Source organism: Streptomyces sp. NPDC052016 (assembly GCF_044548445.1).
Lineage (GTDB): Bacteria > Actinomycetota > Actinomycetes > Streptomycetales > Streptomycetaceae > Streptomyces.
This window is the reverse complement of sequence record NZ_JBIUBX010000011.1, coordinates 85191-200533: the sequence shown is the minus strand read 5'-3', so window position 1 is coordinate 200533 and position 115343 is coordinate 85191. Positions and strand designations below refer to the sequence as shown.

General features: G+C 72.7%; 89 protein-coding genes, 3 pseudogenes and 1 riboswitch (1 of these 93 only partly in view). Of the genes and pseudogenes, 29 read left to right on the top strand and 63 right to left on the bottom strand.

The features are described from left to right. The 3 genes from ACIHAR_RS16220 to ACIHAR_RS16210 all read right to left on the bottom strand — a co-directional run. A protein-coding gene (locus ACIHAR_RS16220; protein WP_400019869.1) for an aldehyde dehydrogenase family protein crosses the window boundary here: on the bottom strand, positions 1 to 3 show its beginning. It extends 1518 nt beyond the left edge of the window; the window shows 3 of its 1521 coding nt (coding positions 1-3); its start codon is at positions 1 to 3; its stop codon lies off the left edge, out of view. Positions 4 to 359: 356 nt separating this feature from the next. Next, a complete protein-coding gene (locus ACIHAR_RS16215) occupies positions 360 to 980 on the bottom strand; it encodes a GNAT family N-acetyltransferase (protein WP_400019867.1) in 621 nt (206 codons plus the stop codon). After that, on the bottom strand, positions 977 to 1531 hold the full coding sequence (locus tag ACIHAR_RS16210; RefSeq protein WP_365461800.1) for a DinB family protein: 555 nt from the start codon (positions 1529 to 1531) through the stop codon (positions 977 to 979). The genes ACIHAR_RS16215 and ACIHAR_RS16210 overlap by 4 nt, the downstream gene beginning before the upstream one ends. 186 nt (positions 1532 to 1717) lie before the next feature. Between ACIHAR_RS16210 and ACIHAR_RS16205 the strand changes: the two genes are divergently transcribed. Further along, on the top strand, positions 1718 to 2704 hold the full coding sequence (locus ACIHAR_RS16205; protein WP_400019864.1) for a helix-turn-helix transcriptional regulator: 987 nt from the start codon (positions 1718 to 1720) through the stop codon (positions 2702 to 2704). A gap of 143 nt (positions 2705 to 2847) precedes the next feature. Here the strand turns inward: ACIHAR_RS16205 and ACIHAR_RS16200 are convergent, their stop codons facing one another. The 5 genes from ACIHAR_RS16200 to ACIHAR_RS16180 all read right to left on the bottom strand — a co-directional run bounded on the left by ACIHAR_RS16200 (position 2848) and on the right by ACIHAR_RS16180 (position 7363). Then, positions 2848 to 3837: a malate dehydrogenase gene (locus tag ACIHAR_RS16200; RefSeq protein ID WP_365461804.1), complete on the bottom strand. Its 990-nt coding sequence runs from the start codon at positions 3835 to 3837 to the stop codon at positions 2848 to 2850. 384 nt (positions 3838 to 4221) lie between these two features. Continuing rightward, complete coding sequence (locus ACIHAR_RS16195) at positions 4222 to 5148, bottom strand: DUF2690 domain-containing protein (protein WP_400019862.1); 927 nt, start codon at positions 5146 to 5148, stop codon at positions 4222 to 4224. A 44-nt stretch (positions 5149 to 5192) separates the two neighbouring features. Next, complete coding sequence (locus tag ACIHAR_RS16190) at positions 5193 to 5771, bottom strand: helix-turn-helix domain-containing protein (RefSeq protein ID WP_400019860.1); 579 nt, start codon at positions 5769 to 5771, stop codon at positions 5193 to 5195. 256 nt (positions 5772 to 6027) lie between these two features. Next, entirely contained in the window at positions 6028 to 6519 is a 492-nt protein-coding gene (locus ACIHAR_RS16185; RefSeq protein WP_365461810.1) for a DUF3017 domain-containing protein, read from the bottom strand. After that, positions 6509 to 7363, bottom strand: coding sequence for a bifunctional methylenetetrahydrofolate dehydrogenase/methenyltetrahydrofolate cyclohydrolase (locus ACIHAR_RS16180; protein WP_365461812.1), 855 nt, complete (start codon positions 7361 to 7363; stop codon positions 6509 to 6511). Before ACIHAR_RS16180 ends, ACIHAR_RS16185 begins: the two co-directional genes overlap by 11 nt. A 287-nt stretch (positions 7364 to 7650) precedes the next feature. Between ACIHAR_RS16180 and ACIHAR_RS16175 the strand changes: the two genes are divergently transcribed. Beyond that, positions 7651 to 8310: a hypothetical protein gene (locus tag ACIHAR_RS16175; RefSeq protein ID WP_365461814.1), complete on the top strand. Its 660-nt coding sequence runs from the start codon at positions 7651 to 7653 to the stop codon at positions 8308 to 8310. A gap of 42 nt (positions 8311 to 8352) precedes the next feature. Here ACIHAR_RS16175 and ACIHAR_RS16170 read toward each other — a convergent pair whose 3' ends face one another. The 3 genes from ACIHAR_RS16170 to purN form a co-directional block, all read right to left on the bottom strand. Beyond that, positions 8353 to 8598: a hypothetical protein gene (locus ACIHAR_RS16170; RefSeq protein WP_400019856.1), complete on the bottom strand. Its 246-nt coding sequence runs from the start codon at positions 8596 to 8598 to the stop codon at positions 8353 to 8355. 130 nt (positions 8599 to 8728) lie between these two features. Then, positions 8729 to 10336, bottom strand: a complete 1608-nt coding sequence (gene purH / locus ACIHAR_RS16165) for a bifunctional phosphoribosylaminoimidazolecarboxamide formyltransferase/IMP cyclohydrolase (RefSeq protein WP_400019854.1) — start codon at positions 10334 to 10336, stop codon at positions 8729 to 8731. Continuing rightward, complete coding sequence (gene purN, locus ACIHAR_RS16160) at positions 10333 to 10971, bottom strand: phosphoribosylglycinamide formyltransferase (RefSeq protein ID WP_365461820.1); 639 nt, start codon at positions 10969 to 10971, stop codon at positions 10333 to 10335. The genes purH and purN overlap by 4 nt, the downstream gene beginning before the upstream one ends. 267 nt (positions 10972 to 11238) lie before the next feature. Between purN and ACIHAR_RS16155 the strand changes: the two genes are divergently transcribed. Beyond that, on the top strand, positions 11239 to 12033 hold the full coding sequence (locus ACIHAR_RS16155) for a hypothetical protein (RefSeq protein WP_365461822.1): 795 nt from the start codon (positions 11239 to 11241) through the stop codon (positions 12031 to 12033). A 176-nt stretch (positions 12034 to 12209) separates the two neighbouring features. On the opposite strand, the gene ACIHAR_RS16150 is transcribed toward ACIHAR_RS16155, so the two are convergent. Continuing rightward, a complete protein-coding gene (locus ACIHAR_RS16150) occupies positions 12210 to 13844 on the bottom strand; it encodes a DUF6350 family protein (RefSeq protein ID WP_400019851.1) in 1635 nt (544 codons plus the stop codon). A gap of 96 nt (positions 13845 to 13940) precedes the next feature. Here ACIHAR_RS16150 and ACIHAR_RS16145 point away from each other — a divergent pair, with 96 nt between their 5' ends. After that, complete coding sequence (locus ACIHAR_RS16145) at positions 13941 to 15341, top strand: sigma factor-like helix-turn-helix DNA-binding protein (protein ID WP_400019849.1); 1401 nt, start codon at positions 13941 to 13943, stop codon at positions 15339 to 15341. Positions 15342 to 15537: 196 nt separating this feature from the next. On the opposite strand, the gene sucD is transcribed toward ACIHAR_RS16145, so the two are convergent. From sucD to ACIHAR_RS16110, 7 genes are all read right to left on the bottom strand, one after another. Continuing rightward, positions 15538 to 16422: a succinate--CoA ligase subunit alpha gene (gene sucD, locus ACIHAR_RS16140; protein ID WP_365461828.1), complete on the bottom strand. Its 885-nt coding sequence runs from the start codon at positions 16420 to 16422 to the stop codon at positions 15538 to 15540. Between the two features lie 27 nt (positions 16423 to 16449). Continuing rightward, the gene (gene sucC, locus ACIHAR_RS16135; RefSeq protein ID WP_365461830.1) at positions 16450 to 17631 is read right to left on the bottom strand and encodes an ADP-forming succinate--CoA ligase subunit beta; all 1182 of its coding nucleotides are present in this window, start codon (positions 17629 to 17631) and stop codon (positions 16450 to 16452) included. Positions 17632 to 18181: 550 nt separating this feature from the next. Next, positions 18182 to 20038 (bottom strand): hypothetical protein, encoded by a 1857-nt coding sequence (locus tag ACIHAR_RS16130; protein WP_400019846.1) that lies wholly within the window; start codon positions 20036 to 20038, stop codon positions 18182 to 18184. Positions 20039 to 20178: 140 nt separating this feature from the next. Next, a complete protein-coding gene (locus tag ACIHAR_RS16125; protein ID WP_365461833.1) occupies positions 20179 to 21063 on the bottom strand; it encodes a hypothetical protein in 885 nt (294 codons plus the stop codon). 141 nt (positions 21064 to 21204) lie between these two features. Then, positions 21205 to 22392: a VWA domain-containing protein gene (locus ACIHAR_RS16120; RefSeq protein WP_365461920.1), complete on the bottom strand. Its 1188-nt coding sequence runs from the start codon at positions 22390 to 22392 to the stop codon at positions 21205 to 21207. 275 nt (positions 22393 to 22667) lie between these two features. Continuing rightward, positions 22668 to 25124, bottom strand: coding sequence for a DUF5682 family protein (locus ACIHAR_RS16115; protein ID WP_400019917.1), 2457 nt, complete (start codon positions 25122 to 25124; stop codon positions 22668 to 22670). A 475-nt stretch (positions 25125 to 25599) separates the two neighbouring features. Beyond that, positions 25600 to 26730, bottom strand: coding sequence for an AAA family ATPase (locus tag ACIHAR_RS16110; protein ID WP_400019844.1), 1131 nt, complete (start codon positions 26728 to 26730; stop codon positions 25600 to 25602). Between the two features lie 237 nt (positions 26731 to 26967). Here ACIHAR_RS16110 and ACIHAR_RS16105 point away from each other — a divergent pair, with 237 nt between their 5' ends. Together ACIHAR_RS16105 and ACIHAR_RS16100 are read left to right on the top strand one after the other, a co-directional pair. Beyond that, positions 26968 to 28323: an SWIM zinc finger family protein gene (locus ACIHAR_RS16105; RefSeq protein WP_400019842.1), complete on the top strand. Its 1356-nt coding sequence runs from the start codon at positions 26968 to 26970 to the stop codon at positions 28321 to 28323. 220 nt (positions 28324 to 28543) lie between these two features. Further along, entirely contained in the window at positions 28544 to 30205 is a 1662-nt protein-coding gene (locus tag ACIHAR_RS16100; RefSeq protein ID WP_400019840.1) for a DUF5691 domain-containing protein, read from the top strand. Between the two features lie 401 nt (positions 30206 to 30606). Here the strand turns inward: ACIHAR_RS16100 and ACIHAR_RS16095 are convergent, their stop codons facing one another. Beyond that, a complete protein-coding gene (locus ACIHAR_RS16095) occupies positions 30607 to 31023 on the bottom strand; it encodes a cobalamin B12-binding domain-containing protein (RefSeq protein WP_365461924.1) in 417 nt (138 codons plus the stop codon). A 373-nt stretch (positions 31024 to 31396) separates the two neighbouring features. Between ACIHAR_RS16095 and ACIHAR_RS16090 the strand changes: the two genes are divergently transcribed. Beyond that, complete coding sequence (locus tag ACIHAR_RS16090; RefSeq protein ID WP_365461840.1) at positions 31397 to 32287, top strand: alpha/beta fold hydrolase; 891 nt, start codon at positions 31397 to 31399, stop codon at positions 32285 to 32287. Between the two features lie 239 nt (positions 32288 to 32526). Beyond that, a complete protein-coding gene (locus ACIHAR_RS16085; RefSeq protein WP_400019838.1) occupies positions 32527 to 34032 on the top strand; it encodes a M23 family metallopeptidase in 1506 nt (501 codons plus the stop codon). A gap of 78 nt (positions 34033 to 34110) precedes the next feature. Here ACIHAR_RS16085 and pcrA read toward each other — a convergent pair whose 3' ends face one another. Further along, entirely contained in the window at positions 34111 to 36618 is a 2508-nt protein-coding gene (gene pcrA / locus ACIHAR_RS16080) for a DNA helicase PcrA (RefSeq protein ID WP_400019836.1), read from the bottom strand. Positions 36619 to 37229: 611 nt separating this feature from the next. Beyond that, positions 37230 to 37405: riboswitch (cyclic di-AMP (ydaO/yuaA leader) on the top strand. Between the two features lie 7 nt (positions 37406 to 37412). Here pcrA and ACIHAR_RS16075 point away from each other — a divergent pair. After that, positions 37413 to 38582: an NlpC/P60 family protein gene (locus ACIHAR_RS16075; protein WP_365461845.1), complete on the top strand. Its 1170-nt coding sequence runs from the start codon at positions 37413 to 37415 to the stop codon at positions 38580 to 38582. Positions 38583 to 38696: 114 nt separating this feature from the next. Next, complete coding sequence (locus ACIHAR_RS16070) at positions 38697 to 39671, top strand: tellurite resistance/C4-dicarboxylate transporter family protein (RefSeq protein WP_400019833.1); 975 nt, start codon at positions 38697 to 38699, stop codon at positions 39669 to 39671. Here the strand turns inward: ACIHAR_RS16070 and ACIHAR_RS16065 are convergent. Next, positions 39649 to 40002, bottom strand: a complete 354-nt coding sequence (locus tag ACIHAR_RS16065; RefSeq protein WP_365461849.1) for a hypothetical protein — start codon at positions 40000 to 40002, stop codon at positions 39649 to 39651. The genes ACIHAR_RS16070 and ACIHAR_RS16065 overlap by 23 nt on opposite strands. A 479-nt stretch (positions 40003 to 40481) precedes the next feature. On the opposite strand from ACIHAR_RS16065, the gene ACIHAR_RS16060 reads away from it, so the two are divergent. After that, positions 40482 to 41558, top strand: a complete 1077-nt coding sequence (locus ACIHAR_RS16060; RefSeq protein WP_400019831.1) for an NlpC/P60 family protein — start codon at positions 40482 to 40484, stop codon at positions 41556 to 41558. 119 nt (positions 41559 to 41677) lie between these two features. Beyond that, on the top strand, positions 41678 to 42310 hold the full coding sequence (locus ACIHAR_RS16055) for a hypothetical protein (RefSeq protein ID WP_365461852.1): 633 nt from the start codon (positions 41678 to 41680) through the stop codon (positions 42308 to 42310). Between the two features lie 182 nt (positions 42311 to 42492). Here ACIHAR_RS16055 and ACIHAR_RS16050 read toward each other — a convergent pair whose 3' ends face one another. Then, complete coding sequence (locus ACIHAR_RS16050) at positions 42493 to 43239, bottom strand: response regulator transcription factor (protein ID WP_365461855.1); 747 nt, start codon at positions 43237 to 43239, stop codon at positions 42493 to 42495. Continuing rightward, positions 43236 to 44528 (bottom strand): PspC domain-containing protein, encoded by a 1293-nt coding sequence (locus tag ACIHAR_RS16045; protein WP_400019828.1) that lies wholly within the window; start codon positions 44526 to 44528, stop codon positions 43236 to 43238. Before ACIHAR_RS16045 ends, ACIHAR_RS16050 begins: the two co-directional genes overlap by 4 nt. Before the next feature lie 179 nt (positions 44529 to 44707). Here ACIHAR_RS16045 and ACIHAR_RS16040 point away from each other — a divergent pair, with 179 nt between their 5' ends. Beyond that, on the top strand, positions 44708 to 46309 hold the full coding sequence (locus ACIHAR_RS16040) for a PspC domain-containing protein (RefSeq protein WP_400019825.1): 1602 nt from the start codon (positions 44708 to 44710) through the stop codon (positions 46307 to 46309). Next, entirely contained in the window at positions 46296 to 46538 is a 243-nt protein-coding gene (locus tag ACIHAR_RS16035) for a hypothetical protein (protein WP_400019823.1), read from the top strand. Before ACIHAR_RS16040 ends, ACIHAR_RS16035 begins: the two co-directional genes overlap by 14 nt. Positions 46539 to 47083: 545 nt before the next feature. On the opposite strand, the gene ACIHAR_RS16030 is transcribed toward ACIHAR_RS16035, so the two are convergent. Beyond that, positions 47084 to 47611, bottom strand: coding sequence for a DoxX family protein (locus ACIHAR_RS16030; protein ID WP_365461862.1), 528 nt, complete (start codon positions 47609 to 47611; stop codon positions 47084 to 47086). Positions 47612 to 47847: 236 nt separating this feature from the next. Further along, positions 47848 to 49125: a hypothetical protein gene (locus ACIHAR_RS16025; RefSeq protein ID WP_400019820.1), complete on the bottom strand. Its 1278-nt coding sequence runs from the start codon at positions 49123 to 49125 to the stop codon at positions 47848 to 47850. A 189-nt stretch (positions 49126 to 49314) separates the two neighbouring features. On the opposite strand from ACIHAR_RS16025, the gene ACIHAR_RS16020 reads away from it, so the two are divergent. Continuing rightward, a complete protein-coding gene (locus ACIHAR_RS16020) occupies positions 49315 to 50235 on the top strand; it encodes a DUF4429 domain-containing protein (RefSeq protein WP_400019818.1) in 921 nt (306 codons plus the stop codon). A gap of 34 nt (positions 50236 to 50269) precedes the next feature. Here ACIHAR_RS16020 and ACIHAR_RS16015 read toward each other — a convergent pair whose 3' ends face one another. Then, positions 50270 to 51064 (bottom strand): class II aldolase/adducin family protein, encoded by a 795-nt coding sequence (locus tag ACIHAR_RS16015; protein ID WP_365461870.1) that lies wholly within the window; start codon positions 51062 to 51064, stop codon positions 50270 to 50272. Between the two features lie 196 nt (positions 51065 to 51260). Here ACIHAR_RS16015 and ACIHAR_RS16010 point away from each other — a divergent pair, with 196 nt between their 5' ends. Beyond that, positions 51261 to 51737 carry a pyridoxamine 5'-phosphate oxidase family protein gene (locus tag ACIHAR_RS16010; RefSeq protein ID WP_365461872.1) on the top strand — a complete coding sequence of 159 codons (477 nt, stop codon included), beginning with the start codon at positions 51261 to 51263 and terminating at the stop codon, positions 51735 to 51737. Between the two features lie 13 nt (positions 51738 to 51750). On the opposite strand, the gene guaA is transcribed toward ACIHAR_RS16010, so the two are convergent. Further along, on the bottom strand, positions 51751 to 53331 hold the full coding sequence (guaA, locus tag ACIHAR_RS16005; protein WP_400019815.1) for a glutamine-hydrolyzing GMP synthase: 1581 nt from the start codon (positions 53329 to 53331) through the stop codon (positions 51751 to 51753). Between the two features lie 414 nt (positions 53332 to 53745). Between guaA and ACIHAR_RS16000 the strand changes: the two genes are divergently transcribed. Continuing rightward, positions 53746 to 54027, top strand: a complete 282-nt coding sequence (locus ACIHAR_RS16000; RefSeq protein WP_365461876.1) for a chorismate mutase — start codon at positions 53746 to 53748, stop codon at positions 54025 to 54027. A 927-nt stretch (positions 54028 to 54954) separates the two neighbouring features. Continuing rightward, the gene (locus ACIHAR_RS15995) at positions 54955 to 55962 is read left to right on the top strand and encodes an LAETG motif-containing sortase-dependent surface protein (protein ID WP_400019812.1); all 1008 of its coding nucleotides are present in this window, start codon (positions 54955 to 54957) and stop codon (positions 55960 to 55962) included. A 64-nt stretch (positions 55963 to 56026) separates the two neighbouring features. On the opposite strand, the gene ACIHAR_RS15990 is transcribed toward ACIHAR_RS15995, so the two are convergent. From ACIHAR_RS15990 to ACIHAR_RS15950, 9 genes and pseudogenes are all read right to left on the bottom strand, one after another. Then, positions 56027 to 57850: a GMC family oxidoreductase N-terminal domain-containing protein gene (locus ACIHAR_RS15990; protein WP_400019810.1), complete on the bottom strand. Its 1824-nt coding sequence runs from the start codon at positions 57848 to 57850 to the stop codon at positions 56027 to 56029. Between the two features lie 29 nt (positions 57851 to 57879). After that, complete coding sequence (locus ACIHAR_RS15985; protein ID WP_388756475.1) at positions 57880 to 59511, bottom strand: succinic semialdehyde dehydrogenase; 1632 nt, start codon at positions 59509 to 59511, stop codon at positions 57880 to 57882. Between the two features lie 136 nt (positions 59512 to 59647). Next, the gene (locus ACIHAR_RS15980) at positions 59648 to 60433 is read right to left on the bottom strand and encodes a hypothetical protein (RefSeq protein WP_400019808.1); all 786 of its coding nucleotides are present in this window, start codon (positions 60431 to 60433) and stop codon (positions 59648 to 59650) included. Between the two features lie 298 nt (positions 60434 to 60731). Beyond that, a pseudogene (locus ACIHAR_RS15975) lies at positions 60732 to 61586 on the bottom strand (serine/threonine-protein kinase); the annotation flags it as partial. Positions 61587 to 61649: 63 nt separating this feature from the next. Next, the gene (locus ACIHAR_RS15970; protein WP_400019806.1) at positions 61650 to 63368 is read right to left on the bottom strand and encodes a serine/threonine-protein kinase; all 1719 of its coding nucleotides are present in this window, start codon (positions 63366 to 63368) and stop codon (positions 61650 to 61652) included. A gap of 119 nt (positions 63369 to 63487) precedes the next feature. After that, positions 63488 to 65080, bottom strand: coding sequence for a serine/threonine-protein kinase (locus ACIHAR_RS15965; protein WP_400019804.1), 1593 nt, complete (start codon positions 65078 to 65080; stop codon positions 63488 to 63490). Positions 65081 to 65167: 87 nt separating this feature from the next. After that, positions 65168 to 67024 (bottom strand): serine/threonine-protein kinase, encoded by a 1857-nt coding sequence (locus ACIHAR_RS15960; protein ID WP_400019914.1) that lies wholly within the window; start codon positions 67022 to 67024, stop codon positions 65168 to 65170. Between the two features lie 171 nt (positions 67025 to 67195). Next, complete coding sequence (locus ACIHAR_RS15955; protein WP_400019802.1) at positions 67196 to 69880, bottom strand: protein kinase; 2685 nt, start codon at positions 69878 to 69880, stop codon at positions 67196 to 67198. Positions 69881 to 70101: 221 nt separating this feature from the next. Then, positions 70102 to 72210, bottom strand: a complete 2109-nt coding sequence (locus ACIHAR_RS15950; protein WP_400019800.1) for a serine/threonine-protein kinase — start codon at positions 72208 to 72210, stop codon at positions 70102 to 70104. Positions 72211 to 72762: 552 nt separating this feature from the next. On the opposite strand from ACIHAR_RS15950, the gene ACIHAR_RS15945 reads away from it, so the two are divergent. After that, positions 72763 to 73746, top strand: coding sequence for a serine hydrolase domain-containing protein (locus ACIHAR_RS15945; protein WP_365461926.1), 984 nt, complete (start codon positions 72763 to 72765; stop codon positions 73744 to 73746). 256 nt (positions 73747 to 74002) lie between these two features. Here ACIHAR_RS15945 and ACIHAR_RS15940 read toward each other — a convergent pair whose 3' ends face one another. Continuing rightward, positions 74003 to 75709 carry a glycerol-3-phosphate dehydrogenase/oxidase gene (locus tag ACIHAR_RS15940; protein WP_400019798.1) on the bottom strand — a complete coding sequence of 569 codons (1707 nt, stop codon included), beginning with the start codon at positions 75707 to 75709 and terminating at the stop codon, positions 74003 to 74005. A 296-nt stretch (positions 75710 to 76005) separates the two neighbouring features. Here ACIHAR_RS15940 and ACIHAR_RS15935 point away from each other — a divergent pair, with 296 nt between their 5' ends. Beyond that, positions 76006 to 77214, top strand: a complete 1209-nt coding sequence (locus tag ACIHAR_RS15935) for a nucleotide sugar dehydrogenase (protein ID WP_400019796.1) — start codon at positions 76006 to 76008, stop codon at positions 77212 to 77214. Between the two features lie 551 nt (positions 77215 to 77765). Here ACIHAR_RS15935 and ACIHAR_RS15930 read toward each other — a convergent pair. From ACIHAR_RS15930 to ACIHAR_RS15915, 4 genes are all read right to left on the bottom strand, one after another. Continuing rightward, entirely contained in the window at positions 77766 to 78890 is a 1125-nt protein-coding gene (locus ACIHAR_RS15930) for a GuaB3 family IMP dehydrogenase-related protein (protein ID WP_365461900.1), read from the bottom strand. A 116-nt stretch (positions 78891 to 79006) separates the two neighbouring features. Next, positions 79007 to 80515: an IMP dehydrogenase gene (guaB, locus tag ACIHAR_RS15925; protein WP_365461902.1), complete on the bottom strand. Its 1509-nt coding sequence runs from the start codon at positions 80513 to 80515 to the stop codon at positions 79007 to 79009. Between the two features lie 162 nt (positions 80516 to 80677). After that, on the bottom strand, positions 80678 to 81265 hold the full coding sequence (locus tag ACIHAR_RS15920) for a sigma-70 family RNA polymerase sigma factor (protein ID WP_365461904.1): 588 nt from the start codon (positions 81263 to 81265) through the stop codon (positions 80678 to 80680). A gap of 867 nt (positions 81266 to 82132) precedes the next feature. Beyond that, positions 82133 to 82744, bottom strand: coding sequence for a response regulator transcription factor (locus ACIHAR_RS15915; protein WP_003948568.1), 612 nt, complete (start codon positions 82742 to 82744; stop codon positions 82133 to 82135). A gap of 379 nt (positions 82745 to 83123) precedes the next feature. Between ACIHAR_RS15915 and ACIHAR_RS15910 the strand changes: the two genes are divergently transcribed. Beyond that, positions 83124 to 83450, top strand: coding sequence for a WhiB family transcriptional regulator (locus ACIHAR_RS15910; RefSeq protein ID WP_365461906.1), 327 nt, complete (start codon positions 83124 to 83126; stop codon positions 83448 to 83450). A gap of 179 nt (positions 83451 to 83629) precedes the next feature. On the opposite strand, the gene ACIHAR_RS15905 is transcribed toward ACIHAR_RS15910, so the two are convergent. Then, complete coding sequence (locus tag ACIHAR_RS15905) at positions 83630 to 84526, bottom strand: LysR family transcriptional regulator (RefSeq protein ID WP_400019792.1); 897 nt, start codon at positions 84524 to 84526, stop codon at positions 83630 to 83632. Positions 84527 to 84606: 80 nt separating this feature from the next. On the opposite strand from ACIHAR_RS15905, the gene ACIHAR_RS15900 reads away from it, so the two are divergent. The 3 genes from ACIHAR_RS15900 (at position 84607) to ACIHAR_RS15890 (ending at position 86918) form a co-directional block, all read left to right on the top strand. Beyond that, positions 84607 to 85275, top strand: a complete 669-nt coding sequence (locus ACIHAR_RS15900) for an MOSC domain-containing protein (protein ID WP_365469885.1) — start codon at positions 84607 to 84609, stop codon at positions 85273 to 85275. Positions 85276 to 85373: 98 nt separating this feature from the next. Next, the gene (locus ACIHAR_RS15895) at positions 85374 to 86147 is read left to right on the top strand and encodes an SDR family oxidoreductase (RefSeq protein ID WP_365469888.1); all 774 of its coding nucleotides are present in this window, start codon (positions 85374 to 85376) and stop codon (positions 86145 to 86147) included. Between the two features lie 81 nt (positions 86148 to 86228). Continuing rightward, the gene (locus ACIHAR_RS15890) at positions 86229 to 86918 is read left to right on the top strand and encodes an ester cyclase (RefSeq protein WP_388756510.1); all 690 of its coding nucleotides are present in this window, start codon (positions 86229 to 86231) and stop codon (positions 86916 to 86918) included. 135 nt (positions 86919 to 87053) lie between these two features. On the opposite strand, the gene groL is transcribed toward ACIHAR_RS15890, so the two are convergent. The 4 genes from groL to ACIHAR_RS15870 form a co-directional block, all read right to left on the bottom strand. After that, positions 87054 to 88679, bottom strand: coding sequence for a chaperonin GroEL (gene groL / locus ACIHAR_RS15885; protein ID WP_365469893.1), 1626 nt, complete (start codon positions 88677 to 88679; stop codon positions 87054 to 87056). 134 nt (positions 88680 to 88813) lie between these two features. Beyond that, positions 88814 to 89122 (bottom strand): co-chaperone GroES, encoded by a 309-nt coding sequence (groES, locus tag ACIHAR_RS15880; RefSeq protein ID WP_039652762.1) that lies wholly within the window; start codon positions 89120 to 89122, stop codon positions 88814 to 88816. A gap of 309 nt (positions 89123 to 89431) precedes the next feature. Continuing rightward, positions 89432 to 90292 carry a polysaccharide deacetylase family protein gene (locus ACIHAR_RS15875; RefSeq protein ID WP_400019788.1) on the bottom strand — a complete coding sequence of 287 codons (861 nt, stop codon included), beginning with the start codon at positions 90290 to 90292 and terminating at the stop codon, positions 89432 to 89434. Next, entirely contained in the window at positions 90289 to 91221 is a 933-nt protein-coding gene (locus ACIHAR_RS15870) for a polysaccharide deacetylase family protein (RefSeq protein ID WP_400019785.1), read from the bottom strand. The genes ACIHAR_RS15875 and ACIHAR_RS15870 overlap by 4 nt, the downstream gene beginning before the upstream one ends. A 90-nt stretch (positions 91222 to 91311) precedes the next feature. Here ACIHAR_RS15870 and ACIHAR_RS15865 point away from each other — a divergent pair, with 90 nt between their 5' ends. Continuing rightward, on the top strand, positions 91312 to 92490 hold the full coding sequence (locus tag ACIHAR_RS15865) for a methyltransferase domain-containing protein (protein ID WP_400019783.1): 1179 nt from the start codon (positions 91312 to 91314) through the stop codon (positions 92488 to 92490). Positions 92491 to 92606: 116 nt separating this feature from the next. Here ACIHAR_RS15865 and ACIHAR_RS15860 read toward each other — a convergent pair whose 3' ends face one another. From ACIHAR_RS15860 to ACIHAR_RS15850, 3 genes and pseudogenes are all read right to left on the bottom strand, one after another. Continuing rightward, entirely contained in the window at positions 92607 to 93914 is a 1308-nt protein-coding gene (locus ACIHAR_RS15860) for an RNA polymerase sigma factor (protein WP_400019781.1), read from the bottom strand. 40 nt (positions 93915 to 93954) lie between these two features. Next, entirely contained in the window at positions 93955 to 94311 is a 357-nt protein-coding gene (locus tag ACIHAR_RS15855; protein ID WP_365469908.1) for a YciI family protein, read from the bottom strand. Between the two features lie 399 nt (positions 94312 to 94710). Then, positions 94711 to 95379: pseudogene (locus ACIHAR_RS15850) on the bottom strand (MFS transporter); the annotation flags it as partial. On the opposite strand from ACIHAR_RS15850, the gene ACIHAR_RS15845 reads away from it, so the two are divergent. After that, complete coding sequence (locus tag ACIHAR_RS15845; protein WP_400019778.1) at positions 95369 to 95674, top strand: hypothetical protein; 306 nt, start codon at positions 95369 to 95371, stop codon at positions 95672 to 95674. The pseudogene ACIHAR_RS15850 and the gene ACIHAR_RS15845 overlap by 11 nt on opposite strands. Here ACIHAR_RS15845 and ACIHAR_RS15840 read toward each other — a convergent pair. The 3 genes from ACIHAR_RS15840 to ACIHAR_RS15830 all read right to left on the bottom strand — a co-directional run bounded on the left by ACIHAR_RS15840 (position 95661) and on the right by ACIHAR_RS15830 (position 99408). Beyond that, positions 95661 to 96722, bottom strand: a complete 1062-nt coding sequence (locus ACIHAR_RS15840) for an LCP family protein (RefSeq protein ID WP_400019776.1) — start codon at positions 96720 to 96722, stop codon at positions 95661 to 95663. The two genes, ACIHAR_RS15845 and ACIHAR_RS15840, sit on opposite strands and share 14 nt — an antisense overlap. Before the next feature lie 107 nt (positions 96723 to 96829). Further along, entirely contained in the window at positions 96830 to 98221 is a 1392-nt protein-coding gene (locus ACIHAR_RS15835) for an endo-1,4-beta-xylanase (protein ID WP_400019774.1), read from the bottom strand. 83 nt (positions 98222 to 98304) lie between these two features. Then, on the bottom strand, positions 98305 to 99408 hold the full coding sequence (locus tag ACIHAR_RS15830) for a LacI family DNA-binding transcriptional regulator (RefSeq protein ID WP_365469923.1): 1104 nt from the start codon (positions 99406 to 99408) through the stop codon (positions 98305 to 98307). Positions 99409 to 99548: 140 nt separating this feature from the next. On the opposite strand from ACIHAR_RS15830, the gene ACIHAR_RS15825 reads away from it, so the two are divergent. Further along, on the top strand, positions 99549 to 101900 hold the full coding sequence (locus ACIHAR_RS15825) for a glycoside hydrolase family 3 N-terminal domain-containing protein (protein ID WP_400019772.1): 2352 nt from the start codon (positions 99549 to 99551) through the stop codon (positions 101898 to 101900). 126 nt (positions 101901 to 102026) lie between these two features. Here ACIHAR_RS15825 and ACIHAR_RS15820 read toward each other — a convergent pair whose 3' ends face one another. The 6 genes from ACIHAR_RS15820 to tsaB all read right to left on the bottom strand — a co-directional run bounded on the left by ACIHAR_RS15820 (position 102027) and on the right by tsaB (position 110308). Beyond that, positions 102027 to 103883 carry a hypothetical protein gene (locus tag ACIHAR_RS15820; RefSeq protein WP_400019770.1) on the bottom strand — a complete coding sequence of 619 codons (1857 nt, stop codon included), beginning with the start codon at positions 103881 to 103883 and terminating at the stop codon, positions 102027 to 102029. A gap of 53 nt (positions 103884 to 103936) precedes the next feature. Further along, on the bottom strand, positions 103937 to 107593 hold the full coding sequence (locus ACIHAR_RS15815; RefSeq protein WP_400019768.1) for an AAA domain-containing protein: 3657 nt from the start codon (positions 107591 to 107593) through the stop codon (positions 103937 to 103939). A 128-nt stretch (positions 107594 to 107721) separates the two neighbouring features. After that, positions 107722 to 107979 carry a hypothetical protein gene (locus ACIHAR_RS15810; RefSeq protein WP_400019766.1) on the bottom strand — a complete coding sequence of 86 codons (258 nt, stop codon included), beginning with the start codon at positions 107977 to 107979 and terminating at the stop codon, positions 107722 to 107724. A gap of 10 nt (positions 107980 to 107989) precedes the next feature. Next, a complete protein-coding gene (gene tsaD, locus ACIHAR_RS15805; protein ID WP_365469932.1) occupies positions 107990 to 109087 on the bottom strand; it encodes a tRNA (adenosine(37)-N6)-threonylcarbamoyltransferase complex transferase subunit TsaD in 1098 nt (365 codons plus the stop codon). Beyond that, complete coding sequence (rimI, locus tag ACIHAR_RS15800) at positions 109080 to 109610, bottom strand: ribosomal protein S18-alanine N-acetyltransferase (protein WP_365469991.1); 531 nt, start codon at positions 109608 to 109610, stop codon at positions 109080 to 109082. The genes tsaD and rimI overlap by 8 nt, the downstream gene beginning before the upstream one ends. 44 nt (positions 109611 to 109654) lie before the next feature. Next, entirely contained in the window at positions 109655 to 110308 is a 654-nt protein-coding gene (gene tsaB, locus ACIHAR_RS15795; protein ID WP_365469935.1) for a tRNA (adenosine(37)-N6)-threonylcarbamoyltransferase complex dimerization subunit type 1 TsaB, read from the bottom strand. Positions 110309 to 110718: 410 nt separating this feature from the next. Between tsaB and ACIHAR_RS15790 the strand changes: the two genes are divergently transcribed. Then, the gene (locus ACIHAR_RS15790) at positions 110719 to 111267 is read left to right on the top strand and encodes a hypothetical protein (RefSeq protein ID WP_400019764.1); all 549 of its coding nucleotides are present in this window, start codon (positions 110719 to 110721) and stop codon (positions 111265 to 111267) included. An 11-nt stretch (positions 111268 to 111278) separates the two neighbouring features. Here the strand turns inward: ACIHAR_RS15790 and ACIHAR_RS15785 are convergent, their stop codons facing one another. Then, on the bottom strand, positions 111279 to 111473 hold the full coding sequence (locus ACIHAR_RS15785; RefSeq protein ID WP_400019762.1) for a hypothetical protein: 195 nt from the start codon (positions 111471 to 111473) through the stop codon (positions 111279 to 111281). 472 nt (positions 111474 to 111945) lie between these two features. On the opposite strand from ACIHAR_RS15785, the pseudogene ACIHAR_RS15780 reads away from it, so the two are divergent. Then, positions 111946 to 112035: pseudogene (locus tag ACIHAR_RS15780) on the top strand (4-hydroxy-tetrahydrodipicolinate synthase); the annotation flags it as partial. A gap of 18 nt (positions 112036 to 112053) precedes the next feature. On the opposite strand, the gene tsaE reads toward ACIHAR_RS15780, so the two are convergent. From tsaE to alr, 3 genes are all read right to left on the bottom strand, one after another. Next, positions 112054 to 112566, bottom strand: coding sequence for a tRNA (adenosine(37)-N6)-threonylcarbamoyltransferase complex ATPase subunit type 1 TsaE (gene tsaE, locus ACIHAR_RS15775; RefSeq protein ID WP_365469944.1), 513 nt, complete (start codon positions 112564 to 112566; stop codon positions 112054 to 112056). After that, on the bottom strand, positions 112532 to 113788 hold the full coding sequence (locus ACIHAR_RS15770) for an alpha/beta hydrolase (protein WP_365469947.1): 1257 nt from the start codon (positions 113786 to 113788) through the stop codon (positions 112532 to 112534). Before ACIHAR_RS15770 ends, tsaE begins: the two co-directional genes overlap by 35 nt. 122 nt (positions 113789 to 113910) lie before the next feature. Beyond that, positions 113911 to 115086 (bottom strand): alanine racemase, encoded by a 1176-nt coding sequence (gene alr / locus ACIHAR_RS15765; protein WP_365469950.1) that lies wholly within the window; start codon positions 115084 to 115086, stop codon positions 113911 to 113913. Positions 115087 to 115343 lie beyond the last annotated feature (257 nt).

Here is a 115343-nt window from a genome sequence, read left to right as displayed (position 1 = left end):
CATGATCGGTTTTGCCTTCCGTTCCAGTTCAGTGCCCCTGTGTCACATAGGTGTCACTCACCGGGACCGTGAGCGCCTGCCCTCTCGCCGTCGATTGCATGCGCGATTGATGGCTGAAAGTGCGCTGCGTCACGGGAACTGCGGACAAAAGGAACGATTCGCGAGCCGTGGGTGATCGCCGGGCCCCGGAGGGGCCGCCGGGCGGCCGGGGACGAGGCCGAAGCCGACGGCGAACGTCAGAAGCGGCCGGGGAGCATCGCAGGCGGCCGGGGAGCATCAGAAGCGGCCCCGCAAAGCACCGGAAGCGGCCGAAGTGCATCAGAAACGGCCCGAGAGCATCGGAAGCGGCCCGGGGAGCGTCAGAAGTCGACCCGCATCACCACCCGCCGCAGCGTCGGCCTGCTGACCTCCCTGAAACCCGCCTCGGCGAACACTTCGCGGCTGCCCACGTGCAGCTCCCCCCAGGTGATCTCCACGCCGGGCGTGGTGATCATCGGGTACGCCTCCAGCGCGCGGGCGCCGCGGTCACGGGCGTAGGGGACGGTCGCGCGGGCGAGGCCGTAGGTGATGCCCCGACGGCGGTACTCGCGGCGGGTGAGCAGGCAGGTCACCGCCCAGACCCCGTCGTCCGCCCGGTCCTCCTGACGGCCGGTCCACGGCACCCGGGTGCGCAGCAGCCGCGGGTAGGCGGTACGGGGCTCGACGGCGGCCCAGCCGACGGGGGTGCCGCCGAAATAGGCGACCAGGCCGGTCGTCGACTCGGCGTCCGGGGTGCCGCAGCGGCTCTCCTCACGCAGACGCCCGGCCCGCTCCTCGGGGGTGGAGGCACGCCAGTCGTGCTCCAGGACCTTGTAGCGCCGGCACTGGCAGCGCCCCGGGTAGTCGGTGGTGCCGAAGACGGCCCGCAGCTCCTCCCAGGAGGCCTCGTTGGCCGGGCGGACGTCCAGGGCGCCGGGCGGGATCGGGGTGGGGCTGCTCACCGGGGCGGATCCTCCCCCACGCGTCCGTCGATCGACTCCCGGAGGAGGTCGGCGTGGCCGACATGCCGGGCGTACTCCTCGATCAGTTCGACGAGCAGGAAGCGCAGACTCGGGGACTCGCCGCGGGCGTTCGTGTACGCGGTGAGGGTGCCGGGGCCGCCCTCGGCGAGCGCCTGCCGGACATGGGCGCGGGAGCGGGCCACGGCCGACTCCCAGAGGGCGTACAGCTCCTCGGGCGGGTCGGAGGCGGCCGAGCGCCACTCCCAGTCGGGCTCGGCGTCCCGGTCGGCGGAGTCCCAGGGCGCGCCCAGCGGCTTCCCCAGCAGCCGGCGGGTGAGGTACTCGTCCTCCACGAGGGCGAGGTGCTTGAGCAGACCGCCCAGGGTGACGGCCGAGGGTGCGAGCCGGGTGTTCAGGCCGGCCGCGTCCAGGCCCTCGCACTTCCACGCCAGGGTCCTGCGCTGCCGTTCCAGCGCGCCGATCAGCGTGTCGGCCTCGCTGCCGGCCACGGGCGGTTCCCGCAACGGCGCGGATGCGGTGCAGTCGCTCATGCGCGGCAGACTACGGTCCGTTCCGGACGATCCACTGCCGGAATGCCGGGACGAGTGACCGGGACTCGTGAGCCCCTGAGTGCCCCGCGCCAGGGACCTGAGAGCGGGGCCACGCCACCGGAGACCGCGAGACCGAAGACCACGACACCGGGGACCATGAGACCGAAGACCACGACACCGGGGACAATGAGATACGACGACAGCAGCCCCACCGCCCGCGCCCTCCTCACCCTCGAACTGCTCCAGAGCTGCCCCGGCATCACCGCCGGCCGCCTGGCCACCCGGCTCGGCGTCTCCGAGCGGGCCGCCCGCCGGTACGTCGGCATCCTGCGGGAGGCGGGCATCCCCGTGGAGTCGGCAAGAGGCCCCTACGGCGGCTACCGCGTCGGACGCGGCCTGCGCCCCGCCCCGCTGATGTTCACGGCCGCGGAGGCGCTCGGCCTGGTGATGGCGGTGCTGGACGGCCACCACGACGCCGCCGACCCGGCCGGGCCGGTGGGCGGCGCGCTGGGCAAGCTGCTGCGGGTGCTGCCGGAGCGGGTGGCCGCGCCCGCCGAGGCGGTCCGCCAGGTCCCCGCGCAGGGCGACACGACGACCCCCGCCCCCGCCGTCACCGCCGCCCTCGTCCAGGCGTGCGCCGCCCACCGCAGGCTGCGGCTCGGCTATCGCGCGGGCGAACGGGGCGTCCGGGGCGTACGGGACATGGAGGTCGACCCGTGGGCGGTCGTCGTCCACCACGGCCGCTGGTACCTGCTGTGCTGGTCGCACACCCGCGACGCCCGGCGCGTCCTGCGCGTCGACCGGGTCGCCGAAGTCACCACCCTCGACGGCACGTTCACCCCGCCGGACGGTCTGGACCCGCTGACCGCGCTGGAAGAGCACCTCGCGCAGGGCTGGACGTACGAGGTGGAGGTCGTCGTCGACGCCCCCGCCGAGGAGGTGGCCCGCCGCCTCCCCCGCAGCCTCGGCCGACCCGAGCCTCTCGACGCCCGCACGACGCGCCTGCTGGCCACGACGGACGAGCCCGACTGGTACGTGCGCCGACTGACGGCACTGGACGCGCCGTTCAGGATCGTCAGGCCGCGGGAGCTCCAGGAGGCGGCACGGGAGCTGGGGCGGAGGCTGCTGTCCGCGGCAGCGGACGGGTCACCTCCTGCGGAACCCCCGGGGTGACACCCGCCCGGCGCCGCGCACGGTGCAAGGTGAAGGAGCGCGGTTCGTCCTGGTCTTCAGCTCGCCGCGCTCCTCATGGCCCCGTGAACGCACTGGTCCCCGGGACGGCTTCCGCCGCCCGGGGACCGGAGACGTGGGGGAACTCAGATGAGGCCGAGCGAGCGGACCGCCTCGCGCTCCTCCTCGAGTTCCTTCACGGAGGCGTCGATCCGGGCGCGGGAGAACTCGTTGATCTCCAGGCCCTGGACGATCTCGTACTTGCCGTCCTTGGTGGTGACCGGGAAGGAGGAGATCAGGCCCTCGGGGACGCCGTAGGAGCCGTCGGACGGGATGCCCATGGAGACCCAGTCGCCCTCCGGGGTGCCGTTGACCCAGGAGTAGACGTGGTCGATGGCGGCGTTGGCGGCGGAGGCAGCGGAGGACGCGCCGCGGGCCTCGATGATCGCGGCACCGCGCTTGGCGACGGTCGGGATGAAGTCCTCGGCCAGCCACTTCTCGTCGTTGACGACCTCGGCGGCGTTCTTGCCCGCGACGGTGGCGTGGAAGATGTCCGGGTACTGGGTGGCGGAGTGGTTGCCCCAGATGGTCAGGCGCTTGATGTCGGCGACCGTCGAGCCCGTCTTCTTCGCGAGCTGGGTCAGCGCGCGGTTGTGGTCGAGGCGGGTCATCGCGGTGAAGCGCTCGGCCGGTACGTCGGGCGCGGCGGCCTGGGCGATGAGGGCGTTGGTGTTGGCGGGGTTGCCGACGACCAGGACCTTGATGTCGTCCGCCGCGTGGTCGTTGATGGCCTTGCCCTGCGGCTTGAAGATGCCGCCGTTGGCCTCCAGGAGGTCACCGCGCTCCATGCCCTTGGTGCGGGGGCGGGCACCCACGAGGAGACCGACGTTGGCACCGTCGAAGGCGACGTTCGGGTCGTCGGTGATGTCGATGCCCTGGAGCAGCGGGAACGCGCAGTCGTCCAGCTCCATGGCCGTGCCCTCGGCGGCCTTCAGCGCCGGGGTGATCTCCAGCAGGCGCAGCTTGACCGGCACGTCCGCGCCGAGCAGCTGGCCGGAGGCGATGCGGAAGAGCAGGGCGTAACCGATCTGGCCGGCCGCGCCGGTGACGGTGACGTTCACGGGAGTGCGGGTCATGGCGTTCTCCGTATGACAGCTGGCGGTGGGGCGTCCCTGCCCCGGACGTTTGATCGATCTCTTGATGCCAAGAGATCCATCCAGCGGTCAGGCTATCGCGCATCCGGGATCCCGGACGTCCCGGGTGGAGTGTGGTCCGTCCCACAGACCGATCACTCCGGGACCCGGCGCGCACGCCTCTCGCACGCGCGCGTACGAAGCGGCGGCCGCCGGTCCGGGAGAGGAGGAACGGGCGGCCGCCGGGTGGGGGTGCCGGGTGTTGCCGGACTCCCGTGGGGGTACGGTTCGCGTGCCCAGGCGCGGCGCCGGTATTCCTGCGGACGCCGGTTTTTTTGCTCCCGCGCGTTCGCTCACCCGATCGGCCCGGCCGGACGGCCGGTCCTTCTATCCCGTGCAGCCCTGCCGCCCGGACGCCAGCACCGCGCAGGCCCGCGCCCGCCCCGGCTCCTCGACCGCCACCATCGGCGTGTACGCGATCGTGTCGCCGACGGTCGTGATGTCGCCGGTCTGCCGCACCGGCCCGACCGTCACCCGCACCAGGTCCCCCAGCCCCGCCCGGGTGATCCGCCCCCAGGCCGCGCCGCACGTCCGGCTGTAGCGGACCTCGACGAGGGTCGTGCCGACGGTCACGCTGGTCGCCGTGGTCGCGAGGTTGCCGCTGCAACCCATCTCCTCCGCGTCCTTGCCGGTGCACCCGGCGCCGGAGCAGAGCACGCCGGGCGGCAGCGGGGGGCTGGGAGACGCTGACGGCGAGGGGGACGCCGCGGCGGCGGTGTCGCGCTTCGGTTCGCCGCCGTCGGTGACGAAGAAGGCGCCCACGACGGCGATCACCACCCCGACCACACCGGCGAGGAACAGCGCCGGCCGCTGCGCGTGGCGGCTCACCGGCGGCCCGGCGTCCTCCGGGTCCGTCCCGTCCGGGTTGCGCGGCGGCAGCGTCGGGGACACGCCGGCGGGGCCCGCGATGCCGGGCTTCGGCGCCGTCACCGTCCCCGCACGGGAGAGGCGCAGCGCCTCCGACGCCCGGTCCTGCCGCAGCTCGGCGCGGCTCCAGGCGCGCTCGGCCAGTTCCCACAGGGTGACCAGAGGGGCGGGGTCGGTGCCGGTGACCTCGGCGAGGGCGACGACCGCGCCCTTGGGTGCGAGGAGGCGGCCGTTGAGGTACCGCTCCCAGGACGCCCGGGCGTAGTGGGTGCGGTCGGCGAGCTGCGGGAGGGTCAGCCCGCCGCCCTCCACGATCCGGCGCAGCCGGCCGACGAACTCCCCGACCTGCGGGTCGAGTTCGTCCGGCAGGTCCTTCCAGCGAGGCATCGCTCCCCCTCCTGCGCCGTGACCCGTTCCGGTCACGTTAGCGCTCAGCCGGACGCCACGGCTCCCCCGACCGCGACGACCAGCAGGACGAGCAGCAGCAGGACGGCGGAGAGGAGGAGCCGCCGCCCGGCGGGCCGGGGCGGCGGCTCCTCCGGGCGGTCCCACCAGGGGAGGGTGGGGTCGTCCTCGTAGTCCCCGGCATTCCCGGTGGGCCGGGTCTCGCCGGCGCTCCGGGCGTTGACCGTGTGCCAGGTGTTGTCGGTGGTCCTGGCGTTGTCGGTGGTCCAGGTGGTGTTCCCGGTGGGCCCGGTGGCCGGCGCGGGCTGCGGTCCGGGCGGTGGCGTGGGCTTGGGCCAGGCCTCGACGGCCAGTTCCCAGCGCACGCCGTGGCGTTCGGCGTCCGCGCCGGCCAGCCCCGCGACCCGGCAGAGCGCGGCGACGGCCTGCCGGGGTGGCGGCTGCACGGCGTTGAGGTAGCGCTGCCAGGAGGACTTGCTGTACGCGGTGCGGGCACCGAGCGCGGCCAGGCTGAGTCCGGTGGCGTCCTTCAGCCGCCGGAGCTGCTCCACGAAGTGCCGCACCTCCGGCGGCAGGTCGTCCGGCAGCGGCTGCCAGGTACCCATCACGCGCTCCCCTTCGGTCCTCCCTTTCGCCCGACCAAGTGACGACGGCGGGCGGGCGGCCGGTTCCCGGGGCGGCGCGGACTGTGGCGGGGCGCGCACACGGTGGCGGAACGGTCACCGCTGTGCCACAGCGGACCGACAGGCGTTGAACGGGCCGCCGGGGGTGCGGGAGCGTGGAACGCGTCGGCGGCCCGTCCTGGCTCGGGGGAGAGGACGGGCCGCCGCGCACGCCGTGCGGCCGACTGCCGCGTGTGGGTCAGCTGTCGACCGTGAAGTGCAGGGTGTCCTTCAGGAACGGCACCTGCAGCCACGGCTCCGGCTGGGCCATCAGCGCCAGCAGGACGATCACGGCGCCCAGCACGCCGTAGGTCGCTATGTCGGTGAAGCGGGAGCGGACGGCGAGCATGCCGACGCCGGGCAGCAGCCAGCGCAGGACCGCGCCGCCGAGCAGGGCGACGCCGATCAGGATCGTGCCGATCCGGAACTCGTCGAACGCGGTCAGCAGCAGGCCCAGCGCGACCACGCCCAGGACGGCGAGCATCGGCCACTGCCGGGCGGGCGCCGGAGCGTCGCCGGGGGCGGCCCGGCCGCCGCCCTCCGGGCGCGCGGTGTCCCGGGTGAACAGCGGGAAGCGGCGCGTGGTACGTCGCGGCACACCGTCGGCGTCGGGCGCGCTGACGGGGTCGCGCACCTCGACGCCGTCGAGGTCCTCGGTCTCGTCGGAGGTGTCCCGGGGCTCAGCCGACACTGCGCTCCGCCGCCTCGACCACGTTGACGAGCAGTTGCGCGCGGGTCATGGGGCCGACGCCGCCCGGGTTGGGGGAGATCCAGCCGGCGACCTCGCGGACGTCCGGGTGGACGTCGCCCACGATCTTCCCCTCCGCGCTGCGGGAGACACCGACGTCGAGGACGGCCGCGCCCGGCTTGACGTCCTCGGCGCGGACCAGATGGGCGGAACCGGCGGCGGCGACGATGATGTCCGCGCGCCTCAGGTGCGCCGAGAGGTCCCGGGTGCCGGTGTGGCACTGGGTCACCGTGGCGTTCTCGCTGCGCCGGGTCAGCAGCAGCGGCATCGGGCGGCCGATGGTCACGCCACGGCCGACGACCACGACCTCGGCGCCCTTGATCTCGACGCCGTGGCGGCGCAGGAGCGTCAGCACCCCGTTGGGGGTGCAGGGCAGCGGGGCGGGCTCGTTGAGCACGAGCCGGCCCAGGTTCATCGGGTGGAGGCCGTCGGCGTCCTTGGCCGGATCCATCAGCTCCAGGACGCGGTTCTCGTCAATGCCCCTGGGCAGCGGCAGCTGGACGATGTAACCGGTGCAGGCGGGATCCTCGTTCAGCTCGCGTACGACCGCCTCGATCTCCTCCTGCGTGGCCGTGCCGGGCAGCTCGCGCTGGATGGAGGCGATGCCGACCTCGGCGCAGTCGCGGTGCTTGCCGGCGACGTACTTCTGGCTGCCGGGGTCGTCCCCGACGAGGATCGTGCCGAGGCCGGGCGTCACGCCCTTCTCCTTCAGCGCCGCCACGCGGGCGGTCAGATCCGACTTGATCTCGGCTGCGGTGGCCTTGCCATCGAGAATCTGGGCGGTCATGGCTCCATCCTCCCGGATGACCGCCTCCCGGTTCCAATCCGGGTCACACCGCCGCCGAGGGGTCACGCCCGGCCCCGGCCGGTGATCGTCCGGCGGTGACCGGCGAGGTTGCATCTGCACAACGTCCCGGGAAACACGGCTGAGCACCGCTGGACAACGAACCGGCCACTGCTCGACGATTGCCGCACAGTGCCGCGGGCAGTACCGGGGGGACGGACCGCATCTGTAAGAAACTTCCTCCGCACCGTGCCGCGCGTCCCCGCACTCGAGTGCAAGGAAGGACCGCCATGAGTTTCGGCGAGCCGAACAACCCTTACGGGCCGCCGCCCCAGCAGCCGTCGGCCCCGCAGCAGCCCCCGGCCGGTCCGGGCTACGGCCACCCGCAGCAGGGCCCGCCGCCGGGCGCGCCCCCGCAGGGCTACGGCTTCCCCCAGGCGCCGCCGTACCCGCAGCAGGGATACCCGCAGCAGGGGTACCCGCAGTACCCGGGCGGGGACGGGCAGTACCCGGGCGGCCCGCTGGAGATGCCGCGCCTCACCCGCGTCGCGCAGATCCTCGTGGGCGTGATCGCCCTGGCCCACGCGGTCATCGCGGGTTCGTACGTCTACTTCCTGTCCCGGTGGGACGAGACGATGGCCGAGGCGGGGATCACCGGTGACGCGGACGCGGAGAGACTGGCGGACGTGGGCAAGGGCGTCGCCGTCTTCCTGCTGTGCCTGGCCACCGTGTTCGCGATCCTCGGCCTCGTGCTGCTGCTCCAGTACGCCAAGGGCGGCAACGCGGTCCGGGTGTGCTCGATCGTCTACGCGTCGTTCGCGATCGTCACCGGCATCTTCATGATCGCGTACTGGGGTCTCGGTCTGCTCCTCATCGCCGTCTGCGTCGTGACGATCGTCTTCTGCGCCAAACGGGCCAGCGCGGACTGGTTCCGCCGCCCGCGCCACTGAACCGGCGCACGACGACGGCCGCCTCCCGGCCGGGAACACCGCTCAGTCGGGTTCGGACTCCCAGCGGAAGGCGGCGAGGCCGGTCCGTGGTTCGTCCGCGCCGGTATCTCCGGTGAGGCGGTCGGCTCCTCGGTCACGGTGCACGAGGTGCCCGACGGCGACCATGGCGCCGAGCACCAGCCCGGCCAGGCAGACGAGGCCGACGAGCAGCAGGGCGACGCCCAGCAGGCCGTACCCGGCCCAGGTCGCCAGGATGTCGACCGGGTCCACGCATGCGCACGCGAGCATGGAGTGACCCTGCCCGACGGCGGCGGCGCGGCGACGGCACGTGCCTGAACGGTGCCCTGGAAGTGGCCGTACCGCAATGCACGGCGGGGCCCCGCCGGTCGCCGACCGGTGGGGCCCCGCCGTGTGCGGCTCAGTGGAAGAAGTGGCGCGTCCCGGTGAAGTACATCGTGATGCCGGCCTTCTGCGCGGCCTCGACGACCAGTTCGTCGCGGACCGAGCCGCCCGGCTGCACGATGGCCTTGATCCCGGCGGCGGCGAGGACGTCGATGTTGTCCGGGAAGGGGAAGAAGGCGTCCGAGGCGGCGTACGAGCCGCGGGCCCGCTCCTCCCCGGCACGCTCCACCGCCAGCTTGCAGGAGTCGACCCGGTTGACCTGCCCCATGCCGACGCCGACGGAGGCGCCGTCCTTGGCCAGCAGGATCGCGTTGGACTTCACGGCCCGGCAGGCCTTCCAGGCGAAGGCCAGCTCGGCCAGTTCCGCCGGGCTCAGCGCCTCACCGGTGGCCAGGGTCCAGTTGGCCGGGTCGTCGCCGTCGGCCTGGAGACGGTCGGTGACCTGGAGCAGCGCACCGCCGTCGACGGCCTTGACCTCGACCGGGTTGGCCGGGGCGCCCGGGGCCTTCAGCACGCGGATGTTCTTCTTCTTGGCGAGGGCCTCCAGGGCGCCGTCCTCGTAGTCGGGCGCGACGATGACCTCGGTGAAGATCTCGGCGACCTGCTCCGCCATCTCCTTGCTGACCGGCCGGTTGACGGCGATCACGCCGCCGAACGCCGACAGCGGGTCGCAGGCGTGCGCCTTGCGGTGCGCCTCGGCGACGTCCGCGCCGATCGCGATGCCGCAGGGGTTGGCGTGCTTGATGATCGCGACGGCCGGCTCGTCGTGGTCGTACGCGGCACGGCGCGCGGCGTCCGTGTCCGTGTAGTTGTTGTACGACATCTCCTTGCCGTGCAGCTGCTCGGCCTCGGCGAGGCCGCCGCCCGCCGCGGCGGAGCCGCTGATGGATGCCGTGTCGACGTAGAGGGCCGCGGGCTGGTGCGGGTTTTCGCCGTAGCGGAGGGTGTTCTTGCGCTCCCAGGTGGCGCCGAGGAAGTCGGGGAACCGCGACTCGTCGACGGGCGCGTAGGTGGAGGCGAACCAGGAGGCGACGGCCACGTCGTAGGCGGCCGTGTGCCGGAAGGCCTCGGCGGCCAGGCGCTTGCGGGCGGCCAGGTCGAAACCGCCGGACTTGACCGCGGCGAGGACGTCGTCGTAGCGGGCCGGGCTGGTCACCACGGCCACGGAGGGGTGGTTCTTGGCGGCGGCGCGCACCATGGAGGGCCCGCCGATGTCGATCTGCTCGACGCACTCGTCGGGCGAGGCACCGGAGGCGACGGTCTCGCGGAACGGGTACAGGTTGACCACGACGAGGTCGAACGGCTCGACGCCGAGCTCCTCCAGCTGCCGCTGGTGCTCGGGGAGCCGCAGGTCGGCGAGGATGCCGGCGTGGACCTTGGGGTGCAGGGTCTTGACCCGGCCGTCGAGGCACTCGGGGAAGCCGGTGAGCTCCTCGACCTTGGTGACGGGGACGCCGGCGGCGGCGATACGGGCGGCGGTGGAGCCGGTGGAGACGAGGTCCACGCCGGCCTCGTGCAGCCCGCGCGCGAGCTCCTCGAGCCCGGTCTTGTCGTAGACGCTGACGAGCGCGCGACGGATGGCCCGCTGGGTGGTCTCGGCCGTGACAGTGCTGTCGGCGGTCACTGGATAACTACCTTTCGTCCCTCAATGCGATAGCCGTTGCGGGCGATCCGCCCCACGACCTCGACGAGCAGCCTTCGCTCGACTTCCTTGATGCGCTCGTGCAGAGCGCTCTCGTCGTCCTCGTCCCGGACCTCGACCACGCCCTGCGCGATGATCGGCCCGGTGTCGACGCCGTCGTCGACGAAGTGGACGGTGCAACCGGTGACCTTGGCGCCGTACGCGAGGGCGTCACGGACGCCGTGGGCGCCGGGAAAACTGGGGAGGAGCGCGGGGTGGGTGTTGACGAACCGCCCGCCGAACCGCGCCAGGAACTCCTTGCCCACGATCTTCATGAACCCGGCGGAGACGACGAGGTCGGGGCGGTGGGCGGCGACGGCCTCGGCGAGGGCGAGGTCCCACTCCTCACGCGTCCCGTGGTCCTTGACCTTGCACACGAAGGTCGGGATCCCGGCGCGCTCGGCCCGGGCGAGGCCCTCGATGCCCTCGCGGTCGGCTCCGACGGCCACGATCTCGGCGCCGTAGGCCTCGGCTCCGGTGGCGGCGATCTCGTCGAGCAGCGCCTGAAGGTTCGTACCGGATCCGGAGACCAGGACGACGAGGCGCTTGGCCGGCTCGGCCACGGGCTTGGCGGCCACGGCGGGGCCCTTTCTCGGGAGTGCGTTTGTGCGGTCGTACGAATGCTTCGCGCCCCCTGATACGGGGAAGTCTACGAAGCGGCCGACCGCCAGCAACGATACCGGCACACGGGGCGGCCCCCTCGGGACGGGGGCGTGGCCGGAAGGTAGCGTCTGAGGCGAGCGGGCTCGGGAACGCGGTCGTCACACGGAACGTTCTCGAAGTGTCCGCCCACACCAGACAGCCGTGAACACCGTTGTGATCACCTAGGGGAAGACGCTCACTTGATGCCGGACCGCAGTCTGCGACTCCTCACGCTCCCCCCGCAGTCACCGCAGGGAGGGGAGCGCGGCGCCGTGCTGCTGCGGGAGCGCCCAGCCTCCCCGCCCGACGCGCCCTCGGGCCGCGAGAACGGCGACGAGCGGGGCGGTGCCCCCCACTCCCAGGACGACAACCCCTTCGCCCCGCCGCCGGAGGGCGCCCCGGACCGCCCGTGGCAGCCCCGTCACCCGGCCCCGGGGTCCCGTGCGGGCGACGGCGAGTCCGGCGGCGGTCAGGGCGGCGAATCCCCCTGGGGCAGCCAGTGGAGCGACCGCCAGCCCGGCCGCTCCCCCGGCGGCTTCGGCGAGCGCCCCGGCGGCGGCCCTGAAGGCGGCCCCGGCGGCCCGGCCCCCACGGCCCGCTGGGACCCGACGGACCCCTCCCAGCGCCGCGCGCGGTATGCGCTGCTGTGCGGTATGTGGGCCTTCTTCTTCGCCCTCTTCGGCTGGCCGTACGTGGCCCTGCTGCTCGGCGCCCTGGCCCTCCACTGGGGCATCAGCGCCCTCCGTGCCAAGCCCCGCACCCCCGACCCGAACACCCCGCCCGTGGCCGGGAACGGGGGCCGCCCGCAGACGACGGCCGCCATCAGCGGCCTGGTCACGGCGTCCCTGGCCCTGTCCCTGGTCGCGGTGACCTTCACCGCGCAGTTGGTCTACCGGGACTACTACACCTGCACGAACGACGCGCTGACGAACGAGGCGAAGCAGGCCTGCAGCGATCTGCTGCCGAAGGAGCTGCGGGGAGTCCTGGGGGGTCAGTGACCGAGGGCCGCGTCGGCTGGTCCGGCGCGCCCGGGTCCGGGGGTGTCCGCGTCCCCGGCGGTTACAGGACGAACGAGCGCAGCGGGGCGAGGCGGGCGGCTTGGGACTGCCGACGCCGGCCGGGTCGGCGGGGTGGGCGCACGACAACGGGGCGGCCGGGGCGCGCCTCTCGATGATCACTGCGTCCCCCGCTTCGCCTGCTCCGTGACCTCCCCCTCCTTCTCCCCCTCACCATCACCGGCGGTCTCTTCGGTCCCTTCCTCCCCCGCCTCCCGCAACGCCGCCCACCGGACCTCGCGTGCCTCTTCGCCGTACCAGCTCGCGCCCGTGACGTCCGCGTCGTACGGCTCGCAGCCGAAGTCCCCCTCCTTCGACTCGGCCTCGTGGGCGAGGTCCCACTCCGCGGGTACGGGGTCCGCGACAGGACCGGGCGCGGGCGGCGATACCGGCACCGGAGCCGGAGCCGGAGCCGGGACACTCGCCGGCGCCGGCACGCCCTCCCCCGCGCGTCGTGCCGACCTCCGGCCCCACCACGCCCGCGTCCCCAGAACCACCGGCACGCCCACCCCCGCGACCCACAGGGCCACCGCAGCTCCCAGTTGCCACCCCACCGGCCCGAAGCGGGACAGCACCGCCACCCCCAGCGGTCCACCCGCCAGCGCCCCGAGCACCCCCATCAACCCCCCGGACCCGACCGCGGCCAGCAGCACCACGCCCACCGCCCACCACCGCGACCGGCCCGCGGCCGCCCGCGCCACGAACACCCCCACCGTCGCCGCCGCCACCACCGGGACCACCCCGACCGCCGCCCAGTACCACGGCCCCCCGCCCCCCGCTTCCGGCACCGCCGCGAGCAGCGGGAACGGCGGCAGCGTCGGCGCGGGGTCCGACAACAACGGCCGCACCGCGTGCCCGGCACCGAGGACGAACCCCGGACCCACCGCATACGCGGCTCCCCACACCGCCGCGTTGGGCACCAGCGCCAGACACAGCAGCAGCACCGCGAACCGGCCCGACCACCCATCCGTGAGCTGCACGAAGGCCCCACGCGCCGCCCCGACGTGCCACACCGAGGACACCGCCACCAGCAACGCCCCACCCCCGACGAGCACCGCCGCCCCGGCCACCGCCGCCCGCGCCCCCACCCCGGCCCACTCCCGTTCCTGCACCGCGAGGACCAGGCGCCGAGCCCACCGCGGCAGGACCAGCAGCACGCCGCCGGACGGTCCGCGCGGCCGCCCGTACGCCGTCCACACCCCCACGCCGGCGGCCCCCACCGCGACGGTCGGCAGACAGAGCACCGTCCACTCCCACGAGGGCCGCAGCGCGCCCCCCGCCGCATAGACCGCGGCGCCCACCCCGACGGCGAGGTACCCGAGCACGACGCCCACCCACGCCGTCCGCACGCCCACCAGCGGAGCGTCCACCGGAACGTCCTCCTCCACGCCCCCGTACACGGCGTCCCGGGCGGCCCGGTGCACCAGCCAGACCGGCAGGGCGAGCAGCAGCAAGGGGGTGACACCGACCGGTGCGGGCACCCCGGAGAGCGTGTCGACGCGCACCAGTTCCGCGCCGTGCGCCAGCAGCCACATCGCGGCGGCGACGTGCAGCGCACCACCCGGACCGCTGTCGGGATACGGCGAACTGATCCACAGCACGATCACGAGCACGGCGAACGAGGCGAGCCCCAGCCCGGCCGCCAGCACCCCGCTCAGGAGGCTGGCGCCCAGTCCGGGCGAGCGGTCGCGCATCCGGCCGAGCAGAAGGGACAACGACGGTCGGCGAGCGGTCATCTGGATCACGCTCGTCATGCTCCCAACGACACGCGCCTTTCCCCCGTAACAGGAGAAGTTCCGCTGTGTCGCTCAATATATGCTTATGTGCTTTTTCGTAGGGAGGGGCATCCGGTGACACACGACTCCGACACCCCGCTCCCGCCGCCCAGGGAACGCCGACGCCTGCGTGAGGCGGGCTCGCTGACCCAGGCTCAGCTCGCCGCCCGGCTGGGCGTCAGCCGGGACGTGGTGCGCGCGTGGGAGACCGGCCGCAGGGCTCCCCGGGGTGGGGCGCGGGAGGCGTACGCGCAACTCCTGGCCTCACTGGCGCGCCTGGTGGGGGAACCGGAGATGACGGTCCGTCCGGAGAAGCAGACCCGGGAAGACGCGCCCGACGGCGTCACCTCCGCCGCCCAACCGGCCGAAAGGGGCACAGCCGTACCGACGGAAGCCGCGACGGAAGCGGTGACAGCGACCGGACCACTCGACGGCACCACACCCCTGCCGGCGACAAGGCCGGGCTACCGCACCACACCCCCGCCGGCGACAAGGCCGGGCTACCGCACCACACCCCCGCCGGCGACAAGGCCGGTCGGCAGCACCGCACCGCTGCCCGTGGCCACGTCGGTCGACAGCGCCGCTTCCCTGCCGGCGGCCACGCGACCGGACGCGGCCACGCCGCCGGCCGCGGCCTTGGCACCGTCCGCACCTGAGCGTCCCTCGCCCCTGCGCCCCCACCTGACTCCCGCTCAGGCCTTCGACGCCCTCTACGCCTACTGCGTCCCCGCCCTCGTGCGCCAGGCCTACCTCCTCACCGGCCGCCGGGAGCTCGCGCGAGAGTCGGTCGAGCAGGCCTTCCAACTCGCCTGGCAGCGCTGGCCCGAGGTGGCCGTCGACCCCGACCCGGCGAGCTGGGTGCGGGCGGCGGCGTACGAGTACGCCCTCTCCCCCTGGCACCAGTTCCGCCCCCGATACCGCCACCCCGAACCGCCGCCCGCCGCCGCCTCCGACCGCGCGTTGCTGGACGCGCTGCTGGCCCTCCCACCGCCCTACCGCCGCACCCTCCTGCTGTACGACGGGGTCGGCCTCGACCTGCCGGAGACGGCGGCCGAGACGGAGGCCAGCACGCCCGCGGCCGCGCGCCGCCTGCTGCACGCCCGTGAGATGGTCGCCGCCCGCCTCCCTACCCTGGCCGACCCGGCCGAACTGCACCGCCGGCTGGCACAGATGGCCTCCGCGGAACGCCTCCGTGCCGCGAAGCCGCCCACCGTACGCATGAACAGCGAGCGCCGCGCCCGCTTCTGGACCCGTGCGGCCATCGCCTTCACGGCCGCCCTCATCGGCGTGACCTCCCTGAGCGTCTACACGGCCCCCACCAGGTACGAGCCCCCGGTGCCCCCGGGCGAGACGGTACGGGGGGTGCCTCCGAAGGCGGCTCCGGGCCCGTTGTCGGACGCGGAACTGTCACTGCGGGCGAAGCTGCGCTCGGAGACCGCCCACGGGCCGGAAAGGCTGCTGCCGCAGGCCCGGTGAGACGGGAGGGTCCGCTGCCGGAAGCCCGGTGGAACGGGCGGCACACCGACGACACCGGCGACACCACCGCCGGCTGCCCCGGTGCCCCGGCACCCCGGCGCCCCGGCTCGGCCGCGGTCGGCGCGGGCACGCGAAAACGCCGGTGGGCCCGCCCCCCGGTCGAGGGAACGGGCCCACCGGCGTTCAGCCAGGGAACTCAGCCGGCCAGGATCTCCCGCGCCAGCTTCGCCGTCTCGGTGGGCGTCTTGCCGACCTTGACGCCGGCGGCCTCGAGGGCCTCCTTCTTCGCCTGGGCCGTACCGGACGAACCGGAGACGATGGCACCCGCGTGGCCCATCGTCTTGCCCTCGGGCGCCGTGAAGCCCGCGACGTAGCCGACGACCGGCTTGGTCACGTTCTCCTTGATGAAGGCCGCGGCCCGCTCCTCCGCGTCGCCGCCGATCTCGCCGATCATGACGATCAGGTCGGTCTCGGGGTCGTCCTGGAAGGCCTTGAGGGCGTCGATGTGCGTGGTGCCGATGATCGGGTCACCACCGATGCCGACGGCCGTCGAGAAGCCGATGTCACGCAGCTCGTACATCATCTGGTACGTCAGCGTGCCGGACTTCGAGACCAGGCCGATGCGGCCCGGCTTGGTGATGTCGCCCGGGATGATGCCGACGTTGGACTGGCCCGGGGTGATGATGCCGGGGCAGTTCGGGCCGATGATGCGGGTCTTGTTGCCCTTCTTGCCGGCGTACGCCCAGAAGGCGGCCGTGTCGTGCACGGCGATGCCCTCGGTGATCACGACGGCCAGCGGGATCTCGGCGTCGATGGCCTCGACGACCGCGTCCTTGGTGAACTTCTCCGGCACGAAGATGACGGAGACGTTGGCGCCGGTGGCCTCGATGGCCTCCTTGACGGTGCCGAAGACCGGTACCTCGGTGCCGTCGAAGTCCACGGTGGTGCCCGCCTTGCGCGGGTTCACGCCGCCCACGACGTTGGTGCCGTCGCCGAGCATGAGCTTGGTGTGCTTCATGCCGGTGGCGCCGGTCATGCCCTGGACGATGACCTTGCTGTCCTTGTTGAGCCAGATAGCCATGGTTGTTGGTGTCCTCGTCCTAGGTGCTTACTTGGCGGCTGCGGCCAGCTCGGCGGCCTTGTCGGCCGCGCCGTCCATGGTGTCGACGCGCTGGACCAGGGGGTGGTTGGCGTCGGTGAGGATCTGCCGGCCCAGCTCGGCGTTGTTGCCGTCGAGGCGGACGACGAGCGGCTTGGTGACCTCCTCGCCGCGGTCCTCCAGCAGCTTCAGGGCCTGCACGATGCCGTTGGCGACCTCGTCGCAGGCGGTGATGCCGCCGAAGACGTTGACGAAGACGGAGCGGACGTCCGGGTCGCCGAGGATGATCTCGAGACCGTTCGCCATGACCTGCGCGGAGGCGCCGCCGCCGATGTCGAGGAAGTTGGCGGGCTTGACGTTGCCGTGCTTCTCACCGGCGTACGCGACGACGTCCAGGGTGCTCATCACGAGACCCGCGCCGTTGCCGATGATGCCGACCTCACCGTCGAGCTTGACGTAGTTGAGGTTCTTCTCCTTGGCGGCGGCCTCGAGCGGGTTGGCCGCGGCCTTGTCGTGGAGCTCCTCGTACTCGGGGTGACGGAACTCGGCGTTGTCGTCGAGCGACACCTTGCCGTCGAGGGCGAGGACGTCACCGGAGGCGACCTTCGCGAGCGGGTTGACCTCGACGAGGAGGGCGTCCGACTTGATGAAGGTGTCCCACAGCTTGACGAGGACGTTCACGACCTTGTCGGCGACCTCGGCCGGGAACTTGGCGGCCTCGACGATCTCGCGGGCCTTGGCCTCGTCCACGCCGTCGATCGGGTCGATCGGCGTCTTGGCGACGGCCTCCGGGCGGGTGGCCGCCACCTCCTCGATCTCCATGCCGCCCTCGACGGAGGCGATGGAGAGGAAGGTGCGGTTGGCACGGTCGAGGAGGAAGGAGACGTAGTACTCCTCGACGATCTCCGGAGCGGTCTCGGCGATCATCACCTTGTGGACCGTGTGGCCCTTGATGTCCATGCCGAGGATGTCCGTCGCGCGGGCGACGGCCTCGTCCGGGGTGGCGGCCAGCTTGACGCCACCGGCCTTGCCGCGACCACCGACCTTCACCTGCGCCTTGACGACGGACTTGCCGCCCAGACGCTCGGTGATCTCGCGCGCCGCCTCAGGCGTGTCGATGACTTCACCGGCCAGCACCGGTACATCGTGCTTGGCGAAGAGGTCCCTCGCCTGGTACTCGAACAGGTCCACGCGCTTCCGTCCCTATCAGTGATCTCGCGGTTCGTTGGATGCGTGGGCGTGCCGCGAAGGGCAACGTGACGACCGCATGTGTCACAGGGGAAGCGCACACGGTGTCCGAGCGCGCGGCATGTCCGTCTCGCAGGTTATCGCTGCTTCCGGGAGCCCTCTAAATCGCGAGTCACACCTGAGCGGTGATACCTGTCACATGATGCCGGGATCACTGGCACCCCGTGCCGCAGGTGAGGGGCCTCACCGGGCTGGGGTTGACCCGGTGAGACCCCGTGAGCAGCCCCGAAGGGGCTCGGGGCGGATCGTCCTCACCCCAATGAGGACGATCCGGCCCCTTCCGCCGGGCCTACGGCCGGACGTGTCCGACGGCTTTCGGCCGTCCGGGGCCTTCGGCCCGGCGGAGGCATGCTCCCGTGCACCCATTGGGCGCGCGGGGAGGGCGCGCGGTTCCGCACGACTCCGGTGCCGCCGTTCACGGCACCGGTGCGGATCCTGGCCCGAGTGTGGTGGGCATCCGGCGAAAACGGTCCGGACTCGGCACGGTCCGGCTTCAGACGCGGTGGTTCGCGGCCGTGGCGCCCGCGTTCTGCACGGAGGCGGGGGCGACCGCCTCGGCGATGCCGGTGACGCCGGTGACGGCGTGTCCGGCCAGCGGCTGGGCCGTCGATCCGACGGTGCCCGTCAGGTCGTGGGCGAAGGCCGTCGCCGAGCCGGTCAGGTCCTGCGTGACGGAGGTGACGGGGGCCGTCACACCGTGAGCGAAGCCGCCGACGGTGCCGGTGGTGTCGTGGGCGAACCCGTCGGCTGCGCCGTTGACGTCGTGGGCGAAGCCGCCGGCGAAGCCGGTCACGTCCTGGGTGAAGGGACCGACAGGGGCCGTCACCTGCTGGGCGAAGGGGGCGACGGGAGCCGTCACCTCCTGGGCGAGGGAGACGACAGGAGCCGTCACCTCGTGGGCGAAGGGGACGACAGGAGCCGTCACGTCACCCGCGAAGCCGTCGACCGTGCCGGTCACGCCGTACGCGAAGCCGCCGACCGTGCCGGTCACCCCGTGGGCGAAGCCGTCGACGCTGCCGGTCACGCCGTGCGCGAGGTGGTCGACCGTGTCGGTCAGGCCATGCGTGAGGCTGCCCGCGGTGCCGGTCACCCCCTGTGCGAAGAAGCCCGCGTCGCCGCCGACTCCGTACGCCAGCGCCCCGGCGTCCGCGACCGCCTGGCCGGCGACCGGCACGGCGCCCCGCACGGCGGTGTGCGCGACGGGCGGCAGGACGGCCTCGGTGGTGTCGTGGGCGACCTCGCCGACCAGCCCGGTGGCATACGGCGGAACGTCCGCCACGACACCGCCGACGACCGGCCGCAGGCCCTGCACGGCACCGTCCGCGATCGTCCGGACGTCGGCGACCGCCCCCTGGGCCAGCGCGGTCGCCGCGCCCACGGCGTGCCCGGCGGCGGGGGCGACACCCGCCACCGCCCGCCCCGCGACCGGGGTGACCCCGTGCACCGCGTCGGTGGCGATGGGCAGCACCCCCTGCACGGCGGAGCCGGCCACCGGCGGGACGACCGCGGCGGCCGTCTCCTCGACGACCGGCGTGACCGTCCCGGGGACGGCCCCGACGGTGCCGAGGACGTGGGCCGGAACGGCGGACACCGTGCCCTGCGCCGCACTCGCACCGACGCCGGCCGCGGTCGTGGCGGTCCCGCCCACAGCCGCCGCACGGCCCTCGGCTCCCGACACCGCGCCCCCCACGCCCGCGGCCGTACGGCCCGCGCCCACGGCCACGTGCTGCGCCTTCGTCCGTACGACGCCGTCGACGCCCTGCGCCTGCGTACGCGCCGCCGTCTGGGCGCCCGCGAGCTTCGTCTGGGCCGCGGCGAGCGCCTTCTCGAGCTCCGGGGCGAAGGCGCAGAGGGGGCCGAAGAGGTAGTCGACGGCGTTCCCGTCCGTCGGGTCGGCCGGGGTGGCGGCGCCGGAGGCGGCGGTGGCCACCGTGCCGGTGGTCCGGGCGGTGGCGGCCTCGGCCGCGGACGCCGCCTGGGAACGGGCCTTCACCTCGGCCTCGGCGGTGGCGGCCCGCGCCGCCCGGGCGCCCTGGATGGCCTCCGCACCGCGGATCCTGGACTCCGCCGCCTTGCCGGGGACCTTGGCGGTCCGGGCGACGCCGTCAACGGCGCCGGTGGCGGTGACGTCGGAGACTGGGTCGCCCGTGAGGCCGGAGACGGTGTCCGTGAGCGTGGTGGAGACGGTGTCCGTGACCGCGCCGAGCGTGTCGTCGGCCCCGGCGGTCGCGTCCGGCAGGGTGAGGGACGAGGCGGGCAGTTCGTCGGCGCCGGCCGCGGTCGAGCCGAGGGCCCAGGCACCGGTGACACCGGCGGCTATGACGATGGAACGACGGATGTTCTTGTTCATGCGTACGTCAGATCCTTAGAGGTTCCGAGACTTCGGAAGGTTTGGGGACGATCCCGGCGCCGGAGAGGGGAGGGGCTCCGGGCGGGCGGGCAGACCTGTGTCCGCCCCCGCGCGGCAGGTCTACGGGGGGAAGGTCTGCCCTAGCCGGGGAAGACGGGAATGTCCCGGTACCTGTCCTGCGTCTCGGCCGCGTCGGTACCCACGGCTCCGCCGGGCACCAGCCGCAGCGGCACGTGGTCGTACGGCGTGACGGCGTGCGCGTCACCATGGCGCGGCGAACCGCTGTCGGCCACCGGGGCGTTGCCCAGTGCGCCGTGGGGCCCCTCGGCGGGCGCCCGGTGCGCGGGCGCCTGACCCAGGTGCGCGGCCCGGTGGTCGTCGCCGTGTCCCACCGCAGCACCCGCCTCGGCCGTGCCCATGGCACCCCGCGGCCCGTACGGCGACGTGACCGCCGCGACGGCGGTTCCGTGCCGGTCCGGGGACGGCGTGACGGCGGAGCCCGGCTCGGGAGTCGACGCTCCCGGCGCCGGCAGCGTCCCGCCCTGCTGCTCCCCGGGAAGCGTCGGCAGGGAGGGCAGCGACGGCAGTTCCGGCGCGTCCGGCAGTTCCGGGAAGGAAGGCAGCGAGGGCAGCGACGGCCGCGTCGGCACACTCGACAGCGGCACGGACGGCGAGGCCACGGACGGCACGTCCACCTGCGCCTCGGCCAGTTCTTCGGTCACCGCCGCCACGAGCTCACCGGTCGACCGCACGACCTTGGCGCCCACGGGAATCGAGGGCGTCGGCGGAGCGGTCCCGGCCTCGGCGCCTGCGTTGGCGTCGGTCGCCGTCGGTGCCGGGAGCGACAGCTGCGGAGGGGAGGCCGTCGGTGCCGAGGCCCCGTCAGCCGCCTGCGCCTGCCCGCCGAAGAGGATCCCGAGCGCGAACAACCCGCCCACCAGGAGCACGCCGTGCAGCGCACGCCGCCCGGCCGCCGAGCGCAGGACGCGCAGAGCGGCACCGGAGAGAGCGGCGGGCCAGGCCAAGAGGGAGGATCCTCCCGTGTGACGAACGAGCTGAAGCGAGGCGTCGATCCTTGCACGGGACTCCGGAGGTTGCGCAAGCCCCCCTTACCGATGGGTAGTCATGTCCCGTTTGGCGCTGGTCTGTCCACAAGTCGTCGTGTGTCATCCGCGCTCGTGTGCCCCTGCCCCTACTCCCCCCTCGGGCACGGGCAGCGGACGTCTCTCGATCGCGGCGGCCATCACCTCCGGGAACAGGTCGGGCGTGCAGGCGAACGCCGGCGCGCCGAGCGCCGCGAGCGCGGCCGCGTGCTCACGGTCGTAGGCGGGCGCCCCTTCGTCCGACAGCGCGAGCAGCGCCACGAACTGCACCCCCGACGCCTTCATCGCCGCGACCCGCTTCAGCATCTCGTTCCGTATGCCTCCCTCGTACAAGTCGCTGATCAGCACCACCACGGTGTCCGCGGGTCGGGTGATCCGCGACTGGCAGTACGCCAGCGCCCGGTTGATGTCGGTGCCGCCGCCGAGTTGCGTGCCGAACAGGACGTCGACCGGGTCGTCGAGCTGGTCGGTGAGGTCGGCGACCGCCGTGTCGAAGACGACGAGCCGGGTGCTGATCGACCGCATGGAGGCCAGTACGGCTCCGAACACGGAGCCGTACACCACGGACGCCGCCATCGACCCCGACTGGTCGACGCAGAGGATCACCTCCTTCTTCACGGACCGCGACGCCCGGCCGTACCCCACCAGCCGCTCCGGCACGACCGTGCGGTGCTCGGGGAGGTAGTGCTTGAGGTTGGCGGCGATCGTGCGGTGCCAGTCGATGTCCCGATGGCGCGGGCGGGTGACGCGGGCGCTGCGGTCGAGGGCGCCGGTCAGGGTGGACCGGGTGCGGGTGGCCAGCCGCTTCTCCAGGTCTTCGACGACCCTGCGCACGACGGCCCGTGCCGTCTCCTTCGTCGTTTCCGGCATCGCCTTGTTGAGCGAGATCAGCGTGCCGACGAGGTGCACGTCCGCCTCGACCGCCTCCAGCATCTCCGGCTCCAGCAGCAGCGTGGCCAGCCCGAGCCGGTCGATGGCGTCCCGCTGCATGACCTGCACCACCGAGGAAGGGAAGTACGTGCGGATGTCCCCGAGCCAGCGCGCCACCGACGGCGCGGACGCCCCGAGCCCCGCCGAACGGTCCCGTCCCGTCCGCGGTCCCTCCCGCTTTCCGTAGAGCGCGGCGAGCGTCCCGTCCATGGCGGCGTCCCGCCCGGACAGCGCACACCCGGTGCCGTCCGCCTCGTCACCGCCGAGCACGAGCCGCCAGCGCCGCAGCCGCTCCTGGCCCACGTCCGCCGGCCCGGGCATTCCTGCCGTCCCTGCCACCCCGGCGGTTCCGTTGCTCGCGGTGATCTTGGTGCCCGCGGCGGTCTCGGTGCTCTCCGCGGGGCCGGTCCTACCCGCGGGCGCGGGCCTCCCGGCCGTCTCGGTCGCGCCGGTGGCGTCGGAGGCGTCGGAGGCGTCGGAGGCGTCGGAGGCGTCGGAGGCGTCGGAGGCCCTTATCGCCCTGCTGGAACCGGTGGGCTGGGTGGTCCCGGTAGGCCCGGTGCCACCGGGCCAGGTCGCGCCGGTCGACTCGATGGTCATCCGTCCACCTCCAGAAGGTCGTTGTCGTCCCGCACTTGCCCGGCCGTGTCCAGCCCCAGCAGCAACCGCACCACGGGCAGAACGGCGTCCGCGCGTCCCGCGTCGGGTTCGGCCGCGAAACCGGGTCTCACGAAGCCCGCCCCCACCGCGCTCCCCCGCTCCCCTGGCCCGCGCCGCACCAGCTCCCCGAGCGTTCTGCGCACCCCCGCCTCGTACGCCGAGAACGTCCGCCGCAGCAGCGGCAGTACGTCCGTGAACGCCTCCGCCGACAGCCCTGTCAGCCACCCGTCGACCAAGCCGAGCAGCCGCTCGTCGTGGACCAGGAGCAGCCCGCCACCGGAGCCGCTGCCGACGAAGCCCTCGATCCAGGCGGCCGCCTCCCCCGGCGGCGTACCCGGCGACAGGGCCAGCCCCATGAGCCGGGCGGCCTCGTCGCCCTTCAGCTCCCCCTCGTCCAGCAGCAGCCGCACGGCCCGCCCCCGGATGACACCGGCCACGGCGTCCCGCAAGGACAGCACCCGGAGGACACCCCGCCAACGTCCCCGCAGGTCGCCGTGGCGTCGGGCGGAGGTGTGCTGCGGGCCCTCTCCCGGACCGAGCGCCTCCGCCAGCAACGCCACCGCCCCGTGCACCGCCTCCACATGGCCCCGCATCTCGTCGGCCGCGTCGGCGTCCAGCGCGGCGCAGGCCGGGGGCAGGCCGACGAAGACCCGCTCGGCGAGGCCCGCGGCGACGTCGGCCAGCGCACCGGTGTCGGTGCCGCGCACGTCGCCGTAGCGGAGGGAGCGGACCAGGGCGGGCAGCGCCTGGGCGAGGTGGCCGACGTCCGTGTCGAGCGCCGCGCGGTCGGCGAGGACCCGCATCACCGTCGGCAACGCGTCCGGCACACCGGCCAGGAGGCAGCGCTCGGCGAGCGCGGTCACCTCGGCGAGGCCGCGCGCACCGACGGCGTCCGCCTCCGCCTTCGCGGTCGCGGCGGCGAGCACCGTCGTCCCCCACACACCGGCCTCGGCCACCCGCACGGACAACTCCGGCTCCCAGCGCAGCCGCCACGTCTCCCGGAACGTGCCGGTGCTGCCCCGCGAGGCCGTCGGCTCCCCCCACCCGACGTGCAGCAGCCGCAGCCGGTGCAGGAGTCTGCTGCGCTCGGCATCGGTCTCCTTGCGCAGGTCGAACTCCATCTCCCGCTCCCGCGCCTCCGGCTTGAGCCGCAGCCGGCGCTGCAGCCGGTCCAGGTCGCGCTGCAACGGCACCGCGGGCGCGGAGGGCGGCACCTCCCCCAGCACGTCCCCGACCACCAGCCGGTCGTGCACCAGCGCCAGCGGCACGTCCGAGCCCTCGCACAACACCGCCCGTGCGGCGTCCGTCGTCTCACTCAGACCGGGCAGCGGCCGGCCGCGCAGCGCGGCGAGCGTCTCGGCCAGCCGTACCGCCTCGATGACGTGCGCCGGGGACACGATCCGGTCCTCCTCGCGCAACAGACCCGCCACCTTGGTCAGCCACCGCTCGACCGGCCGGTCCGGGGCGGCGAACAGATGCCCGTACCAGCCCGGCGACTCGATCCCGGCGCCGTACCCCCCGGCCCTCGCCAGCCTGCGGTACGTCCACGGCACCCACGTCAGGTCGGCCTTGACCTTGGGCAGCCCCTTCAGCAGCGCCCGGTCGGCGGCCACGGTGGTCCTCCGCCGCAGCGCGGGTACATGCCACGCCCCGCACACCACGGCCACGCCCCCGTCGCCGAACTCCCGCTGCGCCGCCCGCACCTGGAGCCGCATGTACGCCTCACGCACGGAGTCCCGGTCGCTGCCCGCGTCGCCGTACGTCTCCCGCAGGACCTCCATGGCCTCCTCGAGCGCGGCGAAGGGCGCGAACGGGTCCCGCCGCCCCCCGCCCCGGTGTTCGACGACGTCCTCCCACCAGCGCTCGGGGTCGTCGTAGCCGGCGGCGTCGGCGAGGGCGGCGAGCGGGTCGACGCGCAGCCCGTCGACCGACGGCTCCCCCTTGCCCCCGTCTCCTTCCCTGCCCCCGTCTCCTCCGCTGCCCCCGTCTCCTCCCTGGTCCTGTTCTACTCGCTCGTCGGCCCCAACCCCCTTGTCCCCGGCCAGCGTGTGGGTGGCCGGCAGGTCGATGAAGCGGGCCGGAACCCCGTGTTCCAGGGCCCAGCGGATCGCGACCCACTCCGGCGAGAACTCGGCCATCGGCCAGAACGCCGAGCGTCCGGGCTCGTCCACGGCGTGCGCCAGGAGCGCGACCGGCGGCCGCATGTCCTCGTCGGCGGCCAGCGGGATCAGCGCGTCGGCCTCCGACGGCCCCTCGATCAACACGACCCGCGGCCGCGCCTCCTCCAACGCCCCCCGAACGGCCCGGGCCGACCCCGGCCCGTGGTGCCGCACCCCCAGCAACAGGACCCGCCCCGCTGCACTCCCGCGACCATCGGACGGCACCGCGCCCATCCCCCTTCCGCCCGGCTCCCCGGCGCCCACCCCGAGGGAACCCCCGCCCCACTCGCCGTCCGGGCCGCCGGCACCTCGACGACCGCTTCCGCCGAAGCCGACGGCCCCGGCGCTCCGGCTACCGCTCCCCTCGGCACCGACGACCTCCGCGTTCCGAGCGCCAGCTCCCCCGTCGCCCTCCGCGCCCTCCGCGCCCTCCGCGCCCTCCGCGCCCGCGAGCATCCGGCCGCCGTCCCCCTCACCGTCCGCACCTCGCGGGCCCACGCCGACGCTCCCCCCGGGCACCCGGCCGCCGGCCCGCACCCCGCCCGTCATCCCGTTCCCCTTCGCCCACGGGTCCCCGTCCCGACGCGCCCGCCGGTTCCCGACCCGCCCCGCCTGCGGGTCCACGTCGAGTCGCCGTCCCCCTGTGGCGCGCACCGCGCCGACCCGTGCGCCACCGGCCGGTACTCCCCCTGCCCACCCTCGATACCGCTCACGCGCTCACCTCCCGGCAGGCCCGGTAGAAGTCCGTCCAGCCGTCCCGCTCGCGGACCACCGCCTCGAGGTACTCCTGCCACACCACCCGATCGGCGGCCGGGTCGCGGACGACGGCGCCGAGGATGCCCGCGGCGACGTCGCCCGGTCGCAGCACGCCGTCCCCGAAGTGCGCCGCCAGGGCGAGCCCGTTGGTGACGACGGAGATCGCCTCCGCCGTCGACAGGGTGGCGCTCGGCGACTTCACCTTCGTCCGACCGTCGGACGTGATCCCGTCGCGCAGCTCACGGAAGACGGTCACCACGCGGCGGATCTCGTCGATGCCGTCGGGTCCGGCCGGAAGCTCCAGGGAGCGGCCGATCTGCTCGACGCGCCGCGCCACGATGTCGACCTCGGCCTCGACGCTCTCCGGCAGCGGCAGCACCACCGTGTTGAACCGGCGGCGCAGCGCGCTGGACAACTCGTTGACCCCGCGGTCACGGTCGTTGGCCGTCGCGATGAGGTTGAAGCCGCGGACGGCCTGCACCTCCTGCCCCAACTCCGGTATCGGCAGCGTCTTCTCCGACAGGATGGTGATGAGGGTGTCCTGCACGTCGGCCGGAACACGGGTCAGCTCCTCGACCCGTGCCGTCATCCCCTCCGCCATGGCCCGCATGACCGGGCTGGGCACGAGCGCGTCCCGGCTCGGCCCGTGCGCGAGCAGCTGTGCGTAGTTCCAGCCGTAGCGGATCGCCTCCTCCGGGGTCCCCGCCGTGCCCTGCACCAGCAGGGTGGAGTCGCCGCTGACGGCCGCGGCGAGGTGCTCGGAGACCCAGGTCTTGGCGGTGCCGGGCACGCCGAGCAGCAGCAGGGCCCGGTCGGTGGCGAGCGTGGTGACGGCGACCTCCACGATGCGGCGCGGGCCGACGTACTTCGGTGTGATCACGGTGCCGTCCGGCAGGGTGCCGCCGAGGAGGTACGTGGCGACCGCCCACGGCGACAGCTTCCAGCGGGCCGGGCGCGGGCGGTCGTCCTGAGCGGCCAGCGCGGCCAGCTCGTCGGCGAAGGCGTCCTCGGCGTGCGGCCGCAGCGCCTCCACGGGCTGCTTCACATTCGGTTCCACGGACGTCGGGTCGACGGGCACAGACATGGCTGAGGCCCCCTCCAGCTCGGCCGGTTCGGATCTGGTGTCCACGGTGCACCACGCCACTGACAATCCGTCCCGACCTGCGCAAACGCCCGAACCGGCGATCGCCGGGACGCCTGCGGAACCGCCTGCCGGCCTTCGGCCCCGACGCTTTCCGGCCTCATGCCCTGCCTCGTGCCCTGCGTGGTGCCCCGCCGCTCGCCGGGCCGATTGTCAGTGGGTGGATCTACCTTCGAGGGCATGACTCAGCAGGGGGTGCGCTGGACCGCGGACCAGGTGCTGGCACTGGCACCTGACGCCGCGTCACGCAAGGCGGGAAGCAGGCTCGGCGTGGCCGGTCCGTGGTCCGGGACGGGGAGTTCGGACGAGGGGGCGGTGTGGGGGCTGTGCAAGGGCAGCGGCAGCAGGCCGTATCAGACGGTCGTCGACGTCGCGGACGGCTCGGCACCGGCGTACACGTGCAGTTGTCCGAGCCGCAAGTTCCCGTGCAAGCACGCGCTCGGTCTGCTGTTGCTGTGGTCCGGTGGGGAGCGGGCGGTGCCGGTGGGGGAGACGCCGGACTGGGCCGAGGAGTGGATCGCGGGGCGGCGCGGGCGCACGCGGGAGAAACGGGGGGCGGGCGCGCCTGGTTCCGGGCCCGGCTCCGCCGATCCGGAGGCGGCCCGCCGGAGAGCGGAGCGCCGCGCCGAGCGGATCACGGCGGGAGCGACGGAGCTGGAGCAGCGGTTGACCGACCTCCTGCGCTCCGGCCTGGCCACGGCCGAGCAGGCGGGCTACGGGATGTGGGAGGAGACGGCGGCCCGCATGGTCGATGCCCAGGCCCCGGGACTGGCGGCGCGCGTCAGGGAGTTGGGGTCGATCCCGTCGTCCGGCCCCGGCTGGCCGGTGCGCCTGCTGGAGGAGTGCGCGCTGCTGCACCTCCTCGACCAGGGCTGGCTGCACCGCGACGGTCTGCCGGACGCCCTGGCGGCGACGGTCCGCACCCGCATCGGCCTGCCCGCCTCACCGGACGGGCCGCCTCTGCGCGACGACTGGCTGGTCCTCGCCCAGTACGACACCGCCGACGCGAAACTGACGACCCGCCGCATCTGGCTCCACGGCACGACCTCCCACCACACGGCCCTCCTCCTCTCCTACGGCGCCGCCGGCCGCGTGCCCGAACTGGCCCTGCCGGTCGGTCTGGCCGTGGACGCGGAGATGTCCGCCTATCCGGGCGCCGGGCAGCGCCGGGTGTCCCTGGGCGAGCAGTTCGCCCCGCCCGCCCCCACGGGCATCCGCCCACCAGGGGTGACGACAGCCGAGGCGGCCGCCCGCTACGGCGCCGCGCTGCGCGACGACCCGTGGCTGGACTCCGTCCCGGTCACCCTGGACGACGTCATACCCGCCCCCGACGGCGACTCCTGGCAGCTGGCGGACGCCGGAGGGGACACCGCCCTCCCGATCAGCCCGTCCGCGGCCTCACGCCCCGGCCTGTGGCGCCTGGTCGCCCTGTCGGGCGGCACCCCGGTCAAGGTCTTCGGCGAGTGCGGCCACCGCGGCTTCACACCACTGACGGCATGGCCGACGGGCCGAGGGAAGGCGGTACGCCTGTGCTGACCGGCGCACTTCACCCCCGTCGGCCCCTCCGGGGCACCCGGGCCCGCCCACTCGAAAGAGCTCACCCGCTCAAGAGGACTCACCGGTACAAGAGGGCTCACCCACTCCAGAGGGCTCCCTGGCAGGGCTCACCCACTCGACAGAGCTCACTCACCCCTGGCGACACACCCCACCCAGAACACCCGAGGGACGCCACCCCCACAGGACGGAAGGGAAACCCATGAACGGCACCTCGGCTGCCGCCGCCCCGCCGCCCGCCTACGAGGACCTGGTCACCGCCGCCCTCCTCGGCACCGACCGGCGTACGCCCGCGGGCGTGACCCCCGGCCGGGACGCACCCGCGGCCCTGCTCGACGCGGCGGCCGCCGAAACCGTACGGCGCCGGGCCGGCCTGCGTCCCGGGCGGGCCGCGCCCCGGCCGGAGCCGGCGCCCGAGGACCCGCGCCCGGAGCTGCCCGCCGCCGCGGCCCGCAGACTCGCCCTGCTGCTGGCCGACCGCCCCGGCACCGGCGGAGGCGGCCGCAGGGGCACCGCACCGGATCTCATGGAACTGCTGCCCCAGTGGCTGGCGACGGCGAACGCCCGCGGCTTCGCCGCCCCCGCCGAGACCCTCCCCGCGCTGCTCGACGCGGCCCGGGGCCGGACGGACCTGCGCCCGGCGGCCCTACAGTTCGCGGGTCCCCGCGCCTTGTGGCTGGCCCGGCTCAACCCGGACTGGCGCTTCGCCCTGCGCTCGACCCCGGGCTCGGGCGCGTCGCTGCCGGGCCCGGAGGAGACCGACCGGATCGACCTGCTCTGGCAGGAGGGCCTGTTCGCCGAGCGGGTGGCGCTCCTGGCGGTGATACGCGCCCGTGAGCCGGACGCCGCCCGTGAGTTGCTCGCCGCCACCTGGTCGACGGAGCGGGCCGAGGACCGGCTGATGTTCCTCGACTCGCTGCGCACCGGACTCGGGCCCCGGGACGAGCCGTTCCTGGAGGAGGCCCTGGCCGACCGCAGCCGCAACGTCCGGGCCACGGCCGCCGAATTGTTGTCGGCGCTGCCCGGCTCGGCGCTCGCCGCGCGGATGGCGGTGCGGGCCGGCGCGTGCGTGGCCGTCGACCACACGCGGACCACGCCGACGCTCGTCGTCGAGGCGCCGCACGAGTGCGACGCGGGCATGGAGCGCGACGGCGTCGTGCCCAAGGCGCCCTCCGGCCGCGGCGAGCGGTCCTGGTGGTTCGGCCAGCTGGTGGAGGCGGCCCCACTTGCCTCCTGGCCGGCACGGCTGGGCGGCCGTACGCCGGCGGAGATCGTCGCCCTGCCGGTGGCCGACGACTGGCAGAGCGAACTGCACGCGGCCTGGTGCCGGGCCGCCGTACGGCAGCGGGACGCCGACTGGTCGCGGGCGCTGCTGGGGGTGCCGTCCGCGCCCGAGGCGGGCGGACCGGGCGCGGTCTCCCTCGCCGAGCGGGCCAAGCTGCTCGGCACCCTGCCGACGGACGAGCGTGCCGAGTGGGTGGCCGGGTTCATCGCGGCGCACGGCCTGTCCGAGGCGTTCCAACTGCTCGGGGTCTGCGCCGTGCCGTGGGCCGCCCCGCTCGGCAGAGCAGTGGTGGACGCGCTCAACATCGCCCGTGACGCGGGGAGTTACCCGTGGAGCTTCAGCGGGGTGATGGGCCTGGCCGAACGCTGTCTCGACCCGGCCGAGGCAGGGCGCCTCGACGGCCTGCTGGCGGTACCGGACGAACCGGAGGACGCGTCGCCGGGGGCCGGCGGCTACTGGGCGGAGGCGTTCCAGCGGCTGGGCACGACCCTGCGCTTGCGGGCGGTGATGGCCGAGGAGTTCGGGCCTGCCCCGGTCAGCCCCGTCCACGTCGGGCCTGCCCCGATCAGCCCCGTCTAGATCGGGCCTGCGTGGGGAGGGCCCGCGTGGAGGCCTCTGTTCGCCGGACCTGCCGGCCGGCCACCGCCGATTCCCCGGTTGCGACCCTTCCGCCGCTACTAGCCCGTCGGGGCCCCAGCCCGTCGGGGATCTCAGCCCGCCCGGCTTTCGAGAAAGTAACCCGTTCGGGCTACAGGTGGCCTACGGGACGGCAGCCCCGGGAGACGGCCACCCGGACCAGCCCCGCACGACCCCAGCGCGGGCCCGGGACCAGGCCCCGCACGCCCCAGCTCTGGCCCAGAACGGCCCGCACGGTCCCGGCGCCGCCCCTGGACCAGTCCGAGCACGCCCCGGACCAGCCCAGCACCGCCCCGAGACCGCCTCAGGAGGAATGACCCCAGACCGCCCGCGCGACCCTCCGGCTACGCCTCCGCCGCCTGCCGTACGTTCGCCCGCACCCAGTCCACGATCGAAGCCGTCGTCGCCCCGGGCGTGAAGATCTCCGCGACGCCCTTCTCCTTCAGCGGCGCGATGTCCGCCTCCGGGATGATCCCGCCGCCGAAGACGAGGATGTCCGCCGCGTCCCGCTCCTTCAGGAGTTCGATGACGGCGGCGAAGAGCGTGTTGTGCGCCCCGGAGAGGATGGACAGGCCGATCGCGTCGGCGTCCTCCTGGATCGCGGTGTCGACGATCTGCTCGGGGGTCTGGTGGAGCCCGGTGTAGATGACCTCCATACCGGCGTCGCGCAGCGCCCGCGCGATCACCTTGGCCCCACGATCGTGGCCGTCGAGCCCCGGCTTGGCCACCACCACGCGGATCGGACCGGCTGCCACACCCATCACTGCCTCCATGAAGCGACTCCATCCATCCGTACCGATTCCCTGCGTACCGAGACGTACCACCAAACCGGCCGGGGGAAGTGAACGAACGTTATCGCCAGCATCGCGCAACCGGCAGTTTCGCGGTGTGGAGCGAGGGGGAAATCACATGATGGGACACGTTCACCACCGCGCGGTTCCTTCTCCTCTTTCGGGGAACTCGGGGGGAACTCGCGCAACACGGGAGCCGCAACGAGGTCGCCGCACCACCGCGCCGCAGGCCGCGCGCCGTGGCGGTGCTCCGCATCGGCGCAGTGAGCCGACCTCCTCGGCGCGACTTCCACGAGGGCACGGGGGACAGAGGCGTCCCCGGCGTGCCGACAGGAGGTCGGCCATGCAGGTCACGCGGATGGTGCAGCCCCTTCTTCCGTTCTGCCAGCGCCTCCTGCCGTGCAAGCTGGCGGGGATTTCCGTGGCCCTTCTGAAGGCGACCGCCCTCGACATCGCGATCCTCGCCGCCCATCTGCTCCTCTACCCCTCCGGCATGGCACAGGAGCGCCGCTCCCCGGCCGCGCCCGCACTGGCCGCCGGTGACCTCGGGGAGGATCCGACCCGGCTGCCGACCCGGGCCCAGCCCCCCGTCGTCCTGCTGCACGGATTCATCGACAACCGCTCCGTCTTCCTCCTGTTGCGCCGCAGTCTCGCCCAACACGGCAGGCACCGAGTGGAGTCGCTCAACTACTCACCGCTCACATGTGACATCCGCATCGCGGCCGAGCTGTTCGGCCGGCACATCGAGGAGATCTGCGAGCGCACCGGCAGCAGCCGGATCGACGTCGTGGGACACAGCCTCGGCGGGCTGATCGCCCGTTACTACGTGCAGCGACTCGGCGGCGACGCGCGGGTGCGGACGCTGGTCACGCTCGGCACCCCGCACGCGGGCACCCGAGTGGCCCCCTTGGCGAACGCGCACCCGATCGTGCGCCAGATGCGCCCCGGTTCCGAGGTCATCGCGGAGCTGTCCCAGCCCGCCCCCGGCTGCCGTACGCGCTTCGTCAGCTTCTGGAGCGACCTCGACCACCTGATGGACCCGATGGAATCGGCGCGTATCGACCACCCGGACCTGGTGACGGAGAACGTGCAGGTGAGCGGCATCGGTCACCTCGCCCTGCCCGTACACCCGGCCGTCGCGACCGGCATACGGCAGGCCCTGGACGCTGACGAAACGGGATCCGACACGGCCCCCGCGCCTGCCGCGCACACCGACGGCCTCACGGTGGCCTGACGACGATCAGGCCGCCGTAGCGGCCCCCGACGATCGTCCGGCAGCCGCTCGACAACCTTCCAGACTCGAACACTCTTCGAACATAGGGCCAAACTCGCGTCCGCCCTCCCCCGAAACAAGGCCGATTGCCCCTTTCCCGCGGGCACGAAACCTGCGGAAGATTGTCGTGCCCGCGTACCGCCGGGTACAGTCGCCGCACTGCTCTGGCAGCCCCTGTTGTCGAGGCGAGAGAGAAGTTGGTGAACGATCGTCACCCGTCGGGGACTTTGACCACCCCGGCCCCGGCTTCCGACGCCGACTCCGCGCACTACGCGTCCTACGGTTCCCAGGAAGCCCAGTACGGCGACTCCACCGGCTACGGCGCCTATGACACCGGCGCACACACCACCGGCCACTTCGCGGCCGACCCCCTCTTCGGCGACCTCCCGGCCGACGGCACCTCCACGGGTGCGTACGACGGCGGGCAGTGGTCCACGGGCAGCCACCAGACCCTGCACTACGACCCGTACGCGGCCCAGCACCACGCCACTTACGACACGGGCGCCTACGACGCGACCACCTGGACCACGGGCGACCAGCATGTGGCGGCCATCCCGCACCAGACCGCGCCGGTCGACACCAGCGGGCAGTGGGACGCGAGCGCCTGGCTCCAGCCCGACCAGTCCGGCGGGCCCGCCGACCAGACCCAGCAGTGGGAATGGGGCACGCAGGCCTTCGACACCGGCGCCTACGACGCCACGCAGTGGAACTCCGACGGAACCACCGCGGCCAACTGCGCGGCGGATTCAGGCGATTACGAGCAGTCGGCCGAGCAGCCCTTCGACCAGCAGGCCACCGCCACCTTCGAGCAGGCCGCCTACGACGAGGCCGGGTACGAGGAACACCCCACGGACGAAGGCGAGTCGGCCACCACGGGTGAGCTGCCCGCCGTCTCCGTGCTCCCCCTCCTCGACGACCAGGAGGAAGCCTCCCCGGCCCCGGTCTCCCGCGCGGCCGCCCGCAACGCCGGCCGCTCCCGCCGCCGTACGCCCCCGAAGCGCTCCGCGCTGCTGACGGTGGCCGTGCCCTCGGCCTGTGTGATGGGCGTCGCCGGCATCGCGGCGGCCTCGGTCGGCACGCTGAGCGGCGACGACAAGGACACGTCGACGACCGCCTCGGACGCGCAGGCGGTGAAACCGTCCGCCGCCAACAACAAGCTGGACGCGCAGCTCCAGACCCTCACCGCCGAGGCCGACGCCTTCGCCGACCGCGCCAGCCGGACGCAGGAACGTATCGACCTCAAGGCTCAGCAGGAGGCCGAGAAGAAGAAGGCGGCGGCGGAAGCGGCCCGTAAGGAACGGCTGCGCCCCAAGTACGCCCTCCCGGTCGCCCGGCACGGACTGAGCGCCTACTACGGCCAGTCCGGCGTCAACTGGATGTCCCAGCACACCGGTATCGACTTCCCGGTCTCCTACGGCACCTCGGTGCTCGCCGCGACCGACGGAACCGTCCGCACGCAGTGGAACAGCGCCTACGGCAACATGATGATCGTGACGGCGAAGGACGGCACGGAGACCTGGTACTGCCACCTCTCCAGCTACCGCGTCGCCTCCGGTACGACGGTGAAGGCGGGCGACCCGATCGCCTACTCCGGTAACTCCGGCAACTCGACCGGTCCGCACCTGCACTTCGAGGTCCGGCCGGGCGGGGGCTCGTCGATCGATCCGCTGTCGTGGCTGCGCAGCCACGGGCTCGACCCGACGTAGGTCCCGGCCCTCTCGCGAGCCCCCGCTGTTCGGCGGGGGCTCACTTCGTGGGCGCGGGGCATGCCCGCGCGTCGGCCGCTACAGCTTCTCCACCGGCGCGTACCGCAGCAGCAGCCGCTTCGGCTTGGTGTCGCCGAAGTCGATTTTCGCCTCCGCGTTGGCGCCCGTGCCCTTCACCGCGACGACCGTGCCGAGCCCGAACTGGTCGTGCGTGACACGGTCGCCGACGGACAGCGCGACCACCGGCTTCTCCGCGGTCCGCCGCGTGGCGAAACCGGACGCGCCGGCCGCCGAGGAACGCGAGCGGGACGACGACAGCGAGGCCGCGATCCCGGACGCCGGACCGGAGGACACCGGCGAGGTCGCCCCCGTCCGCTTCCAGTCGACATGCGTGGCCGGGATCTCCTCGAGGAACCGGGAGGGCGGGTTGTACGACGGCTGCCCCCACGCGCTGCGCATCGCGGACCGCGTCAGGTAGAGCCGCTCCCGCGCGCGCGTGATGCCGACGTAGGCCAGGCGGCGCTCCTCCTCCAGCTCCTTGGTCTGGCCGAGGGCGCGCATGTGCGGGAAGACGCCGTCCTCCATGCCGGTCAGGAACACGACGGGGAATTCGAGGCCCTTGGCGGTGTGCAGGGTCATCAGGGTGATGACGCCCGAGCCGTCCTCGTCCTCGTCGGGGATCTGGTCGGAGTCGGCGACCAGTGCCACCTGCTCCAGGAACTCGGCCAGCGTGCCCCCGGGGGCGGCAGCTCCTGGCGTCGCCGCGCCCTCGCCGCGCTCCTGCTCGAACTCCAGGGCCACGGCGGCGAGTTCCTGGAGGTTCTCGATGCGGGTCTCGTCCTGCGGGTCGGTGGAGGCCTGCAACTCGGCGAGGTACCCGGTGCGTTCGAGCACGGCCTCCAGGACCGTCGCCGGGCCGGCGCCCGACTCGACGATCGTGCGCAGCTCCTCCATCAGCGCGTTGAACCGCTTCACGGCGTTCGTGGAGCGCGCGGCCATGCCGTACGCCTCGTCTACGCGCTTCAGCGCCTGCGGGAAGCTGATCTTCTCCCGCTGGGACAGGGCGTCGATCATCGCCTCGGCGCGGTCGCCGATGCCGCGCTTGGGCACGTTGAGGATCCGGCGCAGCGGGACGGAGTCCTCCGGGTTGGCGAGGACGCGCAGGTAGGCCAGGACGTCCCGGACCTCCTTGCGCTCGTAGAAGCGGACGCCGCCGACGACCTTGTAGGGCAGACCGACGCGGATGAAGACCTCTTCGAAGACACGGGACTGGGCGTTGGTGCGGTAGAAGACGGCGACGTCGCCGGCCTTCGCCTCGCCCGCGTCCGTGAGACGGTCTATCTCGTCGGCGACGAACTGTGCCTCGTCGTGCTCGGTGTCCGCGACGTAGCCGGTGATGCGCGCGCCCGTGCCCGCGTTGGTCCACAGGTTCTTGGGGCGGCGGGACTCGTTGCGCTCGATGACCGCGTTGGCGGCGGAGAGGATCGTCTGGGTGGAGCGGTAGTTCTGCTCCAGCAGGATCGTCGTCGCGTCCGGGTAGTCCTCCTCGAACTGGAGGATGTTGCGGATGGTCGCGCCGCGGAAGGCGTAGATCGACTGGTCGGCGTCGCCCACCACGCACAGCTCTGCGGGCGGGACGTCGTCCTCGGCGGGCGGTACGTCGACGGGGTGCTCGGAGGTCCCGACGAGCTCGCGGACGAGGGCGTACTGGGCGTGGTTGGTGTCCTGGTACTCGTCGACCAGGACGTGCCGGAAGCGGCGGCGGTAGTGCTCGGCGACGTCGGGGAAGGCGCGGAGCAGGTTGACCGTCGTCATGATCAGGTCGTCGAAGTCGAGGGCGTTCGCCTCGCGCAGTCGCGACTGGTAGAGGGCGTAGGCCTGGGCGAGGGTCTTCTCGAAGCCGTCGGTGGCCTGGGCGGCGAAGTCCTCCTCGTCGATCAGCTCGTTCTTCAGGTTGCTGATCTTGGCGCTGAAGGACTTCGGCGGGAAGCGCTTGGGGTCGAGGTCCAGGTCGCGGCAGACCAGGGCCATCAGGCGCTTGGAGTCGGCGGCGTCGTAGATCGAGAACGACGACGTGAAGCCGAGCTTCTTGCTCTCGCGGCGCAGGATGCGCACGCACGCGCTGTGAAAGGTCATCACCCACATCGCGTTCGCGCGCGGGCCGACGAGCTGCTCGACGCGCTCCTTCATCTCGCCCGCGGCCTTGTTGGTGAAGGTGATCGCGAGGATCTGGCCCGGGTGGACATGGCGCTCGGCGAGCAGGTGGGCGATGCGGTGGGTGAGCACGCGCGTCTTGCCGGAGCCGGCACCGGCGACGATGAGCAGAGGGGTGCCGGAGTGGACGACGGCGGCGCGCTGGTTGTCGTTGAGCCCCTCCAGGAGCGCGGCCGCGTCGATCGCCGGGCGCGGGGCACCGTCGCGGTAGTAGCCGTCCCGGTCCGGGGGCACGTCGAACTTCCCGCCGAACAGATCGTCCGGGATCGACTCCGGAGCGTGATCGTCCTCGGGCGGAGGCGGGGGTTCCTCCTCGTGGCCGCGCGGGGCCTGGAGGTCCGCCAGGAAGCTGTCGTCAAAGAGGCTGCTCATCGCTCTCCGAGTCTAGGGTGCCCCACCGACAACCCGCCGCCGTCCCGGAAACATCGCGGAGGCGCGACCGCACAGCGCATCGGCCCCCAGCCCGGAGGCGGGTCGGACGCCTTGCCCGGGAGGTGGTGAAGGACACAGACGCCGACGTGCGGGAGGCGCCACTTTGTCCGGACAACAGAACATGACCGACCGCCGAGAGTCGATCGGCCGCCGACGCGGCCAGCGACCGAACACCGGTGATCTCTTGCCGAGTGCGGCACCTTCATGGGGGCGCATCCCACCCACAGGAAGACGGCACCCGGGCTTCCGTCGACATGTCCGCGACGCTCCCGCGCCCCTCACACCGCACCCCTGCCGCCCCCGGCGTCACCACCGCTCGCGCCCGTGAAGCACGGGAAGCCGGCGCCGGAAGCGGGCGGACGTCTCCACAGTGGAGGAAATGCGGATCAGTCGCCCCATATCCCCCCGGGGTGATCACCAGGAGCCAAGCCTTGACCGAAGGTCACGAAAATGTATCGGGCATATCACCCATCAACCTTCACAGGGACCACACGAGTTGGCTACCGTGCCGGACAGGCCGTACGACCCCCACCGGCGAACCTCGCCGGGCCGCGCGGCCTCCGCCGAGTCCGGCGCGCCCCCTCGCGGCAGCCGGAGCCGGGGACCCACCGAGACCTTGGGGTGAATCGGCCCGACATCCCTTCGGGGAAGCGGCCGTAGGGCAACCCTTCCGAAGCACCCGCCCGAACCCGACAGCTAACCCGGTAGGCGGACGATGGAAGGAGTCGCCTCCCTTGGCGTCGCAGCACCGCAAGCCGCGCCCCGCGGGTACGCGCGTAGCAGGCATACGCACACCCGCACTCGCCACCGCCGCTCTCACCTCGGTGGCCCTGCTCTCCCAGACGGCCGAAGCCGCCCCGTCCGCCGACGGCAAGCCGAGCCTGGAGGAGGTGGAGAAGAAGGTCGACGACCTCTACCGCCAGGCGGAGTCGGCCACCGAGAAGTACAACGCCGCCAAGGAGAAGACGACCAAGCAGCGCAAGCGCGTCGACACCCTCCTCGACGACGTCGCCCAGCGCACCCAGAAGCTCAACGAAGCACGGGAGCAGCTGGGTTCCTTCGCCGCCGCCCAGTACCGCACCGGCACCTCCGCGCCCGACACGGCGACCTTCCTGCTCGCGGACTCCCCGCAGGACTACTTCGACCGGACGCAGCTGATGGGCCGGCTGACCGAGCGGCAGAAGGGGGCGGTCGACGACTACTTCACCGAGCAGTCGGAGACCATGAAGAAGCGTCAGGAGGCCTCGCAGAGCCTCGCGACGCTCACCGACTCGCAGAACGACCTCAAGACCGCCAAGGCCACCGTCCAGAAGAAGCTCAGCACCGCGCGTGCGCTGCTGTCGCAGCTGACGGCGGAGGAGAAGGCGCGGCTCGCCGCGATCGAGCGGCAGAAGCAGCAGGAGGCCGCCCGCAAGGCCGCGGAACTCGCGGAGCAGCAGGCGGCCGAGGCCGCGGCCGCGCGGCAGGAGAGCGACAGCTCCTCGAACACGAGCGGCTCGACGTCGTCCTCGTCGTCGTCCTCCTCGTCCTCGGACGCCTCGTACGCCACCAAGGCCGAGAAGGCGCTCGCCTTCGCCCGCGCCCAGATCGGCAAGCCGTACGTCTGGGGCGCCACGGGCCCTGAGTCCTACGACTGCTCCGGCCTCACCCAGGCCGCCTGGAAGGCCGCCGGCGTCACCCTCCCGCGCACCACCTACGACCAGGTCGACGCGGGCACCACCGTCTCCCTCGCCAACGCCCTGCCGGGCGACCTGATCTTCTTCTACGACGACGTCACCCACGTCGGCATCTACATCGGCAACGGCATGATGATCCACGCGCCGAAGCCGGGGGCGTACGTGCGGGAGGAGTCGGTGTACTACGACGGCGAGTCGTCGATCCACAGCGTGGTCCGGCCGGCCTGACGGACCGGGCCCGCCCCCACCGGGAGCCTGACCCTTCCTGCGCCCGCGCGTAATTTCCCCGCCCCGCGCGCGTGCCCCCGCGCAAGCCGCCCCGTGCTCCATAGCATCAGCGGCATGCCCTGGTCCTCCCTTCTGCGCACCTGGTGGGTGCGGCATCCGTCGGCGGCCGGGGCCGCTGTGATGGCGACCGGCATCCTGTCGATCGCTCTGCACCTGGCGGGGTACGAGGAACTGTCCCGGATCGCGCTCGCGGCGACGGTCGCCGCGTGGGTGGCACTGGCGGCGGACTTCGTCGTACGGCTGCTGTGGATGCGTGAACGGTGGCGGGCCGAGGCCGGTACGCCGGCGGCGCTCACGGCCGTCGCGGCGACCGCCGTGCTCGGCGTGCGGATCTCCGTGCTCGGCCCGCAGCCGCTCGCCGCGGCGCTGCTGGCGCTGGCGGCGGTGCTGTGGCCCCTGCTGCTGACGGACGTCGTACGGCATTGGACGCGGCGTATGTCCGGGACGGTGTTCCTGTGTTGTGTGGCCACACAGGCACTCGCTGTGCTGGGCGCGACGCTCGCGCGGGCCGAGGGGGAGGCCTGGCTCGCGCGCGCCGCGCTCGTGCTCTTCTGGTTCGGCCTGGTGCTCTACTGCCTCGCACTGGTCCGTTTCGATGTGCGGCAGGTGGCCGAGGGCGCCGGTGACCACTGGGTGGCGGGCGGCGCGCTCGCCATCTCGGCGCTGGCGGCCGCGAGGCTCCTCGCGGCGGAGGGCGGCGGCCTCTACCTGTGGAACCAGGACAACTACGGCGTTCTGCACACGATGACCGTCGCGCTGCTGGCCCTCACCCTCGGCTGCTACGCCGTCCTGCTCTTCGCCGAGGTGCTGTGGCCGCGCCCGCGCTACGACGTGCGCCGCTGGGCGACGGTGTTCCCGATGGGCATGGCGGCGGCGGCCACCCTGTCCGTCGGGGCCGCCGTCGACGTCCCGTGGCTGGACGGCCCCGGGGAGGTGCTGCTGTGGATGGCGGTGGCGGCATGGCTGGCCGTCGCCGCGGGGGCGGTCCTGGCCGCCCGCGCGTCCGTCAGGTCCAGAGCACCGCGATGAAGATGTTGGCCACGGTCAACAGGCCGACCAGGCCGAACAGGGGCTTCTCCACCCTTTCGTCGTCCCGCTTCACGTAGACGAGGCCGAGGATCACGATCAGCAGGGCCAGCTTCACGCCGATCTTGATGTTGTCGACCGGCTGGTCGTCCGCCTGGTTGAGGCCGACCAGGATCACACCGGTGACCAGCATCGTCGCCGCGCCGTGCAGCATCGCGGGAACGAAGCGGGCCGTGCCCTGGCCCATCGCCTTCATCTGCGTGAAGAAGCCACCCAGGAGCGCGCCGATGCCGATGATGTGCAGGCCGACGAAGAAATGGATGAGTACGTCCATGGAGCCGGATGCTAATCAGCCGCTCCGCCGCCGCCCGACACCGCCCCTCCCCCGGCGGCGCCCCCTGCATATATGCGCGCCATAGCACCCCGCCGCCCGGATGTGACCCGAAGACGCCGTATCGGTCAACGCTCCGCACGAAGTCGACGCCTCCGGACCGGATCGTCGACCACGTCCGGTCAGAGGGCAGTCCGCACGCATCACTTCCGCACATCCCGTTACCGACCCGACACCGCGGGGCCTAGCGTCCTCCCCCAGGTGACCGGCTCCCACCGCCGCCCGGGCCAGGGGCGGCAGTCGGCCACCACCGCCGAGAAGGTCCGGCGGCGCCCCGCTCCCCCGTGCGGGCCGCCGCCGGACCCGTCAGCCGCACCCCGCGGCCGTACGACCGTCCGCTCCCCCGGCGGGCACGGGCCCCGCCCGGACCCCCTGATGGCCGTACCGACGAGGCGGTCGTACGAAAGGACGTGCAGTCCCACGTGGCAGCACATCGCAAGCCCGGCCGACGCTCGCTCGGCGGCCATACCGTCCGCACGGCGGCCACCATCGCCCTCGCCGGCGCGGCGGGCGCGACGGGCTTCGACGGAACCGGACACGCCGAGCCCAAGCCCACACCGGCGCAGGTGAAGGCCAAGGTCGACAAGCTGTACCAGGAGGCGGAGGCCGCCACCGAGAAGTACAACGGCGCGCAGGAGAAGGCGACGGCGGCCGAGCAGCGGCTGACGGCCCTGCGGGACGAGGCCGCCCGCAAGACGGCACGACTCAACACGGCGCGGGAGTCGCTGGGTTCCATGGCGGCGGCGGAGTACCGCAGCGGCGGACTCGACCCCGCGATGCAGTTGGCGCTCTCCGACGACCCCGATGAGTACCTCGACGGCGCCGCCTTCGCCGAACGCGCCGGTGACCGCCAGTCCGCCGCCGTCTCCCGCGTCCGCAAGCAGCTGCGGGAGATCGAGCAGCTGCGCGGCGCCGCACGCGTCGAACTCACCTCCCTCGAGACGCGGCAGGCGGAGCTCAAACGGCACAGGAAGACGATCACCGGCAAGCTGGACGCGGCCCGCCGCCTGTTGTCCCAGCTGACGGCGCAGGAGCGCGCCCGGCTCGAGGCGGACGCGGGCGGAACGGCGGACACCCGGGCCTCACGTGCCTCGGCCGGCGCCCGCGACGGTCTCCCCGCCCCCGGTTCCGCGACCACCACCGCTCCCCATTCCCGTGCGGCAGCGGCCGTTTCCTACGCCTACTCCAAGCTCGGCAGCCCTTATGTGTGGGGGGCGACCGGCCCGAACGCCTTCGACTGCTCGGGGCTCGTGCTGGCCGCGTACCGCTCCGCGGGCGTCTCCCTTCCCCGCACGACCTACGCCCAGATCGACGCCGGCCGCCGTGTCGCCCGCTCCGAACTCATCCCGGGCGATCTGGTCTTCTTCTACTCCGGCATCACCCATGTGGGCCTCTACATCGGAGACGGCAAGATGATCCACGCACCGAACCCGTCGGCCCCGGTGCGCGTGGCGCCCCTCGACGAGATGCCCTACGCGGGGGCGACCCGGGTGGTGTGAGCGCGCCACGACGGGGCATCGGAGCATGGCATGGGCACGTTGACGCGGTAGGTTCGGCGCGCGCGGCAACGCCCCGCGTCGTACGTCGTCGCTTCGCCCGCCCGCCCGAAAGAGCACCGATGTCCCGCGCCACGCCGCCCTCCCTTCCTTTCCCGCCGCACATCCACGCCTGGCCGGACCGGTCGACGCTGCTGGCCGACCGCGAGCTGGCGCTGACGGAGCTGCACCGGCACAGCCTCGGAGTGCACCGGGTGCTGCTGCTGTGGCTGCTGGCACTCGCGGCGATCATCGGATGGTCGTTGCTGGTCCTGCCGGTGCAGCAGTTCGAGGAGAGGGACCCGACGGGGTTCCTCCTCGGTCCGGTCTTCGCGCTCCTCGGCCTGGCGTCGCTCTCCCCTTCCGTCATCGCCGTCGTCCTCGCGGTCCGCCGGGACCACCAGATCCGTCAACTCCTCGACGCCTGGCTGGCACTGGACAGCGCCCCCGTGTCCGACGTCCGCCTGCGCTCCCCCGGCCTCAGCCTCTTCTGGCTGCTGTCCTCCCTCGCCGTCGCCGCGACCGGCCTGTGGACGTCCTTCGGCACCGCGGCCGGCGCACAAGCGGGCCGGTCGACGTATGCCGACGTCACCCTCGACATGGGCATCGGCACGATCCTGTGGCTGACAGGTCTGATCGGCGTGGTGAAGGCGGTACGGCACTACCGGTGGGCGTTGCGGACGTTGGGACCGGTGCCGACGGCGGGCCGCCGGTGAACCACCGTCCTACCGCCACCGTGTTCGACCCCGGTGGCCCAGGAACCGCATCCGGTGCCCCGTGTCGACGACCCGCGTACGGCGTGCCGCGTTCGACTACCCGCGTTACAGCGTCCCGCGTTCGACGACCCGTGTAGGCGTTCCCCGTTCGACGAGGCGCGTTCAGCGCCCCGCGGCCGGCGTCAGACCAGCCGTCGTGCCGTCGCCCACCGCGTCAACTCGTGCCGGTTGGACAACTGGAGCTTCCGCAGGACCGCCGAGACGTGGGACTCGACCGTCTTCACCGAGATGAAGAGCTGCTTGGCGATCTCCTTGTAGGCGTAGCCACGGGCGATGAGGCGCAGGACCTCGCGCTCGCGCTGGGTGAGGCGGTCGAGGTCCTCGTCGACCGGCGGGGCGTCGGTGGAGGCGAAGGCGTCGAGGACGAACCCGGCGAGGCGAGGTGAGAAAACGGCGTCGCCCTCCTGCACGCGAAAGATGGAGTCGACGAGGTCGGTGCCGGTGATCGTCTTGGTGACGTAGCCCCGGGCCCCTCCACGGATCACCCCGATCACGTCCTCCGCCGCGTCCGACACGGACAGGGCGAGGAAACGCACCGGCTGGTCGGCGTCCGCCATCAACGCGGCGCATCGGCGCAGCACTTCGACCCCGCCCCCGCCCGGCAGGTGCACGTCGAGCAGGACGACCTCGGGCCGCGTCGCGTTGATGACGGTGACCGCCTGGTCGACGTCCGCGGCCTCGCCGACGACCTCGACGCCGGTCTCCTCGGTCCGTCCGATCTCGGCCTGCACGCCCGTGCGGAACATGCGGTGGTCGTCGACGAGCACCACGCGCACGCGGCGCCCGCCCGTGCCGCCGCCGGAGGCCTTCGCCGGCTCGGCCGGATCGGCCGCACCCGCCGTTCCGTTCCCCTCGGTCGGGTCGCTCATGACGTGTTCTCCGCCCTCTCCATCTCCAGCTCGACCTCCGTGCCACCGTCCGGCACCGCCCGCAACCGGGCCGTGCCGCCGTTGCGCTCCATGCGGCCGATGATCGATTCTCTGACGCCCATGCGGTCGGCGGGTATCGAGTCGAGGTCGAACCCGGGGCCGCGGTCCCGGACCGACACGAAGACCGTCCTTCCCTCGACTTCGGCGTAGACCTGCACCGCGCCGCCCTCGCCACCGTACTTGGCGGCGTTCACCATCGCCTCGCGCGCGGCCTGCATCTGCGCGGCGGTCCGCTCGTCGAGGGGGCAGTCGCCGACGACCACGACCTCGATGGGGACGCCGTGCTTGTCCTCGACCTCCGCGGCATTGCGCCGGACCGCGTCGGCCAGGGTGGTCGGCTCGTCGGCCTCGTCCTTGCCGGTGCCCTCCGGCTTGTACAGCCAGGTGCGCAGGTCACGCTCCTGGGCGCGGGCGAGGCGGCGCACCTCGCCGGCATTCTCCGCGTTGCGCTGGATCAGGGTGAGCGTGTGCAGCACCGAGTCGTGGACGTGGGCCGCGACCTCCGCGCGCTCCTGGGCGCGGATGCGCATCAGACGCTCCTCGGAGAGGTCCTGTGTCATGCGGACGAGATACGGTCCGGCGAGCAGCGTGATCCCGACGAGGACGGCGAGCGCGGCCTGCAGGACGGAGCCCAGATGGGCGGCGGAGCCCTGTAGGACGAAGATGCCGGAGACGCCTGCGGTGACCAGCAGGACACCGGCGCCCGCGCGCAGCAGCGTGAGCGTACGGCGTCTGCGGCCCACCTCCACCCAGCGGGCCCGGCGGGCGTTGTCCGCCTGGCGCCACACGAGGGCGACCCCCGCGCCGACGAGCACGGCGGGCAGCAGATACGCCTTGGCGCCGCTGCCCAGGTTCACGTTGCCCACGAAGACCATGGCCACGACGACCATGAGGAGCAGGGCGACGATCTGGCCCCTGTCCGGTTTACGCGCGACGAGTCGGCGCCGGCCGTCGGGCGCGGTCTCGGTGGCGACGAAGGAGGGGGGCTTCTGGCCGCCGACGCCGCCGACACCGAGCGGCACGAAGAACCAGAAGGCCGCGTAGAGCAGGGCACCGAGGCCGTCGGCCAGGAAAAGGCCGACGAAGACGAGCCGCACCCACACCACGGGCAGCCCGAGGTGCCCGGCGAGCCCTCGCGCCACACCACCCAGCCAGCGTCCGTCGCTGCTGCGGTAGAGCTTGCGCGGGGGCCGCGGTTCGACGAGTGGCGATGCTGCGGCTTCCGGCATGCCATTGATGGTCACACGGGTGCCCTGCCCGGTCATCAGGGTTTGCCCCCGAGACGCCCCTGATCTTCGACGCCTCCGCAGGTCGAACGCCTCCCGGGCCTCGGCTCAGGGCCGATATCAGGGTCCGACCAGGGTCATTCCCACTGCCGCCGGGGCGGCTCGCCCGCCACCATGGACCCATGGCAGACCACCAGCACGCCGCGGACGCCGTGCCCGACGAGGGCGCCGCGCCCGACGCGGCCGCCCCGTCCACCGGTGCCCCCGGCGCCGCAGGTGAGGAACCGCGCGCGCACGAGCGGGCGGGCGCGCACGAGCGGGCGGGCGCACGCGGAGAACAGGGTGCTCCCGACCGACCGGGCAGGACCGGAGAGGCAGACGTGACCGAGGAGACAGCGACGGCCGACACCGGCACCAGCACCAGCACCAGCACCAGCACCAGCACCGACTCGGATTTCCCCGGGGCGCCGTCCGCGTCCCCGTCAGCCGAGGACTCCGGCGTCCCCGCCGGCCCCCCGCACAGGTTCCGCCGCGACCGTGAGCACAAGATGCTCGCCGGCGTGTGCGCGGGGCTGGGGCGGCAGTGCGACATGGACCCGGTGATCTTCCGGATCACGCTCGCCGTGCTCTCCGCGACCGGCGGCATCGGCCTCATCTTCTACGGCTTCGCCTGGCTCTTCGTCCCGTACTCCGACGACGAAGAGAACGAGGTGCGCAAGCTGCTGACCGGACGGGTCGACGGACAGGCCCTGACCGCCGTGTTGTTCGCGCTCGTCGGCTGCGGGGTGTTCCTGTCGATGCTCAACAACGGCGGTGTGCTGACCTTCGCCGTCGTCCTCTCCCTTCTCCTGGCCGGCGCCGGGTACTGGTCGAGGCACCGGGACTCCTCCGACGCCGACCCGCTCGCCGCCCAGGCCGTCGCCGACGCCCCGCCGGAGGCCCAGGCACCGCCGGTCCCGGCGGCCTACCCCTCCTGGTGGCGCGACCCCATCGTCAAGGACGGCACGCACTACGGCGGCACGGGCTACCTGTGGGGCCCCAGGGATGCCCGCACCCCGGACCTCTCCTCGATCGCCGACGTGCGTCTCACCGGCCACAAGGGCGCGGGCGAGGACATACCCACCCCGTACAGCTGGTCATCCGCGCCGCGCGGCCCTCGCTGGATCGGCGGCTGGCTGTTCCTGCTCGCGGCGCTCGCGGGCGGTCTCGCCACCCGTGTCGCCTGGGACGAGCACCCGCTGGGCACCAGCCTCCAGGCCGGCCTGGCCACGGCGCTCGTCGTGCTGGGCGTGGGCATCGCCGTCAGCTCGTTCCTGGGCCGTACGGGCGCGGGGTCGGTGTTCCTGGCGATCGTCACGGCGGGCCTGCTGGCCTGTGCCGCCACGCTGCCCAAGGACATCGGCACGCACTGGGTCGAGACGACCTGGCGTCCCATGACGGTGGCTGACCTCCGGGAGGGCTACGACCTCGGCACCGGCGACGGCACCCTGGACCTCTCCCGGCTCGAGCCTGCCAAGGGGCAGACGGTGAGCACCAACGCCGAGGTGGGGTTCGGCCGACTGCGGGTGATCGTGCCGCCGGACGTGACGGTGAAGGTGAGCATCGATGTGGGCCTGGGCGACATCCAGTTGCCGGGTGAGAACCAGGAGGACGTGGACGTGCAGCCGGGCAAGCACAAGGAGGTAACCCTGTCGCCGGTGTCGGGCGGCAAGGACGCCGGGACCATCGAACTCGACCTCCAGGTCGGGGCGGGACAGGCGGAGGTGGCCCGTGCTGCGTCATGAGTTCCGCCCGGGCAGGCTCGTGGCCGGCGCCGCCTTCGCCCTCGCCGGCATCGTCTACGCGGGCGACGCGGGCGGCCTCTGGGAGACACCGTGGTTCGCCGTGATACCGATGGTGGTGGGCGGTCTCTGCCTGGCAGGGGCGACGGGAGTGCTGACCCGGTCCCTACGCAGACGGCGAGCCACCCGCCGGGGGACTCCCGCGGAGGCAGGCGCGGACACGGCGAGCTGACGAGCCGTTTCCCCTGGGTCGGCGAGGGGGTCACAAGGCCCCGCACGCCCGCCACCGGCCCCCCGGCTCCGGTCACCGGCACCGCCTGGGCTGCAACCCGGCGCCTGGCTCATGGTTCCTGGCCGCCATCGGCTCCCGGCTATCGGCCCGGCTCCCCGCTCCCCGCTATCGGCTATCGGCTATCGGCTATCGGCTATCGGCTATCGGCTATCGGCTATCGGCTATCGGCTATCGGCTATCGGCTATCGGCTATCGGCTATCGGCCCAGGCTCCAACGCCCGGGCCTGGCTCCGACCGTCACCCCGGATCGGCCCTCGGGCCGCGCTCCCAGCTCCGCCCTCAGGCCGCTACCGCCACAAGGCCTCCCCTCAGCCGCCACGGATGACCCACCGGCCACGGATCACGCACTCGCGACGGATGCTGTAGCCACGGCGGATGCCGCAATCCCCGCGGAGGCCGCGGGGGCATGCCGCGGGCGGATGCCGCGGCCGCCGTCGACCGCGGAGGCCTCGGTGTGGGGACAGAGGCCCCGGAGGCCCCGGAGCCTAGACGCCTCCCGCCCGCTGTCGCTTCCTGCTGCGCCACTTGGCGTCGAGGGAGAGGACTGAGGCGCCGGCGAGGACGAGGGGGAGCCAGGCCATGAGGTAGGCGAGGTCGTTGCCGTAGTAGTAGGGGTCCGAGGCCCAGCTCACCGTCAGCCACAGGCTGAGGGAGATCAGGGCGCCGCCGAGTGCGGCGAGGCGGGCCAGCAGGCCGAGCAGCGTGCCGATGCCGACGGCGAGTTCGCCGAGGGCCATGGCGTAGCCGAAGCCCGTGGGGCTCTTCAGGGCCAGGTCGACCAGGGCCGGGATGGCCGAGGAGTCACGTACGGCGCGCATCGTGTCCCCGATGGAGCCGGCGCCGCTCGCCTGGAGGAAGGCGCCGTCGGTGAGTTTGTCGAGGCCGGCGTAGATGAAGGTGATGCCGAGGAAGACGCGGAGTGGGAGGAGGGCGTAGCGGTTGGCGGTGTCCCGCCAGTCGCTGCCGCCATTGAGGTAGGGGGTGCGCGTGTCCGTTCGCATGCTGTGAGTCATCGCCCGTGGTCGCCTCTCGCCCGACGTGGTGGACCCCTCAACTGACCATACGTACCAGATGGGAGGTGCGCTCAATGGTTGACCGGACTGGGTGGAAGATGTCCCTGCCCGAGCTGACCTTTTTCCGTCGGCTCCCGCTGCTCCATCCGCTCCATCCGCTCCGTCTGCTCCATCTCCTCCATCTGCTCCGTCTCTTCCGCCCGCTCCTTTCACCGCGGCTGTTCCGGCCGCTCCGGTTACTCCGTCACGTCGATCGCGTACCGGTTCGTCTCCACGCCCGCCGCCGTCACCACCTGGACCTCGACCCGGCCGGGTTCGACCTCCGCGGGGACCGGGACGGTGAGCACGGCGTCGGTGGGGTTGCTGAAGCCGCCCGTGACGGGGACGAGGGGGACGTGGACGTGGACCGTGCCGATTCGGACGGCCATGCGGGAGAGCCGGTCGGCGGACTGTGCGCCGGGCGGGACGAAGCCGGCGCCGCGGATCTCGATGTCGTCGCCGGTGCGGATCGGGGCGTCCAGGTCACCGGCCTCGCGGGAGCGGACGACGGAGAGGATGACGGGGCGGCCGCCCTCCGCGTACTTGCCGGCGAGGTAGGTCGCGGCCGAGACCAGTACCACCACGGCCAGCCCCCAGGGCAGGTCGGGCAGCTGGTCGGGGCGGCGGGCGAGGCGTACGGCGGCGAAGGCCAGGGCGACGGCGCTGATCAGGACGTACTGGATGTCGGCGAAGGTGCCGCGGCCGGCGTCGTCGGTCAGCAGGTCGGCGGCCCGTGGCCGGTGTGCGCGGACCTTCTGCAGCCGCTGGGCCAGGACGCGCAGACCGACGACCCGCCGCACCAGCACGGCGATCGCGCAGACCACGGCGAGGACGGTCACCATGCCGGCGCCGCGGGCGAGGTCGAGTCCGGAGATCAGCGCGTCGCGTTCGGCGGGGCCGGAGGCGGCGGCCAGCCTGCCCACCAGGACCAGGACGGCGTACGCGACGAGCAGCACCCAGGAGGCGGCGACCGCGCGGGACGTGGACAGGCGGTTGTCCTCGCCGATGACGGGGGCCAGCGCGCCGCCGCGGGCCCGGTGGAACCAGGAGGCGGCGGTGAGCGCACAGGCGACGACCAGGGCGGCGAGCAGTCCGGCGGTGCGGGCCGTGGTCCAGCCCGCGCCGATCGCGGTGAGGGACTGCACGAGCAGCAGGAGGACGACGGCCGCCCACACCGTGGCCGCCGTACGCACCCACAGACGGGTGAGCCAGGCCTCGCCCTCGGCACGGCCGCGTTCGGCGACAAGCTCCGCCGACTGGGTCAGTTCCTCCGACACCCACTGGCGGGAGGCCGAGGCCGAATGGGCGACGGCGGCCGGCAGGCCCTGCCCGGCGGCGAACTCGTCGCGCTTGAGCAGGAACGCGGCGACCGCGCGCCGGTGCCCCTCGCGTGCCCCGTGCGGACAGTCCCCGCAGGTGCACCCGCCCTCGTGCGCGGCCGTTTCCGGCCCCTGTCTCGCTTCCTGCACCGCCACGTCCGACGCCTGCCTTCCCCACGACCTTCACGACGGGTGACCCTCGAAGAACCAGGTCGCTGTCGTGCGAACAACTCCCCTGTGATGACAGCGAATTGTGCCCTACGGCACACCCCTCGACTCCGGCAGGTCTGGTCAGCGCGGGTGATGCGGGGGCCGCCGTGTTGACCTGGCTGCGAGAATTTCCGTATGGCCGAGATCATCCAGCGTGACGGGGCCTGGGCCTTCGACGGCACGACGGTGAGGATCACGCCGGGACTCCACCGGGGGGTGCCGCTGTTCCGCCAGTCGTACGGGGAGATCGCCGTGCCTCTGGAGGCCGTCGCCGGGGTGGTGTACGAGCCCGAACGCAAGCGTGGCCGACTGCGGTTGCGGCTGCGCGAGGGGGCGGATCCGCTGTTGCAGGCGACGGGCGGGCGCCTGCCGGACACGGCCGATCCCTACCGGCTCGTCGTGGCCGTGGACGCCTGGGGGACGGCGGAGTACGTGGCCGAGGAGATCCGGCACGCGCTGCTGCTCGACCAGGTCCCGAAGGAGCCGGCCAAGGCCTATCTGCTGCCTGGCCCCCCGGTCCCGGTGTCCGTCCGTTCCTCCGACGGCACGGTCTCCTTCGACGGCACCCGGGTGCGTATCGACTGGGCCGACTCGGCGGACCGGGTGAAGCGGGCGACGGGCTCGCGCGTCATCCATGTGGGCGACCTGGTGCAGGTCGAGTGGCTGCCCAACACCGGCCACGAGGACGGTTTCCTGCGTTTCGTGACCCGCGAGACGGTGTTCGCGAGGCTGCCGCCGGAGAAGGACCCGTACGCCCTGGACCTGTGGGGCAGCGCCCGGCGTGACCTGCTGACCGCGTTGGTGGCGACCGCCGTCACCGCCCGGCTGCCGCACCCGTCCACCCGCACGGGCGACGGGCGCGACCGGTGCCCGGACGGTCACCCGGACCGGCAGGCGGACCGCTCCGCGCACGCGGCGGCAGCCGTGCCCGCACAGTCCGACCACCACGACGTGCTGCTGCGCCGGCTGAGGGAGTTGGGTGAGCTGCACCGCGACGGGGTGCTCACGGACGAGGAGTTCGCGCGGACGAAGGCAGTCGTGCTGCGGGGGTTCTGAGCGTTGCGAGCCGCCCGCCGCCGGGCGACCGGCGTCAGGACAGCAGGTCGGGCTCGCTCCGGCTGATGTCCTGCCACAGCGGCTGGTAGTTGATCCACGCGACGAGGTCGCCGCCGAGCTGCTCGCGGGTGGACACGGCCGCACGGTGGTCGATGAGCACCGGGCGGCCCGCGGCGCGGGCGGTGAGCTGGACCTGGCAGGAGCGTTCCATGGACAGGAACCACCAGGCGGCCGCGTCGACGGAGTCCCCGACGGTCAGCAGTCCGTGGTTGCGGAGCACGAGCGCCTTGTGGGTGCCGAGCGCGGTGGCGACGCGCCGGCCCTCCTCGGCGTCGACGGCGACGCCGGTGTAGGCGTCGTAGAGGGCGTGGTCCTCGTAGAAGGCGCAGCTCTCCTGGGTGATCGGGTCCAGCAGTTCGCCGAGGGCGGCGAGGGCGCGGCCGTGCACGGAGTGGCAGTGGGCGACGGCGACGACGTCGGGCCGGGCCGCGTGCACCTGGGCGTGCACGGTGAAGGCGGCCTGGTTGACGTGGTAGCGGCCCTCGACGACCTGCCCGTCCCGGTTGGCCAGCACGAGGTCGCTCACCGTGACGTGCTTGAAGGGGATGCCGAACGGATTGACCCAGAAGCAGTCGCTGTACTCGGGATCGCGCGCGGTGATGTTCCCGGAGACGCCGTCCTCGAAGCCGAGCCGTCCGAAGATCCGCACCGCGCCCGCGAGTCGTTCCTTGCGGTGCCGGCGCTCGTCCTCGACCGAATCGTGCATCGGCGGCATGGCGAACTGCAGCCGGTCGGTGGGCAGCGGGGCGGGCGGCGTGGGCCCGTGCATCGGTCCTCCAGCGCTGGGTTGCTCTACGGGGCGGAAGTTACCGTCGGTCAGGCCAAAAGGGCAGAGCCGTTATGCAAAGATGACGATTTCCGTCACCGATGGAGCATGCCATGGCCCGCCTCCGTCCCGGTGTCCGAGACACGTCCGAGGGAAATTCCGGACAACAGCTGTCGGGTATCGGCGACACACTCGCCGTATGACAGTGAACTGGGCAGCTTTCGCGGATGCCGAACCCGACCTCGCGAAGACCGTCGAGGACCGTTTCGGCGCCTTCACCCACCACGCCCTCGCGACCCTGCGCAAGGACGGCTCCCCCCGCCTGAGCGGGCTGGAGGTGCGTTTCCTGGACGGCGAGCTGTGGCTCGGCATGATGCCGGGCTCGCTCAAGGCACTCGACCTGCTCCGCGACCCCCGCTTCTCCCTCCAGGCCAACCTCGGGGAGGGCACCGGCATGGGCGGCGGCGACGTCCGCATCAGCGGGCGGGCCGTCGAGGTCGGCGACGAGGAGGCGGTGAAGTCGGGATACGTGAAAGAGGTGGAACCGCCGCAGCCGTTCCACCTCTTCCGCACCGAACTGACGGAGGTCGTGCGGACCTACGTCGAGGACGACACGTATCTGGTCGTCCAGGTCTGGAAGCCCGGAGAGCCGGTGCGGACTCTCAAGCGGACCTGACGTCGGGGAGTGCCTACTCCCACTCGATGGTGCCCGGCGGCTTCGAGGTCACGTCGAGCACCACCCGGTTGACGTCCCGCACCTCGTTGGTGATCCGCGTCGAGATCTTGGCCAGCACGTCGTACGGCAGGCGCGACCAGTCGGCCGTCATCGCGTCCTCGGAGGAGACGGGGCGCAGCACGATCGGGTGACCGTAGGTGCGGCCGTCGCCCTGGACGCCGACGCTGCGGACGTCCGCGAGCAGGACCACCGGGCACTGCCAGATGTCGCGGTCGAGGCCGGCCGCCGTCAGCTCCTCGCGAGCGATGGCGTCGGCCTCGCGGAGCAGGTCGAGCCGCTCCTTGGTGACCTCGCCGACGATCCGGATGCCGAGGCCCGGGCCCGGGAACGGCTGGCGCTGGACGATCTCCTCCGGCAGGCCGAGCTCCTGGCCGACCATGCGGACCTCGTCCTTGAACAGCTTGCGGAGGGGCTCGATGAGCTGGAACTCGAGGTCCTCGGGAAGGCCGCCGACGTTGTGGTGCGACTTGATGTTCGCGGTGCCGGTGCCGCCGCCGGACTCCACGACGTCCGGGTAGAGCGTGCCCTGGACCAGAAACTCCACCGCCGGACCCTCGTCCGCGATGATCTCGGCCTGCGCCTGCTCGAAGACGCGGATGAACTCGCGGCCGATGATCTTCCGCTTCTCCTCGGGATCGGAGACCCCCGCGAGCGCCTTGAGGAACCGCTCCTCCGCGTCCACCACCTTCAGCTGTACGCCGGTCGCGGCCACGAAGTCCTTCTCGACCTGCTCGGTCTCGCCCTTGCGCATGAGGCCGTGGTCGACGTACACGCAGGTGAGCTGGGAGCCGATGGCCTTCTGGACGAGGGCGGCGGCCACGGCGGAGTCGACGCCGCCGGACAGGCCGCAGATGGCGCGCTTGTCGCCGACCTGCTCGCGGATGGCGGCGACCTGCTCCTCGATGACGTTGCCGGTGGTCCAGTTCGGCTTCAGGCCGGCGCCGCGGTAGAGGAAGTGCTCCAGCACCTGCTGGCCGTGCGTGGAGTGCATGACCTCGGGGTGGTACTGGACGCCGTACAGCTTCTTCTCGTCGTTCTCGAAGGCGGCGACCGGCACGACGTCCGTGGACGCCGTGACGGCGAAGCCCTCGGGGGCGGCGGAGCAGGCGTCGCCGTGCGACATCCACACGGCCTGCTCGGCCGGGGTGCCCTCGAAGAGGGTGGAGGAGGAGCGGGAGACGTGCAGCTCCGTGCGGCCGTACTCACGGGCGCCGGTGTTGTCGACGGTGCCGCCGAGCGTCTGCGCCATCAGCTGGAAGCCGTAGCACATGCCGAAGACGGGGACGCCGGATTCGAAGATCTCGCGGTCGAGGCGGGGAGCACCCTCCTCGTAGACGGACGAGGGGCCGCCGGAGAGGATGATCGCCGCCGGGTTCTTGGCGAGCATCTCCGCGACCGGCATGGTGCTCGGCACGATCTCGCTGTAGACCCGGGCCTCGCGGACTCGACGGGCGATGAGCTGGGCGTACTGCGCGCCGAAGTCGACGACCAGGACGGTGTCGGTGGCGGCGGCAGCGGGAGTCGCTGATGACACGGGGGCCTTCCGGCGGTTCGGGCGAGGGTCTCTGTGCTGGCCAATTCTACCGAGGCGGGCGTCGAACCGGTCCCGTCGCCGGAGGCCGCCTCCCCCGGCTCCCGCCGCCGGCCCGGAAACGGGCCTCTTTCCCGGACGCCGGACAGGCTGGATCACCCGGACCGACGCCCGGAACCCGTCTCAGCATCCGAACCCTTTTGGGCTCCGTCCCTCCCCCGTGCATACTGGCCGCATGCTCACGCAGACGACCTTCTTCTTTACCTATGGCACCCGGCCCGCCGGCTGCCATGGTCGTGCTGCTTGAGCGAACCGCCAAGCGACTTCCCAGGCGCCCCGGGCCGACAAGGCCCGGGGCGCCTGTCGTTTTCCGGGTCCTGCCGTTCCGGGGCGCCCCTCACCACCACAGGAGCCCTCATGACCGCCCTCGACGTGACCGGCGCCCGGACCTCCGAGGCCGCCGACGTGATCACCGGCGCACGTGAGCGCATCGACGCGCTCGACGACCGGATCATCGGTCTGATCCAGGAACGGATGGCCGTGTCCGCGGTCATCCAGGAGGCCCGGATCACCTCCGGCGGCCGGCGCGTGAACCTGTCCCGTGAGATGGAGGTCCTCGGTCACTACAGCGGGGCCCTCGGCAAGCCCGGCACGGCCCTCGCGATGACGCTGCTCGAGCTCTGCCGGGGTCGCATCTGAGTTCGCTCTCCGTCTCACCCGTACGGCGCGTGACCGGCCCCGGGACGGCTTCGTTGGTCCCGGTGTCCGTTCCAGCCAGGGGCGGGCCCGGAAGAACCACGCGTGGCTCGCTGGAGCGATGAGGCGCACGGATCGTGCCGTGTGTCGTGGGACCTCGCTCCAGGGAAGTGGCCGGACGGCAGGGGACAGCAGCCCGGTCACCCAAGAGAACGGCCGGCCCCGGGGACGCCCGGGGTCGGCCGGCGGGAATGGCAAAAATGCACAAGGGCTGGGTCAAACGGTTGCGGGCGCCGCGTTCATCCAGCACGATGCGTAGAAAGCCCCAAGTCCCGCCACGGACAACCGCATTGCACCCCACTGCAACCAATTGAACCGTGGTGGGCGCTCTGTCCCGACCGACCGCCAGAGGTCCAGACCAGCCGCGCGCTCCCTGCGCGCCCCGGCGGCGACCCGGGGCGGACAAGGGCGCTCGACAAGCCAGCGGCGCAACCCCCCGGCGCCGCTCCCAGGCACCGGCGCCGCCCTGACGCCGGTGCTGACGATAAAGAAGGGCCCCGCGGATCCGTCCCGCGGGGCCCTTCGTCATGCCGGGACGCCCGACGCCCCCACACCAGGGCGCCCGACGCCGCGCCCGGAGCCGGGACGCCGACGCCCGTTACGGACGCCCGACGCGCGTTACGGACGCCCGACGCGCGTTACGGACGCCCGACGCGCGTCACGGAGCAGCACGCCCCGCAGCAGCCCCCCACGGCAAGCCCCAGCCGTGACGCACGCCACATAAAGATCCTGTGAGTGGGGGACAACCGTTCACAGACTTCGCCGGTCACACCTACCGAATCAAGGGCCACTCCCGCTCCCCCAGGCGGAAGGCCTCCCCGTACCGCGCCACGGCCACCCGGTCACGCGCATCGATCCGCCGAGGTCTTCATGAAGCTTCGCCGCGCCATGGTCACCATGGCCGCGACCGCCGTCATCGCGCCGCTCGCCCTGATGTCCGCGCCCGCCGCCTTCGCGGAGGAGACCGGCTCGCCGACCGCGAGCGCCTCCGAGTCGCAGACCGGCGATGCCTCCCCGTCCGCGTCGGACACCACCGAGGCGTCCCCGTCCGAGTCCGACACCACGTCCCCCTCGGCGTCCGAGTCGCAGGACCAGGACACCCCGGACAGCTCGCCCTCCGGCTCCGCCTCGGGGTCCGCGTCCTCCTCGCCCAGCGACGAGCCGTCGGACTTCCCCGACGACTGCCCGGTCGACGAGGACGGTGTCGACGTTGACTCCCAGCTGGACATGTCCGTGTCCGGTCTCCCCGGCAAGATCGTGGCAGGCAGCGGCTGGCACAACTTCAAGCTGACCGCCGCCAACCGCGGCGACAAGTCCCTCGGCACGGTGCACTGGCTCGCAGTCGTCGACAACGAGTCGCTGAGCGACGACGAGCGGGACTGGCTGAGCACCTACGCCAAGGTCGAGTACTACAACCCCAAGACCAAGGCCTGGGAGTCGATCGCGGACGTGATCGGCAACGGCTTCTACTTCGGCGAGACGGAACTCGGGCCCAAGCAGACCGTCGACATCAAGCTGCGCGTCGACATCACCTCGAAGGCACCGGCCGGTGACGGCTTCACCCTGGGCCTCGGCGGCTACCTCGACAGCGAGAAGAACTGCGTGCACAACTCGTACGCGCTCTACGAATTCACCGTGCTGAAGCCCGGTAGCAAGAACGACGACCCGGGCGAGGCCAAGCCGGGCAACGGTGAGGCGCCGGAGAGCGGCAAGCAGCCGCAGGGCGGCGCCGACGAGATCCCGGCCACCGGCAGCCTCGCCGAGACCGGCTCCGACTCCGCGCTCCCGATGATCGGCCTGGTCGGCGGTATCACCGTCGTGGCCGGCGCGGGTGTGGTGTTCGCGGTGCGTCGCCGCAGCACCGGCGCGCACGCGTAACACGTCAGCACCGGCTGGACCAGCGAGGGGACCTGCGCTCGGAGGGGGGCGCAGGTCCCCTCGTTCATTGCTTGGGCGGTACCGTCGGCATTCCCAGGAACGGCAGCCGCAGTGCCCCGAACGCCTCCGCCGGGACCGCCGGCGTCTTCGGCTCCACCGGGTGCAGCCGCTCGTAGGCCGTCCCCTGCGCCGGGCGCGGATCCTCCTCGCCCTTGTTCGGCCAGTAGGACATGGCGCGCTCGGCCTGGGCGGTGATCGTCAGCGAGGGGTTGACCCCCAGGTTCGCCGAGACGGCGGCGCCGTCGACGACGGAGATGCCGGGGTGGCCGTAGAGGCGGTGGTACGGGTCGATGACACCGGTCTCGCGGGAGGAACCGATCGGGCAGCCGCCGAGGAAGTGGGCGGTGAGCGGGGTGCCCATCAGCTCGCCGACATTGGAGCCGGCGAAGCCGTTGATGTCGGCGGCGATCGCGGAGGCCGCCTCCGAGGCCGCCCTGATCTGCTTGGGGTTGGGACTTCCGTGACCCTGGCGTGCCGTCAGCAGGCCTTTGCCCACGCCCGACGGTTTCAGGTACGTCGTCAGCGAGTTGTCCAGCGACTGCATCACCAGGCCGATGATGGTCCGCTCCGACCAGCGGCGGTTGGAGAGGGAACGCAGGACGAGGAGTGGGTGGCGGGCCGCGTTGGCCAGCCAGCCGGCCACCCGGGACGAGCCCTCCGCGTACGGCACCTGGAGGATCGACAGGCTGCCCATCGAGTTGGAGCCCTTGCCGTAGCGGACCGGCTCGATGTGGGTGTTCGCGTCGGGGTGGATGGAGGACGTGATGGCGACTCCGCGCGTGAAGTCGACCTTCTCGTGACCCGTCACCTTGCGGTAGCGGCGGTCGTCGGTCTGGGCACCGACCAGCGCCTCGGAGTTGGTGCGGGTCAGTTCGCCCAGGCGGTCGGAGAGGTGCGGCAGCCGGCCGGTCGCCTTCATCCGGTGCAGCAGCGTCTGGGTGCCGTAGGTGCCGGCGGCGAGGACGACCCTGCGGGCCGTGAACGTCCGTCCCCCGCCCTTGCGGCGCCGGTCGGTGGGGAGGGTGGCCACCGCGTACCCGCCGCGCGAGTCGTCCGTGACCGACACGACCGTCGTCAGGGGGTGCACGACCGCCCCCGCCTTCTCGGCGAGGTGGAGGTAGTTCTCGTTCAGGGTGTTCTTCGCGCCGTGGCGGCAGCCGGTCATGCACTCGCCGCACTCGCTGCAGGCCCGGCGGGAGGGGCCCGCGCCGCCGAAGTAGGGGTCCGGCACCTCCTCGCCGGGCCGCGCCCTCGCCGAACCGTCGGCGTCCTGTCCGTCGCCGAAGAACACGCCGACCGGCGCCATGTGGAAGGTGTCCCCGACGCCCATCCGCTCGGCCGCCGCCTTCAGGTGCACGTCGGAAGGGGTCGTCGTCGGGTTGAGCCGTACGCCGAGCATGCGGCGCGCCTGGTCGTAGTACGGCCGCAACTCCTCCTGCCAGTCGGTGATGTCACGCCACTGCGGATCCTCGAAGAAGGCCTTCGGCGGTACGTAGAGGGTGTTGGCGTAGTTGAGGGAGCCGCCGCCCACGCCCGCGCCGGCCAGGACCATGACGTTGCCCAGCAGGTGGATGCGCTGGATGCCGTACAGCCCGAGTCTGGGGGCCCAGAGGTAGTTCTTCAGGTCCCAGGAGTTCTTGGGGAGCGTGGCGCGGGTGAAGCGGCGGCCGGCTTCCAGGACGCCCACCCGGTACCCCTTCTCCGTGAGGCGCAGGGCGGTCACGGAGCCGCCGAAGCCGGAGCCGACGACGATGACGTCGTAGTCGTACCCGGTGTCGTCGTCGTACCCGTCCTCGTCCCGGGTCTGGACAGAGTTCTCCTGTGACACGTGCTCTCCTCGTTGAGAACGGGTGTGGTCTAGCGGAAGCGGAACGCCTTCATCAGCCGGAGGCTGCGGCTCATGAACTGCGCGTACTTCTCGTCGTCCATGCCCAGTGAGGGCGCCATCGGCAGCAGCCGCTGCTGGGCCACCGTCTGGGCCTCGGTGTACTTGAGGATGCCCTCGGAGCCGTGGCGGCGGCCGAGGCCGGAGTCCTTCATGCCGCCCATGGGCGACTGGACGCTGCCGTAGGCCGGGGCGTAGCCCTCGTTGACGTTGACCGTGCCGGTGCGCAGGCGGGCGGCGACCTCGCGGCCGCGGCGGCCGTCCTTCGTCCAGACCGATGCGTTCAGGCCGTACGGCGTGGAGTTGGCGAGCTCGATCGCCTCGTCGTCGGTCGTGAAGCGGTAGATCGAGACGACCGGGCCGAAGGTCTCCTCGGTGCAGACGGACATCGGCTCCGTCACGCCGTCGAGGATCGTCGGCTCGTAGAAGTACGGGCCGATGTCGGGGCGGGCGACCCCGCCGGCCACCACCTTGGCGCCCTTCGCCACGGCCTCCTCCACATGCCGGCGCACCGTCTCCAGCTGGCGTTCGCCGACGAGGGAGCCCATGTCGGCGCCGTAGGCGAGGGAGGTGCCGAGGCGCATGGCCCTGGTGCGGGCGGCGAAGCGCTCCAGGAAGGCGTCCGCGACGGACTCGTGGACGTACAGGCGCTCGATGGAGATGCAGAGCTGGCCCGCGGAGGAGAAGCAGGCGCGCACGGCGCCGGCCGCGGCCTTCTCCACGTCCGCGTCCTGGAGGACCAGCATGGCGTTCTTGCCGCCGAGTTCGAGGGAGACGCCGACCAGGCGGGCGGCGGCGCCCTGGGCGACCTCGCGGCCGGTGCGGGTGGAGCCCGTGAAGGAGACGTAGTCGGCGTGCCGGACGACCTCCGGGCCGATCACCGGGCCGTCGCCGAGGACGACCTGGAAGACCTCGGCGGGCAGGCCGGCCTCGATGAGCAGGTCACGGGCCCACAGCGCGGTGAGGCAGGTCTCGGTGTCGGGCTTCATGACGACCGCGTTGCCCGCGACGAAGGCGGGGAGCGCGTCGCCGACCGACAGTTCCAGCGGGTAGTTCCAGGGGGCGATCTGGCCGACGACACCGCGCGGGTGACGCAGCTCGGTCACCTTCGTCAGGGTCGGCACGGCGCCCGCGTGCCGCTTCGGCCTCAGGTAGGCGGGGGCCTTGCGGCCGTAGTGGCGGGCGGCGACGGCGACCGCCTGCACCTCCTCGTGGGCGTGCAGGCGCGCCTTGCCCGTCTCCAGCTGGATCAGGTCGAGGACCTCTCCCTGGCGCTCCAGCACCAGGTCGTGGAAGCGGAGCAGGACCGCGGCGCGCTCGCGCACGGGCACCTGCGCCCACACCTGCTGCGCCGCGCGGGCCGCCGCGAAGGCCTTCTCCACGTCCTCGGGGGTGGACTCGGGCAGGTCGGCCAGCTTCTCGCCGGTGAACGGCGTGTGGTTGGCGGTGCGCCCGGAGCCCACGACACCCTTGGTGAGCTGGGCGACCAGCTGGGGGGTGACCACGTCGGCGGCGGTACGCACGCCGACGGGGGCGGGGGCGAGCGGGTTGGTGCCGGCGGTGGTCCTGGTACCGGTCTTCTCCGGGGCCTGCGAGTCCGTCATGAGGCGCAGAGTATGACGTGCGGAGGCCTTTTGGTACCCGTCGGTAATAGGCATTCACCGACCGCTCACACGGCGCCAGTGGTCACTGGCAACGAACGTGCTGATCAGGGCGTTGTGCCGCGCGAGTGGCGGTGGTCTACGGCGTTTCGATCCGCAGACGGTCGCGGGCCGCCTTGAAGACCGCCGTGCCCTGTTTCTCGCTGGGCGTGCCCTTGGGCATGTCCACGCGCAGTGCGTACATGCGGCCGTCGCCGGTGAGGACGAACAGTTCCATGACCCGGGTCGGGGATTCGTCCATGTCGTACGTGGTGTCGGAGAGGGCCGCGTCGTAGCCCTGGAAGGTGGTGCGGGTGGTCTCGTTGCGCGCGTCGTGGTTGTAGCTGTTCCAGGTCTCGAACGACCGCTGCGCCTGGGCCATCGGGACGCCGGGCGCCCTGTCCCAGCGGGTGAGGCGGACCTGGACCAGGCCCGTGTCGTAGACGACGAGCCGGGGCTGGTCCTCCGCGCTGCCTTCCCGGGCGGCCTCCTTGTACTCGGCGGGGAGGGTGAGGACGGCGTCCAGGTCCTTCTCGTGGTGGACGGTCCAGGAGGGGGAGGTCGGGCTCGGTGAGGGGGAGTGCGCCGACGGGGCCGAACCGTGGGGCGCGGTCCGTTCGGTGACGGCCCCACTGTCGGCCCCCCAGAGGAAGGACGTACCGAGCCAGGCGCCACCGGCCAGGACGGCGGCGAGGAGGGTGACGGGAGCCGGCCGGCGCAGGAGGGGGCGCCGGGCTCGCGACCGCGTCCCGGCGGGCGGTTCGCTCCTCGATACGGCGTCCGCGGCAGGCTCCGCGCTCAGCCGCACCGTCCCCACGTCCTCCCCGAACTCTCGCAGACGGCCCGTGTCCTGCGGCTCCGCCGCCTCCGCCCCCTCCGCAACCACCGCCGCCTCACGCGCGCGGACGACGTCCCGGAGGTCCTCGCCGTCCCGGTCCCCGTTGCCCGTCCCGGTCCCCAATCTCCCGCCTGTGACCGCCCCGGTCGCCGTCCGGGTCTCCTTCCGGGTCGCCGTCCGGGTCTCCTTCCGGGTCGCCTTCCGGGTCTCCTTCCGGGTCCGGGTACCCGTCCCGGTCCTCGTGCCCGTGCCCGTGACCCTGCCGATCCCCGTCCGGATCCGCACACCCGGCCCTGTCCGGAGCCCCGTCCAGGTCCGTGTGCCCGTCCCGTGAGGTCGGCGTCGGGCGGCCCGTCGTCACCGCCTCCAGCGCCGCGGCGACCTCCGCCGGGCCCGGCCGCCGGTCCGGGTCCCGGATCAGGAGCCGTCGGAGGAGCGGGCCCAGGGGGCCGGCCTGCTTCGGCTCGGGCAGGTCGGCGGAGAGGATCGCGGCGAGCGTGGACTCCAGGGTCGTACGGCGGAACGGGGACCAGCCCTCGACGGCGGCGTACAGCAGGACGCCGAGGGACCACAGGTCGGAGGCGGGGCCCGCACCGCGGCCGGACATCCGTTCGGGCGCGATGAACTCCAGGGAGCCGACGAACTCCCCGGCGGCGGTGAGGGACTCCTCGCCCTGGATGTGCGCGATGCCGAAGTCGGTGAGGACGACACGGTCGCGAGGGCCGAGCAGGACGTTGGCGGGTTTGACGTCGCGGTGGACGATGCCCACGGCGTGGGCGGCGCGCAGGGCGCCGAGGACGGCGAGGCCGATGCGCGCGGCCTCGGCGGGCTCCAGGGGACCGCGCCGCAGCACCTCGTGCAGGGACTCGCCGCGGACCAGCTCCATGACGATCCAGGGAAGGCCGTCCGGTCCGGCTCCGTCCTCCTCCACGACGACGTCGTGGATGGAGACCGCGGAGGGATGGTCGACGCGGGCGGCCGCCCTGGCCTCCCGGTAGAGGCGGTGGGCGGCCTTCCGGTGTGACTCGTCCTCGGGGTCGCCGGGCAACCGGGGCTGCTTGACGGCGACCTCGCGCTCCATGAGCTCGTCACGGGCCCGCCACACGGTGCCCATGCCGCCCGAGCCGATGCGTTCGAGCAGCCGGTAACGGCCGCCTACCGTCCGGCTCTTGTCGCCTACGGGGTCCCCGCCAACGCTCATGCCCCATCACTACCACGAGCGGGCCGTCGCCCCACCGCCCCAGAGCGAACCGTTCCGCCGCCCTCAGAGCTTGTCGAGGTCCAGGTTGGCGATCGCCGTCCGGGCGACCTCGCGGCCGCGCTCCGTGAAGTCCCCCTTGCCCGGATAGGCGACGGTGAGCCGGTACATGTCCCCGGCGGAGGACTTGTAGTAGAGGATCCTCAGCTCGCGGGGGCGGGGGTTCTGGGTGTCGTCGGTGGTGTAGGAGACGGTGTTCTCGGCGGCCTTCTCGCCGTGGAAGGTCGCACTGCCGTCGGGGCGGGTCCGCGGGCTCTTCGGCATGTCGAGCCGGTAGCTGCCGTTGGACTTGAACTCGTCGTTGTCGTCGTACATCTCGGCGGCCGCGGAGTCCTTGATGTCGCCGCCCGTGTCCTCCGCCTTGCGCTCCACCGACAGCACGATCGAGAGGGCGCCGCTCGGGTCGGTGTAGCTGACCCAGTGGCCGTCGTCGGAGTCCCGGTCGGGCACTTCCTTCTGGTATCCGTCGGGCACCGCCAGCGTCGCCGTGACGTCCTTGTCGTGCACCGTCTTCCAGCCGTCCGGCAGCGGTCCCGCGAACGGGTCGGCGATCACCAGGTACGCCGTCACCGCCGCCGCGACGACCGCGGCCCCGAGCCCGACCCACGCCGAACGCCCGAACCGGAAGACCCTGCGCGGGGTTTCGGCCTGCCGGACGACCTGCGTGGGCACCGGCGCCGGCGGGATCGCCGCGCGCTCCAGCAGGGCGCGGACCTGGGCGGCCTGCGGACGGCGCGCCGGGTCCTTCTCCAGCAGGCCGTTGATGGCCTCGGCGAGCGGACCCTGGGCGGCGGCGGGCGGCGCGGGCGCGGCGTTGAGGACGGACTGGAGAGTGGCCGGGGTGTTGCTGCGGCGGAACGGTGAGACGCCCTCCGTCGCCGCGTACAGCACGACCCCCAGCGACCACAGGTCGGACGCCGGTCCCGGGCGCTGGCCCAGCACCCGCTCGGGCGCGATGTACTCGGGCGAGCCGACGAAGCCGCCGGTGTCGGTCAGGTTCGTCTCGCCCTCGATCTGCGCGATGCCGAAGTCGGTGAGGACGACCCGGTCGTGCCGGCCGAGCAGCACGTTGTCCGGTTTCACGTCCCGGTGCAGGATGCCGGCCGCGTGCGCGGCCTCCAGCGCGCCGAGCACCTCCAGGCCGATTCGGGCCGCCTCGCGCGCGCCGAGCGTGCCCTCCTGCAGCGCGCTGCCGAGGGAGCGGCCGTGCACCAGCTCCATCACGATCCACGGCTGCCCGTCGACGACGGCGACGTCGTGGACGTTGACGACGGCCGGGTGGTCCAGCCGGGCCGCGGCCCGTGCCTCGCGCCGCATCCGCTCGAAGGCGTTGGCGCGTTCACGTTCGGGAAGGTGGTCCGGCACGCGGGGTTCCTTGACGGCGACCTCACGGTCCACCGTCTCGTCCTTGGCCCGCCACACCGTGCCCATGCCGCCGTGTCCGAGCTTGGCGACGAGTCGGTAGCGGCCCGCGATGAGCCGTCCGACGCCGGGCTCCTGGGGGGCGGACGCCGTCCGGGGCGGCGCGGCGACCGGGTGCGGCTGTGCGGCTGCCGGGTGCGGCTGTGCGGCTGCCGAGTGGGGCGGCATCGCGGGCGGCCGGGGCGGCACCGCGGCGGGCTGCGGCGGCACGGCAGCCGACTGCGGCGGTGGCGACTGCGGCGGTTGCAGAACAAAACTCGTCGTGTCGTCGGCCCCGTGGCCGGCTCCCCCGTTGTGGCTCATGCGTCCATCCATATCGCGCCACGCGGACGGGTTTCCACTGACGACGGCCACCGGTCACAGACCCGTGACCCGGGCTGCCCCCAATCTCCCCTTTGCGCCGGTACGGAGGCGGTGGCCGTTCATTCCGGCACGAAGGTGTCGACGGCCACGTCGAAGTACTCCCGCGCCTCCCGCGCCTTCCCGACCGGCGCCGACACCCACACGTCGTACAGCTTCCCGCCGTCCTCCCAGCACAGGTCGTAGGTGTGCCGGGGGCCCTCCGCCGCGGTGAAGCCGTTCCAGGTGAACTCCCAGAGCGCGGCGGGGCCTCCGTCGCGCGTGGTCTCGGTGACCTTGCCGTCGCGGTAACCGGGGTTGGTCTGCGCCCCCTTGGCGGCCGCCCGCTGCAACACCCCGAGCGGGCCTCCGGGCTGGGCCCCGGTGATCCTGATGCCGAGGCGGAAGGTCTGCCCCGGCGACACGTAGAAGACCCGCTCGCCCTCCGGGACCCGGGAGAACCCCTCCGGGACGGCGAGCGCGAACCCGGCCGGGTCGTCGGCGACACGGTAGCCGGAGGGCGCACTGGGACGGTCCCGCGCCGTGGCGGAGGCGCCCACCGTGTCGCTCACCGTGGGACCGGGCCGCGGCAGCAGACCGCTCCCTTCGCCGCCCCGGTCCACCAGCAGTGCCGCCGCCGACACCCCCGCCCCGGCCATCGCGGCGACCAGGAGCGCGGCCACCAGCACGCTCCGCGTGCGCCGGTCCCGGCCGGGGGGCGCGGACGGGTCCGGGTCCGGGCCGCCGGGACTCCGGCGGGGCAGGTCGGCCCGCGTCGGGGTGTACCCGTTCCGTGCGGGCCCCCGCAGGTGCCCGTCGCGCGCCGGAGCGGCCGGCGTGCGCCCGGTCTCCAGGTAGGCACGCAGCATCCGCTCCGCCTCCGCCGCGTCCAGCCGCCGTTCCGGATCCCGCTCGAGCAGCCCCCGCACGACGGGCAGCAGTGGCGCCGCCTGTGGGGGCGTACGGATGTCGGCGAAGACGACGGCGTGCAGGATGCCGCCCAACGAGTCGCGGCGGAACGGCGACTCGCCGCTCAATGCCGTGCACAGCAGCGCGCCCAGCGACCACAGGTCGGAGGCGGGGCCGGTCCGCTCTCCCGACATGCGCTCCGGCGCGGTGTACTCGGGGGAGCCGACGAACGAACCGGTCTCGGTGAGCGTGGTCGCGCCCGCGACCTGGGCGATGCCGAAGTCGGTGAGGACGGCGCGCCCGGTGCCGGACTCGACGAGGACGTTCGCGGGTTTGATGTCCCGGTGCAGGACGCCGGCCGCGTGCGCGGCGCGCAGTGCGCCCAGCAGGTCGGCGCCGATACGGGCCGCCTCGTGCGCCTCGACGGGACCGTGTGCGGCGATCCGGTCGGCGAGCGAGCCGCCGTCAATCAACTCCATGACGATGAAGGGGCGTTCGTCCTCCTCGACGACGTCGTGCACGACGATGATGTGCGGGTGGCTCAACTGGGCGACCGCGCGGGCCTCCCGCAGCGTCCGGTCACGGCGGCCGCGGGCCTCCTCGGCGGAGAGGGAGTCGTCCGGGACCAGTTCCTTGACGGCCACCTGACGCCCGAGCAGCTGGTCGGTGGCCCGCCACACGACGCCCATGCCACCGCGCCCGAGTCGCGCCTCGAGCCGGTAGCGGCCGGCGATCACCCGGACGCCGTGCTCCCCCTCGGTCCCCATGCGCCCCATCATGCCCCACCGGATGCCTCGCCTCCGGGGCGCCGATCGGCCAAGTCACGGGTGGATCCGGGCCACCGGGGCGACCCTTCAGGAGGTGCTCCGCGGCTCCCGCCAGCTCTGCAGCACGGTCTTGAACTGCCGGGCGGTCGTGGCCCAGTCCTCGGCGGGCGACGACATGTAGATCACGTATTCGGTGCCGTCCCGGGCGATGTACGTCTCCTCGATCGCGCGGCGCGGCCCGGGGAAGTCCGTGTCCTTGGCCAGCGCGGTCCAGGTGTACTCCCACTCGGCGCCCTCGCGGTCGCGGTAGACGTTCCGCTCGAGGGTGACCCGCTGGTAGTCGACCAGCCGCTGGAGCTGCTGTTCGAGGTCGAGCTGGTGGGCGTAGGGGTCGTCGAAGTCGGGGGAGGCGTCGATGGCGATGCGGACGAAGTGCTCGCCCCCGTCGGGTGTGTAGTCGATCTGCTTCAGATCGCCGTCGTCCTGGTAGACCTGCCGCTCCCAGCCCTCGGGCAGGGAGAGTCCGAAGCCCAGCGGGTCCTCGACCGGCTTCCAGGAGTCGGGCGAGGCGCTCTCCTCCCCCGCCGCCCTGCCGGTGCCGGTCGCCGTGGGGCTCGGTGAGGAGGTGGACCCGGAGCCCTGCGACCGGAACCCGTCCCACTTCAGCAACGCCACCGCGGTACCGCCTCCGACCAGCGCGGCGACGACGACCACGAGCGCGAGCATGCGCAGCCTGCGGCGCCGGCGCGGCGGCGCGGGCGCAACCGGGTGCCGGTCCGGGCCGAGGCCGCCGGCGCCGACCGCGGTCGGGCCGGGCATGTGCTGCGACGCGGTGGCGCCCGGGCCCCCGGTGGCCGGCGTCGGCGCTTCCGGCACGTACCGGCCGCCGGCCCCGTGGCGCGTGCCGTCGCCCTGCGTGCCCTGGAGTGCTCCCGGGAGGCCATGGGCCCCGCCGCCGTGGGTGGCCCCGGTCGCGTACGGCGTCCCGCCCTGCGTGGTCCCGGACGGGTACGGCGTCCCGCCCTGCGTGGTCCCGGTCGCGTACAGCGTCCCGCCGCCCTGGGTGTGCCGGCGTGCCTCGCCGGGTCCCCCGTACTGCGTCGGCACGAACGCCTGTGCCCCGCTCGGCCGGCGGCCCTCCGCCGCCTCGGCGAGCAGGTACTCGGTCTCCGCGGTGTCGGGCCGGGTCGCCGGGTCCTTGCGCAGCAGGGCGGTGATCACGGGAGCGAGCGGGCCCGCGTACCGCGGCTCGGCGGCCTCCTCCTCGACGACGGCCTGCATGGTGCTCAGCGGCGAGGTGCGGCGGAACGGCGAGCGGCCCTCCACCGCCGTGTACAGCGTCGCGCCGAGCGCCCACAGGTCGCAGGACGGGCCGGGGTCCTGGCCGCGGACGCGCTCCGGGGCGAGGTAGTCGACGGAGCCGACGACCTCCCCGGTGCGGGTGATGGTGGTGTCGCCCTCGATCTGGGCGATGCCGAAGTCGGTGAGCAGGACGCGGCCGTCGTCGGAGAGGAGGACGTTGCCGGGCTTGACGTCACGGTGGAGGACGCCGGCCGAGTGCGCGGCACGCAGGGCGCGCAGCACCCACAGGCCGATCCGGGCGGCCTCGGCGGGCTCCACCCGCCCGTCCTCCTTGACCGCGTCGGCGAGCGAGCGGCCCTCGACCAGTTCCATCACGATCCATGGGCGGCCGTCGTGTTCGAGCACGTCGTGCACGGTGACCACGGCGGAGTGGTTGATCCGTGCGGCCGCTCGGGCCTCCGCGCGGGTGCGTGCGAGCAGTCGTTCCTGGTCGCTCTCGGAGACGTAGAGGGCAGCGGTCAGCTCCTTCACGGCGACGGCCCGGTGCAGCAGTTCGTCGTGCGCCCGCCACACGCGGCCCATGCCGCCGCTGCCGATGGTGTCGGCGAGCCGGTAGCGGCCCGCGACGAGCCGGCCCTGCATCTGATTCACGTTGCCCCGCAATGGTCTTGACAAGGGTCAGGGTAAAGACCGGTTCCCTTCCGGGGAACAAGCGGGGCCCCAAGGAGACCGCACTGTGACGGTTGTCGCTTCCGCGCCTCAGAGGGAACCGGAGAGGCCCTCGGCGCCCGGCCGGAGCTGCCGGCGAGTCGCTCAGCCGGTGTACTGGTAGGTGGCCGACGCCTGCTCGAACAGCCGCGTCACCTCGTCCCGCTCGGCCTCCGGGCCGCGCAACTGGACGACGTGGTAGCGCCCGTCGAGGAGGAGGGCGAGGTTGCGCACGAACAGCTCGCGCCCGTCGGCGCCGGTCCAGGTGAACTGCCCCTCGGCCATGGTCCGTCCGCCCACCTGGATCGTCCGCAGCCCGGAGGCGGTGGCCCAGCTGGAGTCGCGGTAGGGCTGCAGCTCGCTCTCCTTCTCCCGCTGGTAGGTCATCGGGTCGCTGCCGTACCGGGACGCGGCGTCCCGGCCGGGCACGACGATCAACTCGAAGCCGGCGTGCGAGTAGACCACCTGTCCGCGCCCGTTCTTCGGGGTGCGGTCCCAGCCGTTGGCGACGGCGACGCGGAATCCCTCGGCGTCCTCGCGCAGGGTGAAACCGTCGGGAACGTCCGCCCCCGACTGCGTCTCCGTGGCGCCGGAGCCGGAACCCGACGATCCGGAGGACGCGGTGGCACCGGAACTCGCCCCCGGCGCGCTCTCCTCGTCGGGCCGTGGCCGGCTGCTCGCCGCGGGCGCCTGACCGGCCTGGCCCGCCGCCCCGGTCCGTTCGGCTGCCGGCGCGCCGCCCGTCCCCTCCTCGGAGGCTTTGGGCATGAACAGCACCGCGTACGCGATCGCCGCGGCCAGCGCGAGCAGGATCAGCAGGAGCAGGGTGCGGCCGAGACTGCGGGGCGAACGGGTCGTCTCCCGACGATCCCGCTTGTGCCGTCCGCTGGTCGCGGGCACTCCGGCACGCCGCCGGCGCACCAGCTCGCCCTTGCGGCGCACGATCGGCAGCCGGCGCGGGTCGGTCGGGGGCGCGGCGACGACGTACGTACCCGCTTCCGGTTCCGGCGCCGACCGCACCAGCGAGCGCAGCCAGCCGCGCAGCTCCTCGAAGTCGAGGCGGTCGGTGGGGTCCTGACGCAGCAACGACTCCACGACCGGCCGCAGCGGCCCGCACTCCTCGGCGAAGGCCGGCGGCTCGGCACACACCATCTGCACGAGTTCCGCCGTCGACTCCTCCGGATACGGCGCGTGGCCCTGGACGGCCCGGAAGAGCAGCGCCCCGAGCGCCCACAGATCGGTCGCGGGCCCGATGGGCGCGGCCAGCTGCCAGTTCTCGTGCACGGGTCCGGCCTGCTCGGGCGCCCACCGCTCGGTGACGGGCCCGACGACGGCCATCCGCGCCTGCCGCGCCCGCTCGGCGGCCAGCGCGGTGGCGGGCCCTCCCCGCATCCCGGCAGCGGTCGCCGGCTCGTCCCACCGGGCACCCGACCGCGCCTCACCGCCCGCCGCGACACCCTGCGCGGGCACGGGAGCGACCGCTCCGGCGCCCTGTCCGGGTCCAAAACCGCCTGCCTGAACGCCCTGGGGCGGCACGGCGCCCCGCCCCGGTCCCGCGGGCCCGGCGGCCCCACCCGGGTCGGGCGTCCCCCGGACCCCGTAGGGGTCGGCGACCTGCCCGGGCGGCATGCCCCGCGTGCCGCCCGCCTGCTCCCGCCCGGTCCCGACGGCGTACGGCGACGCGCCACCGGGTCCTGCCGCGGTGTCGCCCTCGGCCGGGGTGCGGGCACCCGGCAGTGCCGCCCGACCGCTCTGCTGGGCCTCCTGCACCCGGGCCGCCGCCCGCGCGCCGGCCCGGTAGGCGGCGATCGCCCCGGCCCGCGCGGCACGGATGTCCCCGCCGGTCTCCACGGTCCTGCGGGCCACGGCCTCGGTGGCCCCGTTCGCCGACTCGGCCGCCGCCGGCAGCCCTCCGGCGGCCCGCGCCTCGATCGCCGCGCGCCGGGCGGCCTCGGGGTCCACCCCGGCCGCGCCGACGGGCCCGACCACCGCCCCGAGTCCGCCAGGCCCCGGCCACCCCGTGGAACCGCCGTCCCCCGGCCCCAGGGCACCGCCGAACCCACCGCGACCGGCGCCCGGACCCACCGGGGCCCCCGGCCCTCGGCTCTCCGGAGGGACGTGGCCTTCCCGGCCCTGGCTCGAGCCCCCGGGCCGCTCCCCGGTCTCGTCCACCGGCACCGGGTCGTACCCGCACAGGGCCTCTTCCGCCGCCCCGACCGCGAGCCCGGTCAGCATGACGCGGCCGTCGTCGCAGACGAGGACGGTGCGCGCGGTGATGTTCCGGTGCACCCAGCCGTGCGCGTGCAGCACCCGCAGCGCCGTGAGCACGTCGGAGGCGACCTCGGCGGCCCGGTACGGCGTCAGCGGCTGCTCGGCGAGCAGGGCGGCCAGCGGCCGTGCGGCCACCAGCTCGCTCACGATCCACAGCGAGCCGCCCTCGGCGAACACGTCGAAGACCTGGTCCAGTCGCGGGTGGTCGGGAATGCTCGCCGCGGCCTGCGCCGCCTCCACCGCCCGCCGGACGACCGGATCGGCGGGCCGGCGTGTGCTCGCGCCCGCGCGCCCCGTCGTACGCCGGGAACCGCGCTCGCGGGCGGTGAACCCCTCGGGCAGTCCCTCCGCGTCGAGCACCTCCGCCTCGACGACCTCCGGCAACGGCACCTGCCGGACCAGGACTTCCTGCCCGCTGTAGGTGTCGAAGGCCCGGGTCTCGGTGAGTTCGTACTCGTCGGAGGGCGGCAGCGGCAGGCGGTAGCGGTCGGCGAGCACCCGACCCGCATAGTCGTCCACGTTGCCTCCCCCGGCCAACCCGGTCGGTCAATTCCGTTCGCCCGGCGTCCCGTTCCGGCTTCGTTCGGCCGCATCCAGCCGCGCAGCTGGATGCGTACGGTCCGCAAGCACTCACGATACGTGCCGGAGGCAACCCGCAAAGAGGGGATGCCAGATCTCACGCACCGAACACGCGGCCTTCGAGTGCCGCACGCGCGCCCACACGAAGGCCCCGCCCCGCCCTACTTCTTCGGCGCGAACGTCTCCGTCAGCGTCGTCCAGGTGCTCACCCGCAGGTCGCTGCCCCATGCGGCGGACTTCGCGGTGTACATCAGCGCATACCCCAGTCCGTCGTTCACGACGAATCCGCGGTCGATCGTGCGGTACGCGGTCCCGCCCTCCTGGTAGGTGAACTCCCAGTCGGCCGTGTTCCAGCCTCGGTAGTTCACCTGCTCTATGCGGATCTTCTTGTACTGGGAGCGCGTCATGTAGCGCTCCTGGTTCTTCCAGTCCGCGACGGGGTCGTCCTTGGGCGTGGTGGTCCAGGCGACGAGCAGCTTCTGCCCGTCGGGCCCGGTGAACCGGTCGCCCGCCGCACCCGTGGACTGGTACTTCCACCCGCTGGGCAGGCCGATCGAGTACCCCTGCTTGCCCGTGTACGTCATCGCCGCCGTGCTGCTCTCGGTGGCGGAGGCTCCGGATCCGGCTCCGCCGTCCGCGGCGGCTCCGCCGCCCGGCGTGCCGCTGCCGGAAACGGCCGGCGACCGCGACGCCGACCCGTCCGTACGGGTTCCTCCGGCCTCGTCCTCCTTGGTGTCCGCGCCGGCGCTGCTGCTCGCGGCGGGCGTCGAACCGCCCTTCCCCGCACCGTTCGTGGTGTCGTCGCCTCCGCCGAGCGTGAGCGCCAGCACCGTACCGAGCACCGCGAGCGCCACCACCACGGCGATGATGACCAGCGTCCGCTTCGGCACCACGTCGGTCAGCGGGGCCCGGGGCACAGGCCGCGGCGGCAGATCCGGCGGCGTCATCACGGGCCACCCCGAACTCCGTCCACCGGTCCCGCCGTTCGCCCCACGATCGTCCTGGGCGCCCTGACCGCCCGGCGCGTCCTGCCCGCCGGCTCCCCGGCTGCCGTGCAGCCCGGCTGCCGGCCCGGACGCCGAGAGGGGCGCGGAGGTCGCGGTGGTCGTGGCCGTCCTGGCCGGAGCAGCGGGCGCGGCGGCCGCGGAGGCGGCGGCACCGGACGTCGCGCCGCCCTTCGCCGCCTCCCCCGGCTTCGCCGTCCCGGAGGCGGCCGTGCCGTTCCCCGTCTTGGCGCGGGCCGCGGCCGAGGTGGCCGCCCCCGCCGCGACGGCGGCCTTCCGCACGGACCGCAGGGCTCCGCGCAGCTTCTCGGCCGCCTCTCCGCCCGCCGAACCGCCCTTGTCGCCGGCGCCGTCCGGCTGCGCCGGCAGCGGCACGACCTTGGTCGCGTCCGCCGGCTCGACGTCCTTGGGGTCGGGCGCGTAGATCACCGCGTGGAGCTTCTCCCGCGCACCGGCGTCGTCGAGCCGCCGCTCGGGATCCTTGGTGAGCAGGCCGTAGATGACGTCCTTCAGCGGACCCGCGTTCTTCGGCTCCTCCAGCGGCTCGGTCATCACCGCGGTGAGCGTCGCGATCGCGGAGCCCTTGTCGTACGGGGGCGAGCCCTCGACCGCCGCGTACAGCAGGCCGCCGAGCGACCACAGGTCGGCCGCCGGTCCCGGCTTGTGCCCGCGGGCGCGTTCCGGGGAGATGTAGGAGGGGGCGCCGACGAGCATGCCGGTGGAGGTGATGGACGGGTCGCCCTCGACCTGGGCGATGCCGAAGTCGGTGAGGACGACCCGGCCGTCGTCGGCGATCAGCACGTTCGACGGCTTCACGTCACGGTGCAGGATGCCCTCTCGGTGGGCCGACCGCAGCACGTCGAGAATGGCCAGCCCGACCTCGGCCGCCCGCCTGGGTTCGAGGACGCCGTCCTCGCGGATGACCTCGGCGAGCGACTTGCCCTCGACGAGTTCCATCACGATCCACGGCCGGTCGTCCTCGTCGACCACGTCGAAGACCGTCACCGCGCTGTTGTTGCGGATCCGCGCGATGGCCTTGGCCTCGCGCAACGTCCGCGTGATCAGCCGGCGCTTCTCCTCCTCGTCGATGTTCGACGGGAACCGCAGCTCCTTGACGGCGACCGTCCGTCCGAGGGTCTCGTCCTCGGCGCGCCACACCGTACCCATGCCGCCGCGGCCGAGTACGTCTCCCAGCCGGTACCGCCCGGCGAGGAGACGTGCGCTCTTGTCCTGACGGGGTGTCCCCGCCCGCTCCGCCTCCGACATGCGTCCCCTCATGCAACCCGCCCTGACAGAGCCTCCATTGTCCCTCACCCGACAAGTGCCCAACGCCCAGGGTGCCCCTCACGGCACCACAACAACGGCGCATTTCGGCCAGAAGGTGCAGCGGACTCCGGCCAACGAACGCAACAGCCCGCTGCCAGGACCCGCTACAGCCTCCGGCCAAGGCCCGGATCAGCCTCCGGCCAGAGCTTGCAACCCCCTCCCGCCGGTGCTCGGAACGCCCTCCCGCCAGAGCTTGCAACCCCCTCCCGCCGGTGCTCGGAACGCCCTCCCGCCGGGGCTTGGGAAGCCCTCCCGCCGGCGCTTGGAACGCCCTCCCATCAGCGCTTGGCACACATTCCGGCCACGGCTCGGCAGGCCCCGCCCCTCCCGCGTCACGGGCCCCGGCGCGGCGACCGCCCCCGCGCCCTGCATGATGGGGCCCGGGCTCGGGGGACGAAGGGAGTCCGGGACGCAGGGAGGGGAGAATCCGTGACACCGCCGCTGCGGAGCCTGCTGGCGCTGCCCGTGGCGCTGGTTCTCCTCGTCCTCACCATGGCCGGTTCCCGGGCGACCCCGACACCGCCCGCGGACGGTCTCCTTCCCGTGCTCCTCACCCGGGGCAAGGCCCCCGCCGCTGCCCTGCTCGCCCGTGAGGGGACGCGTACCCGCTACGCCGAGGCGGGTCCGGGCATCACCCGCTCCGACCACTTCCGGGCCGGCAGTATCACCAAGACCTTCCTCGCCACCGTCGTCCTCCAACTGGCGTCCGAACACCGGCTGTCGCTGTCCGACCCGGTGGAGCGGCACCTGCCCGGCGTGGTGCGCGGGGCCGGGAACGACGGGCGCGCGCTGACCCTGCGTTCCCTGCTCACCCACACCAGCGGCCTGTACGACTACACACGGGACACCGAGGGCCTCGTCCCCGTCACCGCTGTCGAAGCCGTCCGTATCGCACTCACCCACCCTCCGGCCGACCGCGGCCGTTTCGCCTACTCCAACACCAACTACGTCCTGCTCGGCCAGGTCGTCGAACAGGTCACCGGCCGCTCGTACGCCTCGGAGGCCGAGCGGCGCATCATCGCTCCGCTGGGTCTGACCGGCACCTCCTTCCCCGGCTCCCGCCGCTCGCTCCCCTCCCCTCACGGCCGCGCCTACGACACGGACGGAACCGACGTCACCGCACTCGACCCGCGGACGGCCGGGGCCGCGGGCGAGTTGGTGACGACACTCGCCGACCTCGACCGCTTCTACGCGGCCCTCCTGAGCGGCGAGTTGCTCACCTCGCACCGGCTGCGCGAGATGCTCGACACCCGCACCACACACGGCGTGTACGGCATGGGCCTCTTCCCTGTGACGCTTCCCTGCGGTGTGACCGTGTGGGGACACAACGGCCGGATCGCCGGCAGCTACGTGCGCACCGCGGCCACCGTCGACGGCCGACGTGTCCTCACCTTCCGCGTGAACACGACAGCGCTGGCGGACCCCGGCCTCGAGCCGGCCCTGCTCGCCGCCGAGTTCTGCCCTCGCACCTCGTAGAACGAGCCGGTCCCGAACGAGGATCCCGCTTCACGACACTCGTTCGAGTGAAGCAGCCGCCCGCTCACGCAAGTCCCGGCACGTTCCTCCCGCAAGGTCGCCGCCGCTCACCCTCAGCGCTCCCGCAGTCCACGGCAGCACTCCGCGGGTCACGGCAACTCCCCGGGTGACTTCCCGCAGCTTCCTCGCAGGTCACGGCAGCTCCCCAGGCCAACCAACTCGGCCTTCTCGCAGGTCACCGCCACTCACGCACGGGTCACAGCGGCACGATGTCCGGCGCTCCCAGTCGTGCCGCGTCCGCCGTCAGGTCGTCGGGCTGCCGCTGCGACTCCCGTTCCGCCTCCACCCGCTTCTCGTAGTGCTGCACCTCGCGCTCGATCTGGCCCTCGTCCCAGCCGAGGACCGGCGCCATGAGTTCGGCCGCCTCCCGGGCACAGCGTGTGCCCCGGTCGAAGGTCTCGATGGAGATGCGGGTACGCCGGGTCAGCACGTCGTCCAGGTGCCGCGCCCCCTCGTGGGAGGCGGCGTAGACGATCTCGGCGCGCAGATAGTCGTCGGCCCCCTGGAGCGGCTCACCCAGCGACGAGTCCGCCTCGACGAGGTCGAGGACCTCCTCCGTCAGCGTGCCGTACCGGTTGAGCAGGTGCTCTATGCGGACCACGTGCAGGCCCGTCCGCGCGGCGACACGCGCTCGCGCGTTCCACAGCGCCCGGAAGCCCTCCGCGCCCAGCAGCGGCACGTCCTCCGTCACGCACTCGGCGACCCGCAGGTCGAGTCCGTGCACGGCCTCGTCGACGGCGTCCTTGGCCATCACCCGGTACGTCGTGTACTTCCCGCCGGCCACGACGACGAGCCCGGGCACGGGATGGGCGACGGTGTGCTCGCGGGACAGCTTGCTGGTGGCCTCGGACTCGCCCGCGAGCAGCGGCCGCAGACCGGCGTACACCCCCTCGACGTCGTCACGGGTGAGCGGCACCGCGAGGACGGAGTTCACGTGCTCCAGCAGGTAGTCGATGTCCGCGCTGGAAGCTGCCGGGTGGGCCTTGTCGAGGTCCCAGTCGGTGTCGGTGGTGCCGATGATCCAGTGCCGGCCCCAGGGGATGACGAACAGCACGGACTTCTCGGTGCGCAGGATCAGCCCGGTCGTGGAGTGGATCCGGTCCTTCGGCACGACGAGGTGGATGCCCTTGGAGGCGCGGACGTGGAACCGACCCCGCTCCCCCACCATCGCCTGGGTGTCGTCGGTCCACACGCCCGTGGCGTTGACCACCTGCTTGGCGCGGACCTCGTACTCCCCGCCCCCCTCGACGTCCTGCACACGGGCGCCCACGACCCGTTCGCCCTCGCGCAGGAAACCCGTCACGCGCGCGCGGTTGGCCGCCTTGGCCCCGTACGCCACCGCCGTACGCACCAGTGTGGCGACGAAGCGGGCGTCGTCCATCTGCGCGTCGTAGTACTGCAACGCGCCGACCAGCGCGTCCTTCTTCAAGGCCGGGGCCACCCGCAGGGCGTGACCGCGGGTCAGGTGACGGTGCCTCGGCAGGCCGCGGCCGTGCCCGCGGGCGATGGACATCGCGTCGTAGAGCGCGACGCCCGACCCGGCGTACAACCGCTCCCAGCCCTTGTGCTGGAGCGGGTACAGGAACGGGACCGGCTTGACCAGGTGCGGCGCCAGCCGCTCGAGCAGCAGTCCGCGTTCCTTCAACGCCTCGCGGACGAGGGCGAAGTCGAGCATCTCCAGATAGCGCAGGCCGCCGTGTATCAGCTTGCTGGACCGGCTGGAGGTGCCCGACGCCCAATCACGTGCCTCGACCAGGCCCGTGGACAGCCCTCGTGTGGCGGCGTCCAGGGCGGTGCCCGCGCCGACCACGCCGCCTCCGACGACCAGCACGTCCAGTTCGCGCTCGGCCATGGCCGCCAGTGACTCGGCTCGCTGTTCCGGCCCCAGTGTCCCTGTCCTCACCGATGCCTCCCGCTGTCGGTCGCGTCGGCCGCACCGCTCACGGCGAGGCCCGGTCCCTACCCCCCATGCCCAAGATTCTGACCGTCTTGCCCGACTTCAGCCACCAGTCGCCCCCAGCCTGTGGACAACTCTCGAGCAACCGGACCCGGCCTGCCGGAAAACAAGCAGGTCAACACAGCCGATCAATCCCACATCACGGTCATATTTACTCCTAGTGTGACATTGCGCTCGCTCGTCCTGTTCACCGGGCTTGCGCGCCTGTCCCGCTTCGGTTACTGGGAAGGACGGCCCACGCCATGCCCGCAGATCTCGCCGTCATCGGACTCGGCCCCCTCGGCCTGCCCCTGGCCCAGGCCGCCGTGACGGCCGGCATCCCGACGCTCGGCTACCGCACCGGACCCGAGGACGGTTCTCTCAGCCCCGCCGAGCGACGCCGGATGCTCTCGGGGGGCTTCCGGCCCGCCACCAACCCCGCCGAGCTGGGCCGCGTGCGCACCGCCGTCATCTGCGCCCCGACCCCGCGCGACGCGGACGGCGGGCTCGACCTGGGCCAGGTGGAAGCGGCTGCCCGCACCCTCGCCGGACACCTGCGCCCGCACACCACCGTGATCCTGGAGTCGCCGGTGTGCCCCGGGACGACCGAGGGATTCCTGCGCCCCCTCCTGGAGGAGACGTCCGGCCTGCGCGCGGGCCGCGACTTCCACCTCGCGTACTCCCCGAGCCGCGTCGACCCGGGCAGCCGCGACTTCACCCCCGCCAACACCCCCAAGGTCATCGGCGGCCTCACCCCCGCCTGCACGGAGTCGGCCGCCACCTTCTACGGCCGCCTCACCGACAAGGTGGTACGCGCGCGTGGCCTCCGGGAGGCCGAGACGGTGCAGCTCCTGGAGACCAACTTCCGGCACGTCAACATGGCCCTCGTCAACGAGATGGCCGTCCTCTGCCACGACCTGGGCGTCGATCTGTGGGACGTCATCCGCTGCGCCGAGACCAAACCCTTCGGCTTCCAGGCCTTCCGTCCCGGACCCGGCGTCGGCGGCCACTCCGTGCCCCTCGACCGCACCGGCCGGCCCGGCAGCCCCCTGCGCATGGTGGAGCTGGCCCAGCAGGTCAACAACCGCATGCCCCGCTACGTCGTCCAGCGCGCCGCCGCCCTCCTCAACGAGCACGGCAAGTCCGCCCGCGGCGCCCGCGTGCTGCTCCTCGGCGTCACCTACAAGGCCGACCTCGCCGACCAGCAGGAAACGCCCGCCCACGAGATCGCGATCCGCCTGATGGAACTCGGCGCCGCCGTCAGCTACCACGACCCGCACGTCCCGTCCTGGAGCGTCCTGGACCGCCCGGTCCCCCGCGCCGACTCCCTCTACGAGGCAGCCGCCGACGCCGACCTGACGATCCTCCTCCAGCAGCACCGGACGTACGACCTGCAGGGGTTGTCGGTGAAGGCACAGCTGCTGCTGGACACGCGGGGGGCCACGCCCACGGGGGCGGCGCACCGGTTGTGAAGGGGGGCGCGTGGGACGCCGGCGAATCCGGGGTTGGTGGCGTGGGCCAGGGCGCGCCGGTACCGTACGAAGCAGGTGGAGCCCACCGCAGCGGCCACTGCGGCAGGCTCCTGGATGGAGCACGGGTGTCCGCCCCTAGTGTGTTTGGGGGCGGCCGCTCACCATCCGAAAAGCCGCAAGATCCACCTCCTCCGGCACTTCACCGTCCACAGACGGAGTCGGTCCCAGCGGGTGGGCTGGCGGTGGCGTCCCATGGGCGCCCACTTCCACGACGCCGCCCCTTGGCCCGGTAGACGACACGTTGGGAATCGGGCCGGGCCCCGAGGGCGGGGTCCGGACCGTGTCCTTGGAAGGGGGCACCCCACACGACTGGGGCGCCGCTCCGGACGCTATCGCCTGCGACCCCGCTGACCAGCCCGCATTCGCCCGGAACGCGACCGTGCGCCCCCGCCCCGCTCGACACGCCCCACCCCCAGGACACACGGAAAAGGGGCCGGTCACTCACCCAAGTGAATGACCGGCCCCTTCAGGTCCAGGGGACCGCGGCCCGCCTACCGCCGGTGCACCGAGTCCGCCACCGTCACCTCGACGCGCTGGAACTCCTTCAGCTCGCTGTAGCCGGTGGTGGCCATGGCGCGGCGGAGGGCGCCGAAGAAGTTCATCGAGCCGTCCGGGTTGTGGGACGGGCCGGTGAGGACCTCCTCGATGGTGCCGACCGTGCCGAGGTCGACCTTCTTGCCGCGCGGCAGCTCCTCGTTGACCGCCTCCATGCCCCAGTGGTGGCCGCGGCCCGGCGCGTCGGTCGCGCGGGCGAGCGGGGAGCCCATCATCACCGCGTCGGCGCCGCAGGCGATCGCCTTGGGCAGGTCTCCGGACCAGCCGACACCACCGTCCGCGATCACGTGCACGTACCGGCCGCCGGACTCGTCCATGTAGTCGCGGCGGGCCGCCGCCACGTCCGCCACAGCGGTCGCCATGGGGACCTGGATGCCCAGCACGTTGCGCGTGGTGTGCGCGGCCCCGCCGCCGAAGCCGACGAGGACGCCCGCCGCACCCGTGCGCATCAGGTGCAGGGCCGCCGTGTAGGTGGCGCAGCCGCCGACGATCACCGGGACGTCGAGCTCGTAGATGAACTGCTTCAGGTTCAGCGGCTCGTGCGAGCCGGAGACGTGCTCCGCCGACACGGTCGTGCCGCGGATGACGAAGATGTCCACGCCCGCGTCCACGACGGCCTTGGAGAACTGGGCCGTGCGCTGCGGGGACAGCGCGGCCGCGGTGACCACGCCCGAGTCGCGCACCTCCTTGATGCGCCGGCCGATCAGCTCCTCCTTGATCGGGGCGGAGTAGATCTCCTGGAGGCGGCGGGTCGCCTTCTCGGCGGGCAGCTTGGCGATCTCGTCCAGCAGGGGCTGCGGGTCCTCGTACCGCGTCCACAGGCCCTCGAGGTTCAGCACGCCCAGGCCGCCCAGTTCGCCGATGCGGATCGCGGTGGCCGGGGAGACGACCGAGTCCATGGGGGCGGCCAGGAAGGGCAGCTCGAAACGGTAGGCGTCGATCTGCCAGGCGATCGAGACCTCCTTCGGGTCCCGCGTACGGCGGCTGGGGACGACGGCGATGTCGTCGAAGGCGTACGCCCGGCGGCCGCGCTTGCCGCGCCCGATCTCGATCTCAGTCACGTCTGTGGCCTTTCCCTGATGCGTTGCAGCGTCTTCCAGTATCGCCGACGGGTACGACGAGGGCGGCGCCGGAGGTTCCGGGGCCGCCCTCGTCGGTCCTCACGCGCGCGTGGGGGTCACTTCTTGGTGCTGTAGTTCGGCGCCTCGACCGTCATCTGGATGTCGTGCGGGTGGCTCTCCTTCAGGCCGGCCGAGGTGATCCGGACGAACCTGCCGTTGGCCTGGAGATCCGGAACGGTGCGGCCGCCGACGTAGAACATCGACTGGCGCAGACCGCCGACCAGCTGGTGGACCACGGAGGACAGCGGGCCGCGGTAGGGCACCTGGCCCTCGATGCCCTCGGGGATCAGCTGCTCGTCGGAGGCGACGCCCTCCTGGAAGTAGCGGTCCTTGGAGAACGACCTGCGGTCGCCGCGGGTCTGCATGGCGCCCAGGGAGCCCATGCCCCGGTACGACTTGAACTGCTTGCCGTTGATGAACAGCAGCTCGCCCGGCGACTCCTCGCAGCCGGCGAGCAGCGAGCCCAGCATCACGGTGTCGGCGCCCGCTACCAGGGCCTTGGCGATGTCGCCGGAGTACTGCAGGCCGCCGTCGCCGATGACCGGGACACCCGCCGCCTTGGCGGCCAGCGCGGCCTCGTAGATGGCGGTGACCTGCGGGACGCCGATGCCGGCGACCACACGGGTCGTGCAGATGGAGCCGGGACCGACGCCGACCTTGATGGCGTCGGCGCCCGCGTCCACGAGGGCCTGGGCGCCGTCGCGGGTGGCGACGTTGCCGCCGATGACGTCGACGCGCGTGTGGTTGGACTTGATCTTGGCGATCATGTCGCCGACCAGGCGGGAGTGGCCGTGCGCGGTGTCGACGACGATGAAGTCGACGCCCGCCTCGATCAGGGCCTGGGCGCGCTCGAAGGCGTCACCCGCCACACCGACCGCGGCGCCGACCAGGAGACGCCCCTCGGCGTCCTTCGCCGCCCGCGGGTACTTCTCTGCCTTGACGAAGTCCTTGACCGTGATCAGGCCCTTGAGGACGCCCTGGTCGTCGACGAGCGGAAGCTTCTCGATCTTGTGCTTGCGCAGCAGCTCCATGGCGTCGGTGCCGGAGATGCCCACCTTGCCGGTGACCAGCGGCATCGGCGTCATGACCTCGCGCACCCGACGCGTGCGGTCGGTCTCGAAGGCCATGTCGCGGTTGGTGACGATGCCGAGCAGCTTCTTGTCGCCGTCGGTCACGGGCACGCCGCTGATGCGGAACTTGGCGCAGATCGCGTCGGCCTCGGCGAGCGTGGCGTCCGGGTGGATGGTGATCGGGTCGGTCACCATGCCGGACTCGGAGCGCTTGACCAGGTCGACCTGGTTGGCCTGGTCCTCGATGGAGAGGTTGCGGTGCAGTACACCCACGCCGCCCTGGCGGGCCATCGCGATCGCCATGCGCGACTCGGTGACCTTGTCCATGGCGGCGGACAGGAGCGGGATGTTGACCCGCACGTTCTTGGAGACGTACGAGGCGGTGTCGATCTCGTCGGGAGCCATGTCCGACGGGCCCGGCAGCAGCAGCACGTCGTCGTAGGTCAGCCCGAGGGTCGCGAATTTGTCGGGCACTCCGTCGACGTTGGCAGTCATGACACCTTCCCCAAATGGCCTTGATCGGTGCGGATGTCCATGCTAACGGGAAGCGCGCCTCCCGAATTCCACGATTCCACGGCCCTGGATGACCGCGAGCTTCGTATGTTCGTACGGAACGGTGAGGGCGCCTGTTCAAGCAAGGCGCCCCTGGCCAGGGGACTACTGCTCGGCGAGCGCCCGCAGCCTGCTCAGCGCGCGGTGCTGGGCCACGCGGACCGCCCCGGGTGACATTCCCAACATCTGGCCCGTCTCCTCCGCCGTGAGACCCACCGCGATGCGCAGCAGGAGCAGCTCGCGCTGGTTCTCCGGCAGGTTGGCCAGCAGTTTCTTCGCCCATTCGGCGTCGCTGCTCAGCAGGGCCCGCTCCTCCGGGCCCAGCGAGTCGTCCGGCCGCTCGGGCATCTCGTCGGACGGGACCGCGGTCGAGCCCGGGTGGCGCATCGCCGCGCGCTGGAGGTCGGCGACCTTGTGGGCGGCGATGGCGAAGACGAAGGCCTCGAAGGGACGGCCCGTGTCCCGGTAGCGCGGGAGGGCGAGGAGGACGGCCACGCAGACCTCCTGCGCGAGGTCCTCCACGAAGTGACGTGCGTCGCCGGGGAGACGCGACAGCCGCGTGCGGCAGTAGCGCAGCGCGAGCGGGTGGACGTGGGCCAGCAGGTCGTGCGTGGCCTGCTCGTCCCCGTCGACGGCGCGATGCACGAGTGCGCCGATCGCCCCTTGCGGACGCGCCGCCTCGTCTTCGCGCATCGGTCCATGGTGCCTTGCGGCCGTCCGGTCCGCGGCACCACGCCCGTCGTTGTGCACTGAAGCGTTATGAGCAGGTGCGCCGGAACTCATCCCCTGCGCCCTCCCCTTCCGCTCGACCGACTCGTCCCCGAGGAACTCCACACCTCAAGGATGCGGCATCCGCGGCGAAACGAGCAGCGGGCACCTGACGGGGCCCTGGGCCGCCCCCGTCCACCGGCCGGCGGACGGATGGTCGCCGAGGGGTCTCGACCCCGTGCGACCAGGGAGCTTCACCCATGACCCGCTCCCTCCGGCCGAGATCGGCCAGGTCGGCCTGTTTCGAAAGGGCCCGCACCCGGGCCTGCCCGGGCCTGCCCGGGCCTGCCCGGGCCTGCCCGGCGGGCCGGGCGAAGGACCTGGGCGGGTGCGTCGTGTACGACACCCGGTCCATCGCATATCCGCACGCTTCACCGCCCGGGCGGGCCCGCACCGCGGTACCGCTGTGTCACCGCTCGGTGCACCGGCGTCACCGCGCTCGGATCCACCGACGTCGCCGTGTCCACGCTTGGATCACCGACGTCGCCATGTCAGGGCTCGGATCACCGACGGCACCGCTCCCGCGCTCGGTTCTCCGGCGCCGCACCGCTCCCGACAGCACTCCGCGCCCGGGACTCGCCCCGCGGACCTTGCCCCGCGGACCGGACCCGGATCGGACCGGGGAGACGGAGCGCGCCCACCGCATCGCCCCCGCCCGCCCTGCATCCGTCCGCATTCTCAGCGGAGCAGGCCCGAACGAGGGGTGGCACGGTCGCCCCGCTCGCCTCACCGATGTGGGGCGTGCCCCCGAGAGGGCCGGGCCGACAGGGGGCCGTGCCTGACGGGTCCGCGTCAGCGGACGAGCCCCCAGCGGAAGCCGAGCGCCACGGCGTGCGCCCGGTCGGAGGCGCCGAGCTTCTTGAACAGCCGGCGGGCGTGGGTCTTGACGGTGTCCTCGGAGAGGAACAGCTCGCGACCGATCTCGGCGTTGGAACGGCCGTGGCTCATGCCCTCCAGGACCTGGATCTCACGCGCCGTGAGCGTCGGCGCGGCGCCCATCTCGGCGGAGCGCAGCCGACGCGGGGCGAGCCGCCAGGTCGGGTCGGCGAGGGCCTGGGTGACGGTCGCGCGCAGTTCGGCGCGTGAGGCGTCCTTGTGCAGGTAACCGCGGGCCCCGGCGGCGACCGCGAGGGCGACGCCGTCGAGGTCCTCGGCGACGGTCAGCATGATGATGCGCGCGCCGGGGTCGGCGGACAGCAGCCGCCGGACGGTCTCGACGCCTCCCAGTCCGGGCATGCGCACATCCATCAGAATCAGGTCCGAGCGGTCGGCGCCCCAGCGGCGGAGGACTTCCTCGCCGTTGGCAGCCGTCGTCACGCGCTCGACGCCGGGCACGGTCGCGACCGCGCGGCGGAGCGCCTCTCGGGCAAGCGGGGAGTCGTCGCAGACGAGGACGGAAGTCATGGCCGCCCTCCGCAGCTGATGCGCGTCACCTTGTGCCTCCAGGCTGGTACGAATCGTCACCTGTGCGGTCGACCGTCTCGGACGCCTGCCCGAGCGTTTGTGTTTTCAACCGCCTCCGCACTCTCAACGATGGTCACTCGAAAGAGTTACGGGGCTACATGCAGTCTTCGGCACTCTACGTGAGGGGGCGGACACGGTGGAGACAGCCACACGGACCCTCAAGCTTTCATCACAACCGATGCCCCGATTAGCCCCATTTCTTCCCATTCACTGGTGTCTGAGGCTAGATTCGCAATGAGTCATATTTTCATCTCCTTAGATCGTAGTTGTACGGTCGTGGGCACCGTATCCGCTCAGCACGGCTACAAGGGGTCACGCAATGGCAGATTTCTCTCGCCTTCCCGGACCGAACGCGGACCTGTGGGACTGGCAGCTCCTGGCTGCCTGCCGCGGGGTGGACAGTTCGCTCTTCTTCCACCCGGAGGGTGAGCGCGGGGCGGCGCGGAGCGCTCGCGAGAACTCGGCCAAGGAGGTCTGCATGAGGTGCCCGGTCCGCGCGCAGTGCGCGGCGCACGCCCTGGCGGTCAGAGAGCCGTACGGCGTGTGGGGCGGGCTGACCGAGGACGAGCGCGAAGAGCTCATGGGCCGAGCGCGGCATCGCCTGGTAACGGCGTCGACCAGTGGAGACACCGCGCCGAACGCCTGAAGTAACGTTTCTGCACAACCTTGGGCACGCACGCGCGCGTGCCCTTGAGCCGTTGCGCCCCGGCCGGGCGGCGCCTTTCGAGCCTCCACCGCCGCGCCTCCGCCGCCGCACCCCACTGCTGTGCCCTACCGCCGCACCCCACCGCTGTGCCCCACAGCCGCACCCCGACCGCCGTGCCGCTACCGCGCGGCCGCCCGCCCCAGGTGCTCGAGCGTCGCCGCGACCGCCGGCACCTGGGCCAGGTCGGGCAGCGTCAGCGCGACGATCTCCCTCCGCACCGCCGGCTCCAGCGTCACCGCGCGCGCCCCACGGGGCCGTACGGACTCGATCGCGAGCTGGGGCAGGACGGCGACGCCGAGACCGGCGCCCACCAGGCCGGCGACCGCCGGGTAGTCGTCGGTCGCGAAGTCGATGCGGGGAGTGAAGCCCGCGCCCTCGCACACCTCCACGAGCTGGCCCCGGCAGCGCGGGCAGCCGGCGATCCACGACTCCCGAGCGAGCTCGCCGATGGCGAGGGACTCCGCGCGCGCGAGGCGGTGGCGTTCCGGTACGAGGGCGACCAGCCGGTCCGTCAGCAGCGGGCGCACGACCAGGTCGGCCCACTCCTCGGCGCGCGCCGCGTCCTCGTAGCGGAAAGCGAGGGCGACGTCGCAGTCGCCGGCGCGCAGCCTGTCGACGGACTCGGGCGGCTCGGCCTCCTCGAGGGAGACCCGGGTGCCGGGGTGGGCGGCGCGCAGGGCGGCCAGGGCGGTGGGGACGAGCGTGGAGCTGCCGCTCGGGAAGGAGACGAGGCGGACGCGGCCGGCGCGGAGGCCGGCGATCGCGGCGACCTCCTCCTCGGCGGCGGTGAGCCCCGCGAGGATCCCGGCCGCGTGCCGAACGAGGGCCTCGCCCGCCTGGGTCAGCCGCATCTCGCGGCCGCTGCGCACGAGCAGGGGCGTGCCGACGGACGCCTCCAGGGCCTTCATCTGCTGGCTGACCGCCGGCTGGGTGCAGCCCAGCTCGCGTCCCGCAGCCGAGAAGGAGCCGGTGGTGGCCACGGCGCGCAGCACACGGAGATGACGGGCCTCGATCACCCTTCGAGCATAAGCGATTCTTGGGTACGGCGGAGAATAATGCGTCGACACTTTGACCGTCGGCCTTTACCGTGCTGGTCATGAGGCTTCTGTCTGTGAACGTGGGCCGGGCGAAGAGCGTGCCGTACACGAGCCACCCCGAAGGGATCACCGGCATCGACAAGCGGCCGGTCGAGGGGCCGGTGCGGGTCGCGGCGCCCGGGCCGAAGGGCACGGCGGGCAGTGGTCTCGCCGGGGACGCGGTGTGCAACCTGCGGCACCACGGCGGGAACGACCAGGCGGTGTACGCCGTCGCCCGTGAGGACCTCGACGACTGGGAGCGCGAACTGGGGCGCACGCTGGCCAACGGTGCGTTCGGCGAGAACCTCACCACCATCGGCCTGGACGTCTCCGGCGCACGGATCGGCGAGCGCTGGCGGATCGGCTCGGAGGTGGTGCTGGAGGTGACGGCCGGGCGGATTCCCTGCCTCACCTTCCAGGGTCATGTGGGCGAGAAGGGCTGGGTCAGGCGTTTCACGCGGAAGGCCGCGACGGGCGCGTACCTGCGGGTGATCGTGCCGGGCGAGATCCGTGCGGGGGATGCGGTGGAGATCGTCCACCTTCCGGAGCACGAGGTGACGGCGCGGATGCAGTTCCAGGCGGTCACCACACACCGGGAGCTGCTGCCCCGGCTGCTGGCGGCGGGCGAGGCACTGCACGCGGAGACGCTGGCGCAGGCCCGCGAGTACGTGGCGGAGCAGGGGGGCTGAACCGCTTGCACGGCGGCGGCGCGCGCACGGCTCCTTCACCTTCGGGAGGCGCCGTGCAGAGAGCGGACTCCGTCAGTCCGGGTCACTACCCTTCTGCCATGACAACGGCTCTGATTACGGGTTCGACCGCGGGCATCGGTGCCGCGTTCGCGCGGCGGCTGGCGGCGGACGGGCACGACCTCGTCCTCGTCGCACGGGACACCAAGCGGCTGCGGGAGCAGGCGACCGAGTTGCACGACCGGCACGGCATCGAGGCGGAGGTGCTGACCGCCGACCTGGCCGAGGACCAGGGCATCGAGGGCGTGGCCGCCCGGCTCGGCGACCGCAAGAACCCCGTCGACCTGCTGATCAACAACGCGGGCTTCGGCAACAAGGGCCGCTACCTCGACGTGTCGATGGCCGACGAGCTGAAGATGCTCAAGGTGCACTGCGAGGCGGTGCTGCGGCTGACGTCGGCGGCGACCACGGCGATGCGGGAGCGGGAGCGCGGGGGCGTCGTCAACGTCGCCTCGGTGGCCGCCTTCGTGCCGCGCGGGACGTACGGGGCGTCCAAGGCATGGGTCGTGCAGTTCACGCAGGGGGCCGCGAAGGACCTCGCGGGCAGCGGGGTGCGGCTGATGGCGCTGTGCCCGGGGTTCGTGCGGACGGAGTTCCACGATCGGGCCGGGATGGGGACGGACAACATCCCGAAGTGGATGTGGCTGGACGCCGACAAGCTGGTGGCGGCAGCGCTGCACGATCTGGCGCGCGGGAAGACGGTCTCGGTTCCGGACCCGCGGTACAAGGCGCTGATGGGCGTCGTGAAGGTGGTGCCGAGGGGGATGCTCGGCGGGATCAGTTCCCGGACGGGGCGGAAGTACGGGCCCCAGTAGGGGCCGTGGGCGGGTGGCGTCGGCGCTCCGGTGGGAAAATGGCCGTGACATGACCGGACCCAGGGGGGCCGGAGGCGGTGCATGACATTCGTACAGCTCATCGACTGCAGGACGAGCCGGTTCGACGAGATGAACCGGTTGCTGGATTCATGGGTCGCACAGACCAAGGGGAAGCGCACCGCGACGCACGCGCTGGTCGCCAAGGACCGGTCGGACGCGTCGCACCTCATCGAGATCGTGGAGTTCCCGTCGTACGAGGAGGCGATGCGGAACTCGAACCTCCCGGAGACCGACCGGATCTTCCGGGAGATGGTGGCCCTGTGCGACGAGATGCCCACCTTCACCGACCTGGACGTCGTACGGGACGAGCAGCTCAACCGTGTGGTGGCGCGTGAGTTCTTCGAGGACCTCGGACGGGCCCCCATCGACCGGCTGTTCGAGCGGATCACGGACGACTACGTCGACCACGACCCCGCCAATCCGCAGGACACCGGGCTGCGGGCGGCGCGCGACGAGGTCCTGGGCTGGCGGCGGGCCTTCGACTTCAAGGTGCGGGTGGACGCGCAGGTCGCCGAGGACGACCTGGTCTGCACGCGCTGGACGTGGCAGGGCCGGCACAAGGGCGACTTCCTGGGAATCCCGGCGACCGGTCAGGAGGTCAGCATGACCGGCATGACCTGGCACCGGTTGCGGGGCGGCCAGATCTGCGAGGCGTGGTGGCAGTACGACCGGGCGGGGCTGATGGAGCAGTTGGGGGTACTCGGGCAGTAGCCCGCGAGGTGCAGTGAAGCGGAAGGCCCCGTCCCGCACGGGTGTGCGGGGCGGGGCCCTCTGCGTGTGGCCTACGACCGGCCGGCTCTACGACCGGCCGGCCACGAGCGACCGGCTCGGCTACGAGCGGTGCGCTCAGTGGGCGTGCCCGTGGCCGTGACCCGCGGCGGCCGGCTCCTCCTCTTCCTTCTTCTCGACGACCAGGGTCTCGGTCGTGAGGAGGAGGGAGGCGATGGAGGCGGCGTTCTCCAGGGCGGAGCGGGTGACCTTCACCGGGTCGATGACGCCGGCCTTGACCAGGTCGGTGTACTCGCCGGTGGCGGCGTTGTAGCCGTTGCCCTTCTCGAGCTCGGCGACCTTGGAGACGATGACGTAGCCCTCGAGGCCGGCGTTCTCGGCGATCCAGCGCAGCGGCTCGACGGCGGCGCGGCGGACGACGGAGACACCGGTGGCCTCGTCGCCGGTCTTGTCGAGGTTGCCCTCGAGGACCTTGACGGCGTGGACCAGCGCGGAGCCACCACCGGAGACGATGCCCTCCTCGACCGCGGCGCGGGTCGCGGAGATGGCGTCCTCCAGACGGTGCTTCTTCTCCTTCAGCTCCACCTCGGTGGCGGCGCCGACCTTGATCACGCACACGCCGCCGGCCAGCTTCGCGAGGCGCTCCTGGAGCTTCTCGCGGTCCCAGTCGGAGTCGGTGTTCTCGATCTCGGCCTTGATCTGCGCGACGCGGCCCTGGACGTCCGCGGAGTTGCCGGCGCCGTCGACGATCGTGGTGTCGTCCTTGGTGACGGTGACGCGGCGGGCGGAGCCGAGCACGTCGACGCCGACCTGGTCGAGCTTGAGGCCGACCTCCTCGGAGATGACGGTGGCGCCGGTCAGGGTCGCCATGTCCTGCAGCATCGCCTTGCGGCGGTCACCGAAGCCCGGAGCCTTGACGGCGACCGCGTTGAAGGTGCCGCGGATCTTGTTCACGACGAGGGTGGAGAGGGCCTCGCCCTCGACGTCCTCGGCGATGATCAGCAGCGGCTTGGAGGAGTTGGTCTGGATGACCTTCTCCAGCAGCGGCAGCAGGTCGGCGATGGAGGAGATCTTGCCCTGGTTGATGAGGATGTACGGGTCCTCCAGGACGGCCTCCATGCGCTCCTGGTCCGTCACGAAGTACGGCGACAGGTAGCCCTTGTCGAAGGCCATGCCCTCGGTGAAGTCCAGCTCCAGACCGAAGGTGTTGGACTCCTCGACGGTGATGACACCGTCCTTGCCGACCTTGTCCATCGCCTCGGCGATGAGCTCGCCGACCTGCTGGTCCTGGGCGGACAGCGCGGCGACGGCGGCGATGTCGGACTTCTCGTCGATCGGGCGGGCCGAGGCGAGCAGGTCGTCGGAGACGGCCTTGACCGCGGCGTCGATGCCCTTCTTCAGGGCGGCCGGGGAGGCGCCGGCGGCGACGTTCTTCAGGCCCTCGCGGACCAGGGCCTGGGCCAGGACGGTGGCGGTGGTGGTGCCGTCACCCGCGATGTCGTTGGTCTTGGTCGCCACCTCCTTCACCAGCTGGGCGCCGAGGTTCTCGTACGGGTCCTCGATCTCCACCTCGCGGGCGATCGTGACACCGTCGTTGGTGATGGTGGGGGCACCGAACTTCTTGTCGATGACGACGTTGCGGCCCTTGGGGCCGATCGTCACCTTGACCGTGTCGGCCAGCTTGTTGACGCCGCGCTCGAGGGCGCGACGGGCGTCCTCGTCGAACTTCAGGATCTTCGCCATGACAGCGGGAGCCCTCTCGGAATTCTGTGGGTGAAAAATGCACTGCGCCCCGGGCGCCCGGCTTCTTATGTGGTCGCGGGGGCCAGGGGCGCAGCGTCAAGCAACGAAATGTGCTTCCGGTATGTCCGGGTGACTTACTTCTCGATGATCGCGAGGACGTCGCGAGCCGAGAGGACGAGGTACTCCTCGCCGTTGTACTTCACCTCGGTGCCGCCGTACTTGCTGTACAGGACGACGTCGCCGACCTTGACGTCGAGCGGCAGGCGCTCGCCGTTCTCGAAGCGGCCCGGGCCCACGGCGAGGACGGCGCCCTCCTGGGGCTTCTCCTTCGCGGTGTCCGGGATGACCAGGCCAGAGGCCGTGGTCTGCTCGGCGTCGAGCGGCTGGACCACGATGCGGTCCTCGAGCGGCTTGATGGCAACCTTGGAGCTGGCGGTCGTCACGATCCGACCTCCCCCTTCGGAGATCTCACGGGGTTAACTGTCTGAGGTGGCGACCAGGTCGATCCGTCGTCGCGGGTGCCGGACCTGCCCGTCGCGTTGTTGGCACTCTCCAGTGGGGAGTGCCAGAGCCGAGACTATGACCGCGATTAGCACTCGGTCAAGCGGAGTGCCAATGCCCGCCGCGCGTCGCCGTGAATTCGGTGGCTGTGCGGGTCGTCCACCCGGCGCCGGCGCGGCCGTCGCGGGGGCTGCCGCCCGTCTCCGGAAGGCCCGGCCGGACAGCCCGCGAACGCCCGCGCTCCCGGTGACCTACAGGTAGTCCTCCAGCCGGCCCACCGTCAGACCGTGCTCCTGCACCCGCCGGAGCAGCCTCGTCGTCCGCTCCCTCAGGGTCGGTCCCAGGGACTCGTCCGGGTCGACGGCGATGATGTCGCCCGGGCGAAGGCGGTCGGTGCCGTGGGTGTAGGCGAGGTCCGTGGGGCCCATCGAGACGCGCCAGAGGACGATCGCGGTGATGCCGCAGTCGGCGGCGGCGCGCAGGGTGGTGGTGTCGTACGTGCCGTAGGGCGGGCGGAAGAAGCGGGGGCGCAGGCCGAAGCGGGACTTGAGTTTGTCCTGCTGGCCGCAGATCTCGGCGCGCTGGCCGGCGTAGGGCAGGCCCCTCAGGGCCGCGTGGTCGAGGGTGTGGTTCTGCAGGCTCGCGCCGACGGAGCGGAGCCGGGCGAAGTGGGCGTAGCCGGGGCCGACCACGCTGTCCGTGAGGAACATGCTCACGGGGAGGCGGAGTTCACGGACCATGTCGATGAACCGGGGGTCGCGTTCAGCGCCGTCGTCGTAGGTGAGGAAGACGACCCTGTCGCGGGTGGGGACGTGGTCGACGACGGGCGGGAGGTCCGCGTCCGCGGGGCTGCGGAACAGCGGTCTCGAGGGGTGGGCGGGCGCGGGGGCCAGGGGGGCCGTCAGGCCCCAGCGGCGATGGAGGTCCTCCCGTTCCGGCGGAGCCGGAGGCGGGGAAGGCCGTCGGGCGTCCGAGCCGTGCGGTCGTACCCGCTCCGGCGCCTTCTCGCCCGGTTCACCCATGTCGACGGACCGGGCGCAACCGGTCAGTGCCGTCAGCACGGTCAGCAGTGCGGTCGCCGCCGCCACGGCCACCGGCCCCCGCGTTCTCACAGGTAGTCCTCCAGGCGTGCCACCGCGTATCCCTTCTCCGTGACCTTGTTCAGGAACCGGCGGATCATGTCGGGCATCGAGCCCTTCCAGTCCTCCCGGCCGCGGAAGTGGCTCAGGACGATGTCGCCGGGGTGGAGGTCGCGGTCCCACTCGCGGTACTCCCAGCGGTCGACGAAGACCTCCTCGTTCCACAGTGGCGCGTACTTCACCCCGCAGGCCTTCGCGGCACGCAGGGTGTCGCGGTTGTAGGTGCCGAACGGCGGACGAAAGAGGGTGGGCCGCTTGCCGTAGCGCTCCTCGATCACGTCCTGCATGCCGCAGATCTCGTGCTTCTGGCGCTTGTAGGACAGGCCCGGCAGATAGGGGTGATGGAGGGTGTGGTTGTTCAGGCCCACCCCCGCGTCCTGCATCTTCTCGAAGTAGTCGTAGTTCTCCTTGACGAGGTAGTCGCTGAGGAAGGCGGTGTACGGGACGCGCAGCTCGGTCATCATGCGCAGGAACGCCGGGTCCTTCTCGGCGCCGTCGTCGATGGTGAGGAAGACGACCTTGTCCTTGGTGGGGACGGTGGTGAAGACGGGGGGCAGGCCCAGTTCCTCGTGCCCGTCGACCTCGAAGCCGTCGCGGGTGGTGATGCGCGGTTTCTTCTCGGGGGGTGCGGGGGCCACCAGCGGGACCTTCTTCAGACCCCAGCGTTTCGCCGCCGCGACCCGGGTCGCGTGGTCGGCGCGCAGCTCGTCCGCGTACTTGTCCAGGGCGCGCTCCGGTGGGGCCTGTCCTGGCTGCTGGCCGGCGGCGGGACGGCTTCCGGCGGGTCCTCCGCCGCCCTGTGCACAGCCGGAGGCGATGGCGGTCAGCGCGAGGACGGCGATTCCGCCCCGGATCCTTGCCCGACGGGCGACCTTTTTATCGTTTTGTACGACTGATCCCATGGCGCCGGATCCTCGCAGCACGCCTCCTCGGACCCGGCCCGACACCGCGGCCGGAGGCGCACCATCCACCGAGTGGCCCACAATGAGCCGGTGAACGACCTCGCTCCCCTCCTCACCCCCGAGGGCCGCGCCCTCCTCGACGCCGTCCGCGGCACCGCACCGGCCGACGAACTCGCCGTCGCCACCCGGCTGCGCCGCGAGCACCCCGCCGACCTCGTCTCCGCCGCACTCGGGCAGGCCCGGCTGCGGCAGCGGGCGGCGGCGAAGTTCGGGGCCGAGGACGCGGAGCGGATGTTCTTCACGCCGAACGGGGTCGAGCAGTCGACCCGGGCCAGCGTGGCGGCCTATCGGGCCGAGTGCTTCCGGGCTATGGGCATCCGCTCCGTCGCGGACCTGTGCTGCGGGATCGGCGGGGACGCCCTGGCGTTCGCCCGCGCCGGGATCCGAGTGCTGGCCGTCGACCGGGATCCGCTGACCTGCGAGGCGGCCCGCGCGAACGCCGCCGCGCTCGGCCTCGCCGACCTGATCGAGGTGCGCGAGGCGGATGTGACGGAGGTCGACACGTCCCCGTACGACGCCGTCTTCGTCGACCCCGCCCGGCGTTCCGGCGCGCGCGGCCGGATCTTCGACCCCGAGGCCTACTCCCCTCCGCTGTCCTGGGCCGTCTCCGCCGCGCTCCGGGCCCCGCTCGCCGCCCTCAAGATCGCGCCCGGTATCCCGCACGAGGCGATCCCCGCCGAGGCCGAGGCCGAATGGATCTCGGACGGAGGGGACGTGAAGGAGGCCGTGCTGTGGTTCGGCGGGGGCAGGACACCCGGGGCACGGCGGGCGATGCTGCTGCCCGCGGAAGCCGGCCTGTGGGCCTCGCCCGACACCATGCTGCCCGATCCCCGGGTCCGCCCCGTGGGACGGTACCTGTACGAGCCCGACGGCGCCGTCATTCGCGCCCATCTGGTCGCCGAGGTGGCCGAGGACCTGGAAGGCGGGCTGATCGACCCGACCATCGCCTACGTCACCGCCGACGAGCGGCACGTCACCCCGTACGCCTCCGCCTACGAGATCACCGACCAGCTCCCCTTCAACGTCAAGAAGCTCAAGGCGCTGCTCAGGGAGCGGGAGGTGGGGATCCTGACCGTGAAGAAGCGGGGGTCGGCCGTCGAGCCGGAGGAACTGCGCAAGAAGGTCAAGCCGCAGGGGCCGAACGCGGCGACGGTGTTCCTGACACGGGTGGCGGGGGCGCCGACCATGCTGATCGGTCACCCCGCCTGACCGGTCGCCCTCCCGGTCCGTCACCCGCCCGGTCCGTCAGGCGCTCCCGCGGTCCACCGCCCGCTCCGTCAGGCGTCCCCTCGGTCACCCGCCCGGTCCGTCACCCGCCCGCTCCGTCAGGCGTCCCCTCGGTCACCCGCCTGTTCCGCCCTGCGCAGCAGCAGCTCCCGTTCCCGCTCGTTGGCGGTCAGGGCCGCCGCCCGTGCGAACTCCGTCCGCGCCTCCGCCGTACGGCCCAGGCGCAGCAGCAGGTCGCCGCGGACGCTGGGCAGCAGGTGGTAGTCGCGCAGGGCGGGTTCGTCGGCGAGGGCGTCGACGATCTCCAGGGCCGGGGCCGGACCCTCCGCCATGGACACGGCCACCGCGCGGTTGAGCTCCACGACCGCGGACCGGGTGCGGGCCACCAGGAGGCCGTAGAGGGTGGCGATGGTCGGCCAGTCGGTCTCCTCGTAGGTGTACGCGTGCGCGTGGCAGGCGGCGATGGCGGCCTGGAGGGCGTACGGGCCGGGGGCGCCCGTGGCGGTGGCCCCGGCGCGGGAGAGAGCGGCGACGCCCCGGGCGATGAGCATGCGGTTCCAGCGGCGGCGGTTCTGGTCCTGGAGGAGGACGGGCACGCCGTCGGGGTCGGTGCGGGCGGACGTGCGGGACGCCTGGAACTCCAGCAGCGCCGCCAGGCCGTGCACTTCGGGCTCCTTGGGCATCAGCGCCGCGAGCTGCCGGGCCAGCCGCAGGGCGTCCTCGCACAGGGCGGGGCGCAGCAGGTCGTCGCCTGCCGTGGCCGCGTACCCCTCGTTGAAGATCAGGTAGATGACGTCGAGGACCGAGCCGAGCCGGGCCTCGCGGTCGGGTCCGTACGGCACCTCGAAGGCGATGTTCCTCGTGGCGAGTGTGCGCTTGGCGCGGACGATGCGCTGCGCGACCGTCGGTTCCGGCACCAGGAAGGCGCGGGCGATCTCGGCCGTGGTCAGACCGCCGAGCAGGCGCAGGGTGAGGGCGATGCGGGCCTCGGCGGACAGCACCGGGTGGCAGGCGGTGAAGACGAGGCGGAGCAGGTCGTCGTCGATGTCGTCGGGGTCGTAGGAGGCGGTGGGCTCCGGCGGGGGCGCCGCCGTCTCCAGGTCGCGGCCGATCTCGGCGAGCTTGCGGGCGTACGTCTCCCGGCGCCGGACCAGGTCGACGGCGCGGTGCTTGGCGGTGGCGGTGAGCCAGGCGCCGGGGTTGTCCGGCACCCCGTCGTGCGGCCACCGCTCCAGGGCGGCGACCAGGGCGTCCTGCGCCAGTTCCTCGGCGAGGCCGACGTCCCGGACGACGCGGGCCACGGCGGCGATGACACGCGGGGACTCGAGGCGGAAGACGGTTTCGATGGCGGCGCGCGGGTCGTCGCGGGGAGGCACCCGGGCGCCGGTGGTGGGCTGTTGTTCCACAGCCCACCATCGAACACCCACGTTGCCGGGGAAAGGAACCTCAGCCTTCCTCGATCTCCCGGATCTCCAGGGTCAGGGTCCACTCGTCGCCGTGCACCTTCAGGAACCGCTTGCCCCACTCGAGCGCCTCGGCCCTGTCCTTGCACTGCATGATCGCGTAGCCGCCGATGACCTCCTTGGTCTCGGTGAAGGGCCCGTCGGTGGAGGAGATCTCGCCGCCCTTCAGGTGCAGGCGGACGCCCTGGGCCGTCGGCAGGAGCCCCGCGGTGTCGAGCATGACGCCGGCCTTGGTGATCTCCTCGATCAGCTCGCCCATCCGCTGCATCAGCTCGGGGCTCGGCCCGCCGGTGGGGACGTCGGTCTCGTCGATCCGGACGAGCGACAGGTAACGGGGCATGGTGACTCCTCGCGTCGTGGACCGGGCTGCTCCCGGCCTCTCACCCTTACGTCGAACGGGGCCCGGCCGGATCGACACGCTCGCCGGAATTCCTCTGCACTTTTTTCCCGGCGTGTCTGCCGGCCGTCGTCTCCGCAGGTCACGAGGTGTTTCCGCCCGGTTCGGGGCCGGGTCCGGAGCCGCCGGACGTCGGCGCCCGCCGTACAGCGCCCCGGCCGCCAGCGCGCCCGCCGCGAGCAGCGCCGCCGAGACCCAGTAGGCCACCGCGTACCCGTCGGCCAGCCCCTGCCGCCCGCCCGCGCCGTCGTGCGCGGCCGCGACCGTCACCCGCACGCCCAGGCCGACCGCCCCGCCGACCTGGCGCGGGCTGGTGAGCAGGCCCGAGGCCATGCCGGTCTCCTCCGGGGCGACCCCGTCCGTGGCCGCCGTCCCCAGCGGGACGAAGCACATGCCGATGCCGACGGCGGCGACCGCCGACGGCAGCAGCACGGAGAGCAGGAAGCCGCCGCCCACGGCCACCGTCGCCCCGAACAGCGCGATGCCCACGGCCCCGAGCAGCCCGCCCACCAGGAGCAGCGTGCCGGCGCCGAGCCGGGCCATCGCCCGCGTCGCGATCACGGTCCCGGCCACCACGCCCGCGCAGAACGGCAGGAACGCGCTCCCGGCGGCCGTCGGGCCGTAGCCGAGGACCTGCTGGAGGTACAGCGACGTGAAGTAGAACGCGGCGAACTGGCCCGCCGACATCAGCAGCGCGAAGACGTTCGCCGCGAGCACCGGCCCCCGGGCCAGCAGTCCCAGCCGCAGCAGCGGCTGCCGTACCCGGGTCTCGGTCACCGCGAACGCGGCCAGCAGGACCGCCCCGGCGGCGAGGACGCCTGTCGACTGCCAGGCCGTCCAGCCGTCCGTCTCCGTGCGGACCAGCCCGAGCACGAGAAGGGCCGTCCCCGCGGTGACGAGCAGGGCGCCGGCGATGTCGAGGCGGGGGCCACGGGCGCGTTCGGTGTCGGCCGGGACGGCGGGCCGGGCGAGGGCCAGCGCGGCGGCCACCACCGGCACGTTGACCAGCATCACGGAGCCACGAGCTGCTGATGCTCACGCTGGCGGGCATGGCGGCGACCGTGCCGCGTCCGGAGCTGCCCGAGGACCCGCGCGACCGCATCAGCGCGCCGAGGCCCGCCGCGCCGCCGACCCCGGCCGCAAGCCGTTCTTCCCGTCGCTCCTCACACCGGACGACGCCGGTGAACTCCCCCGCCTGGCCTCCCTGTCGGACCGGTGGGAGGAGGTGACGGCCGGCTACGACGTGGCCGCGCAGCTGGAGGCGGTGGTGGACGGGCTGCTCGCCCGTCGGGTCACCCCTGGTTGAGCGACTCCCACAGGTCGCCGGCGGCCGGTTCCCGGGCCACCACCCGGTTGGGGTCCGACGGGGCCGTCACCACCGGCATGGTCACGGTCGTGACGTTCTCGGCCGACAGGCCCCTCAGGCTCTGGCCGAGTTCCATGAGTTCGGCGAGGGAGTCCAGGCCGGTGTCGGTGGTGAGGCTGCCGGTGATCGCGTCGGCGACCTGGTAGAGGCGGGTGGGGCCGGCCAGCAGGTCGGTGGAGGAGATCTGTTCCAGCAGGGCCTTCACCAGGGTCTGCTGGAGGCCTATGCGGCCGAGGTCGCTGCCGTCGCCGACGCCGTGCCGGGTGCGGGCCAGGGCGAGGGCCCGGGTGCCGTCGAGGTGGTGGGTGCCGGCCGCGAGGCGCAGACGGCTGTCCTCGTCGTCGATGTCCTGCGCGGTGGTGACGGTGACCCCGCCGAGCGCGTCCACGAGCTTCGCGAACCCCGAGAAGTCGACCTCGACGAAATGGTCCATGCGGACGTTCGTCATCGACTCGACGGTCTTCACCGCGCAGACCGGACCACCCACGGCGTAGGCGGTGTTGAACATCGCGCCGTACGCCACCGCCGTCGAACCGCCCGAGGGCAGCGGGCAGGAGGGGCGGGTGACGAGGGTGTCGCGCGGGATGCTGACGACGGTGGCGCCGGTGCGGCCGGCGTCGATGTGCACCACCATCGCGGTGTCGGAGCGGGCGCCGGTGCTGTCGCCGCCGCCGAGCTCCTGGTTCTCCGTGCCGCTGCGCGAGTCCGAGCCGAGGACCAGGATGTTGACGGCCTCCGTGGGCAGCGGGGTGGCGGAGGCCGTGCCGGACGGGGACGGAGTGGTCACGGCGCGCGCCGGACGGTTGTCGCCGAGAGCGTTGTCGATGTCGACGCTCGTGATGTTGTCGTTCAGGTGCCGGTAGGCCCAGCCCGCCGCCCCGGCGCCCACCACGAGGGTGCCCGCCAGGACGAGGCCGACGGCCTTGAGCGCTCTCGACCGCCGGCCCCGCTGCCCGTCCCCGTGCCCGTTCGCGTCGTGTCCCGTCACAGGAAGAACGTAAGTCCGAATTATGAGCGGGTTGTTAGGAAGCCGTCCCCGATCCCGGATTCTTCGGAAAATCTCACGAACCGCGTCCGGCCCGGGGCTCCACGTCCTCAGCCCAGTGTCACCGCCGGCACCGGATTGCTTCCGCTCCACGACCCGTTGAACCCGAAGGTCACCGAACCGCCGTCCGGAACCGTCCCGTTGTACGAGGCGTTGGAACAGGTGACCGCCGCCCCCGACTGGGTGCAGTGCGCGTTCCACGCCTGTGTGATCCGCTGCCCCGCTCCGTAGGTCCAGCTCACCTTCCACGACGACAGCGCCGCCCCCGAGCAGGCGATCCGCACCTGCCCGGTGAAGCCGGTGTTCCACTGGCTGCCGACGCTGTACGCCGCCGTGCACGCGCCCGTGGGCGGCGGGGTCGTCGTGCCGCCGAGCGACTCGGCGATCGCGTGGTACGCCGGTTTCGGCGCGTAGTTCTCGTCGTACGGCGTCGCCGCGCCCTGGCCCGGGAAGGTACTCGGGATCCACGAGTCGGAGTCGGTGAAGCCCCAGACGGTGACGCCGGTGCAGCGGGTCACGGCCAGACAGGCGCTCATGACCGCCTTGTAGTCGGCCGCCTGCTGGGTGAGCTTCGCGCTGTCCGAGGGCAGCTGCATCCGGATGTCCAGCTCGGTGATCGCCACGTCCACGCCCAGGTCGGCGAAGCGCTGGATGTTCTGCTGGAGGGTGGACGGCACCTGACCGAGGATCAGGTGCGCCTGGAGGCCGACCCCGTCGATCGGGACGCCGCGCTCCTTCAGTGACCTGACCAGGTTGTACAGGGCGGTGGACTTCGCGTTGACGCCCTCGACGTTGTAGTCGTTGATGTAGAGGTCGGCGTCCGGGTCGGCGGCCCGCGCCCAGGTGAGGGCGTTCGCGATGTAGTCCGCGCCGAGGCCGTCGTACCAGAGGGTGGAGCGGTAGGTGCCGTCCTCGTCGAAGGGCTCGTTGACGACGTCCCAGGCGGCGACGCGGCCCTTGTAGCGGCCGACCTCGGTGTCGATGTGGTTCTTCAGCAGGGTGTTCAACTGGGCGGACGTCCACGTGCCGTTGGTCAGCCAGCCGGGGTTCTGGCTGTGCCAGACCAGGGTGTGGCCGCGCACCTCCTGGCCGTGGGCCTCGGCGAAGTCGACGATCTGGTCGGCCTCGGCCCAGTCGAAGACGCCCTGCGTCGGCTCGACCGACCCCCACTTCATGGCGTTGCCCGGCGTGAGCCAGTTGAACTCCCGGCCGGCGATGTCGCCGTAGGTCCCGGTGAGCTTGGAGCCGGTGACCGCCGTGCCCATGACCTTGCCCTTGGCGGCGGCGAGGTCGCGCAGCGGGGTGTCGGCGGCGTGGGCGGCCGGGGCGCCGGCGGTGAGCAGGGCGCCGACGGTGGCCGCCCCGGCGAGCAGGGCGGCGAGTCGTGCACGCAGGGGCGCCCGGGAGGTTCCGAGGGCCCCGAGGGGTAAGGAGGTTGTCATGGCGGGTGGCCTCCGAAAGTTTCGGTCGTGCAACCGATTGACTTCGGAGGAGTGTGGAGGCGCCCTCCCCGCCCGTCAATACGTCACCTTCCGGCCGCGGGCGGCGCTGCCGTGCTCGTCCGCACCACCAGGCTGGTCGCCAGCTCCACCCGGGTCGCCGTCGGCTCCCCCTCCGACCGCCCGAGCTCCAGCACCAGCCGGGCCGCCGCCTCGGCCATCTCCGTCAGCGGCTGCCGTACGGTCGTCAGCGGCGGGCCCATCCAGCGCGCCACCGGCAGATCGTCGAAGCCGACCACGCTGACGTCCTCGGGGATGCGCAGACCCAGCTCGCGGGCGGCCTCATAGCAGCCGAGGGCCTGCAGGTCGTTGCCGGCGAAGACGGCGGTGGGCCGGTCGGGGCGGGAGAGCAGCTCACGCCCGAGCCGGTAGCCGGTCTCGTGGTGGAAGTCACCGGTCATGATCAGTCCCGGCTCCACCGGCAGCCCGGCCGTCTCCAGGGCCGCGCGGTAGCCGTCGACGCGGGCCCGGCTGCACATCATCTGCGGCGGCCCGCTGATCGCCCCGATGCGCCGGTGCCCCAGCTCGACGAGGTGCCGGGTGGCGGCGAGCCCGCCCTGCCAGTTGGTGGCGCCGATCGAGGGCACGTCCGCGCCCGGGTCGCCCGCCGGGTCCATCACCACGAACGGGATCGACCGGCTGGTCAGCAGCGCCCGCTGAGACTCGTCCAGCCCGGACAGCACCAGGACGACACCGTGCGGACGGCGGGCGGCGACCTGGTCCGCCCAGGTCCGCCCCGGGGTGAGCCGCCCGGCGCTCTCGCTCAGCACCACACTCAGCCCGGCGTCCCGCGCCACGTTCTCCACCCCCCGGATGACCTCCATCGCCCAGGCGCTCTCCAGCTCGTGGAAGACCAGGTCGATCAAGGGCGAGCGGGTCGCCTCGGCACGCCGGCGCCGGTAGCCGTGGGCGCGCAGCAGTTCCTCGACGCGGGTGCGGGTCGCGGGGGCGACGTCGGCTCGGCCGTTGAGGACCTTCGAAACAGTCGGCGCCGAGACTCCGGCCTCGCGGGCGATCTCCGCGAGCGTCGCGGTCTGCGCCGGCCTCGCGCCGGTCCGCGCCTTCGGCCCGTCGCTCGGGGTCGTCGGCCGGTGTTCCGTCCGCGTCTCAGTGGGCTCCGAGGGTGTCATGGCGGCGATCGTATCCCCGCGCGACCTCTTGACGAACCCCTCGCCGGGCCATAGGTTCCCGGAACATTCGAAGTACGGTCCGAAACATTCGCACGCTTCGATGGCCGACTGGTGGCTCACCGACCTCTGACAGGAGCTTCATGACCACCGCCCCCTGGCGTGACCCCGCCCTGCCCGCCGCCGCCCGTGTCGACGACCTCCTTCCCCGGATGACCCTCGAGGAGAAGATCGCCCAGCTGTACGGCGTGTGGGTCGGCGCCGCGACGGACGGCGACGGAGTCGCCCCGCACCAGCACGACATGACCGCCGACTACGACTGGGACGAGCTGATCACCCGGGGGCTCGGCCAGCTGACCCGCTCCTTCGGCACCGCCCCCGTGGACCCCGCGCTCGGCGCCCGCGCCCTGGCCCGCGCCCAGCGCAGGATCACCGAGGCGGGCCGCTTCGGCATTCCCGCCGTCGCGCACGAGGAGTGCCTGGCCGGCTTCACCGCCTGGCGGGCCACCGCCTATCCGGTCCCGCTCGCCTGGGGCGCCGCCTTCGACCCGCCGCTGGTCGAGGAGATGGCCCGGCACATCGGCCGTGACCTGCGCGCCGTCGGCGTCCACCAGGGCCTGGCCCCCGTCCTGGACGTCGTCCGCGACCCGCGGTGGGGGCGGGTCGAGGAGACGATCGGCGAGGACCCGTACCTGGTCGGCACGGTCGGCACGGCCTACGTGCGCGGCCTGGAGTCGGCCGGGATCGTCGCCACGCTCAAGCACTTCGCCGGGTACGCCTCCTCGGCGGGCGCCCGCAACCTGGCCCCGGTCCGGGCGGGCACCCGCGAGTTCGCGGACGTGACGCTGCCGCCGTTCGAGATGGCGCTGCGCGAGGGCGGGGCGCGCTCGGTGATGGCGGCGTACACCGAACGCGACGGCGTCCCCGCCTCCGCCGACCCGGAGCTGCTGACCGGCCTCCTGCGCGAGGAGTGGGGCTTCACCGGCACGGTGGTCGCCGACTACTTCGGCATCGGCTTCCTGCAGACCCTGCACCGCGTGGCGGGCACCACCGCGGAGGCGGCCCACCTGGCGTTGCGGGCCGGCGTCGACGTGGAACTGCCGACGGTGAGGTACTACGGCGAGGCGCTGGTGGAGGCCGTAGGGGAAGGGCTGGTCCCCGAGGACCTGGTCGACCGTGCGGCCCGCCGGGTGCTGCTCCAGAAGTGCGAACTGGGCCTTCTGGACGAGGACTGGCGGCCCGATCCGCCGGATTCCGCGTCGATCGACCTCGACTCGGCGGCCAACCGCGCCGTGGCCCGCCGGCTGGCGGAGGAGTCGGTGGTCCTGCTGGACAACCCGGACGGGCTGCTGCCCCTGTCCCCGGACAGCCGTATCGCGGTGGTGGGGCCCCGGGCGGCGGACGCGCTGGCGATGCTCGGCTGCTACTCCTTCCCCTCCCACGTCCTCACCCACCACCCGGAGGTGGAGCAGGGCATCGACATCCCGACGCTCCTGGAGTCCCTGCGCACCGAACTGCCGGACGCCAAGGTGACGTTCGCGGAGGGGTGCGCGGTCTCCGACCCGGACACGACCGGCTTCGAGGAGGCGGTGGCGAGGACCGCGGAGGCGGACGTGTGCGTCGCGGTCCTGGGCGACCGGGCGGGCCTGTTCGGCCGGGGCACCTCGGGCGAGGGCTGCGACGTGGCGGACCTGCGCCTGCCGGGCGTCCAGGGCGACCTGCTGGACGCCCTGGTGGCGACGGGCGTCCCGGTCGTCCTGGTCCTCCTCACCGGCCGCCCCTACGCCCTCGGCCGCTGGCACGGCCGCCTGGGCGCCGTCGTCCAGGCCTTCTTCCCGGGCGAGGAGGGAGGCCCGGCGGTCGCGGGCGTGCTGTCGGGCCGCGTGAACCCCTCGGGCCGGCTGCCCGTGAGCGTGCCCCGCGTGGTGGGCGGCCAGCCGTGGACCTACCTCCAGCCGCCACTGGGCCTGGCCGGAGAGGTCAGCAACCTGGACCCCACCCCGCTGTACCCCTTCGGCCACGGGCGTTCGTACACGAGTTTCGCCTGGGAGGACTTCTCGGGCGACACCGAGACGGAGATCCCGACGGACGGCTCGTACGAGGTGTCGGTGACCGTCCGCAACACCGGCGAACGGGCCGGCGCGGAGGTGGTCCAGCTCTACCTCCACGACCCGGTGGCCTCGGTGACGCGACCGGACGTCCGCCTGATCGGCTACCAGCGCCTCACCCTGGAACCGGCCGAGTCGACCCGCGTGACCTTCCGCTTCCACACCGATCTGTCGGCGTTCACCGACCGGGAGGGGCGGCGGGTGGTGGAACCCGGGGCCCTGGAGCTCCGGCTGGGCGCGTCCAGCGCGGACCTGCGGCACACGGCACGGCTGCGGCTGACGGGGCCGGTACGGGAGGTGGGAGCGGGGCGGCGGCTGCGGTGCGAGGCGGAGGTGTCGCAGGCCGACGGCCCGGCCGGCCCGCGGGCCTCCGGCGACGCCGTCTGAGGAGGGGGCATGGCCGCCCGGCGCGCGGCTCGGCCTGCGACAGACCGAGCCACGCGCCGGGGCCGTGGACGTCCCGACCTCCTGCCGGGGCCCGTCACGTCAGCTGCGTGATCCACGCAGCAGGCTTTACCCCGTCCGCTCCCCCGCTTCGGCGCGCAGCCGCTCCCACGCCAGCACTCCTACATGCCCTCCGACGGCGAAGGAGAGGGTGGGTCCCGGCCCCTCGTACTCGACCAGCCACTGCTCGTCGCCGGCCGTCACCCGGCAGTGCTCCGAAGGGCCGGGCAGTCCCGACGAACCCACCGCTTTCCAGGTCTCGGCGGTCCACTCCACCAGCCGCCAGCCGTCCGTCCCCCCGGCGGCCCGGAACGGACCGGCTTCAGCGACCGGGACGGCGGTGAGCCGTTCCACGAGGTCGTACGACGTGAATCCGCTGTCCGCGACGAGGAGACACCCGTTCGATCGGGCCTCGACCGACTCACGGAGGTCGGCCGACTGGGGACCGACGAGCAACGACACCGTGCCTGTGCACTCCCCCTCCGGGTCGTGGGCGGCCTGCACGGACGCCGTGTCCCGGTCGACGCCGAGCCCGCGAGCGGCTTCTCCGGCCCAGCGTTCCGCCAGGTGCTTCCACCGGTGCGCCGGCAGGATGCCCTCGTCTCCCGGAAGCTCCTCCCACCAGCCCGCGCACAGTCGGGCAACCGATGCGAGAGCGGCCGGATCGGAGAACCGTACGGCAGGGACGAACCGGTCCTCGTCCGCCGAAGGGCACCACAACGCCCCGCCCAGGACGGCGACAGGTCCCCTCTCGGTCGTGGCGAGCACCAGATCCATGGCGACCGGCGCCGGTGTGCGGTTGAACGCCACCTTGCCGCTCCCGACCGCGGCCCGTGCCGGGCCGAGCAGGCGGCTGATCTCCCCGGCGGAACCCGTGGAAGAGGCTCCCTTGGCTTCCTTCGCCTGGTCCGGCGCGACGGGCGGCGTGTCGCAGGACCACAGCAGGTCCGCGTTCACCCCTCGTTGACGAAGGCCGCCCAGGAGGTCGCGGGCCGCCTCGGCCTTCCGGGTGTCCATGCGCGACGCGACGAGAAGGACGTTGCCGGAACAGTCGGCGAGCAGCGACTCCACGAGTCGGTACCCCTCGCTCGCGGTCAGCGCGAGGTCCGCGCAGCGCACGGACGCGTCGGCGAAGGGCCTGTCGGACGGTGCCGCCGTCGCCCGCGAGCCGCGCTGCCCGTCCCTGGCGTCGGCCGACCGCATCAGGTCGGTCAGCTTCTCCTGGAAGCCGGTGTCGTCGGCGAAATCCGCGTACCGCGCGGTCGCCTCCTCCAGGATCATGGGAGTGAGGGTCCGCCAGTGGTGCGGCAACCCCATGACCTCGTCCCTCTCCAGGTCGACCTGGATGGGCAGGTAGTAGAGATCCTGGTTCAACCGGGCGACCGAGTCGATCCAGCGGATCCACTCCTGCCGGGTGCGTGAGCGAGGCAGCAGCGGCTCGGTCTCGCCGCCGTTGATCCTCGTGCGCCGCAAACGAGCCGCGAGCGCGTACTTCCGCCAGCTGTGGGATCCGGTGGCACGCCTGACGTTCGGGCCGGTGATGAGCCGCAGGTCCGAGGAGCTCGCGAGCTGACCGGTGAGATCCTCCCGCACGATGTTGGAGTGTCGGGTCTGGACGCGCAGCTTGCTCGGTCTGCGTCCGTGCTGGATCGTCCGCCGCCCCTCCTTGGTGACGAGGTAGCGCACCTCGTTCTCCCGCTGTGCCATCGCCACCCATCCCTCCTGGATGAGGGTGACGAGTCCTTCGGTCAGCAGGCGGTCGTGCACCATGAAGGTGTCCCGCAGGTCGCCGAAGGTGCGTCCCGCCGAGTCCTCCACGTCATTGACCGCTTTGAGCAACAGCTCTTCCAGTTTGCTGTAGGGACGGCCATGGGCGACCTCGTAGCTGACGCGGTACATGCTCAGCGGCAACAGGACACGCAGCATGGATGGTTCTCCCCCTCTGTTCATGGGCTGGTCGAAGGGCTCAGGCCGGCCGCTCAACCTCGGCTTGGCGGTGGCTCGAAGTCCCTGAGATCGGCGTCGACGCGGACGGCCTGCCCGGTGGAGAACCACCCCTCCAACTGGTCGACGGCCAGTCCCCAGTGGCGGAGCGGGTCGTCTTCCTCCTTCTTGCGCGAGACATGGGCGACCTGCCGCCGGAAGAACTCCCAGGAACCGACCAGCACGAGGAGGCGTTCGGCGCGGGAGATCAGCACGTTCATCCGCGACGCCTCCTTGAGGAAGCCCAGCCCGTCACCCGGCTGTTTGGTGTTGTTGCGGACCAGGCTGACGGCGATGATGTCCGACTGGTTTCCCTGGAATGAGTCAACGGTGAAGAACCCGTCTTGACGGTTCGCCGCCGAATCGGACTCCAGACGACGCGGGTCGGGCGCGAGTTCCAGCCCGTGGGCCTCCAGTGCCGCGCGCAGTCCGGGTGTGTCCAGGTGCTTCCTCAGTTGGCCCACCTGCTGTGCGTACGGCGACAGAACGGCGAGTTCCAGCCGCTTCCCGGGGTCGCCACCGGGCCCGGCCTGCAATGAGCGCAGGAACCTCTCCAGGGCGTGTGCCTCGGCCAGGTTGCTGTACTTGGGAGTCGTCTTCTCCCCCACCTCCGGGGCCTGCGCCGCGGTGGGCAGATCGAGCCACACCACCGCCTTGCCGCGGATCTCGGCCGGCGCGACACAACCGTGCAGGAACTTCTCCAGCGGCTGCTGGGTTTCGCGATCCCGCGTGTAGTGCTGAAGCCTGCCGTCGTAATAGGTCTGCGAGACGAGTTCACCGATGTCGGGGTGCATGCGGTGCTGTCCGGTGAGCAGTCCCCCCTCGTGCTCGTGGTACGAGCAGAGCTTGTGCAGTTGCTCGAAGAGCTTCAGCCATTCCTTGCAGTACTCACCGAACTGCGTGCGCTGCTCGTCGGTTCGGGCCCGCCAGCTGTTCAGGAGATCCCTGTCGAGTAACGAGCCCAGGCCTTCCATGTGCTCAAGCGCCTCGACGGTCTCGTCCATCGTCGACACGGCGCTCTGGTAGTTCTCGATCTGGTAGGGAGGGAGCTGTTTGGGATCGCCGATGAGAAGCCACCGGTGGCCCAGGGAGAGTGGGAGCGCCATCTCGAAGCCGTGTGCCTTCCCCGCTTCCTCCACGATGGTCCAGTCGTAGCTCACCTCACCTGCCAGGGCCGCCAGGTCTCCGTCGGCGGCGGTGCTGTAGGTGATGCTCGCGCTGCGTTTGACCAGCTCACGAAATTCCGTGGCCGACGAGGCGTCCCTGGTGCGCAGTTCCGCGAGCATCTTGCGGCACGCCTCGAGCCAGTCCGACTGGACTTTGGAGAGCCCCTGCCGCCCGACGGCCTCTTCCAGCCGCTTGATCGTCCTTTCGAGGACTTCCCGGGCGACCTGGCGCTCGGAGCCGGGTTCGTCCCTGGAGGAGTCTCCCGACTGGTTGGTGTTGGTACGGCGGAGCCGGATGGCGAGCGGTCTGCGATCCTCCGAGACCTCGTCGAACGCGTCCTTGACCCGGTCCAGCAGGACGTCCACCGCCGGGTGGGCCTGCGCCGTGATGAGGATCTGGGCGACGGGGTCCTCCGCAAGGATCTCCCGCAGCAGCCAGGCCACCATGTGTGTCTTGCCCGTGCCCGGTGGTCCCTGCAGCGCGTAGATGGGGCGCACCCCGAGGATCTTCTCGATCTGCCCACGCTTACTGGGGTCGACGGTCTTCGGGGACAGCGGCACGGGCAGGTCGACGAGCCCGCTGTCCATGATGACCTGTCCGGGCTCGGAGAGGCTCTCCAGCAGGTACGTGTGCTTCGCCAGCCGCCCGATGGCCTCCTTGCGGCGCCTGATCAGGTGGACCTGGCCCTTCAGCCCCTTGGTCCGCAGCACCTTGATGTCACCGGGCGCGGGTGCCTGCAGGACCTCCGTCTCGGGGCGCAGTGTGGCCGTGTGACCCGGAACGTCGACCGTGTCGACCCTCCACTCGGGCTCGACGGCCGGCACCGGCCATCCGATGGTCTCCGACTCCGGGGAACTCAGGTGGATGAGATTGCTTCCCGGCTTGCCGCTGTGCTTCTCCCGGAGCAGGAATTCAGCCATGCCGTCGTCCAGTTGGAACATGGACATCGGGACATTGAGGCGTGGCACCTCCTCCACCGTGACGGAGTCGACCATCCCGTTCGGGGCATGCTGCACGTCCGTGACCCGGCAGCGGAACAGTTCCGCGTCACGGATCAGGATGTCGATCTGGTTGGTGAAGCGAACGAACTCGGCGAATCGCTCCTGTGCCTCACGGCGCCTGCGCCCCTTGTCGTTCTTGGGAAGCAGCGTCTCCCAGCTCGGCGCGGAGCCGAGCATGTTCGACTGCTGCCGGTAGTTCTTGGTGTTGAAGAACGCGATGCGACCCGCGGGGATCTCGACCTGCCGCGTCGGATCGGCCGTGAAGTAGTCCCTGGTCCCCTCGCAGAACGCGTTCTGCCAGCTCCGGGAGATGCCCGTCGCGGTCCTGGCGGGGCCGATGCGCAGGTGTACGGACCGCCCGGAGAGGATGTACTCGTCCCGGTTCGGGATGGGTGCCAGTGTGGCGCCGTCGGAGAAGTCGTCGAAGAGGAAGCTGAGCAGCTTGCTGCTGTGTTCCGGCCGGCTCGGATCGAACGGGTCGGCGGGCCCCAGCTGAAGCGACTCACGCAGGCCCAGCTCCAGGCACGTCTGCTGGAGCGAGCGGTTGCCCGGGTTGATCACGACGAGGTGCCGGAGGGCGCCGTCCGCCCCGGCCGAGGGCTGCTGGAGCGCGTGCACGATGTCACGGATGGCGGCGGTGACCTCGACGCCGTGCTTGGGCCGTATCTCCGGCTCGTCGGCGATGAGCAGCTCGATGAAGTCGCACTCCAGCGACGTGAGCTTGCGCCTGGCCTTGGCGAGATGGTCGAGGACCAGTTGGTAGCGCCGCTTGGGATCCGGCGTGGCCCTCAGGTGCTCGATGTCCAGCATGCAACGGGCTACCAGCATGCCGAAGGCGAACCAGTCGGCGTCGGGCCCGAAGGCCGCGCCGTCCCCCAGAGCCTCGGGTGCGGTTCCCCAGGCGACCCGCGAGGGCTGCGCGGAGGTGGGGCGGCCCAGTCTGACACTCCACTCGAAGCCGCCCAGCAGGCACGACTCGGGCCCCTTGCCGGAGTCCAGGAAGACCGACTCGGGCGAGACGCTCCGGTGCACCACCTGCTGCTCGTGCAGCAGGGCGAGCCCCTCGGCGATCCTGTTCAACATCTGCCAGAGTTCCCTGCGTCCGGAGGGGCTTCCGGACAGCCACTCGTGTTCGCTGCGCCGCGCGAGGAGCGACGCCAGGGTGTGCAGGCCCTCCGTCTTGAAGACCATCACGAAGCAGCGTTGCTCGCTGTCGATGCCGACATCGTGCAGTTGGAGCAGCGACTCCTCGGAGCCAGGGGTGCTGCGAACCTGGTAGAGCGTGCGCAGTTCGGCGTCCCACAGCGCGCGTTGCACGTCATCGGGTTTGCTGTCGTAGAAGTGCCAGGTCTTGCACAGATAGGGCGGGACGTACTCCATCGTGTCGTTGGCGGCCCACAGCTGCCCTTCGCCGGTCTCGGAGTCGACACGCCCCGCGATCTCGTACCTGCCGTTGAGCAGGGGAACACCCACTGCGAGAGTCACACGCCCCTCCACGGTCCACACACAGTGTTCCGACGGTAGCGGTTACCGAACCGTAGGGCCGGTCCCTTGCAGCTCAAACTCCCCTTCCTACAGCTCCCTTCAGCAGGAGGGCGTCACACCGGGCCGCCCTACGCCGACCCCACCGCCTCGAACCGCCACCGGTGCACCGCCCGGATCAGCAACTCCCCGTCCGGCTCCGGCAGTTCGGGGAGCTCGGCGGTGTACTCCGCGTCCCACCAGGTGATGACCAGGACGCGGTCCTGCGGGGCGCGCAGGACCTCTCGACGCAGCGGTTCGCGGGCGAGCCGCTGCCCGCGTACCCACGCCAGCAGTTCCTCGCCCCGGCCCTCGGCCGCCCGGGCCTCCCACATCAGCGCGACCGTCATGGTGTGGTCCTCACGAGTAGAGGTTGTCCTTGCTGACCTCGTGGACGTGGTCGTGGGCGTGGACCTGGCCGGGGACGTGCGGGTCCGTCACCGGAAGTGACGAGTCCGCGGACAGGTCCCAGCTGGACGCGGCGCGGCCCCGGGCGACCATCTCCGCGCCCAGGGCGGCGACCATCGCGCCGTTGTCCGTGCACAGCTTGGGGCGCGGGACGCGCAGCCGGATGCCGACCCGTTCGCAGCGCTCCTGGGCCAGTGCCCGCAGCCGGGAGTTGGCGGCGACACCGCCGCCGATCATCAGGTGGTCGACGCCCTCGTCCTTGCAGGCCCGTACCGCCTTGCGGGTGAGGACGTCCACGACCGCCTCCTGGAAGGAGGCCGCCACGTCGCGCACGGGGACCTCCTCGCCCGCCGCCCGCTTGGCCTCGATCCAGCGTGCGACCGCCGTCTTCAGGCCGGAGAAGGAGAAGTCGTACGCCGGGTCGCGCGGGCCGGTCAGGCCGCGCGGGAAGGCGATCGCCTCCGGGTCGCCCTCGCGGGCGTAACGGTCGATGACCGGGCCGCCCGGGAAACCGAGGTTCAGCACCCGGGCGATCTTGTCGAAGGCCTCGCCCGCCGCGTCGTCGATGGTGGCGCCCATCGGGCGGACGTCGGAGGTGATGTCCGAGGAGAGCAGCAGGGAGGAGTGGCCGCCGGACACCAGCAGCGCCATCGTCGGTTCCGGCAGCGGGCCGTGCTCGAGCTGGTCCACGCAGATGTGGGAGGCGAGGTGGTTCACGCCGTACAGCGGCTTGCCGAGCGCGTACGCGTACGCCTTGGCCGCCGAGACGCCGACCAGCAGCGCGCCCGCCAGGCCCGGTCCCGCCGTCACCGCGATGCCGTCCAGGTCCTTGGCGGAGACGCCCGCCTCCTTCAGCGCCCGCTCGACGGTGGGGACCATCGCCTCCAGGTGGGCCCTGCTGGCCACTTCCGGCACCACCCCGCCGAAGCGGGCGTGCTCGTCGACGCTGGAGGCCACGGCGTCCGCCAGCAGGGTGGTGCCCCGGACGATGCCGACGCCGGTCTCGTCACAGGAGGTCTCGATGCCGAGGACGAGAGGTTCGTCAGCCATTGATCTCGGTTCCTTGCGTTCCTTGTTCCGATGTCGGTTCCGGGGCGGAGCCGCCGGCGGGCGCCGTGGTCAGGCGCATCACGAGGGCGTCCACGTTCCCCGGCTGGTAGTAGCCCCGCCTGAAGCCGATGGGCTCGAAGCCGAAGCGTTCGTACAGCTTCTGTGCGCGGATGTTGTCGACCCGGCACTCCAGCATGATCTCGGAGCACTCGAAGTCGGTTGCCGCGCGCAGCAGTTCGGCGAGCAGGCGGGAGCCGAGGCCGGTGCCCTGGTGGTCGCGGGCCACGGCGATGGTCTGGATGTCGGCGCCCACGGCCGCGCCGCTGTCGGACTCGGTGCCGGAGACGGCCAGGCCCGCGTAGCCGACGATGCGGTCGCCGGCCTGGGCCACGAGGTAGCGGCGGGTCGCCTCGGGTCCCCGGGCGTGCGCCAGCTCGGACCAGAACATGCCGCGCGACCAGGCGTCCTCGGGGAACAGGTCCTTCTCGAGTTCGAGGACGGAGTCGATGTCCCACCAGCGCATCTCGCGCAGCAGGGGAACCTCGGGCGCGGGAGTGTCGGTCTCGGTCACTTGGGCGTGACCACCTTGTAGTTCTTGGGGACCTGGGCGTCGGGCCGGCGCAGGTACAGCGGGCGCGGCGCGGGAAGTTCCTCGCCGGCGGCGAGCTTCTCGACGGCCAGCGAGGCGAGGGCCGCGGCGGACACGTGCTCCGGCTCGTGCGCCTTGGGGAAGGTGTCGGGGTAGAGCAGCGCGCCCGCGCCGACGGCCGGCAGCCCGGCGACCTCGTCGGCGATGTCGGCGGGGCGGTCGACGGCGGGGTCCGTCAGGCGGGTGCGGGAGTCGGCGTAGCGCGCCCAGTAGACCTCCTTGCGGCGGGCGTCGGTGGCCACGACGAAGGGCCCTTCGAGGTCCGCGGCGTAGGCGAGGCCGTCGAGGGTGCACAAGCCGTGCACGGGGACGCCGAGCGCGAGGCCGAAAGTGTCGGCGGTCATCAGACCGACGCGCAGCCCGGTGTACGGGCCGGGGCCGATGCCGACGACGATCCCGGTAACGGCGTCGAGCGCGTGACCCGCCTCGGCGAGGAGGCGGTCGACGGCCGGCAGCAGCAGCTCACCGTGCCGGCGGGCGTCCACCTGGCTCGACGAGGCGATGACGTCCGTACCGTCGTGCAGGGCGACGGTCACGGCGGGAGTGGCGGTATCCAGAGCGAGCAAGAGCACGCAAACAGCCTACGGCTCCTCGGGCCCCCGCCGAACGTCCAGCACCCCACGCGCGGGCCCCGGCCCCGCGCCGCCCCGGCGGTCCCCCGCTCGGGCGCGGCCGGGCGGGGGAGGCATCCGCCCGCGAGCCGCCCCAGCCCTCGCCGGCGCCCGCGTACGGCGGTGCCGCCGGACCGCCGGTACTCCCGACACAGACCCCGCCCCCGCACACAAACGCCCCGGTCACGGCCCTGCGGACTGCTAACGTCACCGCGAGGCACGAGGGCGAACCGTGACGCACTATGCGGAAATACGCCAAACAGCACGACACGTAACCACGTAGGACACGTAGGACACACAGGCACGTAGGACACACAGGTACTCAGGACGCACAGGCACGGCACACAGGTACGACGAAGGGGTGGTCGCCGGTGGCAGGGAGCAGCTCGACGTTCGTGGCCGGGCTCACCGCGGCGGCCGTCGCGACGGTCGGGTTCCTCGCCTACCAGGCGTCGGCGAACGCGCCCGACGAGGTCGCCAGGCCGCGGACGACCGCTTCCCAGGCCGCGCCGAAGGCGCCCCGGGACAGGAGCAAGCCCACCGCGCTGCCGGCCGGCTCCGGCAGGGGTGAACGGGTCGTGTACTCGGTGGACGACGACCGCGTGTGGCTGGTCGGACCGAACGGCAAGGTACGGCGGACGTTCACGGTCACCCCGGGCAGCGTCGACCCCCCTCCGGGGACGTACGCGGTCACCTCCCGCTCGCGTACCGCCATCGGCACCGACGGCGCCTCCATCGAGCACGTGGTGCGCTTCGCCAGGGTGGACGGGGTGGTCATCGGCTTCAGCGCGGCCGTGGACGGCTCGAGGCGGGCACCCGACCCGGCGGTGCGCACGGGCGGGATCCGCGAGTCACGCGCGGACGGCAACGCCATGTGGACGTTCGCGACGATCGGGGAGCGGATCGTCGTGATCCGTTAGCCCGTACGGGGTCAGGCGGCTTCCCGGTGCCGCGTCCGCTCCTCGGACACCGGGGACTGCGCGGGCTCGGGCGCGCGCGGCGGACAGGACACGGCCTCCGCGGCCGCGCAGGACGCCAGCAGGTCGCGCATGGACACCCCGGCGAGTGCGAACGATCGCGGCTGGGCCTGAGAGGCCTTTTGGGCCTGGGGCTCGGTGGCCGGCATGGACGCCTCCTGGGGGCCGGGGCGGACCTGGTTAGGTAGACCTAACCAGGGACTGGATACCATGTGACCACGCACGAGAGGCCGGACGCAACATCTTGCCGACGTCTTGTCGGAACCTTCATACGAACGTCGGACGAGCGGACCTCCCGACGGCCCACACCAGGGACCCGAGCAGACCTCCCGACGGCCCACACCAGGGACCGCCGAGACACCCGGCCCACGACCGCTCCGCATCGGTCCCGTCGGCCGCTGACGCACTCGGGCCACGACCGCTCCCGGGGCGCAGGCCCACCGGCGGCGGGGCCGTCACCCCCTCAGGTGTCTGAGAAGCGGGCGGCTGCTTCCGCGCACTCCAGCCCGCCGACACAGGCAACGGCCCGCCGACACACGCAACGGCCGTGGCGACAGCCCCGCCGGATCCGGGTCCGCCGGCATACGCGGGGTCGGTCCACCCGCTCACATCCGCCCGCACATGTTCCGCACCCAGGGCGTCATGGCCACGAAGGCCGCGCTGAGCCTCCTGGGCCTGCCCGCCGGCCCGCTGCGCGCCCCCATGGTCGAGCAGCGGGTCGGTCCGCGCTCAGGTCGCCAGCACGCTCAGGTCCGCCGACACCCACCGCTCGCCCAGCCCGGTGACCGTCACATGGCGTACCTCGTCCGTCGTGTCGCCGACGGCTCGGTGGATCTGTACCTGGAGCCGCTCGTCCGTCAGCTCCTCCACCTTGCCCTCGCCCCACTCCACGACGACCACGGACTCGGGCAGGGACACGTCCAGGTCCAGGTCCTCCATCTCGTCGAGCCCGCCGCCCAGGCGGTACGCGTCGACGTGGACGAGCGGCGGGCCGTCCCCGAGGGACGGGTGGACGCGGGCGATGACGAAGGTCGGGGAGGTGACGGCGCCCCGGACGCCGAGCCCCTCGCCGAGCCCGCGGGTCAGTGTCGTCTTGCCCGCGCCGAGCTCCCCGCTGAGCATGACGAGGTCGCCGGCGCGCAGCAGCTTGGCCAGGCGGCGGCCCAACTCCCGCATCTGTTCGGGAGAGTTGATGATCAGCTCGGTCTCAGCCGGGTTGTGCGGTGCTGCTGGTGCTTCCATAACCACCCACCGTAGCCCCTGCGGGCACGGCGCCCGCGCGGGTGAGCAGGTCGGCGAGGCGGTCGGTGACGACCTCCGGGTGTTCCAGCATCACCAGGTGGCCGGCGTCCGGCACGAGCACCAGCTCGGCCTCCGGCAGCAGGTCGGCGATGGCCTCGCTGTGCTCGCTCGGCGTGACCAGATCCCCGATGCCGGCGAGCACCAGCACCGGCATGTCCTGGAAGCAGGCGAGGGCCTCGGTCTTGTCGTGGTCGGTGAAGGCCGGGTAGAACTCGGCGACCACGTCGATCGGGGTGCCCTCGATCATCCGCTCGGCGAACCGGGCGACGGCCGGGTCGACGTCCCGGGAGGCGAACGAGTAGCGCTTGACGACCCCGGCGAAGAGGTCGGCGGTGGCCCGCCGCCCCTTCTCCACCAGCTCGGCCCGCTGCCCCAGCGCCTTCAGCACGCCCGGCAGCACCCGCCGCACCGCGTTGACGCCGGCGACCGGCAGCCCGAAGTTGACCTCGCCGAGCCGCCCGGACGACGTGCCGACGAAGGCGGTGGCGACCACCCGCTCACGGATCAGCTCGGGGTACTGCGCGGCCAGCGCCATCACCGTCATGCCGCCCATGGAGTGCCCGACGAGCACGACCGGCCCCTCGGGCGCGGCCGCGTCGATGACGGCCTTCAGGTCGCGCCCCAACTGGTCGATGCTGACCGGAAGGCCGTCCCGCAGCTGGGCGGCCCCGCGCGCGGAGCGGCCGTGGCTGCGCTGGTCCCAGTGCACGGTCCGTACGACACCCCGCAGGGCCGCGCGCTGGAAGTGCCAGGAATCCTGGGAGAGGCAGTAGCCGTGGCTGAAGACGACGGTGACGGGCAGCGGGGCCTTGCGGCCGAAGAGCCGTCGGCGGCGGGGTGCCGGGCCGCCCTCGGGCTCGACGTCGTCGACCTCGTAGTAGAGCTCGGTTCCGTCGTCGGCGATCGCCTTGCCGGGGGTGCCGCGCAGGGCGCCGTACGGGCCCGCCGCGTCGAGGGCGAGCCGCGCCTTCGCCCGCATGCCGCGCCCCACGGTCATCCGCTCCAGGGCCACTCCGGCCGCGGCCCCCGCGGCGATCACGCCTATCGCGGCGCCGGCGAAACCGGTCGCCCGGCGCCAGCCTCCGGCCGCCCCCGTGGCGGAGGCGGCGACGACGGCCGTCGAGGCGGCACTCGCCACTGCCTCCGCACTGCTCTCGCTCACGTACCGCTCCTCTTCGGCCGACGCCGGTCGTTGACGCTGTGACGGGTGGTTCTCACTGAGGCTCAAGTGACATGGGTGAACCAGTTCTTCGGTTGCTGCCCCGGACCTTCACGGCCTGTGGGTTACCCGTCTTGCGCCTCATTCACATAGACGCGAGGAACCCGCGCTCCGATGCGCGTGACGATCTCGTATCCGATGGTGCCCGCGGCCTGCGCCCAGTCCTCCGCGGTGGGCTCTCCCCGGTCACCGGGCCCGAACAGCACCGCTTCCGCACCCGGCTCGGGCTCGTCGCCGCCGAGGTCGACGACGAACTGGTCCATCGCGATCCGCCCCGCGGCCGTACGCCACTTGCCACCGACGAGCACCGGGCCGGTGCCGGAGGCGTGCCGGGGGACGCCGTCGGCGTACCCGAGGGGAACCAGGCCGAGGGTGGTCTCGCCGGGGGTGGTGTAGTGGTGGCCGTAGCTCACGCCGTGCCCGCCCGGGACGTGCTTCACCAGGGCCAGGGAGGCCGCGAGGGTCATCACCGGACGCAGCCCGAGGTCGGCGGAGGAGCCGAGCTCGGGGCCGGGCGAGACGCCGTACATGGCGATGCCCGGACGGACCAGGTCGAAGTGGGAGTCGGGGACCGTCAGCGTGGCCGGCGAGTTCGCGATGTGCCGCACCTCGGGCCGTAGGCCCTGCTGCTCGGCGTACGCCACCATGTCCCGGAAGCGGGAGAGCTGGGCGGCGACGGACGGGTGCCCGGGCTCGTCGGCGCAGGCGAAGTGGGACCACAGCCCGGTGACCCGGACGAGTCCCTCGCTCTCGGCGCGCAGGGCCTCCGCTACCAGCTCGGGCCAGTCGGCGGGCTGGCAACCGTTGCGCCCCAGACCGGTGTCGGCCTTGAGCTGCACCTGCGCGGTCCGCCCCGCGAGCCGGGCCCCCTCGACGGCCTCGCGCAGCGCCCACATCCCGCTCACGGACATGTCGAGGCCCGCCTCGACCGCCTCTCGCCAGGGCCCGCCCGGCGTCCACAGCCAGCACATGATCCGCACGTCCGCCGGCAGCCCGGCCCCGGCGCGCAGCGCGAGCGCCTCCTCGGGCGTGGCGGTCCCGACCCAGGTGGCGCCCGCGGCGACGGCGGCACGGGCGCACGCGACCGCGCCGTGGCCGTATCCGTCGGCCTTCACCACGGCCATGAACGCCGCGCCCGGCGCCTTGGCCCGCAGGGTGCGCACGTTGGCCCGCAGTGCGGCCAGATCGATCTCCGCGCGGGCGCGCGGCGGGTTGGCGGTCGGCTGTGCAGTCTCACTCATCGCGCCCAGTCTCTCAGAGGGCGCGCAGGCCCCCTGTGCGCCGGGCCACTCCTCCCATCGGGCGCGCCGCAGCAGACCCCGAGCCTCCCGACACCGACCCCGCCCACCCAGCCACCCGGCGCTTGAGAACATGGCCCGCGCCTCCCCCCCCCCCCCCCCCCCCCCCCCCCCCCCCCCCCCCGGTTGAGAAAGGCCCCGATGGGGGGCACAGGGGGGGGCGGGGGGGGCGGCCCCCCGGGGGGGGCGGGGGAAAGGCG

What these genes read in the sequence shown, in the direction of transcription:
- ACIHAR_RS16210 (WP_365461800.1), bottom strand. Translation starts at nt 1,531, where the DNA reads ATGAGCGACTGCACCGCATCCGCGCCGTTGCGGGAACCGCCCGTGGCC.
- ACIHAR_RS16205 (WP_400019864.1), top strand. Translation starts at nt 1,718, where the DNA reads ATGAGATACGACGACAGCAGCCCCACCGCCCGCGCCCTCCTCACCCTC.
- ACIHAR_RS16200 (WP_365461804.1), bottom strand. Translation starts at nt 3,837, where the DNA reads ATGACCCGCACTCCCGTGAACGTCACCGTCACCGGCGCGGCCGGCCAG.
- ACIHAR_RS16195 (WP_400019862.1), bottom strand. Translation starts at nt 5,148, where the DNA reads ATGCCTCGCTGGAAGGACCTGCCGGACGAACTCGACCCGCAGGTCGGG.
- ACIHAR_RS16190 (WP_400019860.1), bottom strand. Translation starts at nt 5,771, where the DNA reads ATGGGTACCTGGCAGCCGCTGCCGGACGACCTGCCGCCGGAGGTGCGG.
- ACIHAR_RS16180 (WP_365461812.1), bottom strand. Translation starts at nt 7,363, where the DNA reads ATGACCGCCCAGATTCTCGATGGCAAGGCCACCGCAGCCGAGATCAAG.
- ACIHAR_RS16175 (WP_365461814.1), top strand. Translation starts at nt 7,651, where the DNA reads ATGAGTTTCGGCGAGCCGAACAACCCTTACGGGCCGCCGCCCCAGCAG.
- ACIHAR_RS16170 (WP_400019856.1), bottom strand. Translation starts at nt 8,598, where the DNA reads ATGCTCGCGTGCGCATGCGTGGACCCGGTCGACATCCTGGCGACCTGG.
- ACIHAR_RS16155 (WP_365461822.1), top strand. Translation starts at nt 11,239, where the DNA reads ATGCCGGACCGCAGTCTGCGACTCCTCACGCTCCCCCCGCAGTCACCG.
- ACIHAR_RS16150 (WP_400019851.1), bottom strand. Translation starts at nt 13,844, where the DNA reads ATGACGAGCGTGATCCAGATGACCGCTCGCCGACCGTCGTTGTCCCTT.
- sucD (WP_365461828.1), bottom strand. Translation starts at nt 16,422, where the DNA reads ATGGCTATCTGGCTCAACAAGGACAGCAAGGTCATCGTCCAGGGCATG.
- ACIHAR_RS16130 (WP_400019846.1), bottom strand. Translation starts at nt 20,038, where the DNA reads ATGAACAAGAACATCCGTCGTTCCATCGTCATAGCCGCCGGTGTCACC.
- ACIHAR_RS16120 (WP_365461920.1), bottom strand. Translation starts at nt 22,392, where the DNA reads ATGCCCGGGCCGGCGGACGTGGGCCAGGAGCGGCTGCGGCGCTGGCGG.
- ACIHAR_RS16115 (WP_400019917.1), bottom strand. Translation starts at nt 25,124, where the DNA reads ATGGGCGCGGTGCCGTCCGATGGTCGCGGGAGTGCAGCGGGGCGGGTC.
- ACIHAR_RS16110 (WP_400019844.1), bottom strand. Translation starts at nt 26,730, where the DNA reads ATGTCTGTGCCCGTCGACCCGACGTCCGTGGAACCGAATGTGAAGCAG.
- ACIHAR_RS16105 (WP_400019842.1), top strand. Translation starts at nt 26,968, where the DNA reads ATGACTCAGCAGGGGGTGCGCTGGACCGCGGACCAGGTGCTGGCACTG.
- ACIHAR_RS16100 (WP_400019840.1), top strand. Translation starts at nt 28,544, where the DNA reads ATGAACGGCACCTCGGCTGCCGCCGCCCCGCCGCCCGCCTACGAGGAC.
- ACIHAR_RS16095 (WP_365461924.1), bottom strand. Translation starts at nt 31,023, where the DNA reads ATGGGTGTGGCAGCCGGTCCGATCCGCGTGGTGGTGGCCAAGCCGGGG.
- ACIHAR_RS16090 (WP_365461840.1), top strand. Translation starts at nt 31,397, where the DNA reads ATGCAGGTCACGCGGATGGTGCAGCCCCTTCTTCCGTTCTGCCAGCGC.
- pcrA (WP_400019836.1), bottom strand. Translation starts at nt 36,618, where the DNA reads ATGAGCAGCCTCTTTGACGACAGCTTCCTGGCGGACCTCCAGGCCCCG.
- ACIHAR_RS16070 (WP_400019833.1), top strand. Translation starts at nt 38,697, where the DNA reads ATGCCCTGGTCCTCCCTTCTGCGCACCTGGTGGGTGCGGCATCCGTCG.
- ACIHAR_RS16065 (WP_365461849.1), bottom strand. Translation starts at nt 40,002, where the DNA reads ATGGACGTACTCATCCATTTCTTCGTCGGCCTGCACATCATCGGCATC.
- ACIHAR_RS16055 (WP_365461852.1), top strand. Translation starts at nt 41,678, where the DNA reads ATGTCCCGCGCCACGCCGCCCTCCCTTCCTTTCCCGCCGCACATCCAC.
- ACIHAR_RS16050 (WP_365461855.1), bottom strand. Translation starts at nt 43,239, where the DNA reads ATGAGCGACCCGACCGAGGGGAACGGAACGGCGGGTGCGGCCGATCCG.
- ACIHAR_RS16045 (WP_400019828.1), bottom strand. Translation starts at nt 44,528, where the DNA reads ATGCCGGAAGCCGCAGCATCGCCACTCGTCGAACCGCGGCCCCCGCGC.
- ACIHAR_RS16040 (WP_400019825.1), top strand. Translation starts at nt 44,708, where the DNA reads ATGGCAGACCACCAGCACGCCGCGGACGCCGTGCCCGACGAGGGCGCC.
- ACIHAR_RS16030 (WP_365461862.1), bottom strand. Translation starts at nt 47,611, where the DNA reads ATGACTCACAGCATGCGAACGGACACGCGCACCCCCTACCTCAATGGC.
- ACIHAR_RS16020 (WP_400019818.1), top strand. Translation starts at nt 49,315, where the DNA reads ATGGCCGAGATCATCCAGCGTGACGGGGCCTGGGCCTTCGACGGCACG.
- ACIHAR_RS16015 (WP_365461870.1), bottom strand. Translation starts at nt 51,064, where the DNA reads ATGCACGGGCCCACGCCGCCCGCCCCGCTGCCCACCGACCGGCTGCAG.
- ACIHAR_RS16010 (WP_365461872.1), top strand. Translation starts at nt 51,261, where the DNA reads ATGACAGTGAACTGGGCAGCTTTCGCGGATGCCGAACCCGACCTCGCG.
- ACIHAR_RS16000 (WP_365461876.1), top strand. Translation starts at nt 53,746, where the DNA reads ATGACCGCCCTCGACGTGACCGGCGCCCGGACCTCCGAGGCCGCCGAC.
- ACIHAR_RS15995 (WP_400019812.1), top strand. Translation starts at nt 54,955, where the DNA reads ATGAAGCTTCGCCGCGCCATGGTCACCATGGCCGCGACCGCCGTCATC.
- ACIHAR_RS15985 (WP_388756475.1), bottom strand. Translation starts at nt 59,511, where the DNA reads ATGACGGACTCGCAGGCCCCGGAGAAGACCGGTACCAGGACCACCGCC.
- ACIHAR_RS15970 (WP_400019806.1), bottom strand. Translation starts at nt 63,368, where the DNA reads ATGAGCCACAACGGGGGAGCCGGCCACGGGGCCGACGACACGACGAGT.
- ACIHAR_RS15965 (WP_400019804.1), bottom strand. Translation starts at nt 65,080, where the DNA reads ATGGGGACCGAGGGGGAGCACGGCGTCCGGGTGATCGCCGGCCGCTAC.
- ACIHAR_RS15960 (WP_400019914.1), bottom strand. Translation starts at nt 67,024, where the DNA reads ATGCAGGGCCGGCTCGTCGCGGGCCGCTACCGGCTCGCCGACACCATC.
- ACIHAR_RS15950 (WP_400019800.1), bottom strand. Translation starts at nt 72,210, where the DNA reads ATGTCGGAGGCGGAGCGGGCGGGGACACCCCGTCAGGACAAGAGCGCA.
- ACIHAR_RS15945 (WP_365461926.1), top strand. Translation starts at nt 72,763, where the DNA reads ATGGCCGGTTCCCGGGCGACCCCGACACCGCCCGCGGACGGTCTCCTT.
- ACIHAR_RS15935 (WP_400019796.1), top strand. Translation starts at nt 76,006, where the DNA reads ATGCCCGCAGATCTCGCCGTCATCGGACTCGGCCCCCTCGGCCTGCCC.
- guaB (WP_365461902.1), bottom strand. Translation starts at nt 80,515, where the DNA reads ATGACTGCCAACGTCGACGGAGTGCCCGACAAATTCGCGACCCTCGGG.
- ACIHAR_RS15920 (WP_365461904.1), bottom strand. Translation starts at nt 81,265, where the DNA reads ATGCGCGAAGACGAGGCGGCGCGTCCGCAAGGGGCGATCGGCGCACTC.
- ACIHAR_RS15915 (WP_003948568.1), bottom strand. Translation starts at nt 82,744, where the DNA reads ATGACTTCCGTCCTCGTCTGCGACGACTCCCCGCTTGCCCGAGAGGCG.
- ACIHAR_RS15910 (WP_365461906.1), top strand. Translation starts at nt 83,124, where the DNA reads ATGGCAGATTTCTCTCGCCTTCCCGGACCGAACGCGGACCTGTGGGAC.
- ACIHAR_RS15900 (WP_365469885.1), top strand. Translation starts at nt 84,607, where the DNA reads ATGAGGCTTCTGTCTGTGAACGTGGGCCGGGCGAAGAGCGTGCCGTAC.
- ACIHAR_RS15895 (WP_365469888.1), top strand. Translation starts at nt 85,374, where the DNA reads ATGACAACGGCTCTGATTACGGGTTCGACCGCGGGCATCGGTGCCGCG.
- ACIHAR_RS15890 (WP_388756510.1), top strand. Translation starts at nt 86,229, where the DNA reads ATGACATTCGTACAGCTCATCGACTGCAGGACGAGCCGGTTCGACGAG.
- groL (WP_365469893.1), bottom strand. Translation starts at nt 88,679, where the DNA reads ATGGCGAAGATCCTGAAGTTCGACGAGGACGCCCGTCGCGCCCTCGAG.
- ACIHAR_RS15870 (WP_400019785.1), bottom strand. Translation starts at nt 91,221, where the DNA reads ATGGGATCAGTCGTACAAAACGATAAAAAGGTCGCCCGTCGGGCAAGG.
- ACIHAR_RS15855 (WP_365469908.1), bottom strand. Translation starts at nt 94,311, where the DNA reads ATGCCCCGTTACCTGTCGCTCGTCCGGATCGACGAGACCGACGTCCCC.
- ACIHAR_RS15835 (WP_400019774.1), bottom strand. Translation starts at nt 98,221, where the DNA reads ATGACAACCTCCTTACCCCTCGGGGCCCTCGGAACCTCCCGGGCGCCC.
- ACIHAR_RS15830 (WP_365469923.1), bottom strand. Translation starts at nt 99,408, where the DNA reads ATGACACCCTCGGAGCCCACTGAGACGCGGACGGAACACCGGCCGACG.
- ACIHAR_RS15825 (WP_400019772.1), top strand. Translation starts at nt 99,549, where the DNA reads ATGACCACCGCCCCCTGGCGTGACCCCGCCCTGCCCGCCGCCGCCCGT.
- ACIHAR_RS15820 (WP_400019770.1), bottom strand. Translation starts at nt 103,883, where the DNA reads ATGCTGCGTGTCCTGTTGCCGCTGAGCATGTACCGCGTCAGCTACGAG.
- ACIHAR_RS15810 (WP_400019766.1), bottom strand. Translation starts at nt 107,979, where the DNA reads ATGACGGTCGCGCTGATGTGGGAGGCCCGGGCGGCCGAGGGCCGGGGC.
- tsaD (WP_365469932.1), bottom strand. Translation starts at nt 109,087, where the DNA reads ATGGCTGACGAACCTCTCGTCCTCGGCATCGAGACCTCCTGTGACGAG.
- rimI (WP_365469991.1), bottom strand. Translation starts at nt 109,610, where the DNA reads ATGCGCTGGTGGGACATCGACTCCGTCCTCGAACTCGAGAAGGACCTG.
- ACIHAR_RS15785 (WP_400019762.1), bottom strand. Translation starts at nt 111,473, where the DNA reads ATGCCGGCCACCGAGCCCCAGGCCCAAAAGGCCTCTCAGGCCCAGCCG.
- tsaE (WP_365469944.1), bottom strand. Translation starts at nt 112,566, where the DNA reads ATGGAAGCACCAGCAGCACCGCACAACCCGGCTGAGACCGAGCTGATC.
- alr (WP_365469950.1), bottom strand. Translation starts at nt 115,086, where the DNA reads ATGAGTGAGACTGCACAGCCGACCGCCAACCCGCCGCGCGCCCGCGCG.